Origin of the sequence: Chryseobacterium oranimense (assembly GCF_900129755.1) — a bacterium.
GTDB classification, from domain to species: domain Bacteria; phylum Bacteroidota; class Bacteroidia; order Flavobacteriales; family Weeksellaceae; genus Chryseobacterium; species Chryseobacterium oranimense.
The window spans coordinates 865,070-980,412 of the sequence record NZ_FQWT01000001.1; the positions used below are offsets into that span (position 1 = coordinate 865,070).

Annotated in this window: 105 protein-coding genes (2 of these 105 running past the window's edge); 51 read left to right on the forward strand and 54 right to left on the reverse strand. The window is 36.3% G+C overall.

Going from position 1 to position 115,343, the window contains the following annotated elements; translation table 11 throughout:
• The 3 genes from BUB03_RS03940 to BUB03_RS21775 all read right to left on the reverse strand — a co-directional run.
• Window positions 1-94: the start of a DUF3408 domain-containing protein gene (locus tag BUB03_RS03940; RefSeq protein WP_048506321.1), read on the reverse strand. 305 nt of this gene lie to the left of the window's left edge; 94 of the gene's 399 nt are visible here — the first part of the coding sequence; it begins with the start codon at window positions 92-94; its stop codon lies beyond the left edge, outside the window.
• The gene (locus tag BUB03_RS03945) at window positions 87-866 is read right to left on the reverse strand and encodes a ParA family protein (protein ID WP_048506320.1); all 780 of its coding nucleotides are present in this window, start codon (window positions 864-866) and stop codon (window positions 87-89) included. The genes BUB03_RS03940 and BUB03_RS03945 overlap by 8 nt, the downstream gene beginning before the upstream one ends.
• A 204-nt stretch (window positions 867-1,070) precedes the next feature.
• Window positions 1,071-1,235, reverse strand: coding sequence for a hypothetical protein (locus tag BUB03_RS21775; RefSeq protein WP_157859436.1), 165 nt, complete (start codon window positions 1,233-1,235; stop codon window positions 1,071-1,073).
• A gap of 408 nt (window positions 1,236-1,643) precedes the next feature.
• Here BUB03_RS21775 and mobA point away from each other — a divergent pair, with 408 nt between their 5' ends.
• The gene (mobA, locus tag BUB03_RS03950) at window positions 1,644-2,075 is read left to right on the forward strand and encodes a conjugal transfer protein MobA (RefSeq protein ID WP_073060400.1); all 432 of its coding nucleotides are present in this window, start codon (window positions 1,644-1,646) and stop codon (window positions 2,073-2,075) included.
• Window positions 2,072-3,334, forward strand: a complete 1,263-nt coding sequence (gene mobB / locus BUB03_RS03955; protein WP_048506318.1) for a conjugal transfer protein MobB — start codon at window positions 2,072-2,074, stop codon at window positions 3,332-3,334. The genes mobA and mobB overlap by 4 nt, the downstream gene beginning before the upstream one ends.
• A 103-nt stretch (window positions 3,335-3,437) precedes the next feature.
• Here the strand turns inward: mobB and BUB03_RS03960 are convergent, their stop codons facing one another.
• From BUB03_RS03960 to BUB03_RS03995, 8 genes are all read right to left on the reverse strand, one after another.
• Window positions 3,438-4,463, reverse strand: coding sequence for a hypothetical protein (locus tag BUB03_RS03960; RefSeq protein ID WP_073061301.1), 1,026 nt, complete (start codon window positions 4,461-4,463; stop codon window positions 3,438-3,440).
• Window positions 4,464-4,490: 27 nt separating this feature from the next.
• Window positions 4,491-4,811: a hypothetical protein gene (locus BUB03_RS03965; protein ID WP_123868160.1), complete on the reverse strand. Its 321-nt coding sequence runs from the start codon at window positions 4,809-4,811 to the stop codon at window positions 4,491-4,493.
• Between the two features lie 20 nt (window positions 4,812-4,831).
• Window positions 4,832-5,599: a DUF2314 domain-containing protein gene (locus BUB03_RS03970; RefSeq protein WP_073060403.1), complete on the reverse strand. Its 768-nt coding sequence runs from the start codon at window positions 5,597-5,599 to the stop codon at window positions 4,832-4,834.
• 125 nt (window positions 5,600-5,724) lie between these two features.
• A complete protein-coding gene (locus BUB03_RS03975; RefSeq protein WP_048506314.1) occupies window positions 5,725-6,234 on the reverse strand; it encodes a hypothetical protein in 510 nt (169 codons plus the stop codon).
• Window positions 6,235-6,297: 63 nt separating this feature from the next.
• Window positions 6,298-7,278, reverse strand: coding sequence for a hypothetical protein (locus BUB03_RS03980; protein ID WP_048506313.1), 981 nt, complete (start codon window positions 7,276-7,278; stop codon window positions 6,298-6,300).
• Between the two features lie 10 nt (window positions 7,279-7,288).
• A complete protein-coding gene (locus tag BUB03_RS03985) occupies window positions 7,289-7,645 on the reverse strand; it encodes a hypothetical protein (protein WP_048506312.1) in 357 nt (118 codons plus the stop codon).
• Between the two features lie 23 nt (window positions 7,646-7,668).
• On the reverse strand, window positions 7,669-8,760 hold the full coding sequence (locus BUB03_RS21645; RefSeq protein WP_073060406.1) for a putative toxin: 1,092 nt from the start codon (window positions 8,758-8,760) through the stop codon (window positions 7,669-7,671).
• A gap of 25 nt (window positions 8,761-8,785) precedes the next feature.
• The gene (locus BUB03_RS03995; protein ID WP_074941790.1) at window positions 8,786-10,099 is read right to left on the reverse strand and encodes a transglutaminase family protein; all 1,314 of its coding nucleotides are present in this window, start codon (window positions 10,097-10,099) and stop codon (window positions 8,786-8,788) included.
• 685 nt (window positions 10,100-10,784) lie between these two features.
• On the opposite strand from BUB03_RS03995, the gene BUB03_RS04000 reads away from it, so the two are divergent.
• The 6 genes from BUB03_RS04000 to BUB03_RS04025 all read left to right on the forward strand — a co-directional run bounded on the left by BUB03_RS04000 (window position 10,785) and on the right by BUB03_RS04025 (window position 20,687).
• Window positions 10,785-11,960 (forward strand): IS4 family transposase, encoded by a 1,176-nt coding sequence (locus BUB03_RS04000; RefSeq protein ID WP_073060409.1) that lies wholly within the window; start codon window positions 10,785-10,787, stop codon window positions 11,958-11,960.
• A gap of 156 nt (window positions 11,961-12,116) precedes the next feature.
• Window positions 12,117-12,641, forward strand: a complete 525-nt coding sequence (locus tag BUB03_RS04005; protein WP_048506309.1) for an RNA polymerase sigma factor — start codon at window positions 12,117-12,119, stop codon at window positions 12,639-12,641.
• An 87-nt stretch (window positions 12,642-12,728) separates the two neighbouring features.
• The gene (locus tag BUB03_RS04010) at window positions 12,729-13,535 is read left to right on the forward strand and encodes a FecR family protein (RefSeq protein WP_048506308.1); all 807 of its coding nucleotides are present in this window, start codon (window positions 12,729-12,731) and stop codon (window positions 13,533-13,535) included.
• Window positions 13,536-13,694: 159 nt separating this feature from the next.
• The gene (locus BUB03_RS04015; RefSeq protein ID WP_048506307.1) at window positions 13,695-16,790 is read left to right on the forward strand and encodes a SusC/RagA family TonB-linked outer membrane protein; all 3,096 of its coding nucleotides are present in this window, start codon (window positions 13,695-13,697) and stop codon (window positions 16,788-16,790) included.
• 11 nt (window positions 16,791-16,801) lie between these two features.
• Entirely contained in the window at window positions 16,802-18,172 is a 1,371-nt protein-coding gene (locus BUB03_RS04020) for a RagB/SusD family nutrient uptake outer membrane protein (protein ID WP_048506306.1), read from the forward strand.
• Window positions 18,162-20,687, forward strand: a complete 2,526-nt coding sequence (locus BUB03_RS04025; RefSeq protein ID WP_048506305.1) for an alpha/beta hydrolase family protein — start codon at window positions 18,162-18,164, stop codon at window positions 20,685-20,687. Before BUB03_RS04020 ends, BUB03_RS04025 begins: the two co-directional genes overlap by 11 nt.
• A 17-nt stretch (window positions 20,688-20,704) precedes the next feature.
• Here BUB03_RS04025 and BUB03_RS04030 read toward each other — a convergent pair whose 3' ends face one another.
• The 6 genes from BUB03_RS04030 to BUB03_RS04055 form a co-directional block, all read right to left on the reverse strand.
• The gene (locus tag BUB03_RS04030) at window positions 20,705-20,965 is read right to left on the reverse strand and encodes a DUF6520 family protein (RefSeq protein WP_048506304.1); all 261 of its coding nucleotides are present in this window, start codon (window positions 20,963-20,965) and stop codon (window positions 20,705-20,707) included.
• Between the two features lies 1 nt (window position 20,966).
• Window positions 20,967-22,559 (reverse strand): DoxX family protein, encoded by a 1,593-nt coding sequence (locus BUB03_RS04035; protein ID WP_048506303.1) that lies wholly within the window; start codon window positions 22,557-22,559, stop codon window positions 20,967-20,969.
• A gap of 140 nt (window positions 22,560-22,699) precedes the next feature.
• Window positions 22,700-23,482, reverse strand: a complete 783-nt coding sequence (locus BUB03_RS04040) for a hypothetical protein (protein WP_048506302.1) — start codon at window positions 23,480-23,482, stop codon at window positions 22,700-22,702.
• A 131-nt stretch (window positions 23,483-23,613) separates the two neighbouring features.
• A complete protein-coding gene (gene mobC, locus BUB03_RS04045; protein WP_073060412.1) occupies window positions 23,614-25,614 on the reverse strand; it encodes a conjugal transfer protein MobC in 2,001 nt (666 codons plus the stop codon).
• 206 nt (window positions 25,615-25,820) lie between these two features.
• Window positions 25,821-26,258, reverse strand: a complete 438-nt coding sequence (locus BUB03_RS04050) for a DUF1896 family protein (protein ID WP_048506300.1) — start codon at window positions 26,256-26,258, stop codon at window positions 25,821-25,823.
• 202 nt (window positions 26,259-26,460) lie between these two features.
• Window positions 26,461-26,718, reverse strand: a complete 258-nt coding sequence (locus tag BUB03_RS04055) for a hypothetical protein (protein ID WP_103290200.1) — start codon at window positions 26,716-26,718, stop codon at window positions 26,461-26,463.
• Window positions 26,719-26,972: 254 nt separating this feature from the next.
• Between BUB03_RS04055 and BUB03_RS04060 the strand changes: the two genes are divergently transcribed.
• The 6 genes from BUB03_RS04060 (at window position 26,973) to BUB03_RS04085 (ending at window position 37,234) form a co-directional block, all read left to right on the forward strand.
• Window positions 26,973-28,718 carry a helix-turn-helix domain-containing protein gene (locus BUB03_RS04060; protein ID WP_048506298.1) on the forward strand — a complete coding sequence of 582 codons (1,746 nt, stop codon included), beginning with the start codon at window positions 26,973-26,975 and terminating at the stop codon, window positions 28,716-28,718.
• A gap of 106 nt (window positions 28,719-28,824) precedes the next feature.
• Window positions 28,825-29,409: an RNA polymerase sigma factor gene (locus BUB03_RS04065; RefSeq protein WP_048506297.1), complete on the forward strand. Its 585-nt coding sequence runs from the start codon at window positions 28,825-28,827 to the stop codon at window positions 29,407-29,409.
• 64 nt (window positions 29,410-29,473) lie between these two features.
• Window positions 29,474-30,619 (forward strand): FecR family protein, encoded by a 1,146-nt coding sequence (locus BUB03_RS04070; RefSeq protein ID WP_048506296.1) that lies wholly within the window; start codon window positions 29,474-29,476, stop codon window positions 30,617-30,619.
• 122 nt (window positions 30,620-30,741) lie between these two features.
• Entirely contained in the window at window positions 30,742-34,341 is a 3,600-nt protein-coding gene (locus BUB03_RS04075) for a SusC/RagA family TonB-linked outer membrane protein (protein WP_053082687.1), read from the forward strand.
• Window positions 34,342-34,349: 8 nt separating this feature from the next.
• Entirely contained in the window at window positions 34,350-35,732 is a 1,383-nt protein-coding gene (locus BUB03_RS04080; RefSeq protein WP_048506295.1) for a RagB/SusD family nutrient uptake outer membrane protein, read from the forward strand.
• On the forward strand, window positions 35,732-37,234 hold the full coding sequence (locus tag BUB03_RS04085) for a TlpA family protein disulfide reductase (protein ID WP_048506294.1): 1,503 nt from the start codon (window positions 35,732-35,734) through the stop codon (window positions 37,232-37,234). The genes BUB03_RS04080 and BUB03_RS04085 overlap by 1 nt, the downstream gene beginning before the upstream one ends.
• Before the next feature lie 59 nt (window positions 37,235-37,293).
• On the opposite strand, the gene BUB03_RS04090 is transcribed toward BUB03_RS04085, so the two are convergent.
• The 15 genes from BUB03_RS04090 to BUB03_RS04160 form a co-directional block, all read right to left on the reverse strand.
• Entirely contained in the window at window positions 37,294-37,551 is a 258-nt protein-coding gene (locus tag BUB03_RS04090) for a DUF6520 family protein (protein ID WP_048506293.1), read from the reverse strand.
• A gap of 406 nt (window positions 37,552-37,957) precedes the next feature.
• Window positions 37,958-38,227, reverse strand: a complete 270-nt coding sequence (locus tag BUB03_RS04095) for a DUF6520 family protein (protein WP_048506292.1) — start codon at window positions 38,225-38,227, stop codon at window positions 37,958-37,960.
• A 98-nt stretch (window positions 38,228-38,325) separates the two neighbouring features.
• Window positions 38,326-38,772, reverse strand: coding sequence for a MauE/DoxX family redox-associated membrane protein (locus BUB03_RS22250; RefSeq protein WP_048506291.1), 447 nt, complete (start codon window positions 38,770-38,772; stop codon window positions 38,326-38,328).
• A gap of 260 nt (window positions 38,773-39,032) precedes the next feature.
• Entirely contained in the window at window positions 39,033-41,120 is a 2,088-nt protein-coding gene (locus BUB03_RS04105) for a type IA DNA topoisomerase (RefSeq protein WP_073060415.1), read from the reverse strand.
• A gap of 11 nt (window positions 41,121-41,131) precedes the next feature.
• Window positions 41,132-42,601 (reverse strand): DUF3945 domain-containing protein, encoded by a 1,470-nt coding sequence (locus BUB03_RS04110; protein WP_048506289.1) that lies wholly within the window; start codon window positions 42,599-42,601, stop codon window positions 41,132-41,134.
• A gap of 77 nt (window positions 42,602-42,678) precedes the next feature.
• Window positions 42,679-42,993, reverse strand: coding sequence for a helix-turn-helix domain-containing protein (locus BUB03_RS04115; RefSeq protein WP_048506288.1), 315 nt, complete (start codon window positions 42,991-42,993; stop codon window positions 42,679-42,681).
• A gap of 239 nt (window positions 42,994-43,232) precedes the next feature.
• A complete protein-coding gene (locus BUB03_RS04120; protein WP_048506287.1) occupies window positions 43,233-44,081 on the reverse strand; it encodes an RteC domain-containing protein in 849 nt (282 codons plus the stop codon).
• Between the two features lie 414 nt (window positions 44,082-44,495).
• Window positions 44,496-44,837, reverse strand: a complete 342-nt coding sequence (locus BUB03_RS04125; RefSeq protein WP_048506286.1) for a helix-turn-helix domain-containing protein — start codon at window positions 44,835-44,837, stop codon at window positions 44,496-44,498.
• A gap of 120 nt (window positions 44,838-44,957) precedes the next feature.
• Window positions 44,958-46,127: a site-specific integrase gene (locus BUB03_RS04130; protein ID WP_073060417.1), complete on the reverse strand. Its 1,170-nt coding sequence runs from the start codon at window positions 46,125-46,127 to the stop codon at window positions 44,958-44,960.
• Between the two features lie 100 nt (window positions 46,128-46,227).
• Complete coding sequence (locus tag BUB03_RS04135) at window positions 46,228-46,833, reverse strand: helix-turn-helix domain-containing protein (protein WP_048506285.1); 606 nt, start codon at window positions 46,831-46,833, stop codon at window positions 46,228-46,230.
• Between the two features lie 261 nt (window positions 46,834-47,094).
• On the reverse strand, window positions 47,095-48,480 hold the full coding sequence (mnmE, locus tag BUB03_RS04140) for a tRNA uridine-5-carboxymethylaminomethyl(34) synthesis GTPase MnmE (protein WP_073060420.1): 1,386 nt from the start codon (window positions 48,478-48,480) through the stop codon (window positions 47,095-47,097).
• 267 nt (window positions 48,481-48,747) lie between these two features.
• Window positions 48,748-49,326: an NAD(P)H-dependent oxidoreductase gene (locus tag BUB03_RS04145; protein WP_073060423.1), complete on the reverse strand. Its 579-nt coding sequence runs from the start codon at window positions 49,324-49,326 to the stop codon at window positions 48,748-48,750.
• Complete coding sequence (locus BUB03_RS04150; RefSeq protein WP_073060425.1) at window positions 49,323-50,345, reverse strand: saccharopine dehydrogenase family protein; 1,023 nt, start codon at window positions 50,343-50,345, stop codon at window positions 49,323-49,325. Before BUB03_RS04150 ends, BUB03_RS04145 begins: the two co-directional genes overlap by 4 nt.
• Window positions 50,346-50,456: 111 nt before the next feature.
• A complete protein-coding gene (locus BUB03_RS04155) occupies window positions 50,457-51,023 on the reverse strand; it encodes a Crp/Fnr family transcriptional regulator (protein WP_040998868.1) in 567 nt (188 codons plus the stop codon).
• 424 nt (window positions 51,024-51,447) lie between these two features.
• Window positions 51,448-53,217: an aminopeptidase P family protein gene (locus tag BUB03_RS04160; RefSeq protein WP_073060428.1), complete on the reverse strand. Its 1,770-nt coding sequence runs from the start codon at window positions 53,215-53,217 to the stop codon at window positions 51,448-51,450.
• 282 nt (window positions 53,218-53,499) lie between these two features.
• Between BUB03_RS04160 and BUB03_RS04165 the strand changes: the two genes are divergently transcribed.
• From BUB03_RS04165 to BUB03_RS04190, 5 genes are all read left to right on the forward strand, one after another.
• On the forward strand, window positions 53,500-53,937 hold the full coding sequence (locus BUB03_RS04165; RefSeq protein ID WP_073060431.1) for a DUF6526 family protein: 438 nt from the start codon (window positions 53,500-53,502) through the stop codon (window positions 53,935-53,937).
• Between the two features lie 201 nt (window positions 53,938-54,138).
• On the forward strand, window positions 54,139-55,245 hold the full coding sequence (locus BUB03_RS04175) for a DNA topoisomerase IB (RefSeq protein ID WP_040998862.1): 1,107 nt from the start codon (window positions 54,139-54,141) through the stop codon (window positions 55,243-55,245).
• A 394-nt stretch (window positions 55,246-55,639) separates the two neighbouring features.
• Entirely contained in the window at window positions 55,640-57,265 is a 1,626-nt protein-coding gene (gene pruA / locus BUB03_RS04180; RefSeq protein ID WP_073060437.1) for an L-glutamate gamma-semialdehyde dehydrogenase, read from the forward strand.
• Window positions 57,266-57,561: 296 nt separating this feature from the next.
• Complete coding sequence (locus tag BUB03_RS04185; RefSeq protein WP_040998858.1) at window positions 57,562-57,795, forward strand: hypothetical protein; 234 nt, start codon at window positions 57,562-57,564, stop codon at window positions 57,793-57,795.
• A 192-nt stretch (window positions 57,796-57,987) separates the two neighbouring features.
• A complete protein-coding gene (locus BUB03_RS04190) occupies window positions 57,988-58,197 on the forward strand; it encodes a hypothetical protein (RefSeq protein WP_040998856.1) in 210 nt (69 codons plus the stop codon).
• Between the two features lie 489 nt (window positions 58,198-58,686).
• Here BUB03_RS04190 and BUB03_RS04195 read toward each other — a convergent pair whose 3' ends face one another.
• Window positions 58,687-60,312: a helix-turn-helix domain-containing protein gene (locus BUB03_RS04195; RefSeq protein ID WP_175547479.1), complete on the reverse strand. Its 1,626-nt coding sequence runs from the start codon at window positions 60,310-60,312 to the stop codon at window positions 58,687-58,689.
• Window positions 60,313-60,599: 287 nt separating this feature from the next.
• Between BUB03_RS04195 and BUB03_RS04200 the strand changes: the two genes are divergently transcribed.
• Complete coding sequence (locus tag BUB03_RS04200; protein ID WP_073060442.1) at window positions 60,600-61,760, forward strand: thioredoxin family protein; 1,161 nt, start codon at window positions 60,600-60,602, stop codon at window positions 61,758-61,760.
• A gap of 160 nt (window positions 61,761-61,920) precedes the next feature.
• On the opposite strand, the gene BUB03_RS04205 is transcribed toward BUB03_RS04200, so the two are convergent.
• The gene (locus BUB03_RS04205; protein ID WP_040998852.1) at window positions 61,921-62,943 is read right to left on the reverse strand and encodes a 3-oxoacyl-ACP synthase III family protein; all 1,023 of its coding nucleotides are present in this window, start codon (window positions 62,941-62,943) and stop codon (window positions 61,921-61,923) included.
• A 73-nt stretch (window positions 62,944-63,016) separates the two neighbouring features.
• Between BUB03_RS04205 and BUB03_RS04210 the strand changes: the two genes are divergently transcribed.
• From BUB03_RS04210 to BUB03_RS04225, 4 genes are all read left to right on the forward strand, one after another.
• Window positions 63,017-63,916 carry a magnesium transporter CorA family protein gene (locus BUB03_RS04210; protein ID WP_040998850.1) on the forward strand — a complete coding sequence of 300 codons (900 nt, stop codon included), beginning with the start codon at window positions 63,017-63,019 and terminating at the stop codon, window positions 63,914-63,916.
• 136 nt (window positions 63,917-64,052) lie between these two features.
• A complete protein-coding gene (locus BUB03_RS04215) occupies window positions 64,053-65,639 on the forward strand; it encodes a patatin-like phospholipase family protein (protein WP_073060444.1) in 1,587 nt (528 codons plus the stop codon).
• Between the two features lie 266 nt (window positions 65,640-65,905).
• Entirely contained in the window at window positions 65,906-66,142 is a 237-nt protein-coding gene (locus tag BUB03_RS04220; protein ID WP_139258755.1) for a hypothetical protein, read from the forward strand.
• Window positions 66,143-66,152: 10 nt separating this feature from the next.
• On the forward strand, window positions 66,153-66,920 hold the full coding sequence (locus BUB03_RS04225; protein WP_073060449.1) for a hypothetical protein: 768 nt from the start codon (window positions 66,153-66,155) through the stop codon (window positions 66,918-66,920).
• Between the two features lies 1 nt (window position 66,921).
• Here BUB03_RS04225 and BUB03_RS04230 read toward each other — a convergent pair whose 3' ends face one another.
• Window positions 66,922-67,452: an NAD(P)H-dependent oxidoreductase gene (locus tag BUB03_RS04230; protein ID WP_073060452.1), complete on the reverse strand. Its 531-nt coding sequence runs from the start codon at window positions 67,450-67,452 to the stop codon at window positions 66,922-66,924.
• A 90-nt stretch (window positions 67,453-67,542) separates the two neighbouring features.
• On the opposite strand from BUB03_RS04230, the gene BUB03_RS04235 reads away from it, so the two are divergent.
• On the forward strand, window positions 67,543-67,926 hold the full coding sequence (locus tag BUB03_RS04235; RefSeq protein ID WP_073060455.1) for a winged helix-turn-helix transcriptional regulator: 384 nt from the start codon (window positions 67,543-67,545) through the stop codon (window positions 67,924-67,926).
• A gap of 145 nt (window positions 67,927-68,071) precedes the next feature.
• Complete coding sequence (locus tag BUB03_RS04240; protein ID WP_073060457.1) at window positions 68,072-68,518, forward strand: hypothetical protein; 447 nt, start codon at window positions 68,072-68,074, stop codon at window positions 68,516-68,518.
• A 9-nt stretch (window positions 68,519-68,527) separates the two neighbouring features.
• Here the strand turns inward: BUB03_RS04240 and BUB03_RS04245 are convergent, their stop codons facing one another.
• Both BUB03_RS04245 and BUB03_RS04250 read right to left on the reverse strand, forming a co-directional pair.
• A complete protein-coding gene (locus BUB03_RS04245) occupies window positions 68,528-69,076 on the reverse strand; it encodes a DNA-3-methyladenine glycosylase I (RefSeq protein ID WP_073060460.1) in 549 nt (182 codons plus the stop codon).
• Complete coding sequence (locus BUB03_RS04250) at window positions 69,073-69,393, reverse strand: MazG-like protein (protein WP_073060463.1); 321 nt, start codon at window positions 69,391-69,393, stop codon at window positions 69,073-69,075. Before BUB03_RS04250 ends, BUB03_RS04245 begins: the two co-directional genes overlap by 4 nt.
• 134 nt (window positions 69,394-69,527) lie before the next feature.
• On the opposite strand from BUB03_RS04250, the gene BUB03_RS04255 reads away from it, so the two are divergent.
• Genes BUB03_RS04255 through BUB03_RS04265 form a run of 3 tightly spaced genes read left to right on the forward strand, consistent with a single transcriptional unit; the run spans window position 69,528 to window position 71,908 of the window.
• Entirely contained in the window at window positions 69,528-70,445 is a 918-nt protein-coding gene (locus BUB03_RS04255; RefSeq protein WP_073060466.1) for an alpha/beta fold hydrolase, read from the forward strand.
• 10 nt (window positions 70,446-70,455) lie between these two features.
• Complete coding sequence (locus BUB03_RS04260) at window positions 70,456-70,833, forward strand: hypothetical protein (RefSeq protein ID WP_073060469.1); 378 nt, start codon at window positions 70,456-70,458, stop codon at window positions 70,831-70,833.
• Between the two features lie 55 nt (window positions 70,834-70,888).
• Complete coding sequence (locus BUB03_RS04265) at window positions 70,889-71,908, forward strand: TQO small subunit DoxD (RefSeq protein ID WP_073060472.1); 1,020 nt, start codon at window positions 70,889-70,891, stop codon at window positions 71,906-71,908.
• 213 nt (window positions 71,909-72,121) lie between these two features.
• On the opposite strand, the gene BUB03_RS04270 is transcribed toward BUB03_RS04265, so the two are convergent.
• The 5 genes from BUB03_RS04270 to BUB03_RS04290 form a co-directional block, all read right to left on the reverse strand.
• Window positions 72,122-73,696 carry a DHA2 family efflux MFS transporter permease subunit gene (locus BUB03_RS04270; protein ID WP_040998829.1) on the reverse strand — a complete coding sequence of 525 codons (1,575 nt, stop codon included), beginning with the start codon at window positions 73,694-73,696 and terminating at the stop codon, window positions 72,122-72,124.
• 191 nt (window positions 73,697-73,887) lie between these two features.
• On the reverse strand, window positions 73,888-74,988 hold the full coding sequence (locus BUB03_RS04275; protein ID WP_040998827.1) for an HlyD family secretion protein: 1,101 nt from the start codon (window positions 74,986-74,988) through the stop codon (window positions 73,888-73,890).
• A 16-nt stretch (window positions 74,989-75,004) separates the two neighbouring features.
• Window positions 75,005-76,318, reverse strand: coding sequence for a TolC family protein (locus BUB03_RS04280; protein WP_040998826.1), 1,314 nt, complete (start codon window positions 76,316-76,318; stop codon window positions 75,005-75,007).
• Window positions 76,302-76,928, reverse strand: coding sequence for a TetR/AcrR family transcriptional regulator (locus tag BUB03_RS04285; RefSeq protein ID WP_040998824.1), 627 nt, complete (start codon window positions 76,926-76,928; stop codon window positions 76,302-76,304). Before BUB03_RS04285 ends, BUB03_RS04280 begins: the two co-directional genes overlap by 17 nt.
• 251 nt (window positions 76,929-77,179) lie before the next feature.
• Window positions 77,180-78,298 (reverse strand): DNA polymerase III subunit, encoded by a 1,119-nt coding sequence (locus BUB03_RS04290; RefSeq protein ID WP_073060475.1) that lies wholly within the window; start codon window positions 78,296-78,298, stop codon window positions 77,180-77,182.
• Between the two features lie 242 nt (window positions 78,299-78,540).
• Between BUB03_RS04290 and BUB03_RS04295 the strand changes: the two genes are divergently transcribed.
• The 3 genes from BUB03_RS04295 to BUB03_RS04305 are packed head-to-tail and all read left to right on the forward strand — an operon-like array spanning window position 78,541 to window position 81,512.
• A complete protein-coding gene (locus tag BUB03_RS04295; RefSeq protein WP_073060478.1) occupies window positions 78,541-79,869 on the forward strand; it encodes a hypothetical protein in 1,329 nt (442 codons plus the stop codon).
• Between the two features lies 1 nt (window position 79,870).
• Window positions 79,871-80,467, forward strand: coding sequence for an LPS export ABC transporter periplasmic protein LptC (lptC, locus tag BUB03_RS04300; RefSeq protein WP_073060480.1), 597 nt, complete (start codon window positions 79,871-79,873; stop codon window positions 80,465-80,467).
• Window position 80,468: 1 nt separating this feature from the next.
• A complete protein-coding gene (locus BUB03_RS04305) occupies window positions 80,469-81,512 on the forward strand; it encodes an anhydro-N-acetylmuramic acid kinase (RefSeq protein WP_073060482.1) in 1,044 nt (347 codons plus the stop codon).
• A 29-nt stretch (window positions 81,513-81,541) separates the two neighbouring features.
• Here BUB03_RS04305 and BUB03_RS04310 read toward each other — a convergent pair whose 3' ends face one another.
• Complete coding sequence (locus BUB03_RS04310; protein ID WP_040998816.1) at window positions 81,542-81,931, reverse strand: hypothetical protein; 390 nt, start codon at window positions 81,929-81,931, stop codon at window positions 81,542-81,544.
• A 40-nt stretch (window positions 81,932-81,971) separates the two neighbouring features.
• Between BUB03_RS04310 and BUB03_RS04315 the strand changes: the two genes are divergently transcribed.
• Window positions 81,972-82,577 carry an NUDIX hydrolase gene (locus BUB03_RS04315; RefSeq protein ID WP_040998813.1) on the forward strand — a complete coding sequence of 202 codons (606 nt, stop codon included), beginning with the start codon at window positions 81,972-81,974 and terminating at the stop codon, window positions 82,575-82,577.
• 5 nt (window positions 82,578-82,582) lie between these two features.
• On the opposite strand, the gene BUB03_RS04320 is transcribed toward BUB03_RS04315, so the two are convergent.
• Together BUB03_RS04320 and gldJ are read right to left on the reverse strand one after the other, a co-directional pair.
• Complete coding sequence (locus BUB03_RS04320) at window positions 82,583-83,854, reverse strand: UDP-N-acetylmuramoyl-tripeptide--D-alanyl-D-alanine ligase (protein ID WP_073060485.1); 1,272 nt, start codon at window positions 83,852-83,854, stop codon at window positions 82,583-82,585.
• A gap of 64 nt (window positions 83,855-83,918) precedes the next feature.
• Window positions 83,919-85,520 carry a gliding motility lipoprotein GldJ gene (gldJ, locus tag BUB03_RS04325; RefSeq protein ID WP_040998809.1) on the reverse strand — a complete coding sequence of 534 codons (1,602 nt, stop codon included), beginning with the start codon at window positions 85,518-85,520 and terminating at the stop codon, window positions 83,919-83,921.
• Between the two features lie 164 nt (window positions 85,521-85,684).
• On the opposite strand from gldJ, the gene porU reads away from it, so the two are divergent.
• The 3 genes from porU (at window position 85,685) to BUB03_RS04340 (ending at window position 93,290) form a co-directional block, all read left to right on the forward strand.
• The gene (gene porU / locus BUB03_RS04330) at window positions 85,685-89,584 is read left to right on the forward strand and encodes a type IX secretion system sortase PorU (protein ID WP_073060488.1); all 3,900 of its coding nucleotides are present in this window, start codon (window positions 85,685-85,687) and stop codon (window positions 89,582-89,584) included.
• Window positions 89,585-89,644: 60 nt separating this feature from the next.
• Complete coding sequence (gene porV / locus BUB03_RS04335) at window positions 89,645-90,808, forward strand: type IX secretion system outer membrane channel protein PorV (protein ID WP_040998806.1); 1,164 nt, start codon at window positions 89,645-89,647, stop codon at window positions 90,806-90,808.
• A gap of 217 nt (window positions 90,809-91,025) precedes the next feature.
• Window positions 91,026-93,290, forward strand: a complete 2,265-nt coding sequence (locus tag BUB03_RS04340) for an FUSC family protein (RefSeq protein WP_073060489.1) — start codon at window positions 91,026-91,028, stop codon at window positions 93,288-93,290.
• Here the strand turns inward: BUB03_RS04340 and BUB03_RS04345 are convergent.
• Window positions 93,271-93,885, reverse strand: coding sequence for a 4'-phosphopantetheinyl transferase family protein (locus tag BUB03_RS04345; protein ID WP_073060492.1), 615 nt, complete (start codon window positions 93,883-93,885; stop codon window positions 93,271-93,273). The two genes, BUB03_RS04340 and BUB03_RS04345, sit on opposite strands and share 20 nt — an antisense overlap.
• 165 nt (window positions 93,886-94,050) lie before the next feature.
• Window positions 94,051-94,581 (reverse strand): HugZ family pyridoxamine 5'-phosphate oxidase, encoded by a 531-nt coding sequence (locus BUB03_RS04350; RefSeq protein ID WP_073060494.1) that lies wholly within the window; start codon window positions 94,579-94,581, stop codon window positions 94,051-94,053.
• 168 nt (window positions 94,582-94,749) lie between these two features.
• Here BUB03_RS04350 and ahcY point away from each other — a divergent pair, with 168 nt between their 5' ends.
• On the forward strand, window positions 94,750-96,063 hold the full coding sequence (gene ahcY, locus BUB03_RS04355) for an adenosylhomocysteinase (protein WP_040998801.1): 1,314 nt from the start codon (window positions 94,750-94,752) through the stop codon (window positions 96,061-96,063).
• A gap of 290 nt (window positions 96,064-96,353) precedes the next feature.
• The gene (yiaA, locus tag BUB03_RS04360; protein ID WP_073060497.1) at window positions 96,354-96,746 is read left to right on the forward strand and encodes an inner membrane protein YiaA; all 393 of its coding nucleotides are present in this window, start codon (window positions 96,354-96,356) and stop codon (window positions 96,744-96,746) included.
• A gap of 122 nt (window positions 96,747-96,868) precedes the next feature.
• Here yiaA and purE read toward each other — a convergent pair whose 3' ends face one another.
• Complete coding sequence (gene purE, locus BUB03_RS04365; RefSeq protein ID WP_073060499.1) at window positions 96,869-97,372, reverse strand: 5-(carboxyamino)imidazole ribonucleotide mutase; 504 nt, start codon at window positions 97,370-97,372, stop codon at window positions 96,869-96,871.
• Between the two features lie 200 nt (window positions 97,373-97,572).
• Here purE and BUB03_RS21780 point away from each other — a divergent pair, with 200 nt between their 5' ends.
• The 5 genes from BUB03_RS21780 to BUB03_RS21650 all read left to right on the forward strand — a co-directional run bounded on the left by BUB03_RS21780 (window position 97,573) and on the right by BUB03_RS21650 (window position 102,322).
• Window positions 97,573-97,713, forward strand: a complete 141-nt coding sequence (locus tag BUB03_RS21780; protein ID WP_155859177.1) for a bacteriocin-like protein — start codon at window positions 97,573-97,575, stop codon at window positions 97,711-97,713.
• A gap of 142 nt (window positions 97,714-97,855) precedes the next feature.
• Window positions 97,856-98,761: a DMT family transporter gene (locus BUB03_RS04370; RefSeq protein WP_073060501.1), complete on the forward strand. Its 906-nt coding sequence runs from the start codon at window positions 97,856-97,858 to the stop codon at window positions 98,759-98,761.
• Window positions 98,762-98,965: 204 nt separating this feature from the next.
• A complete protein-coding gene (locus BUB03_RS04375; RefSeq protein WP_073060503.1) occupies window positions 98,966-99,532 on the forward strand; it encodes a hypothetical protein in 567 nt (188 codons plus the stop codon).
• 9 nt (window positions 99,533-99,541) lie between these two features.
• A complete protein-coding gene (locus BUB03_RS04380; RefSeq protein WP_073060504.1) occupies window positions 99,542-101,665 on the forward strand; it encodes a cation:proton antiporter in 2,124 nt (707 codons plus the stop codon).
• 120 nt (window positions 101,666-101,785) lie between these two features.
• Window positions 101,786-102,322 carry a hypothetical protein gene (locus tag BUB03_RS21650; protein WP_139258757.1) on the forward strand — a complete coding sequence of 179 codons (537 nt, stop codon included), beginning with the start codon at window positions 101,786-101,788 and terminating at the stop codon, window positions 102,320-102,322.
• A gap of 156 nt (window positions 102,323-102,478) precedes the next feature.
• On the opposite strand, the gene BUB03_RS04390 is transcribed toward BUB03_RS21650, so the two are convergent.
• Complete coding sequence (locus BUB03_RS04390) at window positions 102,479-103,591, reverse strand: 5-(carboxyamino)imidazole ribonucleotide synthase (RefSeq protein WP_073060509.1); 1,113 nt, start codon at window positions 103,589-103,591, stop codon at window positions 102,479-102,481.
• A gap of 41 nt (window positions 103,592-103,632) precedes the next feature.
• Window positions 103,633-104,184, reverse strand: coding sequence for a DUF1543 domain-containing protein (locus tag BUB03_RS04395; RefSeq protein ID WP_040998899.1), 552 nt, complete (start codon window positions 104,182-104,184; stop codon window positions 103,633-103,635).
• 85 nt (window positions 104,185-104,269) lie between these two features.
• Between BUB03_RS04395 and BUB03_RS04400 the strand changes: the two genes are divergently transcribed.
• The gene (locus BUB03_RS04400) at window positions 104,270-105,100 is read left to right on the forward strand and encodes a sulfite exporter TauE/SafE family protein (RefSeq protein WP_040998788.1); all 831 of its coding nucleotides are present in this window, start codon (window positions 104,270-104,272) and stop codon (window positions 105,098-105,100) included.
• The gene (locus BUB03_RS04405) at window positions 105,100-105,483 is read left to right on the forward strand and encodes a DUF1634 domain-containing protein (RefSeq protein ID WP_040998787.1); all 384 of its coding nucleotides are present in this window, start codon (window positions 105,100-105,102) and stop codon (window positions 105,481-105,483) included. Before BUB03_RS04400 ends, BUB03_RS04405 begins: the two co-directional genes overlap by 1 nt.
• Before the next feature lie 3 nt (window positions 105,484-105,486).
• Here BUB03_RS04405 and gloA2 read toward each other — a convergent pair whose 3' ends face one another.
• Window positions 105,487-105,864, reverse strand: a complete 378-nt coding sequence (gloA2, locus tag BUB03_RS04410; RefSeq protein WP_073060511.1) for an SMU1112c/YaeR family gloxylase I-like metalloprotein — start codon at window positions 105,862-105,864, stop codon at window positions 105,487-105,489.
• 51 nt (window positions 105,865-105,915) lie between these two features.
• Window positions 105,916-106,356, reverse strand: a complete 441-nt coding sequence (locus tag BUB03_RS04415; RefSeq protein WP_073061306.1) for a nuclear transport factor 2 family protein — start codon at window positions 106,354-106,356, stop codon at window positions 105,916-105,918.
• 131 nt (window positions 106,357-106,487) lie between these two features.
• Between BUB03_RS04415 and BUB03_RS04420 the strand changes: the two genes are divergently transcribed.
• Entirely contained in the window at window positions 106,488-107,570 is a 1,083-nt protein-coding gene (locus tag BUB03_RS04420) for an endonuclease/exonuclease/phosphatase family protein (RefSeq protein WP_073060512.1), read from the forward strand.
• Between the two features lie 112 nt (window positions 107,571-107,682).
• On the opposite strand, the gene BUB03_RS04425 is transcribed toward BUB03_RS04420, so the two are convergent.
• Window positions 107,683-108,969 (reverse strand): adenylosuccinate synthase, encoded by a 1,287-nt coding sequence (locus BUB03_RS04425; RefSeq protein ID WP_040998778.1) that lies wholly within the window; start codon window positions 108,967-108,969, stop codon window positions 107,683-107,685.
• A 249-nt stretch (window positions 108,970-109,218) separates the two neighbouring features.
• On the opposite strand from BUB03_RS04425, the gene BUB03_RS04430 reads away from it, so the two are divergent.
• A complete protein-coding gene (locus BUB03_RS04430) occupies window positions 109,219-110,148 on the forward strand; it encodes an alpha/beta fold hydrolase (RefSeq protein ID WP_073060514.1) in 930 nt (309 codons plus the stop codon).
• Between the two features lie 124 nt (window positions 110,149-110,272).
• Here the strand turns inward: BUB03_RS04430 and BUB03_RS04435 are convergent, their stop codons facing one another.
• A complete protein-coding gene (locus BUB03_RS04435) occupies window positions 110,273-111,859 on the reverse strand; it encodes an ABC-F family ATP-binding cassette domain-containing protein (protein ID WP_073060517.1) in 1,587 nt (528 codons plus the stop codon).
• A 407-nt stretch (window positions 111,860-112,266) separates the two neighbouring features.
• Here BUB03_RS04435 and BUB03_RS04440 point away from each other — a divergent pair, with 407 nt between their 5' ends.
• The 4 genes from BUB03_RS04440 to BUB03_RS04455 form a co-directional block, all read left to right on the forward strand.
• Window positions 112,267-112,821: a phosphoribosyltransferase gene (locus BUB03_RS04440; protein ID WP_040998776.1), complete on the forward strand. Its 555-nt coding sequence runs from the start codon at window positions 112,267-112,269 to the stop codon at window positions 112,819-112,821.
• A gap of 127 nt (window positions 112,822-112,948) precedes the next feature.
• Window positions 112,949-113,527 (forward strand): adenylate kinase, encoded by a 579-nt coding sequence (locus BUB03_RS04445; RefSeq protein WP_040998774.1) that lies wholly within the window; start codon window positions 112,949-112,951, stop codon window positions 113,525-113,527.
• A gap of 52 nt (window positions 113,528-113,579) precedes the next feature.
• Window positions 113,580-114,563, forward strand: a complete 984-nt coding sequence (gene obgE, locus BUB03_RS04450) for a GTPase ObgE (RefSeq protein WP_073060520.1) — start codon at window positions 113,580-113,582, stop codon at window positions 114,561-114,563.
• A gap of 1 nt (window position 114,564) precedes the next feature.
• Window positions 114,565-115,343, forward strand: partial view of a hypothetical protein gene (locus BUB03_RS04455; RefSeq protein WP_139258759.1) — the 5' portion only. The gene runs 13 nt beyond the window's last position; the window shows 779 of its 792 coding nt (coding positions 1-779); its start codon is at window positions 114,565-114,567; its stop codon lies beyond the right edge, outside the window.

A 115,343-nucleotide genomic window follows, 5' to 3' on the forward strand; every position in this document is an offset into this window, starting at 1 on the left:
GCAGATTTGGATCCCGTGTACCCTCAGCCATAACTTGCATAAGATATTCTTCATCAACTTTTGGGAGGTTCGCTTTTTTCTCATTTTTATCCATTATCCTTCAGTTTTATTGTTTTCAGAAATTCCTCAATGAACATATCCATTTTACAGGACCTTACAAGTCTTCTATCCGGTGGGAGCAGAGTTGACCTAAAAACCGTTTTCGCTTCTGATTCACTTTCTTTTCTGAATCGTTTGCTGTCAGTAACTCTAGTTTCCATCAATGTCAATCCCAGTTCATGAATTATTTTATCATAATGGTTATATAGAACAGACCTTTCCCTGCCGTCTACCTGATTCCAGAAGAGTCTAATTGTTTCAATCGAGGTCTCTCCATTTTTGATCAAAACGTTGGTCATGACATCGGTAAAAGAAAGTGTACTTTCAAGCACAACGCGATCCGCAGTTATCGGAGAAAAAATGTGGTTCATTCCCGCAAGAGTGCTTAGAAGGCCGGGAGTGTTAACTGTTCCAGGTAGATCAAAAAATATGATGTCAACAGGAATGGGCGACAATTTTAAAAATTGCTCTGCTTCTTTTAAGGCAAGTTCAGGCTTACATTGAAATATGGGATAAGCTTTCTTATTTATTGTCTTAAATTGTTGGAAAGCCAATTTTTTAAAGGTCTCATTTTTCATAATTGCGGATTGGTCTCTCTGTCTCATCTGGGCAAGACTGTGTTGGGGATAGTCGCAGTCAAAAACAGCTACATTAAGTCCTCGACTATAATGTAATGTACTCGCTAAAATCGCGGTGAAAGTACTTTTACCGACACCTCCCTTTTGGCTGGAGAATGCCACAAATAATGTTTTTTTCTTTTTTTCCATTTTTTTAAGATTTTTAAAAATTATTATAAAATAGTATTTGGTCTATCCTGCAAACCGGATCTCCTGCGTGATGGCTTGCCATATTTATTGTTCTCTTTCCAGATAGAATGACTGACTGATTTTCCAAAAGGAATCCGTCAAGCCTGCATTCTTGCCGATTTTCATCCTATCCTTCAGACTTTCTATCCATCCTGCCGATCTTATTTATTTCCGGAAAGCAATCTGTCCATCAATTCTTCCTTCATCCCTGAATCCCGGATATTTTTCAGGCGGGACAGGATCATAACTCGACTGTCGTCCTGAAATCATGTTTTCTGGCAGGCTTGAAAACAAGTTCGCTGTATAACTGGCCTGATGATTTGCCCCCATGACTTTTTGCCTGCCTGATATCCGGAAAACTATCAGCTTATCTTGCTTGATAGCACAAAGAAGAAGTATTTTTTAATGCACTATAATTACCTGGAATTGATTGACCAGAAGCGGCGGTTTTTGGCTCTTGTTGATATGGTGAGCCTTTGAAAAACTAGCCTTTACTTTGTATAGGATTCGTGGAAGACATAAAAGAAGCTCATATACTGTTGATGGATTTAAAAAATAAAATCCTTTAATCGTTGTTACTCAATCCGCCATCGCTGGCGGAATCCTTTCATCGGAAAGGAGCAAGTTATCTTTTGAGCAGCTCGAAATAAATTCCGCCGCTCAAAACAACTTGCCCTAGCGGGGCTTTAAAAACACTCTCCGAAGTCGAGGTTTTCATTAAAACATTAATTTTTGACAATGGACAATCAAAAAAAAGAGCAAATCAAAAAGTCTGGGCGCAAGCCCAAGGTTGATCCGGCAAGACACCGGTATTCCATAAGTTTGAACGATAAGGAGAATGATCGTTTCTTATCGCTATTTGAGAAGTCAGGTATGAAAGTAATGGCCCATTTTATCACAGCTTGCATGTTTGATAGAACCATAAAGACAGTAAAAATTGATATGAATGCAGTGGATTATCATACCAGGTTAACCAATTTATATAGCCAATTCCGATCAATAGGCGTAAATTATAACCAGATAGTAAAGATTTTATACCGAAATTTTTCAGAGAAAAAGGCCGCGGCATATCTTTTCAAAATAGAAAATCAGACTGCTGAACTTGCAGAACTTTGTCGGAAAATCATTGACTTAACACGCGAATTTGAAAAAAAACACCTTGAAAAATGATCGCTAAAATTGGGAAAGGAGCAAACCTTTACGGAGTAATTACCTACAATTTTCAAAAAGTAGCAAGTGAAAATGGGGAGATTCTTGGTCTTAATAATATGCCGGAAAGTTTCGATGGAACTTATTCGGTCAGTTATCTAATGAAATGTTTTGATCCATATCTTACAGCTAACAATAAAACAGAGAAACCAATCCGTCATATTTCTTTAAATCCTGATCCGAATGATAAAGTAGTGGACGATGATCTTATTAATATTGCCAATGAATATATGAAAAAAATGGGATTTGGAAATCAGCCTTACATTATATTTAAACATACAGATATTGAAAGAACCCATATGCACATAGTTACCACATGTGTAAAATCTGACGGAAAGAAAATTCCCGATTATAATGATCACGGCAAATCGATGACTATCTGCAGGAATATTGAAAAGGAATATGGGTTATTGCCCGCAACGGAAAAATTAACTAAAGATGAGCTTAATTTTAGACCTGTTAACCATAAAAAAGGAAATATCAAGAGCCAGATTTCAGCGGTGGTCCGATATATACCCCAACACTACCAATTTCAGACTCTTGGGGGGTATAACGCGCTTTTATCATTATTTAATATCACCGCCGAAGAGGTTAAAGGAGAAATTCAGGGACAGCCTAAAAGTGGTCTTGTTTATTTTGCGTTGGATGAAAAAGGTAATAAAGCGAGCAATCCTTTTAAAGCTTCATTATTCGGAAAAAAGGCTGGAATGGAATTTCTACTCAGTCATTTTGAAGAAAGCAAAATCGCTATGAAATCCAGCCCAGCAAAATCAATTTTAAAGAATACCTGTGAATCTGTTCTAGCAATTACCAATAGTGAGATAGAATTTAAAAAACAGTTGGCAAAACAGGGAATCAATATTGTAGTACGCAGAAATGATGAAGGTAGAATTTATGGTGTAACTTTTATCGACCATGAAAGTCATTCTGTCTGGAACGGCTCACAGTTAGGGAAGAACCTTTCTGCAAATTTCTTTAACGAGTATTGGTCGATAGGGGCAAGGCCACTCAGCGATGATTATGGTACTGGTCAAAAAAATGACCTGCCGATCCATAAATTATTTGATTTCATAGATGAAGGAATTTTAACCAATCTGACCGATAATTTTATTGAGGGAACGGGCTCAATGATACCAGGATCACAGGGAGAAGATTTTGAGGAAATTGATTTTGAAAACCGGATGAAAAGAAAGAGTAAACGTAAACGTAGAAAACTGTGATCTATTTATCTTTTTTTTAGGCAATATTTGAAAAAGTGGCAGTAAACAAATTACAATTAGAAGTCGAACTTTTAATTTCAAGAACTAACAGTTATTGATTTATTCAAAGTACTACTCTTTGATCACTATATTTTTTTCTTTCGATTTTTAATGATGTTAACCACTCTAAATACATTCCTTCCGGCATATTTCTGTATCCGATCTTATGTATGTAACTATATTCAGCATTGATTTTTGAAAGCAGCCTGACAGCACTTGAAGAATTTTTTTCAAGTTTTAAATATTGGTTTTTATGCGTTTCCGTTTTTAGAATTAAGGCCGTTATCAGATTCGGAAATATTTGTATCGCACGATCAGCACATTTTAAAGCGAAGCTGCCATCATTATCCGGAAAAGACCTATTAAATGCATTTGCCAGATCTACCAAGCACAACGCTAAGCTTTCTTTATCATCAAGCGCTTTCATATATACACCATTTTCAATCGCATCCAAATGGATAAACCCCGATGCCATTAGCCAGGAATCCTGTGGGAATATACCACTGGTAAGTTCGGTATTATACCAACCTATTGACTTAATGTTATGCTTTATATAAATATGATTGGGAGCAAGGGCCAAATTAGCATTTACACCAATTTCCTCGGCGAGGATCTTATATAGGTAGGGCAACGAGTTACAGTTGCCTTTCTGTGTATTTATCAGTTTGGAAACAAACAGATTCGCCAGCTCTCTGTGTCCAAACACGTCCTCAAAATCATAAGAAAATGGTTTGTAGCGAATCGTATCCTGGTTTATTAAAATTGGCGTTTCCTCACAGATCACCGAGAAAATTGCAGCATATTTGCTAACCGTCTCCTTATCTTTTTCATTGTAAGTAAGATCCCGGTTCTTAATAATTGTTTTGCAAAAGTTGGCCATAAATCGGATTTTCCTGTCAAGCTCAACTGTGTCTAGTTTGCCCTGATAATATGCATTTTCCACACTCAGAACAGCAGTTTTAAAACTGTATTTCTGCTTATCGTCCAGCATATTATCAATAGTCTGGTAGGCATCGGTATAAAACTGGTTCACCTGGGCTTTGATTACCCCTGCAAAAAAGATAAATAAAGAGAGATAGAAGTATTTCATAATTTTGGTTCCCAACATGGGATATATTTAAAAATCTGGATTTTGAATATGGTCTATAATGTCAATTGCAAGTACGTCATCTGTCTTTCGATCATACTTAGAAAGATAATAATCTATTAATAAACCAAGTTCTTTTAGTGAACAAAGCCGTTCATATGTAATCCCATTATCATTGAGTAATTCCTTCATTGCCCTTTTTAATTTAAAGAATCTATAATTTGTATCAGTTCCTATAGAGTACTCTCCATACAGAATGATTTTCTCATAGTCCATATCACTCACTTCTTCGGTGAGGAAATCATTAATCGTATTTCTTCTGATTGCTTTTATAATTTCATCTAATTTCATGGCTACCTGCATTAATTTTTTTATTCAACAAGATTCAACACTTTCCAACCGTTATCCTTTGTTAGACCAACCCAAAATTTATTGACCGTTATAAATCCGTCCGGATAGTAAAGCGTTTCTTCAATTAGCTCCTGATCTTTTCTTCTCTCTATAAGGTTGAACATGCGCTCAATGGTCTCAAAATTTGGAAAACCTTTATTCTCTAAATCCTCTAATAGAGAAACCCTCAGCACGCTTACTACTTTAGAATGGATTTCTGAATCCCAATCCATATTGTGTTCTTGCATCACATTTTCCGCTTCCAGATAAAAATCTTTACAGGATAAAATACCTTCCATATTATTTTCATTGTAAAAATTTTCCAAAGTGATTATTGCACCTTCAGGAGTTGAACGGTCTGGTCTGAAAAAATCATTCCCATGATCAATACGATATCCACAATATATTTCAAAATTTACTCTTTCATCCTCTGATAGCATATTGTAATAATGACGTATGGTGTAGCCACCTATCAGTCGTTGGTTATCTATTAACAGCCAGTCAACAGATTCTTTTCGGAGAACGATTTCCGGCTGACCTGTTTCAGCGAGAACTCCTTTGTAATATTTTCCTTCAATTTCAATATTTTCCAACCAAACGAAAACATCATTTTTGTCTTTGAACTTTATAGAATTATATCCTGTAAATCCACCTGCGATCAACTGATCGAAGTACCATAGCGTGCTGCTGGCCTTATATAAATTATATATAAATTTATCATCGACCTCAATTGTTATATGATTGTCCATTATTCTCTTAATACTTTGGGGGAAATTGGTGGCTTCTTTTTAAATAGGTAATATTGGGTATTTTATTATGGTTAAAATTAGCATCCAAAAAACTTAATTGTAAGGCTATTCATATTGCCATCTATTTAGTCAAAATCTGGATAGACGAAATTGTATTTTCCTGTCCTAATTCGTTCCGCTATTGCAAAAGGCGGTATTACAATTCCAATTTCCGCGATTCGGTTTTCTCCTTCCAGTTTACCAACTTTTCTGAAACCTTCATCATTAATTTTCCATACAAACCACCTTTCAGAAACTTTTATCGGTTCATCCCCAACTTTATTACCATAATCATTTGTATCCCGAAATAAGACTTCCTCTAAAGTTGGATAAACAATACTTTTACCTTCCTGCATATATAAGCCCTGTTTTACTCCAATATTGATCACGGTATGTGCATGAAATTCAATATCGCCCTTCAACAGTTCCGAATAATCAGGAATTACACGGGCTGGATATTCTCTTTTAAATGATCTAATAACATCGCTGTTCAATTGGGTTCGGTCATTAGCGATGTATTGGAAATATTTTTTATTCCCATTTTCTAATTCCACCGAGAATATGTCCCCGATTTCTGTTTTTACTCTTTTACCCATTTTATTTGACGAGGAATTTTATAATTTTTCTCAATTTAGGCAAATAGCGAATTTTAATTTTTTTTACCGACAAATGTCCTTAATCCATTGCGCCGATTTCAAAAATCGTTTTGCCGTATCATCGCTCCATTGGACCCCATAATCTATTTTATGATCCGTACAATTATTATTATCCAAAACTGTATTTGCTGTTTGTAAAAGTTTAGAACTGCCTACTCTTACGGTCAGTTCATCTAACTTTTTTAACCAACTCGAACTGGGATTTGCGCCTCTCGCTGTGTCAAAGAAATGAATCAGCTGAACTTTAATCTCAAAGTCATCCCAACTGTTTTCAACTATTTCCAAATTCATAATTCGGTTAATAATTCTGTAGCAGCACTGATTATTGGCAACTTTAAATTTTTTCAGATAATCAATCAATAAAATGTCTTTGGGAGACACTAATTTTAAAATCTTTTTAAAACAGATTACGTCATGGTGGAAGCTGATCTGATTTATAATTTCCAGTATATTTTTCAAAGTTGATAGTTTAACTTCCACAGTAGCTTTTTTGAAAATACTTCTGGACTGTTCAATTTTTATAATACCTTCCAAAAAGTTGCTGTTCGGCGAAACAAAATAGTTATGCTTAAGATAAACCGTAATATGAAAATAATCTTCCGGTGAATACGTAATCATCTTGTCATTCACAAAATTTGGGATAAGATTATTTCCGAGCAAAGCTCCCAATCTGGCGACGTATAACGACCTTAAAAATGCGCCATTAAATTCATTGTTATAATGCAACAATTTTGGCAGGATGTACTTATAGCTGTTCTTTTCAATTTCTGATGAGATCAGTTCATGGAAACTATTCTCCAAGTTCTTTTCCGCATTGAATTGTTCTTCCTTATCACTTGTTAATTCTTGATGATATAGAAGTAACTGGTCAAACCAATCCTGAATTTTTAAAAAATCACTTTCAGAAATATTTAATGCTTCGGCTAAAACTTTAGATTCCTTTAGGTCATCATCTTTAAATTTTAAATATGGATTATCCGTCATAAATCTGAATTTAGATCATTTCCCCAAATTTTACATTTTCACCATCTTTAGTATAGGGATAGATTTGCTGAAATCTGCTTTCAGGTGAAAGAATTAAATCCACAACCAATACATCCTTACCCTGATATCTTCCGTCCTGAGCAATAGCATAAACCCGAATATCCTCATCTTTTAAATCATCATATGCGCCAGCCAGCAAAATATCATACATTTCTTTTGAATTTGTTGATTCTGAATAAGCAGAGATATTAGTAAGGTTACCATTTGCTCTTACATAGGTAGCATAGGGTGCGAATTCACCACTTTCAATTAAATACTTTGTTGCTTGCTCTTTTATGGCATTGAGCAATTTCTCAATATTATTCATAAATAAATATAATACTTTTTAAACTATGTGCACCCAGGAACACCACCACAGGGATCTTTAGGTTTTGGTACAGGAATAAGCTTAGGAGCAGGAGCAGGTGTAACTCTAAGATTATCAATTTTGGGTTTTGCAGGAGGCGTATAGCGTTGAATATTAATACCGGAATTTTTAAGCGGTTCGCTTAGTTTTGCAGATTCATTAATTTTCAAAATAGCTTCCTGTCCACTTGCTTTTGAAATTTCCTGCTGGCCCCTAAGCTGTTTTGTAAACGATTGTTTGGCAACATGCTTTATTTCCACAGTTCCCCCTTCATCTGTCATTGCGTCGGGTATAGTTTTTCCGGTCTTTCCAGTCTTAGGATCGGTGTATTCATAGGTTTTGGTATTTTTCTCCTTTCCCATTTCCGCAAGCTGTTTTTCTTCAACATATCTACCAAAATTGAAATGTTCCTGCTGAGCTTTTGTTACGGCTTCACTTTGCTTTGTTCCTACTTCACCAGTCTTGGTAACTGTTTCAATTATGTTCGGTTTAATTGACGATTCTTCAAATAACGGCATTAAACGTAGCCACCAACAACACTCAGTAGCATCTTCCGGCGCTAAACCTGTGGGATCTTTAAATCTTACAGGGTTATTGAAGGACATACTGTAAGGGCTCCAACTTGGGAACTCTTCACTCAGGGGGTCAGGACTCATCCAGCGTCCATGTGTATCACCGATCGGTTGTGCGTCCGGATCTTCAAGATCTACTTCAATGAAATCAACAACCTCACCTTTTTTGACGTTGAATTTTACTGATCCTATCGTAACAATACTGTCCTGATCATGAAATTCAAGGTATTTTCCCTTACTTAATGTAGCTACCTTGGGGTAGTAACCATATTTTTTAAATGGGTTTCCTGCTTCTATATTTTTTCTTCTTCTTTCGGCTTCGGCAGGACTTAAGCTATCTCTTGTCTTAAGCACTTCCGACATATAGGGGCGGGATCGCTCTTCTTTTGTCAATTTAACGGGGTTTACCCATTCTTTTTCTTTTGTGTGTTTTTTCTTTTGTTTTTCCTGCGCTTGCGAAAAGCACATAAGAAACAGGAAAACACAAAATAAAATCTTTCTCATAATTTATTTGTTTCTTGATTATCAGTTATAAAAATTCCTTTGGAATTTTGTAAATCTTTGGGGATTCTTTTTTAGGTAAGATAGGTTTTGGTTTATTTTGAGCTTCTCTCTGCTTTTGCGCGTTTAAAATTTTGATCCTTTCCGCAATTTCATCACTTTTTTGTTTGTTCTCAGTACTTCTTAATGAGCTGAGCCATTTTTCATATTGATCCAGTGGCATCTGGGAAAACCCCGATTGATCAATATAGTCAAAGCTCAAATTTATTTGACGAAATTGGTCTTCCAATGGTGGGTAATTACGGATATTTTGCAGCTGCTCCTTAATCTGAGGGTCAATTCCAAATCTCGCGCAAGACTGCATAAAACGAACTTGATCCGTATTGCTTTTCCATAAAGTCGCATTGATATTCTGTGGATTTAAAAGCAAAGCCTTATCAAGAACCTTAGAAACGAATTCATCATAACCAAATTTATGTATATAACCACTTGCTAAATCCACATATGTCTGCGATAAAACTTCCCGTTTATTTAAGTTTTGCATGTATAGCTTATTCTTTAATGCCTCTGCTTTAATATATCCTGAATTGAGTACAAAGGAATTGGCAGAAAACATTCCATTGGTCAATTCAATACTTAGTATTTCTCCATCATCATTTTTAAATCTGATATAGGAGTGATTCGGAGACATTACCAAATATGCATCCGCTCCAATTTGTTCTGCTAATATTAGATATAGTAATGGCATTGAATGACACTGACCAGAATTGGTTTTCATCAGTTTAGACACAAACATTTTTGAATAATCTTTGGCGCCCATATAATCGTCAAAATCGTATTTCATAGCCTTATGAACTACTTTCCCATTCTGTTTACTGTCCTCCGCGAAATACCTAAAAATTGATAGATTCTTGGAAACGTTGTCAGAATCTTCCACTCCGTTTTTCTTTAAATCATTTCTTATAATATTAGTTGCTTTTTGGATTTGATTTTGGTAAGATTCATGGAAGTTTTTATTGTTATCGTAATAAGCATTTTCAACTATAAAAACAGCATCTGCTATGGAATAGCTTTCGGGATCAAGTTGTGACAGATTTTCATAAGCCGCATAATATGAAGAGGTACCTTTTTGATCTGCTAATGAAGCAAGCCTAAAGTTCTTAGCGAAGGATTCGGCCCTTATCTCTGCAATCTGACGTTCAACCTCCTTATTAATATGTTCTTGATCTGCTTGTTGATTTATACGTTGATCGGCATGGGAATTAATGCGAGAATGATTATAACGACCAGGAGTGATCGTCTGTGTTTCCTGTACCCTAAATAGATTATTCTTTTGGGGCATTTCAGGAAACTTGGGTATTTGTCCGAGACAAATAGAACTGACATTAAAAAATAGTATAATAATATATCTCATCGGTATAACTGTGCTTTTTTCGGAGGGATTTGCAATTTAATTCTATTTATGTTTTTCGGCTCTAGGTATTTTCACGGAATTTTTACTTTTAAATTCTCATTCAAAAAATATATGGAGCGAAATTATAACTGGAAAACGTCAGAACCTGTCGCATTTTAAACTTTGGGAAGTTTAATTATCTTTCTTACCTATTTATTGGGGATAAACAAAGAAAGGCATGGTACTGAAGCCAATCGTCTAAAGAGGTACCGCTAAGAACCCAGATGCCGAAAAGACTTAGCCCATGCCAATAGTAGGCACAGGCGTAAGTCTATCGAATTGCATCTGTTTTTGAAAATTAGCGGTTTTCTTTAGATTAAATTTTCGATAGCTTACGCTCGTTTATATCTTAATATTCTATTAAATATTCCGACTGCTAATATATTAATTTTTTAGAAATAAATATTCCAAATGATAATAGTGTTTTATTGTTGAGAATGTAATTATGAAAAATGCTGATGTTGTGGTATATTTTTCCAGTATAATTCACTTGCGTCCTAAACGTTTAAAAAGTGGCGGTGTTTGGATATAGCAAAGTTGCTATATTTAAATTGCAAAATTATAACACACCGCCATGATAAATTTAAATGTTTTTAGTCAGATTTTATCTCTTATCGACCGCGAATTATTCAAAGATTTGGTTTCAAAGCACAAAAGTGACAAACATCAGAAAGGGATCAACAGCTGGACGCATCTAGTCAGTATGCTTTTCTGTCATTTTTCCTCGGCAGATTCGGTTCGTGATATTAGTAACGGCCTACGCAGTACCACTGGTAATCTGAACCACTTAGGTGTAGTAAGAGCTCCAAGTAAGTCTAATATATCCTATATCAACACACACCGTACCCATGAACTTTTCAAAGATCTTTACTATTCTGTTTTGGATAGGCTTTGGCAAAAGGACACCCATTTTCGCAAAGATCTTGGTCAGCTAAAGCGTAAAGTATATCTGATGGATGCAAGCATCATCCCCTTATGTCTATCTGTATTTGACTGGGCAAAGTTTCGCAGCACCAAAGGTGCCGTAAAGCTGCACACTGTCTTGGATTATGATGGCTGCCTACCTGTTTTTATGCAGATTACCGATGGAAAAGTACATGAGAGCCAGCGAGCCGGTAGTTACAGTTTTTCCAAGGGAAGCGTGGTGGTAGTGGACCGTGGCTACGTGGATTACAGCTGGCTTGGGGATTTGGACAGCAGGGGGTGTTACTTCGTTACCAGGAGTAAAGTTAATATGAAGTACAAGGTTATCAAGTCCTATCAGAGTGAAGCACTCATCGAAAAGGGGATCCTTAAGGATGAGCTCATTGAGCTATCCGGTGCTGCCTGCAATAAATACAACGGCAAGCCGCTACGCCTAGTCCACTTTTGGGACAGCACCACTGGCAATGAGTACCACTTTTTGACCAATAATACGAAGTGGAAGGCTTCTTTGGTGGCAAACATCTATAAACAACGCTGGCATATCGAAGTCTTCTTCAAGCATCTAAAGCAGCGCTTAAAAGTATCGACATTCATAGGGACTTCTGAAAATGCAGTGATGATCCAGATCTGGACTTCACTCATTGGCATATTACTGTTAAAATACTTACAAAAAAAGGCCAAATATGACTGGAACCTGTCCAATCTGGTCGCATTCATCAGAATGAATATCTTCGTGAAAATAAACATCTGGCAATGGATAGATGATCCCTTTCTCAGGCCGCCTATAAAAGGAAAAAAGGGACAGCTAAAGATCTTCGCAGATTGAAAAATAGGGGTCAATATCGAAATGATGAAAAAAGCTATGCTTGTACCACAGAAATCCAATCCTAAAATTTATTTAGGACACATATGAGTATAATTAAAAATTATTTCGATAAATTTAATTATATATTAAAAAATTACTAATTTTGCTATTAACACAATGTGGTCTCTTAACCGACATATCAGAATTGAAGAACAACAATATCATAAGCTTCTTCATAAATTTAATCCACTAATATTTTCTCTCATTTATAAAAAGATCAATAATAGGGACGATGTTTTGGATGTCTTTCAGAATGTCATTATTCATATATGGGAATATCGGTCTAAACTGGATGCTGGCAATATTGAAAGCATAGTTGTAAAAACCTGCCAACAGGAAATAGCACATTTTTATAGGAACGCAAAAATCGATAAAACTAGCGATCTACCCTTACATTTTTCCGATACTTCGCATGAAGATTTAATCATTGCAGAAAATAAGGAGCGAAATCTCTCAGAAATAGAAACAGCAATTGAAGAGTTATTTCCTCCGCTTCGTAGAAAAATTTTCAAAATGAATAAAATAGAGGGTGTCACGCAAGAGAAAATTGCCGCTAATTTCAATATCTCCAAAAGAACGGTTGAAAAGCATATACATCAATCTATGATCTACCTGAGAGACAAAGTGAAAATTACTAAATGATGTTAAAGTATCATAAAATAAGTTAATTTTTCATAAAAACCGTGTGGTTTTTTCCTCCGTTCTCCTATACATAATAAAGGCTCTTTTATGAAAGACAATTTTCCCTATCTCACAGAGGAAGAAGAGAATAAAGTATGGACAAATGCTTTAATCGCTATTCGTCGTAAAGAAAAGCAAAAAAGAAATCGTAAAAATATAATGTACGGCGGCATTGCTGCAGTCGTGATTTTAAGTGGTAGCGTTTTAGGCTATAATTTTTTGATTAAGCCAGATGTCTATATGGCCGTTTCTGATCCTCGTAAGGTCTTACTGCCTGACAAATCAGAAGTAATTTTACAAAAAGGAGCGAAGCTGACTGTTGAAAAGTCATTTCCTTCAGATACACGTGAAGTTACACTTGATGGAGACGCAATCTTTAAAATTTCTAAATCAAAAGAACATCCATTTATTGTTCATGGTAGAAATTATGAGACTAAAGTATTGGGAACCGTTTTTAAGATTTATCAAAATGAAAAATCTTTCAGTGTTGACCTGTATGAAGGTAAGGTGTTGGTCTATAGATCTGAAAAACCTAACGAATCATTTGAACTAAAACCAAAAGAAACGTTTTCAAATTTGGGAACTGTACAAGTTGCAAGAATATCTGCCACATCACGGTCAACAGAATCTCAACTTAAATCAAGTTTATCCTTCAACGATTGCTCACTAAGTAAAGTAGCCCAAATCATAGAAGAAACCTATAACGTAAAAATGATAATCCCTGATAAAGATAAGGTGGTTAAGATTACGATTTCATCTACTAATTCTACCGCTAAATCCCTTATTGAAATCATTGCTTTCCAGCTGGATTTCAAAATAAAACAAATCAATGATAAAACATTTCAATTGGAGTGAAAAACTATGGGCTTTAATTATGCCCTCGCTCATTGACGACACGTGAAGCCGAAAATTTAAATGTTGAATAAGAAAATGACCGACGGGTGCGACCGTCGGCCAATGTATTCAACCAATAACTGTTCGATGAATTATTAATTATAAATACGTTACAAAAATATGAAAATTTTGTACAAAGCCGCCGTGTTCTTTTTGATCGGATGGCAGGGTCTTAATGCCCAAGAGAATCTCTCTACCATGAGAGTAAATTATGATTCGGAAGCATTACCCGCAGTTGATGCAATTGAACTCTTTTTGAAGGAAAATAAAATACGTCGTTTTTCTTATAAAAAGAAGTCATTTATAAACTACAAAGTGCCAAGCACAAAATGCAATAACGAATTATTAATGGATTGCCTTGCGAAGTTATTCAAGGAATTACCCTTTGAAACAACCATTTTTAATAATACGGTTGTCATTCGCGAAAAGAAAATTAAAGCAATTAGCCAAATAACTCCACAAGATCAAAGTTTACCTGTTGACACATTAAAATCCGAGTCTTTTGCGGGTAAAGAAACAAAAATTGAAGAAATCACTTTAAATGCCGGATACTATAAAGTCACCGAAAGGAACAGCACTGGAAGTATTTCAAAGGTTAAGGCAAAAGATATCGAAAACCAGCCTGTAACGAATGTATTATCCTCTTTGCAGGGCCGAATGTCAGGAGTTAATATCACGCAAAATTCCGGTATTCCCGGTGGAGGGTTTACAATACAGATCAGGGGACAGAATAGTTTAAGAACAAGTATGAATTCCTCGATTGACGGTAATCTTCCACTCTATGTGGTTGATGGTGTACCTTTAAGTGAAATAACAGCTGAAAACACGCAAATCGGCGCTACAGTGATGCCTTCTGGTAAGATTAATCCATTAAATAGCATAAATCCGGGTGATATCGAGAGCATTGAGGTACTAAAAGATGCTGATGCGACTGCTATCTATGGTTCCAGAGGAGCAAACGGAGTTATATTAATAACCACTAAAAAAGGTAAATCAGGTAGACTGAGTGTACGACTTACAACCAATTACGGTATAAGTGAGGCTATTTCCAACCTCAAATTATTAAACAAGGACCAATACCTTAACATGCGCCGTACAGCTTACCTGAATGACGGAGTTGTAAACTATCCGGCAACAGCCTATGATCTTAATGGCGCTTGGGGAAACAATGAAATAGATTGGGAAAAAACATTGATCGGAAACAAAGCAACCTATAGTAACACCCAACTTTCATTGAGCGGTGGTAGTGAAACAACCAGTTTTTTAGTCAGCCTCGGACACAATGAGCAGACAACTCCTTTTGGACAAGGTTATAAATATCTCAGCAATACTTTTAATTCTAATCTGTCACATCGTTCAAAGGATAACCGCTTTCAGCTCAGTTTATCTAATATGTTTACCAATCAGAAAAACAATGTTGTTAGAACTGATATTACTGGCAGTAGTTATACGCTACCACCTGTATCACCTCTGCTCTATAATGAAGATGGAAGTTTAAATTGGGCCGGAAATACTTTTAACAATCCTTTAGCGGCCTTTAATGCCACTTATAGTAACGATACCAAGCTCTTTCAAACTAATATAAACGCTGATTACAAGCTTTACTCGGATATGAAATTTAAGATTAATGCAGGATTAAATTACACGGCAATAAATGAATTATCTCTACTTCCCAATACAGTCAATAATCCATCCCTTGCAAGCGGTGCTTCCAGTGCAACTTCACAATCAAGAAAAAAAGATCAGGATATATTTTCTTTCATTATTGAACCTCAATTAAACTGGTCAAAAAATTGGGGAAACCATAAAATTGATTTTTTGATAGGGGGAAGTTTTCAGAGAAATGTTAGGAATACTGATGAAATTACAGGAATAGGATTTGAAAGCAATCAGTTTATTACAAATGTTTCCGCTGCAAAAACGATAAGAATGGGCGACCAATCATCTATTGAATATAGATATGCCGCATTATTTGGTAGGTTAAATTATCAGTATAAAAATCGTTATATCCTGAATGTTACTGGTAGACGTGATGGGAGCAGTCGTTTTGGACCTAATAACAGATTTGCAAATTTTGGAGCGTTGGGAGCCGCATGGATCTTTACAAAGGAAAATTTTCTAAAGGATTCTAAATGGTTATCTTTTGGTAAGATTCGCGGTAGCTATGGTTCGACAGGAAGTGATAATATCGGGGATTTTCAATTTTTGGATAATTATAATGTTTCCTCAACATTAATATACAATGGAATTACCGGACTGTTACCTGCCAGACTATTTAATCCCAATTACAGTTGGGAAAAAACAAGAAAGTTTGAAACTGCAATTGAACTAGGTTTTTTGGACAACCGTATTACTACTAATTTAGCATATTATCGTAATAGATCTTCAAATCAATTGGTTGGCTACCAACTATCTGCCGTAACTGGATTTCCAAGTGTGACAGCAAATCTGGACGCTACAGTGCAGAATACCGGACTGGAATTTGAAATAAATGCAAGACCAGTTTCAACTAAGAACTTTAATTGGGAAACTAATCTTAATATAACATTCCCTAAAAATAAACTGTTATCATTTCCAGGTCTAGCCGGTTCACCTTATGCAAGTCAATATTCCATTGGCTCTTCAACGCAGATTGTTAAGCTATATCAATTGGAAGGTATTAATCCGCAGACAGGACTTTATCAGTTCACTGATTTTAATGGAGACGGCAAAATATCTTCTCCAGATGACCGTCAGGTTATTGAAGATCTTCAAATTAAATTTTTTGGTGGCATAAATAACAGTATTCGATATAAAAATTGGGATTTATATTTTTTATTTCAATTCGTCAAAAAGAAAAACTATAACCAAAATTCAATTATGCCTCTTCCGGGTACAATGGTTAACCAACCTGTGGAAGTACTGGATGTTTGGTCTGCCGAAAATCCTAACGGAACATATATGCCTTATAGTGCATCAAAAAATTTGCTCAATCATAATTTATTTAAAGGAAGTACTGCTGCTGTTTCAGATGCATCCTTTGTAAGATTAAAAAACCTAGAATTTGGTTATAATATACCGATGTCGTCAAGTCCTTTTAAAAGTGCTAAAATTTACTTTCAGGGCCAGAATTTAATAACATGGACTAAATTCTTTGGTGTTGATCCAGAGGCAATAATCTCAGGTTTTCTTCCTCCCTTAAGAACATACTCTTTCGGACTACAGTTAAATTTTTAATTTCTAATCTCATGAAAAATTTTAAATATTTATACACATGCATTCTCGCATCTTTCTCATTGTATTTTTCGATTTCGTGCGAAAAATTGATTGACGTTGATCTACCGAATAATCAGATTGCCAGCAACGAAGTATTTCAGGATCTTCAAACAGCTAACGCTGCATTATCGGCTTTATATGCCGATGTAATGTCAAATTCCCCGATTTCAGGAGTGAATCTTGATGCCGCCCTAGGCGTTTATACGGATGAACTGGATGAATTCAGTACAACGATTACTCCAACTAGGGAACTTTATCTAAACCAACAAACTGACACGAATCAAACCGTATACAATATCTGGGTTTCATCTTTTAAACATATTTATACAGCTAATGCTATTATTGAAGGTGTTGATAAATCTAACGGGATTTCAATGTCCGACAAAAAGTATTTGAAGGGAGAAGCTTTATTTATTAGAACGTTAATGTTTTTTTATTTGAACCAACTTTGGGGGGATATTCCATATCCTGAAACAACGGATTACACAATAAATCAGATTTTAAATAAAACACCTTCAAATGATGCATTGAAAAAAATGGTAGAAGATCTTCAACAGGTCCTGACACTATTGCAGGATGACTATCGAAATGCTGAACGGATATATGCCAATAAAATGACAGCAAGGCTTCTACTGGCAAAGATCTATATGGCACAGAAAAATTGGAATCAGGCAGAACAATTGTTAAAAGAAATTACCCAATCTTCGCTTTATCAAATAGAAACCGATATAACAAAAGTATTTCAAAAGTCAGGTAAACACATTCTTTGGCAATTAAAACCTATTAATAATGCTTCTCTGAAACAGGCTACCTTATACTATTTCTCAAATGCAAAGCCTAGTTCTTATGCGTTGAATATGAATCTCGTAAACTCCTTCAACTCTAATGACCTAAGAAAACAGCACTGGATGGCGTCAGTATCCTATAATGGATCAATATGGTATAGAGCTGAAAAATACAAAAATCGCGATAATACAAATGCTAATGAGTATTCTATCATATTCAGGGTGGAAGAAGCTTATCTTTTATTGTCAGAATCTTTGGCTCAGCAGAGTAAACTCACCGAAGGGCTTATTTATTTAAATTCGATAAGACAAAGGGCAGGTTTAGCGGCATTAACCAACTTAAGCCAAGCTGATCTCCTTAATGAAATCCTTTTGGAAGATAGACGTGAATTCTTTACTGAAACAGGACATAGGTTTCTTGATCTGAAGAGAATGGATAAACTCAATTTATTGTCAACTGCAAAGCCTAACTGGAAGGATTTTCATAAACTTTGGCCGATCCCCCAAAATGAAATTCTCCTCAATCTAAATCTCAAACCTCAGAATAATGGCTATTAAGATCAAATATTTACTGGTTTCCATAATTCTTAACGGCTTCATATTTATACCTGCTCAACAGCAGGGGGATACCTTAACCCAATGGAAGGCAAAATTTGCAACATTGGGCGGGGTTCCCAAGATTTCATCTGAAGGAACATGGATAGGAATCAATAAGCAGTATAAACTTGGTGGTGATTCGGCTTATGTTGTTAGCACAAAGGACAAGACAATACATAAAATTGTATCGACGGGAGTTTTGGACTTTCTTAATGAAGAAGGGGTTTTTGGGAGAAAAGCCGATCAATTACAGTTTCTGAACCTTAAGACTGGTAAAATATACCAATATAATAATGCCAGCAATTATTATCGGCTGGATAATTTAAATAGATATGCCATTTACTCCAGAGATAAGCACCTTATTTTTTATGATCTGACGGGCAATCAGCTACAGGAAATGGCAGACATTGATGGTCTTATGGCAACAGACTCAAAAAGTAAGCTATATGTTGTAAGGCAGAGTGAAGGAAAAGCCAAGATCCTTGAAACAACGGGTAAAAGACAAGAAATTGTATATTCAACAGAAAATCGAATATCAAAGATCGAACTTACGCCATCAGGCAAACAGCTACTCATTACAGAAGTTCAGATTCAGAAAGGACATAATCAATTGACTATACTCGATTCAGAACATGACTATAAAAAGGTAATTCAATTAAACGTTCCAAGCAAATCAGAATTAAGTTTGACGGAAATTCAAAATGGAAAGTACTTTCTCATCAATTCAAGGGTAAGATTCTCCGAAGAGCAGTCTTCCTTGGTTGACATATGGTATGGCAATGATCCATTTGTCAACCTACATAAAAGAATGTACGTAAATAACGAATACTGGTTATGGGATACGATAGCGAATAAACTGCAGTCATTAAAAATTCAGGAGAACCATGTACTTGAATCTTTAAATAATGCTCGATATTTTCTGACCTATCTACCTAGAAAAGATTACAATTTTAATACGTTTACGCCAGATATCAATGATGCCTATATATTTGATATATCAACAGAAAGTTTAACAGCAATCGGCAGCTTAAAACAAATACCTACTTTAACAAAAGGTTGGAGACCCGACTTTGTGGGAAATAGGTTTTTTTGTTCCAAGAATGGCAGGTTGTTCCTAGCGAGCAATGATGGTAAAAATTGGTCCTTGTTCAGTACTTCGGGCAAGAGAGAAGCCTTAATAGAAAAATTTGGTCTTGAAAAACCTGTTTTTACGGCAAACAGCAATCAAATTTATTTTGAAAGCAGTGACGACCTCTGGAAATATGACATCAATAGAAAGAAGTTGACCGCTTTGGGCATTGCAAAAGGAAAAAAAGTTGAAATTAAAAATCAAACTAACGAATTTGGTGAAAGTACATTAAATTCATTTTTACCGGAAGATTCCATATTGCTGGAAGTATATGATAATTATTCAAATAAAACTTTTTACAATATGTACCGCAAGGGAAAATGGAAAGAGGTTGTACCGGAAACAGAAAACAGGATTGACTCTGATCATCTACTTTTCAACAGAAATATGACATCCTTTTATACGTTGGAAAGAAATTTCAACCAGCCTCCTACATTGTATTCCTATGTCAATGGACATAAAAATAAATTGTTCAATGCCGGAATTAAGGATGTTGAAGCACAAAAGATCAAACAGAAAATTTATAATTTCAAAGCTGTTGGAAAAAATCTAAGGGGTATTTTATACTATCCAATAGACTATGATCCAAAGGGAAAATATCCAATGGTAGTCCATATCTATCAGGTACAACGGACTTTAAGCAATGATTATCTTTCTCCAAATAATGTATCACCTGTAGGATTCCAGATCAGGACTTTATTGGAACGAGGGTATTTTGTATATCTCCCCGATATAGAACAAGGCAAGGATGGCCCCGGCATGTCAGCTTTAGAATGCGTAAATAGCGCGCTGGATGCTTTATTGAAAAACCCTCTAATTGATCAGGATAGAATCGCGCTTTTAGGACATTCGTATGGTGGTTATGAAACCAATTTCATCGCCACACAATCGCAGCGCTTTAAGACATATGTATCAGGAGCAGGTTTCAGTGATCTGATCAGCAGTTACCATTCTTATAGTTATCAGTATGTTAAACCGTTTTATTTCTTTTATGAAACTGGGCAGTTCAAGATGGGAGACTCAGTGGCTGAAGATAAAGAAAAATATTTACTGAATAGTCCTATTTTAAATGTTGAAAATGTCAAATCACCAATTTTATTATGGGGAGGAAAGAAGGATGAAAACGTGCCATTGGACCAGGTTATGGAATTTTATATTGGTCTTAGACGTTATCAAAAACAGGTGATAGCCCTTTTATATAAAAATGGTAATCACGATTTTCTCCATCATCCTCTCGAGGAGAAAGACAGGGACGAAAAGATCTTAGAATGGTTCGATTATTTTCTGAAAGATATAAAAGATGTTCCATGGATCAATAAGCAAATAAAAAAGAAGGCGCCTTTTTAAGCGCCTTCTCTTCGAACTTATGGAGTAGTTCTGAATAGTTCTTGTGAACATTGTGTTTCACTATCCATAAACTCATGTAAACGCGAAGTACCGTCTCCATCCCAAGTACAAACAAATCCGCTTGTGGCATTACAATCTTGTTGTACCTGAACACATTTGTTATTCTCATCAATACGATAAGTCGGAATTACTTTAGAGGCTTTACTTGCCAAATTGGTAGCGAAAGCTGCGCCTGCACCCATTGCTACAATAAGTGCTGGCAATAATATTTTTTTCATATTAAGTGTTTATTGGTTTATGCCTAATCTTTTCAAGGTTTTCGGCAATCCCTTTTTTGGGTTCCTTATCAACAGGCTGCTCCCTGAGCGGCCTGTTTCGTTTTGAATTCACGTCAAAAGCACCATCCCGGATTTTATAACGAACAAGTTCATTTCCAATAAGGACGAAAAGGTTGTTGTCCTGAACGATCATTGCAGACATTGGTATATTATTTTTATGTCGAATGTAAAAACTACCAATATATTGCTGTTGATCAGTGCTGTATACATCAATTATGGAAGATGTTTTCCAGGATTTTGAGGGCTCATGTTTGCCTTTCAGGTTGGATTGATTAAATAATAAATTACCCGAAACCAGTGAACCTTTATTTACGCTAAAAGGCGGAGCACTCATTTTATTATTGCCATTGGATAAACGTACTACAGAAATTTTTGCACGGCTTGTTGTATCAATGGTATTTAGACGATTCAATATCTTGAAATTGTTATCCATCACAATGTACTGGTTGCGATAGACATAGGTGTAGACCAGTTTTCCGCTCTGACTATCAGAACTCAAAATTCCATCCACATCAAAAATTCCGTCAATCTGTTTTTCTAAAATATCCGGTTGCAATTCCAGTTTTTTATTTTTATCTAAATCCAGTGAGGCTAGAATATACCGTTTATCAGACCTCCGCTGAGTTCTAATGGCAAATCGCATTGAATCAAGTATGGCAAGCTGATTAAAATATGCATCACCAAAGCTTATTGTTTTTGCTAATGAGTCCTCCAACTTCCCTTGATAAATTACTGGTACAGAACCATCGTACATATAATAATATGGTTTACGGATTGTTAACTTTAAGTTTCGGAATACATGATTTTTATTGTCCAATTTTACCTTTATATCTGACATCCCTCTTAGTGCGGTGTCAATTTTTGTTATGAAAAGCGGTGCAGTTGTATTTCCCAAATAGATATTTCCATCCTCCAACCCAGCAAAGTAGTAAGAATTTACTCCCAGGTCATAAATCTGTTCTTTAACAAGTGGATGCGGTACAAATCGCCTTGTAAAATTATTCTCCTGCTTAATAATGTGTTCGGAACTTAAAAATAAGCATACAACAATTCCACAACTGACAATACTTATGGCAATAGATTTGGATATGGGTAAGATCAGTCGATTTTGTGGATTCTGTTTTCTTTCCCTGTAAAGAATTGCTGTAAAAATTAGTATCACGACCACGATATTAAAAATCAGGTGTTCAGTCCACCCTAATTTTTCTAATATTCCGCCGCATGAACACGGAACAAAATCACTATAATTTATTATCAGATAAATATAGATAGTAAAAGCTGTCATTAAACCCAAAGAGCCATATAACGCAAATAATTGATAATCTGGAACACAGACATAAACTGCCAACGCAAATTCAACTATAATTACGGCATAGGAAATAAATCCGGCATAGGCACTCAACAGTGGGGATTGCGCGAGTTGAACCTGGAAATTTTCAAAATCCAAAAGTTTACTCATAGCTGCATATACAAAAAGCAGCGCTATGAAATAAGCTACAATACTTGCATAGTCTTTTGCAAAATATTTTTTCATCACAATCGGTTTAATGATTATCTATAACCAAATTTCAAAAACCTTTCTTGAAAAAAAATATCTTGAATGAGCTAATGTATTTCAAATAAATGCTTTTTTATTATAAAAAATTCCTACTAATAGGAATTTAATTATCGATACTATAATATTTGTTTGAATCTGGGTAAGTCATCCAGCACGATTTTATAATGTTGATTATATATTCTGTAGAGGTTTAAATAATCTCCAAATTGATTATTATAAGCAATTTCCTTTTTGTTCATATCCGAAAAAAGAATATCACGGTTTGCCCCGATCATCTTTAGTTTGATATAAAATTGATAAAAAGTATCCTCTAGATAAATCTTACAGTCTTTCTGGAACTTCTTATAATTACGATTAAATGATGTTACAAAGTCTTTTAACGAACTTCTTACCTTTGCATCATACAGATCAAGAAGCCTTCCAATATAATCAAGATCCTGCGCAATTATATCAATTAAAATTCTCGGTATTTCAAATTCATGAAGCAGAAATCTAATCGTTTTTCCATAGGAGTCAGTCGCTGCAATTCCTGTCAATAGGGCTAAATTATGGGTTTTAGGATATTGGGTGTGAATGGGAATAATGCGGTTTTTGACATCATCTTCGATTTCTTCAATAACAAAGGATAAACCAGATAAAATTTCATCTTCTTGTGCTTTATCGAAATCCTTTATTCTTCGTTCAATAAGGCAAGATTTTTTTACTAAATCCAAATCTTTGGGCAGAAATCCGGTTTTTTGAAAAAATTCAATGTAGTAATCCATGAGTTTATTCAACTGCAGTTGAATCACATCAATTTTGTTAGCGTGAAATGCAGGAGAGACCCAATGAAGTTTTGAAAACTCTTCAATCGCGTCCTTTAACGTACTTTCTACCAATGCTAATAAATAAGTGTTCATAATTATTGGCCAGTTAGTATAACAAATTTCTTATAGAAAAGAAAATCCAATATTTTACTAAGTAATGAAATAATTTTGATTTTCTAAGAAAAAAATAAAATTAATCTTTGTTATATTAACCCTTCAATATCCTAAGATTCCTTTTTTATCAAATGAGATAAAGATGGATCATTACTTATACGATCTAATTCCCGTTCAATAATTCCGTTAATGTCGGCTTTGATCTGTTTGTAATTCCCATCAATTACTTCTTGCATATTGTCATTACCATTTTCATCAATAAACTTGGTGATTTCGGGTATTTTTTGATATGATTTTGTCTCTGCTGCAACCTTTTTATTGTCCACGACAATCTGGGCATGAAATATTTTCTGATCAATGCGTTCATCGAAGTTGTCTGCAACTGATCCCACGAACATTCCTTGGGTTAAGGTGCTGATCTTCGACGCAGGAATTAAACTGTCAAGTTGTGTGGAAATGGATGTCGATTTGTCATTACGGTTTATTGTCATGCTTTGCCTTTTCTGCAAGACCTTTCCAAAACGATCAGAAAGAGTCTTTGCAGTCTCTCCAACAACCAGACCACTTACTATATTACCTACCAAGTTTTGTATCACTTTACTTTCTTTATCACCATAATCTCTGGTTAGCTGCGAGAAGTCCTGAATACCAAAGAGAGACGAAATTTTTAGGGATCTGGCGTAGGAAATGTAATCCAGTCCACGTATATATATTGTAGGTAACTCATCAATGATAATGGAACATTTAAGTTGATCCTTTTTAGAAATTAGTTTAATAATACGAGAATTATACAATCCTAAAGCAGCCGAATAAATATTTTGACGATCCGGGTTGTTGCCAACACATAGTATTTTTGGTTCCTTTGGATTATTGAGATCTAGAGTGAAGTCGTCGCCTGACATAACCCAGTATAATTGCGGGCTGATCATTCTTGATAAAGGAATTTTTGCGGAAGCAATTTGTCCCTGCAATTGGTCCTGGGCGCCGCCCTCCCAAGCATCCATAAAGGGAGAGATATAGTTTTCCAGTTCTGGATATGAAGTCAATATGGTAAATATATCCTCATACTTTTTGTTTAAAAGCTCTATAGCATGTGGGAAAGTACAATATCTGCCATTATCATAAATTTTCAGATACCAAATAATTGCAGCTAATAATATTATTGGTGAATCGACAAAAAATTCGCCCTGCTTAGTTATCCAGGACCTATTGAGGTTCAGCATAATTGTGTACGCAGACTCATATGCATCAGAGATGTCCGTCATAAATTTGGGATTGATTGGGTTACTTCTGTGACTTTCGCGGGGATTATCAAAATTGATTACATAGAACTTTGGTTTTACCTTGTAGCAGTGAGTATTCCTTAACAGGTGATTATATGCTATAGTTGAGAGATCTGGGAATTTAAAGTCATAGATATACATCGCAAAACCCTTCTCAATATGCTGTTTGATAAAATTATTGACGACGGCATATGATTTTCCCGATCCGGGGGTTCCCAGTACGATTGTCGCACGAAAAGGGTTAACAATGTTGATCCATCCATCATTCCATTTTCCTTTATAATAGAATTTAGTTGGTAAGTTTACCGAATATTCGTTCTCCATCAATTTGGTTTCCTGCATGAAGCTTTCATTTTCGCTATTAAAGACATCATCCATCAGATTGTTCTTTAAAAGCCGGCTTAGCCAAATACCACCTACCATCAATGAAATATATCCAATACTTGTCGTAAGAATGTATAAAAAGAAGCCTATGTCGGGAGAAAGTAATAGTAATGATGTGTTTAGAAAATAAAATACAAATCCTACTAATAAAATGGTATTAATTTTTGTCCAGGTAATTTTTTCATTTTTCACTCCTTTCGTTCCCAAGCAGCTTAATGCAAGAAGCAGGAATGCAAAAGCCTTCGTATAAAGAGTATGTGAAAATAAACCTGCCGTCCTTTGGAAGTTGCTTAAAATTCGGTTGACCACCTCTATGTTCCAGCCCTTGTCTGCAAATGCACTATAACAAAACCAATAAAAATGCATAAGTATCAGAACGATACTTACGGCCCTCATAAAAGCAATAATTTTTGCTAATCCTCTTAAATCATCATCTCCTTGCATATCTGAAAAATTAAATTTGCAAGTGAAATTATTGGGAATCTGTATCCGTTGATTAAATTGGCTTTTCAGGGAATTTTAAGGATTAATTTGGCATTATTAGTTATGTTTTTGACCGAAAACATATAATAAAAAAACTGCTATCAAACAGGTCTGTAGCAATTCTTTGGATTTTCAATAAGGTGATGTAGGATGCTTTTTATTAGAGATTATAAATTCAAGTTCTTTTTAATCCATTCACTAATAATAGCTTTGATATCGTTATAAAGATAATCATAGTCAGTACTATACGCAAAGTCATCCGTTAGATCATATTTTTTAAATATATCATCGCAGACATTCAGCATTTTTAGAGAAAATGGTCTTATCTCTTCATCAACAAAAAAGGTGTCGAATTCGTAGGTGACAACTTGAAAAATTGTATTGAACTTGGAAAAATATAGAGCTTCAAAAAGAATAGAATTTGCGATTCTCTCAGCTTCTTCTTCAGTATTTTTACCTTGAATAGCACCTTCATAAGCTTTAAAAGCCCAATTTGAACGTTGAGAAATAAATTTAGAATCGTAAGCCTTTTCAGGATAATTGGTGTATAGTAATTCTTGAAGGTTTGATCTAAAATACGAGAGGTTTTTAAGTAAAATATCCATATAATATAATTTTTAATGGATAAACTTAAAGAAGTAATATGATACCCTTCAAAATGTGGCAGTGATTGGTATTTTAAGGATAAATTTGTCTCAAAGGAAGCAATTTTTAATTTCTATTACCATTGGAAAAGATGCCTCTGACTTACCTCATGATCTGTTCGTTATATATGCATTGCGCACTGCATATATACAAACAGTTTGATTAGTTTTTGATTTTCCACTGTCCACCATTTTTAGGAGGTGGATCTTTATAGTCAATTTCTGCCGCATCAAATTCACCTGAATTCGATACTTGATTTAGACTATCCGCATTTCTGTTGGATAGTTTACTTATTGATTTTTCAAACTTAAAGTCCTGCTCTAAAGCCTGATCATCGTCCTGCTGTCTACAGGAGTGCATAAAAACAATTCCCGCTAAAATTGTAATTATTGATGAAATAATTGAGATAATCTTTTTCATAGTCATAATATTTAGAAGATTTATCCCCGGGGTTTTAATAGAATTCTGACTTCGAAATTATTGGACTTTTCTCGCTCTGAAAACCTTTGTATGGTGCGCTTCTAAAATAATTATGTTGTATTTCTAGAAAAATAACATTCGTAATTATTTATGTTTCTGGATGTTGACCTAGATATTGCTTCCATTTAATGTTTATTCAATAAAAGGTCATATTTGGGTGATTTTTTTTAATTTTATATGAAAGTCACCTAACCATGAAAGCCTTCCTTAAACTTTATATAATATGTTTTTCGTTTTTTTTCACGATGTCTTTGAAAGGACAGAATGATGAAGAGTTTAGTGAATACTATCTTCTGCGAAAAAATTATGAGGGACTTTCAGAAAATGATGAACATGCGCTTCAGTTTATAAAGCAGTATATAGCCAAAGCGAAAAGAGAAAAGAATTACGAACAATTAATTCAGGGGTATTTGGATGGTATTTTGTACTCATCACACCCAGAACAGAAATTAAAATTTGCGGATAGTACAATTTATGCCTCAAAACTCACTAAAAATAATGAAAAAATAAGCGCTGCATATTTGGAAAAGGGAGTTGTGTATTATTTCCAGTATAAGAAGTATAATCTCGCATTAGATGAATACATAAAGGCATATCAATACGCCAAAAATAGTACAGATTATTTTTATAACAATAGGCTAATCTATCTTATGGGTGTTGTCAACAGTTATATGGGAAATTATAATGAATCCCTGGAACAGTTTAGAACCACGAGTGAATTTTTTAAAAGTGAATCTAAAAAACCTCAACATCCAAACCTCATTTACAACAATTTAAGAGGTTATTTTAATTCTATCCATCAAATGGCAGTATGTTATAGAAATCTTGGACAGTTTAAGCGTTCGGATTCATTAATTGCTGTTGGTCTATTGCAGACATCAACGAGCAAAGAATATATGCAGGAATACAGTTATTTTTTGAAAGAAAAAGGAATTCAGCAATTCAGGAATAGAAAATATGAACAGGCAATCTCATCCCTAAATTCCTGCATGAAATCCATTTCAGCTGTCAATGATTTTGCTTGGTTAACGGTTTGTTATTCTTACATTGGTAAATCATATCTTGCCCTTGGAAAAGAAGATCAAGCTGCAACATATTTTAAGATGGTGGATTCCGTATTTCAAAGACATAACTTCATTTTACCAGAAGTAAGAAATAACTACGAATCTTTGATAAATTACTATAAGACCAAAAAAGATCTTCATAAAGAATATTTTTATACAAAGCAATTATTAAAAGCAGATATAGTCCTTAATAGGGATTTCAGATATCTTTCTTCTAAAATTCATAAAGAATATGATACCCCGTTATTGCGGGAAACAAAGCTTAGTTTAGAAAAGGAGATTTCCAAAAGTAAGTGGACAACTTTAATAATTATAATTTTGAGCTCTTCCGTGATATTGTTCATGATAATATGGCATCAATCTCAAAAGGATAAACTACTTAAAGCCTATTATCTTCTAGAACAGAAAATTTTAAATAAAGTTGAGGAACCAAAGCCTGAAGATTCTTCTCCCATAAATAATTCGGTTGACCCTTATATTCCCCAACAAATAATAAATGAGATATTAAAAAAACTGAAAAAATTTGAACAGAACAATGGTTTTATAGAAAAGGGCTTAACATCTAAAGACCTTGCAAAAAAGTTTGATACAAATTACAAATATCTCACAAGTATTATCAGAGAATCTAGGGGAATGAATTTCACCGATTACTTGGCTCACCTAAGAATAAATTATATTACAAACAAACTATATAATGATAGGAAATATCTGTCATATACCATTATAACTTTAGCCGAGGAATGTGGTATAGGGTCGCGTCAGAATTTTAATGAAAAGTTTCTAAAAATTAATGGTATTAAAGCCACAACCTTTATAAAAAAAAGACGGAAAGACTTAAATTTCGATGATGATCCAATAGTAGAAATTCCCCTATGATGCTTTTTAAAAGTATATTTTCAAAACGCTTTCAGTCCTTTATAAAAATTATGATTTTTAAAATTTAGAAATAATAGCTAATTTTATAAATTATAGCCACCTAAAGATGAAGAATGTTGAAAATATGGCCTATGAAATATTACTGCAGGGACTGCGGAATGGAGATCAATATGCCTTTCACCAAATCTTCCAAACATTTCACAAAGCAATAGTTTATTTTGCTTCTAAGCTTTTACCTGAATACAATTATTCTGAAGCTGAGGAAATTGTACAAGATGTTTTTGTCAAGCTTTATGAAAAGAGATCAACTTTTAATTCTTTTGAAAATATTAAAGCATTTCTATACATAGTAACAAAAAATGCGTGTCTGGACAAGATTGCTAAAGAAAAAGTTAGATCTAATCGCTTTGGTAGATACATTCAGGATTTTGAAGAATCAGAAGAAAGTATTCTTCAAAATATTATTGATGCTGAACTTATTAGCCAATTGGGAGCTGAAATTGATGCACTTCCTGAAAAGTGCAGGATTATAATGAGGCAGTTTTTAGATGAAGATAAAAATGCAAAGGAAATCGCAGATGATCTCGGCATAAGCGTAAGTACTGTCAATAATCAAAAATCCAGAGCCGTCTCTATCATAAAAAAACGGCTTGGAAATGCCGGAATCGCCCTTTTATTATTTTATTTATAAATTTTTCAATTTTCTTTAGAGAAACCTATACTATTTCCCGTTTCTATATTATAAACGCGGAATCATGGAAAGGAAAGATGTTTACATCAGTTTTGAAATAAGCAATATATTAAAAAAAATCGTTCAGGAAGAACCTTTGACTTTTAGTGATCATTCAACTTTAGAAACTTGGTTATTAAAGGATGAAGGGAATAAAATATATTTCAATAATTTAAAAAATGAAAATCTTGTCGCTGATTCCATAAAGAAACTTTATAATACTGATTCAAATGTTCAATTCAAACTGATTGAACAAAAAATCAGAAAGAAAAGAAAATTAATGCTGTTCCGAAAAATGAGCATTGCTGCTGGATTCATAGTCGTTTTCGGAACGTCAATTTGGTATTTAAACTATAAGTCGGGTACGCAAGAACCAACATTTAAAACCATAGAAAACGACATCTTACCGGGCTCAAATAAAGCTACTATAACTTTTGGGAATGGTAAAGCTATTAATCTGAAAGAAACGGAAGGCATTTTGGTAACTCCCAGCGGCCTAACCTATAGTGATGGGAGTTCTATAAATGATTCAGAATTCATCGGATCAGCAATACTGAAAACCCCGAGAGGTGGCCAATATAAAATTACCCTTGCAGATGGTTCTAAAGTTTGGCTAAACTCCAATTCGTCTTTAGAATATCCAGTAAAATTTTCAAACAATAATAGAGAAGTCCGATTAAATGGTGAAGCTTATTTTGAAGTTCATCATGACCCAAAACATCCATTTCTCGTCAACACAACTCTCCAAGAAGTTAAAGTTCTTGGAACAACCTTTAATATTCGTGCCTATGAGGACAAACAGTATACGACTCTCGTTCAGGGAAGCGTAGAAATTAAATCTAATGGCTCTACATTTACCAGAAAATTGAAGCCCAATGAACAGGCTATAATTGATCATTATAGCCTTTCCATTAAAAATGTCGATGCTCTTGATTTTATCGGCTGGAAGGAAGGGTTGATAAATTCGGGAAATATTTCTCTCGTGGAACTTTCAAAGGAAGTTGAACGTTGGTATGATGTAGACTTCAAATTTCCCCAAAATTTCAAAAATTCAGAGAGTGCAGATTTAAGCATTAACAAAAATGAAAATCTTTCCACTGTTCTAAAAGTAATAGATAAAACATACGGTGTAAAAACTGAGATTCACGGAAAGGAGGTGATCATCAGATAAGAACGTTTCATATGTGTTTATGCCCGTAGTTCGTAAGAATATACCGTCCCGAGGTCCAGTCGGGACGGCTGCGGGTTTTTAAAAGTTAAATAAAGCAAATTACTAACCCTAACTCAAATGTAATGAATAATACCATTATCGACAATGGTAAACCGATTTCTATTCCCCTATGGAAACGGAAAACCAATGAAAAACAATTAGAAAAAAGACAAGTCATGAAAAACCTAATATTTTTTATATTGATTATTTTTCTCGCTTGCACAAAACTTACTGCACAAAAAATAACATTGATCCAAAAAGATGCACCTTTCAGGACTGTTATTCGCCAGATTAACCAGCAATCGGGCTATTCTTTTTCAATAAATAGCAGGCATATGAAGATTGCTAAGGCTGTCACTATATCTGCAAAGGAAAAAGATCTAAAAGCGGTTCTAGATGAAATCTTCAATGACCAACCGTTCGATTATTCTATTGAAGGAAAAATTATAGTTTCTGTCGATAGGGGGAAGGAAACAGGTTCTAAAAACCCAATAGATAAAGATCAGACTCCCATAAGAGGAAAGGTTTCTAATGAACGGGGTGAACCGTTGTCCGGAGCTTCTCTTCGAGTAAAAGGAAGCAATGTAAACTTTATGACAGATGCAAATGGAATTGTTATGATCCCTGGTTCATTAAAGGACGAGGTACTTCAAGTTTCATTTATCGGTTATACACCAGTAGAAGTTCCTGTAATAAATTCAGGTAATATTATTATGCATCAAAACGATAATATTATTGGAATAGTAGATGTTGTTTCGACCGGATATCAAAACATACCTAAAGAACGAGCAACGGGCTCATTTGTCCAAATAGATAACCAATTATTAAACAGACGTGTTAGCACGAATATTTTAGACAGACTGGACGGTGTTACAAGTGGATTGATTTTTAATAAAATTTCAGGTCCAATAGGGTTAAATCCTCCGAATGAAAAATTAGGAATAAGCATAAGAGGAAGAGTTACAATTGATGATAAAGTTAGCGCTGATCCTCTGGTTGTACTTGACAATTTTCCCTATGAAGGAGATATTAATAATATAAATCCAAATGATATTGAAAGTATCACAGTACTTAAAGATGCTGCTGCAGCTTCGATCTGGGGTTCGAGATCTGGGAATGGTGTCATTGTAATCACTACCAAAAAAGGAAAATTTAATCAACCCTTAAAGATTGATTTTAATTCAAATTTAACCGTAGGGGCAAGGCCAAATTTAAAATATTCAAGAAATTTTCTTAAATCCTCTGAATTTATAGATGTCGAAACGTTTCTTTTTAATAAGGGGTATTATGATCCCAATTTAAACGACAACAATTACTATCCTGTAATATCACCAGTAGTTGAGCTTTTATCGAAACAAAGAAATGATCCTTCAAATGAGAATATTACTGACCAAATAAATAGATTGAGAAATGTGGATGTTCGCGACCAAACATCCGAATATTTTTATCGTCCCAGTATGAATCAACAATATTCATTGGGTTTTAGAGGAGGTTCGGAAAAATCTATTTATTCACTTTCTATAGGATATGACAAAAACCGTAATACCTTGTTTGGTTCTGGAAACAATAGGTTTACTATTAATTCAACAAATACATATCATCCCATTAAAAATTTGGAAATTACAGGTTCTGTATTATATACAAAGAGTGAGAATAAATTTGGATATCAATACACTTCTCCGTATCCATATATAAGTTTTGTTGATGATAATAAAAATCCGCTTGCGGTACCATATGGAAAAAGAGACAGTTATCTTGAAAATAGCCAAAGTTTAGGCTTTTTAGATTGGAAATATAGACCCATTCAAGAAAGAGACCTTTATGATACCAGTACTAAAACTGATAACATCCTTATAAGAGGCATTGTCCGGTATAATTTCACTGATTTCTTAAATGCTGAAATTCAATATCAGCATGAAAATGAATTCGGAAATAATCGTGGTTACAGAAGTCCCGAAAGTTATGAAGCGAGAAATTTCGTTAATATGTACAGCCAGCGATCTAGTGAGGGCTCATTTACATACCCCTTTCCAAAAGGAGGAATTCTCTATTTAACAGACAGAAAATTGTATTCCAATAACTTCAGAACACAGTTGAATTTCAATAAAGAATTTTCACAAAAACATTTAGTATCTGCAATTGCGGGAGCTGAGATAAGAGAAATAGTAAGTGAGAGTACTGATAAAGCGTTGTATGGCTACAATGATGAGTTTGGAACTTCTGTGACTAATTTAAATTATAATATTCCTTATCCAATGAACCCATCGGCACTTGGATCAACGGTTCTTCCGTCTCCTCTTGGGAAAATTATAGGTAATACAAATAGATATATATCTTATTATGCAAACGGCGCTTACACGTATTTAGGTAAATATACTTTTTCACTGAGTGGAAGAAAAGATGGTGCAAACATTTTTGGAGTGAAAACAAATGATAAAATGACACCACTTTGGTCAACTGGTGTTGCTTATGATATCAGCAAAGAATCGTTCTATAAATTTTCGTTAATACCTTATTTAAAACTAAGGGCATCATTTGGATATAATGGAAATGTATATAATGCCTCATCCTATTTGACGGCAACCTATGATGTCAGCCCAATTACTGGACTACCAATTGCCTACATCACGAGTGCCCCAAACGCAGAATTAAGATGGGAGAAAATTAGAAACAAAAATCTAGCTTTAGATTTTTCATCTAAAGGTAATCGCTTGAATGGTTCATTTGAAATTTATGAGAAGTTGGGTACTGATCTTATCGAGGATGCTTTGTTAGCACATTCAACCGGGTTTTCTTCTTACAAAGGAAATGCCGCAACTGTTAAGACAAAAGGTTTTGATATTAATTTAAACTCAGTAAATCTTAATGGTAATTTTAAATGGAATACGACTATACTATTAAGTTATAATAAAGATAAAGTAATATCTTATGACACAAAATATACTTCGCAATATCTAACAAGTTCAGGGCTTAATATTGATGGTCCTGGAAGATATGGTTTATATATCAAGGAAGGAAATAGTCTTTTCGGAGTATATAGTTTTAAAACAGCGGGACTTGATCCAACAAATGGAGATCCTCAGGGATATTTAAATGGTGTTATAAGTAAAGACTACCTCAATATAATTACAAGTTCGAATAATGAAGATATTGTATATCATGGTTCGTCAAGACCAAGAAATTTTGGGGCATTACGTAACACTTTCTCTTTTAAAGGAATCTCTTTATCCGCTAACGTTACATATAAATTTGGATATTACTTTCGCCGAAGGTCAACCTCATTAAACCTGTCAGACGTTGTAAATAGCGGATATGCCAATCAAGAATTTCAAGACCGATGGCAAAACCCAGGAGATGAAACGCGAACTACAGTTCCCTCAGTCTTATACGAATTCAACTATAATCGCAATATTTTTTATCAAAGCTCTGAATCTCTTGTTGAGAAAGGAGACCATATAAGATTACAGGATATTAGCCTTAGTTATGATTTTAATAAGGAATTACTTAGAAATCTTCCAATTTCCTCATTACAAATTTATAGTTATATAAATAATATTGGTATAGTGTGGCGAGCAAATAAGAAAGGAATTGATCCGGATGTTAGTGAATATAACCTTTCCGGTTATAATTCCTACCCAAATCCGACAACAGTATCATTTGGTATTAGGACAACATTAAAATAAATGCAGTTATGAAAAATATTATAATCTATGCAATATGTACATTTATCCTTGTTGGTTGTAAAAAGCAAGATGAATGGTTAGAGAAAAAATCAAATAAATCAGATATTATCCCATCTACCGTTGAAGATTTTCAGGCTTTACTAGATAATACTGATGTGATGAATACCAAATACCCTGCAATTGGATTAATTGGTGCTGACAATTCCTATATTTTAGATCAAACTGCCATCTCTGGTGGTACATTACAAGAAAGAAATGCATATAAGTGGTCAAGCGACATTTATGAGGGAGAGTTATTTGCTCCAGACTGGACTTATCCTTACCAAGTTATCGAATATTCTAATGTAGTACTTGATGGCATTGAAAAAATTAAAAATATTAATGATACTCGAATACCAGAAGTAAAAGGAACAGCATTATTTTTTAGAGCTTTTGCATATTATCAGTTAGCACAATTATATGCGAAACAATACAATGAAAGTACCGCAGATTCAGATCTAGGGCTTCCCCTTAAATTAAATTCCGATGTAAATGATTTGCCAAACCGTTCCACATTAAAAGAAACTTATGATAGAATTATTAATGATCTTATTGAAGCCGAATCTTTACTCCCTCTGCAAGTCAGTTACAAAACTCGGCCTACAAAATTAGCGGCAGAAAGCATGCTTTCAAAAGTATATTTTAATATGCAAAATTATACTAAGGCTAAAGAATTTGCAGATATTGTCCTTTCTAAAAATTCAGAACTTATTGATTTCAATACCTTAAGTACAACTGTGAATTTTCCATTTCCTACTGTTCGAGGTAATAATACTGAAATTATATTTTATGCACAAACTATTTCATATACTTTTAACAGTAGACAGGAATTATGTGTAATGAAAGATTTATTTGATACATATGAAAATGAAGATCTTCGTAAGGCAATTTTTTTCAAAAAAAATACCAATGGCGCAATTAACTTCGGTGGTAGATATACAGGAGCAGGCGCACTATTTTGTGGAATAGCTACAAACGAGATATTTTTGATTAGATCAGAATCATTGGCTAGATCGGGGAATTTTGTTGAAGCAATGAACGACTTAAACAAGCTTTTAAAAGAGAGGTGGAAAAAAGAAAATGGACGAAGTACATATTCAAATAAAACAGCTTCAAATCCTACTGAAGCTTTGTTATTAATAATTAATGAGCGCAGAAAAGAACTACCCTTTACTGCCAATTTAAGATGGGAAGATTTACGCCGTTTAAATATGGATGATAAATTTGCAAAAAAACTAACACGTAATATAGGCGTAAATATCTACACTCTAGAAGCCAATAGTCCAAGGTATGTATTCCCAATCCCTCCTGTAGAAATCAATTTTCATCCATTAACTCAAAATATTCGATAATGAAAATGATAGTCAAATTTATAATATTAGGCATTCTTTTGGTAAATTATGCTAATGCTCGAACTATTCAAACAAATTCGAAAGGCGGCAATAAAGTGGCATATTTAAGAATTATCATAAATGACTTAACTAAAAAAAATAATATCAAATTAGCTTATTGGGATAACGGATGGGGTGCTAATTCAGGTGTTAATAATAAAAATTTAACTTCCAACTCTGGAGAAAGAATAAAAATTGAATTTAAGAACAATGAATCATTTTTGTATGCTGATTTATCTGTAGAAAATGGGCAGACAATATTTAATAATTATATAATTGAACCTGGTGATGATTTAACTTTTAATATTGAAAGGAACATTATTACTGTTACCGGAAAGGGTAAAGAGAAATATGAACTCTTTTTTGATATCCAAAAAGATTTAAAAAAATTGTCCGTTCAAACTTTAGATTCGGTTCGAAAGTTAGAGAAAATATATGGTTATGAATACTTTGCTTTAAGAAAAACTGATATTACAAGCTATGAAAGAAGGTTTGATAATGCTTTTGTCTCATTAGAAAATTCTAAGTTGACGGCTTTAGGTGCATTGGAAAAATACCGAGATAAATTATCTAAATCAATTTATTCATTACTAAAGGCTAATATAACGTTCAAGTATAAAAATGACTACCAACAAGCTTATATCTTTTATACTTCCGAAGCTAATGCTCAAAATAAAGAATTTGCTGATTCTTGTATAAATAAACTAAAGAAGATTTACTCTGAAAATTTATTAAAATTCGACCAAAAATTTGACAGAGATATTCTTCTGTATTCCGACTATTACTACGATTTTATATTAACTGGTTTACGGAAAAAAGACTTCCCTCCACCTCAGGCAGTTGCATTTCTTAGAAAGGATTTTAGCGGACTATTTCAGGATAGGTTGTTAACCTCATATTTACTTGTTAAAAAATTACAATCTGACAAATATTCTGATATTATTATTGAAGTTACAAATTCAGTTAAAACACCTTACTGTATTGACTTATTAACAAAATATCGCGATAGTTCTTTGGCAGGAAGCTTAGCATATAATTTTTCTTTGCAGGATACTCTAGGAAACGTCGTAAAACAAAGTGATTTTTTAGGAAAAGTTTTGTTGATAGATTTTTATTTTACAGGCTGCACAAATTGCCGTATTCTTAACGATCAAATGACTGAAATATATAATATCTATAAAGATAATCCTAAAATAAAATTTATTAATATTAGTATCGACAAGAGTAAATATGAGTGGATTAAATCTGTGCGAAGTTTAGAATATTCGCATCGAGGAAGTTTAAACTTATATACTAACGGAAATGGTTCAGAAGAAAAACTTATTAGTCATTATAATATACGTGGATATCCAACAGTATTAATTATAGATAAGTTGGGAAAGATTGCAAGTTTAAATCCGCCTAGACCATATGATGAAAAAAATAGGATGAATTTAATTCAATTAATAAACTCACTTCTTTAAAATTTTAAGCCTAAGGTTTTACCAATAGATATCATCTTAGGCTTAAACTGTTCTTATTCCTATTCTTCAACCCATCTAGCATTTGTGTGATAAGGTTGGAAATTATTAGGATCGGTATTACTACCGGACGGATTGATTTTAGTGTAATCACAGGTTTGACTAGACTGAGTTACACAATCCCCCGAAGGTCTACTTGATTTTAATTGGTAAGTAGAACCAATTAGCACATATTCTCCAGCAGCTTTATTACTTGCAGTAAATGCGCTTCCAACGGCAAATACTACTGCCGCACCTAATAATAATTTAAAATTTTTCATAATAAAAAGTTTTTGATTTGTTGCTTACTCTGGTTGAAGGTTTTCAGCTTCCCCTTATTTTGGACCCAATAATTTTAATTCACTTATACTGATCTAAATTATTCTAGCGGGTTATAAAGTAAATGATTGGACGAATTTATCTTGTTTGCTGGATGGTAATTAACATAATCATAAAATATCAAAATAGCTCTTTAGTTGGAGTATGACTTTTAATTTTCCACTTCAAGATATAATGGAGATTATAGTGAAATAAATCGATTAATACGTAAATTTACAATCTGTTAGAAGTTTAAAATATCTTTATAATGGGAGTCAAAATCTAAGAACTCTAATAAAGAAAGAGATTAAATTAATAAATTCACTACAAAATTTAAGGTGCCATTAATGATAGCACCTTAAATATTCTTTAGTCCTCACCTTCAACCCATTGGGCATTTCTCGTATTAGGGGTGAAGTTATTTGGATCTGTATTACTGCCAGATGGATTAATTTTGGTATAATCACAAATTTGACTTGGCATTTCTCGGCATTCTCCGGCAGGTCGATTTGTTTTAAGCTCATAAGTATTAGGAGCGATTAAAACATATTCTCCTGCATAAGCTTTGTTGCTAGCAGTAAAAGCGCTTCCAACGGCAAATACTACTGCCGCACCTAATAATAATTTAAAATTTTTCATAATAAAAAGTTTTTGATTTGTTGCTTACTCTAGTTGAAGGTTTTCAGCTTCCCCTTATTTTGGACCCAATAATTTTAATTCATTTATACTGATCTAAATTATTGTAACTGGTTATAAAGTAAATGATCTGACAAGTTTTTCTTGTTTACTCGAATAGCGAGTGAAGTGATCACAACGAAAAAAAGGTTAAAAATTAAATGTTGTGGCCATGTTAGATTTTTTATGACGCCTCCACATGAACACGGCACATACTCAAAAACATGAAATAGAACTAGCGCTGTATAAATTGTAAATAAGCTCATCAAAAACAATGATGCATATAAACCTATCAATCTGGCTTTTTCAAATAATAGAGCAATTACAATTGAAATTTCAGTTATTGGTATTAACCACCTTAACAATGGTGTTAAGCTATTCGGAAAGGGCTGATTATTTAAATCATAAGTAAACCCCTTAAAATCAACAAATTTGCTTACACCAGTATAGAGGAACAAAATGACCAATAATACAACTACTATCTCCGTAAAAATTCTCTTTTTTTGCATGACAATGGTTTTTTAGCTTTTTCATTTCTCACAGTTGAAATTTAAAGGCTATTACCATTTTTTTTTCGATATAAATTTCAAACTGTCGTGAGAAATAATTCAAACAAATGTAGAGGGAGAAAACAACATGATGCAACATAATGATGTTACGATTCTAGAAAAACACCATAACTTTCCTTTATTCAAAGCAAAAATTCATATTGTAATAATTCTAGAATAATAACAAAAATGACGGTCTTTGGAAGCGCCATTCTTATAAATCACTTATTTTTTTTCTTTTTTTTATCAAATTCAAATGAAGTTTTACCATTTTCGTCAAGTATAATGTATGCATCAAACTTATTTCCTGATCTACTTTTCATGCCTTTCAAAAGTGATGTCCTTTTTTTGGTAATTAAGTTTTCCATTTCCTTATCACTTAGGGCAACCTCACAGACCTTCTTAAACTGAATCCATTCACAGTTCTTATCTGGACATTTTACTACATGTTCATTAAAGATTAAATTATGAGTTTTGCATTTTGGACATTTTAATTGCAATGTATTTGGTACAAACTCAGTAGATAGAAGTTCTGTGGTAATTTCTTTAGCATAGGCTTCCATTTCATTTTGAAATAGATTAGCATTTAACTCATTATTTTCTATCTTCTGAAGAGCAAGCTCCCATTGCGCAGTCATAGCGACATCGGCTATTTTCTTTTCTTTTACGAGTTCATAAACCTGAATTCCCTTTTTGGTTGGAACTAGATTTTTTTTCTCCCGGACAATATAATTTCGATCAAACAAAACTTCAATGATAGCTGCGCGAGTGGCTGGCGTTCCAATCCCAATATTATTAAGTGATTTACGCTCTTCTTCATTTTCAATTTGCTTCCCTGCATTTTCCATTGCCGATAGGAGACCTGCCTCAGTGTAAAGAACTGGCGGACGGGTCTTTTTTTCTAATATATTTGCCTCATTAACGCTGAGTGAATCACCCTCTTTTAATGTTGGTATATCCAATAATACCTCTTCATCATTGTCCTCATTTTTAAAGAGGTTTTGTATAGATCTCCATCCCGGATCAATCACACGGGCTCCTTTCAGAATAAATTCAAAGTGCAGTGATTCCAGCTTAACTTCAGTAATTTCTTTTGTACATTGGTAGCATATTGATTCAAGAAGCCTAATAGCAATCATATCATAGATAGCATTTTCCTTACTCGATAGGGCTGAAGGAATTTTATCTGTTATCAATAATGCATGATGATCTGTAACTTTAAGGTCATTCACAATTCTTTTATTGAATCGGCCCCATTTTACATTGTTTATCCGCTCTTTATAACCAACGCGATTCTCCAAAGCTCTGACTAGATCAGGGATCTCCGGCCAAATGTCATTAGATATATATTTACTGCCTGTTCGGGGATATGTAATGAATTTCTGCTCATATAAGCTTTGTGCAATTGATAAAGTCTCTTCGGCAGTAAGATCTAATTTCCTATTAGCTTCTTTTTGTAAAGAAGTTAAATCGAATAGTAGAGGTGGCTGTTCGTTTGAATTACGTTTATCGACTGAATTAACAATAGAACTTCCTAAACGCTCAATCGATTTTAATACTTCGGTAGCTTTTTCTTTATCATCCCATTTTTCCTTCGATATACTGGAGAAATAGAGTCCATCTTTTAAATATTTGAGTTCCAATTGCCAATAGGTTTCAATTTTAAAATTTTTATTGTCAATGTACCTCTTACAAATTAAGCTCAGAGTTGGTGTTTGCACTCTTCCTAGAGAATAAATTCCATTTCCAGCTTGTAAAGATAATGCCTGAGTTGAATTTATTCCCACAAGCCAATCCGCACGGCTTCTGGCTTGGGCAGCAAAAAATAATCCATCGAAATCGGTTCCTGGCTTTAGATTGGCAAAACCTTGGTCAATAGCTTTTTCTGTTAATGAGCTAATCCATAGTCGCTCAAAAGGTTTTTTACAATTCAAATAATTATAGATATATCTAAATATTAGTTCACCTTCTCTACCAGCGTCAGTTGCAACAATTATGCTGTCACATTGTTCAAAAATAGTTTCTATTATTTTTAATTGCCTAACTGCACTGGGATCGTCAAGATAACCTTTTTCTTTTTTGACTTTTCTTACTGTAAGTAAGAATGGATCTGGCAATATTGGTAAGTTGTCTTTTTGAAATCCGGTAATACCATATTCCGAAGGCATTCCCAAAGAAATTAAATGACCTATTGCCCAGGTAACGATATAGCCATTACCTTTTAAAAAACCTTCATTTTTTTCTGTTGCTCCCAAAAGTGCTGCAATTTCTCGCGCAACGCTTGGTTTTTCAGCTATTACTGCTTTCATATTAATTTATTTTAGGATACTCTTCGACCTCTTTTTTTAGGCGCATTGTTGGTTTCTTTTTGCGTGTTCTGCTGCCTTTTATTAGCAGGCGTACTTTGACCTGATTTTAATGGCTCCTTGATATTTTTAGTAGCTTCATTTGTTTTTCCATCGGAATTAACAGCGACCTGGGTTTTATGAGTTTCAGCTGTGGTTGCATTTTGTTTAAGTTTATTGGGGTTTTTAAAATTAAAATCCAATTCTCCTTTTTCTTTATTTAGCCATACATATCCCGGATATTCCTTCCCAGCACCATCCTTAAAATCGGTAATATATACTGTTTCACCCTTGCTAAGTTTATTATACTGGTCGAATGTAAATTCTTTCCTTCTAAAAGTTTTTGGTATTTCTGCAGATTGGTTTTGAGAGTTATCCTGTTTTTGAATTTTGGAATTTCCTTTATCAAATTGAAATTCAATATGACCTTTGAAAGCATTAAATTGGATTTCACCATTAAATAAAGTATCTCTTTTAGAAAGCATCCCTTCAAGATATACAGGCTTACCTTCCAATAAAAGATTTTTTTGATCGGGAGTAAGGGTCACTCCTTTGATAATATCATCAATACGCATCTTTTCAACCGGAAAAGAAACTAATTGATTTGTATCCTTATCTAGCGTTATCACATGGAAAGCCTTCGTATTATTATCTGTAATTAGTTCTACAGCTCTTCCCATATTTCCTCTTTCTAATAGGTTGGTTTTATCCTCTTCGGTAAATTCATGTCCTTGAAATTTTTTATCTAATTCAATTTCATTTTTTTTGGGAAGCATGTTAAATACCGCTAGACCATCCTTTCCCTGTTCAAGCCATAACTTAGCTTGGGTTTCAATTTCTTGATTTCCAACTTTTAACGATACTGTAAGCATGTCATTTGTTTTATAACCTTTTAAAAGAGAGTCCAAAAGATTGAATTTCTCAAATTCCTCGCGGCTGTATCCAAGATTTTCAAGGCTTTTCCAGTCGATTTTTTCAATGGAATAGTGATTACCATTACTATTTTCCGTTTTGTTTTGTTGTTTCGCCATAGTATTTTTATTATTGTTTTTACTCAAAATATCTTTTAGTCCTTCCAGAAGCTCTTTACCTTCAAGTTTTGCTGTATCAATAAATTGCTGCATTTTTTTCGCTATCATGACAGCAGTTTCAATAGGAACTTTAAAAAAATTGAAGCGTGTGGGATTGCCGATCTGACTAAAAAAATTCTTTAAAAAATTGGAAAGCATATCTTCATTTTTGTTGAGTTTCAAAAAAGAATTTTCTTTTCTTTTAGTTGGATCAACCGTTTCAAGCTCATCTTTTTCACCAGGTTTTTTGCCGGATTTTTTCTTTATTCCTTTAACCGCGAGAATTTTATTGGTTTCTGTATCATGGACAAGCAATGTATCTGTTAGATCATTTGCTTGATCAGATTTCTGATTTTTGGATTGATTAGTACTCATAACTCTAAATTTTTGTAAATCTCAGATCAAGGTATTTTATAAATCAATAGCAATAACTAAGTTGGAATTTTATGGTATTATTCGGCTTTCAATTTCCTCTTACGCTTAGTGGGAGTGTTAAAACTATCACGAATAAATTGGTGGACATCTGATAATTTGTAATAAAGCTTACCACTAATAGTGTAATAGAGTAATTTACCATCAGACCTGTATCTCTGTAATGAACGATTACTAATTTTTAGCATTTGAAGCAAATCCTGATTGTCTAGCAATTCTTCTCCATCAATTGCATTGTTAGTTTTCTTCATTTCTCTTACGCTCTCGGAAATCAAATCGAATCGATCCATGATTCTTTCCATCCAAGCAATAAATTCTAATCTGTCAATATTCATCTGTTTAAAATTTTTGTTCACAGACAAATTTCTTAGAGTAAAATAGCTCAGTAACCCAAGTTTAATCAAGAGCTGCCAAGAGAAATTGAAAATTTTTTTTTGTAATTTTTATTCTTCAGATGCTCCAATTCTCACGAATGAAAGGTTTCTATTTTGTTGGTTTATTAGGTCAACTTGGCATATCTTGGCATAACTTGGTAAAAAAAAGACAACCTATTGGCTGTCTTAATCAAATAATGTTATAGGTTCCTGCTCATGTATTCTTCTAAACTTACTTTAAGATGGTCAAGAAAAGCTGTTTTACTTCCGGACCTGACTTTCATTCGGTGGAAAGCATGGTGGAAATCGCCTAGTTCTATCTGGAAAAGTGTTTCAATTATGGTACTGATTTTTGATATTGCCAATCGACCATTGGATAAAGACCTGGCAGCATATAATGCATATATTAACTCTATTAGAGCGTTCTTAGAATCGGTCCAGAACATATCATCGTAATTGGTATATGTTAGCGATGGTGAATCATATTCATTGTCAGGGCTCAACCTATTTCTTATATAAGTATATAATAGTTCATCTGCAATGATATGAGCGACTTTATAGTCATAATATGTTGAAAAATTTGGATCGATTTCAAAGACAAAACTATTTAGTCCTTCTATTATATCAATATTTCCTAAAGCAAAATATTTCTTATCCAGATCTTTACGATCTGATTTTATATATCGATAAAAATCTGAATCTACAAAATGCTCCTGAAATTCTTTGTTTAATTTTTCAAGTTCATTTTCGAAATATATCTTATAAAGTTCACCAGCTTTTGTTGGACAAGATGTTTCAATTCTATATACCTTATTATAATAAATAAGCTTTCCTAGAAGTTGTGGTTTTACGTATTTAAAAAAATTGATCTCCTGATCTTTATCAATGAAACCTTTGTCTGATACAAGCTTTTTTGTTTCATTCAATAATTCTCGGAGAGAGGTCGCCATTTGATAGGCTTCTTTTATAACCTTTTCTTTAGTTAGCGTAATTTTGCATTCTTGAATTTCAATACGTTTTACTATTGTATCATAAATTGATTTTGTCATGGTAAAAATATATTTGAAAGGTTCTCATTATCAGGTCCAGTGATCAGCAGTCCTAAAAATATAATATTTTTCCCTTTGTGGCGATTTATTTAATTTATCAATTAATTATATATTATTTTGCTAATAACCTTTATTACATTTTTAAATTTTTATTGAAATATTTTATTCGTTCATAATTTGATTCATAAGCAATTTAAATTAATGTAAGGTGAAATTATTTGCTGTTTAATATTTGAGTGTGATTAGCAAATATTCGTTGTGTGATGTTTGATATAACAGGAACTAATTGACAAAATTTGTTCTAATAGGCGACTTACGTGCTAAGAGATAGATCTCCTTTATATATGGTCTAAACTATTGTAAATAAAAACCTTCCAAAATAAAGTTGGAAGGTTTAAAATGCTTGTATGATTTCTAATGCCATCTTTTTTTTGTTATTCTTTTTAAGATAGCATTACCATCACTACTTAATTCATTTAAGGATTTTTCTTTACCCTCTTGAATCCATTCTAATAGTTCCATTTTAGAAAAATGCAATCTATTTCCCTTTTTATAAAACGGTATTTCGCGTAGACAAACTTTAGAATATAATGTTGGTAATGATAATTTTAAAATTTTGCAAGCCTCTTTCGCATCAATAAATTCAAGTTCTGGCATTTCATTTTGGATACGATCCAATAAAATTTCTTCTAAACTTTCCAATCTTTCTTCAATTCTTCTAAGAATATTTGGTATTTGATCAAATGTATATTCCATTTTTTTTTTTTCAAGTTAATAAGACCTTGAAAAACGTTCTTGATAATGACTTGATCTGTCGTAATTTGTCTTTTGAAGGTATTTATAGCTTACTAACTATTTCATAAAATCTCAAAATTACTAGATATTTAAATTATCTGTTGGAGGATCAATCTGGTCGATATTTACGATGTTCTTACCTATATCAAATAAATTAATTTTAATTTTTTCAGAGGCTTCTTTTTTTAAACTGTCAACTATTTTCGCATATATCTCTGTTGTTTTGATATCTTTATGTCCCAATAGTTTTGAAACTGTATATATAGATGTTCCAGCAGCTATTTGTAAGGTCGCAAAGGTATGTCTGAAACCGTGGAAGGTGAAATGTTTTTCTATACCAGCATTTGCCAACCACTTTTTCAACTCTGCTACTGTGTTATGATAATTTAATCCTTCAAATACTCTTGAATCAGAATTTCCTCTTGGACCTAACAATTTTATAGTTTGATCAGATACTGGATGATATTCTGCATTCTCTGTTTTTTCCTGATTATATACTATATAATAATTGCCTTCGGTTCCATGAATTTCACTCCATAATAGCTTTTCAACATCTGAATATCTGAAACCGGTCATAGCAGAGAAAAGTCCTGCCTTTTTTACTATTGGATTTCGACACTCAGAATTTGCCATTCTTTCTAATTCCTCCATGAATAAAAATGGACGATGAGTTTCCTGCGGTGCAATACTGTCAATTATTGAACCTAGGTCTGTGGGTAAAAAGCGCTTTTTAAAAGCCTCCTTTAATGTCAGCTTAAATCTTCCAAAATAAGCTACGGCAGTATTCTTTTTTATGGTTTTTCTGCGTCCCAATGCGGGGCATGTTAACAAATAATCTGCATATTCCTCACATAGCGTTTCATTCAATTCATTAAATGGAATTTCGGGCCCAACAAAAGTCTTAAAATATCTAACAGACATTACCCAGTTATAACAGTTGTTTCTTTTTTTAGCTTCAGCTTCAAAGAATTCAATAAAGTTTGATTTCATCTTTTCTTCAGAAATAAAATCAAACCTCTTGCTTTGTAATTCTATATGCCTTTGAGCTCTTACATATTCTCCTAAAGCTAAAGTTTCTTTATTGAACTTCCTTTCAGTTTCGTTTTTGGGACGATTATAGATATATAATTTTAGATAGTGTTTTCGTTCCATTTTTCCTGTTTCTGGATTATAAATGGGAGGCCATATGTCCAGAAATAAAGATTGTCTGCCTTTTGATATAGGTTTTTTCCTTAATGTTACTTTTGACATAATTTTGGATTTTTGAGTAATATTAAAAATTGATAGTGTAAGCCAGATTTTATGGCTCTCTTAGGGGAAATTTGGCGTCAGAATGCCAAATAAATTGGTGTTATCCTGAATAAATACCCAACTCAATCCTCTTTAAAATATGCTCAATTTTAACTCTTGGTACATATACAAATTTGCCCTTCTGAAATTTTGGGATATTATGTCTTTCTATAAGATTTTTTAAGGAAGTCGGAGAGATATTATACTCTTTTTGAATTTGACCCATTGTGAAGCAATCCTTTAAAGGTGTCCATTCAATCTTTTCCAAATCTTCTGTTGGATTTTGGATTACTTTTGGCTTGACTTCAAATAATGCATCAATATCTTTCTTTAATAGACGAATCTTTCTGATGGATAAATTAGCTGCAGGAATACTGCCATTTTTAACCATTCGATAGACTGTTCTCTTATCACATTTCAATAAAATAGAAGCTTCCTTGACTGTTAAGTAATCAAGGGTTTTGAGGGCAAAATAAGAGTTAGGATCTTCTTTAGGTTTTGATTGAGGTTTGGAAACTTCCTGAGTTGCTTCAGTCAATTTTTCTCTAAGTTCCCTAACATTAATCTTGTAAGCTCTGGAATTACAGGTTTTGCAACAGTATCTGGTTACTGTTGTTTGGGCAATAAATTCAAGTCCACAATGTTCGCAAATCTTCTTGATTTTCATAATATTTTATTTGTGGAAGAGATAATTTGGCTTAAGGTACATTATGGTACATTTAAGTACAATTAGGTACAATAAATTACCTTAAGTGACACTAACTCTCCCGAGTTAAAAAAAATAAAATATTATTGGTTTGAGGGACAACTGGGGGACAAAACTGAACAAAACTAACCAAACTTTGAAAAACTCATACAAAATCAATATTTTTGCAAATAGCTAATAATCAATCGTTTGGTTTGTTTTAGTTTGTTTTATTTGTCGTACTTATTTGCCGATACAAAACTTAGAAAAAATATTCCCCAGCACCTCATCATTCGTCACTTCGCCTGAAATTTCACCAAGATGTTCCAGGGCATTTCTTAGTTCATAAGCAAGCAGTTCTGTAGAAATCTGGAAAGAAATGGCTTCTTTCACTTTATGAGTTGCCTCTAAAGATTTACGAAGAGCTTCAAAATGCCTCTGATTGGTAATAACCACATTATTTTCCTGGGATTTTAGCTGCTCAACGTAGGAAGAGAGTTCGTTTTTAAGGTCCTGGATATTTTGGTTTTCCACTGCAGATATCCTGATAAAATCAAAATCCTGATCAATTTCTTTTCTGAAAATATCTTCTACAGCTTCATATTTTGGAGGAAGCACCTCATCTATTTTTGTAGCACAGATAATCAGCTTCAGATCGTCTCTCTGCAAAGATTTTATCATTTCAATATCCTCAGAATAATCTTCTGTAGCGGCATCTGCAAGGTAAACCAGGATATTGGCGTTATCTACTTTTTCCTTGGCTTTTTTCACTCCGATAGCTTCAATTTCATCCTGGGTTTCACGAAGTCCGGCCGTATCAATCAGACGGAATGCATGACCTTTGATATGCAGCACCTCTTCAATGGTATCTCTTGTTGTTCCTGCAATATTGCTGACAATCGCTCTTTCCTCCTTCAATAAAGCATTTAACAGGGTAGATTTTCCGGCATTGGGTTTCCCGATGATGGCAACCGCAGTTCCGTTTTTGATGGCATTTCCATATTGGAAACTTTCAATAAGAGAATCTAATTTCAATTCGATTTTATCCAGCAATCCGTTCAGGGCTGTTCTGTCTGCGAATTCCACATCTTCCTCAGCAAAATCCAGCTCGAGTTCGATCAGGGAAACGAAATTCAGAAGATCTGTTCTTAAAATTGATATTTCATTGGTAATTCCACCTTTCAGCTGATTGATCGCTACTTTTCTTGAAGCTTCGTTTTCAGAAGCAATGACGTCTGCAATGGCTTCTGCCTGCGAAAGGTCTATTCTTCCGTTGATAAAGGCACGAAGGGTAAATTCTCCCGCTTTTGCCATTCTCGCCCCGTTTTTGATCAGCGTTTCCAGAATACGTTTTCCGATATGCGGTGAACCGTGAAAAGCTATTTCCACAGAATTTTCCGTCGTAAAGCTTTTAGGAGCCAGAAAAATAGAAAGCATCACTTCATCAATAGCTTCTTCGCCATCCATAAAATAACCGTAGTGGATGGTATGAGACTTTTGCTTTTCCAGTTTTTTGGAAGGAAAACTTTTCTGAACAACCGGTAAAGCATCATTCCCTGAAACTCTGATAATCCCTAAAGCTCCTACTCCATTGGCCGTGGCCAGTGCACAAATCGTATCGTTATTCATAGTGCAAATTTACGTTTTTTCAGACTAATTTCTGAAGGAGTATTCTATACAGATTGTCTATGCTTCTGATTGAAGGTTTTCGATGTACAAAAATTTTAAGCTTATAAAGGACAAACAATGAAGCAATCTCAAGGAGTGATTATTTATATTAAAATATTTTTCTCTTAAAAAACAATCTGAGTCATTCATGAAATCTGTGAGATTTTAAATGATTATTTTTTAATAACTATAAAATTGCTTCATCATTTTATTCCCCTCAACAGCAGTTTATTTTTGCTTTCTTCCCAATTCTTCTGCTTTCTGAAGCCATTTTGAGCGCTGAATGTCTGTGGAATTTCTTATAATACCCAAGTAAGTAACCTTAACAGGTTTTACCCCACAGAATTCCAGAGTTGATTTTTTCAGCTGATTAATACTTGGCCTTCCGTAAAAAAGCCTGTAATACCATCCAGGCTGATCAAGGGTTGTGATGATATGGCCTGTTTTACCTTTCAGCAGCTTATCCCACCAAACGGAGTTTTCCCTGTAACGATATGCAAATCCCGGAAGAAAAAGCCTGTCTATAAAGCCTTTCATCAGTGCAGGCATACCTCCCCACCACACCGGATGAATCCAGACCAGATGATCCGCCCATTGTATCGTTTCCCATGCATTCAGCAGGTCGGGTTCCAGCTCCATTCTCTGCTGGTAACCGAAGTGAAGAACAGGATCAAAATTCAGTTCAGCTATTATAATTTCTCTTACTTCCGATCCTGATTTTTCAGCTCTTATTCTGTAGGCTTCCGCAATTCCGAAGTTGAAGGAATTTTTATTGGGATGCCCGTTGATAATGGCTATTTTTTTCATCGCGAGGATTTTATATTAATAGTTTCATAAGCTTTGAGTTTTTCCAGAAGAGAAGAAGGCTGATGCAGCTGATGACTGAAGTATACCTTATTTTCATGGGTCTTTTTCAAGAGTTCTTCCGTATGAAGTACCGCAGAAAGCGCCGTCAGTTCTGCCTGACCTTTTGTACTCTGAAGGCTAAGCTTTTCATTGCCGTTTTTAGTTTTAATCACAATTTCAAATACGCTTTGGTCACCGTTTCCACTTGATCCGAAAATCATTTTCCGCTCTTTTAGTGATAAGATATTAAAAAGCCTGATTTTTTGAAATGCCCCCAAAAGCCAGGTTATAAATTTTGAATTATACGTCATCTTAACGCTTACATTGGGTATTTTTTCAATCTGATTGAGAATATATAAATCCGGTACATCAAAATTATAAGCTTCCCTTTTCCCAATTCCGAAAGAAAAATCAAAATCTTCTGAATCTAAAAAATGCTTTACAGGGACTGACCTGTTATTTTCATATCTGATAAAAGGCTTTGCCACATTTTCAGCCATAAAGTGAGCCGAACTCTCTCCTGCAAGGTCTTTTACGGAATAGTACACGAAAAGTTTCACTTCCTGAATATCCTGCATATTGCCAGCCAGCGTTTTTACCAGACCATTGACGATACCTCCCATCCATCCGGAACTGAATACGATTCTGCTCTGTATTGCTTTATTTTTTGCAATGGCATAGGCTTTTACAAGATCGGGAGTAGGCTTAGTGATGTCCAGATAATCTATTTTATTTTCTATAACGAAACGAAGAATATGGTCTTCCTTATCGTTTACGGAAAGAATAACCAGATCAATTTCCTTTTCCTTGATCATTCGAAAAGTGCGAGGGTCCGTCACATCAATTTTAAGATGATTCCCTGTCCCTCCTTTTCTGCCACCAATAAAAATATTGACATCCGGATTTCTCGATTTCAGAATGCGGATAATTGTTTTACCTACAAGGCCATTCCCTCCAACGACCAGAATATTGTGCTCCATATATTTTTTTTACAAAATTATAGAGCCCTATCACGGTAGTATAGGACAAATGTCTAAAACGGAAATCTCAGGTCTATTTTTTACCTCTCAATGAGCCCGCCTGTTGTTTATTTATACGGTAACTTCTTTCCTGATTCTGCTCAGGTGCCTTTGAGTAATTCCTAAATAGGAGGCTAAGTATTGCAGCGGAATTTTCTGAACATAATCAGGCTGATGGCCAATCAAAGCCTCATACCTTTGTGCTGCGCTATCTCTCTGGAGCTGAAAAAATCTTTTTTCAAGTTCCAGATATTCCTGTTCTGCAATTATTTTTAAAAATTTGGTCCAGTTCAGATCATCTTTTACCAGACTATCCACAACATCTTTTTTTAAAACCATCAGATCGGCATCGGTTATGGCCTGCATATTTTCCCTGCTGGGACAATCTGAAATGAAGGAAGAATAACCCGCCATAAGCTGATCGGGAAACCGGAAACAATAGGTCATATCCTTTCCCGTATCTGAAATATAGTAGGAACGAAAAATCCCGGATACAATAAATGCTATTTCACGGCATTTGTCGCCTTCCTGTACAAAAAAATCATTTTTATATACTTTTCTGGCTTCAAAAAGCTGTAAGAAATCCCGGATCTCATTTTCTGAGAATATATTAAAGCTTCGGAAATAGTTTTCTATCATATTTCAAGTTATACTGGAATTCTGAATATTTCAGCGAAATTAAACAAATACAAACTTCATTGCAAACATTGGGAATCTGTATTTAAGTAAAACTAAGATATGCTCAGGTTATTTGAATGGGTATCGTTGAAAAAATAAAACCACTTCAGAACGAAATGGTTTTACCTGCTTTGAATTTACTAAGTATATGAAGATATGAATGATGTTTTGTTGATACAAAGATAGATGGTCCCGCACAATCTTCTGTCAGGGGAATCCCTACAATTATTACCGTAAAAATACGGTTGTATTTATAAAAAAAGCCCTGCAGATCTCTCTACAGGGCTTCAGGGATTTATCTAACAATTATAATGTTCATATTTTAAGTTTAAGTCTCAATGTTTATGGCCAGGCAGTTATATTCCTATTTGCCATTCCATCATCTTTAAAGCGGGCTTACCAGTTCAAGGAACCAGGCTTTAACATCTCCTTCAAGGTGTGGTCCTATCTTTTCCTCACAGGTTTTGTGGTAATCATTCAGCCATGCAATTTCTTTTTCAGAAAGGATTTCTGTCACAATGGTATCTTTAAAGAACGGGCAGAAAGTAAGGGTTTCAAATTCGTAGAAGGTTCCGTGAATTGTTTTTTCCGCTTCTTTTACAGCGATCAGGTTTTCATGACGGATTCCGTATTCCCCTTCCAGGTAGTATCCCGGTTCATTGGAACATACCATTCCAGGAAGAAGATCCTGCGGGTTCATATCTTTTCTGATGTTCTGAGGACCTTCGTGAACATTCATAAAGCTTCCCACTCCATGACCTGTTCCGTGATTGAAGTCTTTCCCTTCCATCCATAAAGGAAGCCTTGCAATAGCATCAAGGTGAACACCTTTTGTTCCTTTCGGGAATTTCACCATGGATAAACGGATCAGACCCTGAAGCACCAATGTTGAATTCCTTTTGAAATCCTCAGAAGCTGCTCCCAGAGCAAAAGTTCTTGTAATATCGGTAGTTCCTTCAAGATATTGTCCTCCTGAATCCACCAGAATGGTTGCCTCATTGGTCACCTCTTTGCTTCCCTCACTTTTGGCGGAATAATGCATAATAGCACCGTTATCTTTATATCCTACAATGCTTCCGAAGCTTTCTCCCACGAAGTTTTCTCCTTCTGCACGGAAACCTCTCAGCTTCTCCCCGATAGAGTATTCGTTCATGCTTTCTTTCCCTGCATTGTGAGTCAGCCAGTAAAGGAATTTTACCATAGCAACACCGTCTCTTACCATTACGGTTCTGAAGCCCTCCAGCTCAGTTTCATTTTTTTGAGCTTTCATCAGGTTGCCGGGAACCGGAGCTTTTGTAAACTGGTTGTTTTCTTTAAGAGTTTCAAAAATCATCTGGTTGCTGTTGGGAGAAACCAATACGTTTTCATTTTTGAATGCTTTCAGATAATTGTAAAACTCTTCGTAAGGCATCATCTTCACAAAGGAATCATCCATCTGTTTCCTTGCTTCCACTTCCAGTTTTTCAAGGTCTGTGAAAAGCACTGCATCATTTTTGGTAATGACTACATAGCCTAAAAATACAGGGTTACTTTGTACATCGCTTCCTCTTAGGTTCAGGGTCCAGGCTACATCATCAAGGCTTGACACAATATGAACGGTAGTTCCCAGCTCTTCCATTTTCTGACGGATTGCTCCCAACTTATCGGTAACAGATTTTCCGGCTCTTTCTACCGGATGTACAAAAATTGGATTTTTCGAAGGCGTTCCCCGCTCTTTCCAGATCTCTTTTAAGAGCGGAAGATCAACCAAGGTTATGTTTTTTGACTGTAATTTCTGTGAAAGCAGTTCCCAATTGGCATTTGAAGTGGCAACAGCATTGACGGCTACTTTACCGCCCGCAGGAATTTCGGAAATAATCCAGTCTATATAATTGGGAGTCTCTTCCATACCGTCTTTGAAAAGATCGATTCCTGAACCTTCCAGCTCAAGGGCTGCCTGGGTAAAATACCTTCCATCTGTCCAGAGGCCTGCTTTGTCCTTTGTTATTACCACAAAACCTGCAGAACCTAAAAATCCTGACAGCCAGGCTCTTTCCTGCCATTCTTCAGGCAAATATTCGCTCATATGCGGATCTGCAGAATATACTATAAATGCATCAACATTATTTTTCTGCATTTCTTCACGAAGCGCAGCCACTTTTTCCTTTGAAGTCATTCTTTTCTTTTTTTAAACACCGAAAGTTACGAAAAAATGAGGTTCAGAAGTGAAATCAGGAGCGTATTTTCGTTAATGATTTGTTATTTTTTTCTTTACAAACCATCCGGGCAAATGTAAACTTCCAATTGTTGTGAAATTGTGTGGAATAAGTTCTTTGATCTTTACGATTTAATTAAAATAATATACAATATCAATTTCAATAATGATTTAGATACCACAAAAACAATATTATCATTAAACATATAAAGTTTTGGAAAGATTATTGCTACTATTCACCGTATGAGAGAGCAGAATTACAAAAACCACAGAAAGTTTTATCCGCCGCATCATTTCATATATCTTCCGCTACTCATCGTGCTGGAAATTTATGGAATTTATAAGATCTGGAATGATATGGAAAACCAGCTGATCTGGATATTATTTTCTATTGTCATATTTCTGCTTTTCTATCTGGCTTTTATGACGAGGCAGCATTATGCGCTTGGGCTTCAAAACCGTATGGTAATGCTTGAATTTAAACAGCGGTATTTTGAGATTTTCGGGCAAAGATCTGATGAAGTTGCCGACAAGCTGAAATTTGACCAGATCGCAGCATTGAGGTTTGCCTATGATGATGAATTCAAAGAGCTATTGTACAAAGCACTTCACGAAAACATCTCCGGCGATGAGATAAAGCGCTCCATCAAAAACTGGAGAGCCGACCACCAAAGAATCTAATTATAACACCAAAATATTTATATCATGAAAAAGTTGACTTTATACAGTATGACCCTATTCACGTTGTTAACATTAACAAGCTGTGAAGCAATAGAAACCATTTTCAAGGCTGGAATGTGGTGGGGAATTATCCTAGTCGTTGCAGTTGTAGTAATCCTTTTTCTGATCTTTTCGAGGGGTAAGAACTCTTAACCATTTTTTATGGAGAAGAATACTGACCTGGAAATTATTTCCCACTTAAAGCCTTCAAAAATTGTAAAGATCATGAAGGATCCCGAAGCCTCCGCAAAGGCGGTACACCTTATCTATACTACCGATGCGGAAACTGCCGGGATTACCCGCAAGAAAACCGGAAAGAAGTATTCTTATTATAAGGACGGCGAGAAAATTAAGGATAAGGATGAAATCAGCCGGATTAATAAGCTGGTTATTCCGCCTGCATGGGAAAATGTATGGATCTGCGCCCTGGAAAACGGCCATCTTCAGGCCACAGGGTTTGATGCAAAACGACGGAAACAATACCGATATCATCCTTTGTGGAGCGCTTTAAGAAACCACACCAAGTTTTACAGAATGCTTCAGTTCGGGTATGCTTTGCCAGATATACGGCTTCAGGTAGAACAGGATCTGGCTCTGAGGAATTTCGAAAAAAGAAAAATACTGGCGTTAATCGTGAGTTTAATGCAGCATACCAACATCCGTATTGGCAACAATGCGTATGAAAAGCTGTATGGTTCTTTCGGACTGACTACTTTGAAAGATAAACATGTAAAAATTAAAGGCCAGAAGATTACGTTTTCTTTTAAAGGGAAAAAAGGGATCATGCATAGCATTGACCTGAGAAGCAGAAGGCTTTCAAGGCTTGTGCAGAAGTGCAAGGATATTCCCGGAAAAGAACTTTTCCAGTATTTTGATGATGAAGGAAACCGTCATTCCGTAGATTCCGGGATGGTGAACGAGTATATTAAGGAAATAAGCGGTGAAGATTTTACGGCCAAAGATTTCAGAACCTGGTCCGGAACTGTAAGTGCTCTGATCGCTTTTAAAGAAATCGGTTACGCTGAAAATAACAGCCAGTATAAAAAGAAAGTAAAAGAAGCCCTGGAAATCGTTGCCCAACATCTTGGAAACACCAGTACAGTATGCAGGAAATATTATGTACATCCGCTGGTCATTAATCTGTACGAAAACAATACAATCAAAAAATATCTTGATGAACTGGAACAGATCGAGGAAAATGACGGGAAAGCAGGCCTTACCCATGAAGAAAAGCTGGTACTGAAAATCCTTGAAAACGAAAAGATGTAGTGACGAATGGAAGATTAATGCCTGAAGATAAAGTTGTTGAAGCAAAATGTTCAAAATCGAGACACGTATAATCCCTATCCGATAACAGCATACCAGTAAATACCTAATAAACAGACACTTAATAAATTACTCTTAAAGCCATCTAACGCAACAATTATTTCAATGTTTTGATTTATACAATTACTATAAAACGGAATATCGTTACATTCAATTAAAAAAATAAATCCAGAAGCATCAAAACAATCTATTATGTATCATCAAAATGATATTTTTTTGAATATAAAACAGTAATCGGCTTCCTTTTATAAAGATGAGGACTTTTTTTTCTTTGCGTTAATTATTGTAAATTTGTATACCAACATATTGATTAATTTTTAAAATAATACAACATAATATGTCAAAAGCAATTTCGCAAGTACCATTTGCAGTAAACGAGCCGGTAAATTCTTATGTACCGGGGTCTCCAGAAGTTAAAAGCCTTATCGCCACTTACAAAAAGATGTGGGCTGAGAAGACAGAAATTCCAATGATCATCAATGGAAAGGAAGTGAAAACTGCTGAAAAAGTTCAGCTTCAGTCTCCTCAGGATCATGCTCATGATTTCGGATTTTACTATAAAGGTACCATGCAGCATGTAGATGACGCTATCAATGCGGCACTGGCAGCTAAAAAAGAATGGAACGAACTGGGCTGGGAACAGCGTGCGGCGATTTTCTTAAAGGCAGCTGATCTTTTGGCAGGACCTTACAGAGATGTGATCAATGCAGCAACCATGATTGGCCAGTCTAAGAACGTGCACCAGGCTGAAATAGATTCTGCATGTGAATTTATCGATTTCTTAAGATTCAACGTAGAATTCATGACTGAAATGTATTCTGAGCAGCCGGTTTCTGACGCTGGAATCTGGAACCGTGTAGAGTACAGACCATTGGAAGGATTCTGTTTTGCAGTAACTCCATTCAACTTTACAGCGATTTCCGGAAACCTGCCTACTTGTATGGCTATGCTTGGGAACGTTGTGGTTTGGAAACCTTCCGACAAGCAGGTTTATTCTGCAAAAGTAATCATGGATGTATTAACTGAAGCGGGTCTTCCTGCCGGTGTAATCAACATGATCTTTACAGACGGAAAAGAAACTGCTGAGAAAGTTTTGGCTCATCCTGATTTTGCAGGTCTTCACTTCACAGGGTCTACGAAAGTATTCCAGGGAATGTGGAAAATGATCGGTGATAATATCCATAACTACAGAACATATCCAAGAATTGTTGGGGAAACAGGTGGGAAAGACTTTGTCATTGCTCACCCTTCTTCTAATGTAGAGGCTGTAGCGACTGCTTTGGTAAGAGGTGCTTTCGAATACCAGGGACAGAAATGTTCTGCAGCTTCAAGAGCCTATGTACCAAAATCGCTTTGGGCTGACGTGAAAAAAGTAATGGAAACCCAGATGAATTCTATTAAAATAGGTTCTCCTGAAGATCCGTCTAACTTTGTGAATGCAGTAATCGATAAGAACTCTTTTGAAAAATGCAAAGGATATATCGAAAGAGCTAAAGCATCCGGTGAAGCTGAAGTAGCAATCGGTGGGAAATATGATGATTCTAAAGGATGGTTTGTACACCCAACTGTAATTGAAACTACTAATCCTCATTATGAAAGTATGGTTGAAGAGATTTTCGGCCCTATCTTATCCGTTTATGTATATGAAGATCAGGATTGGAAAGAGACTTTAAAATTAGTAGATTCCACTTCTCCTTATTCATTAACAGGTTCTGTTTTTGCACAAGACCGTTATGCAATCAATGAGGCTTTCAAAGCTTTAGAAAATGCTTCGGGTAACTTCTATATCAATGACAAACCAACAGGTGCGGTAGTAGGCCAGCAGCCTTTCGGAGGAGGAAGAGCTTCAGGTACAAATGATAAGGCAGGTTCTAAAATGAACTTATTAAGATGGACCTCTGTAAGAAGTATTAAAGAAACTTTCGTTTCTCCAAAAGATTACAAGTATCCGTATCTAGGTTAATTACAATAAAACCCTGTTCATGATGAGTAATCGGTAATGAGCAATAAGTAATTATAAAAAATCCCTCGGAAATATCATTTTCGGGGATTTTTTATGAATGGTATTAGAAAGATAATAATTGATTCCAGCGAAAACTCGAAACTCAAAACCCGAAACTCAGAACTCGAAACCCTAAACTTGTCACCTGATTTCCATTCCCTAACACCTTTTAACAAACTTTATCTATGTTTTAATACTTTTAAATATTACTTAGGAATAATTATTGAACTTTACTAAATACACCAAAATAAAGTATTATGAAAAAGTTTTTGATAGCAGCCATAGGTTTAGGGATAATAGTTGTGAGCTGCGGAACCAAAGAATCTTCCATGTCATCCGGTACTACCGATTCAACGGCAGTAGATACTACCAGAACCGCGACACCGAACAGAACCGTAACTCCGAGTACGACAGATTCTGCAAAGGTGACTAATCCTGATACAATCAAGATGAAAGTAGATTCAATGGCAACCACACCTCCGGCAAAATAGATACAAATAAGTTTAATCTAAAAATGGAAAATCCACAGATGAAAGCTCTGTGGATTTTTTTGTTGGAATTCAACGATTCAATTTAAATACTGTATAAAAACATAATTTTATCAGAATATATAACATGCAACTATAAAAAGAGCTTAATATTTTTTTATATTTGATTGTATTTAAACATCAAAATTAATTATTATGAAAAAATTATGGATAGGAGCTGTTCTGGGAGTTTTGTTTTTAGGAAGCTGTGCTCAGAATAAAGAAAAAAGAGAAGAGTTTAAAGATGAGCACAACAAGGATTCACTAAGGAATACAATGGGAGATTCAGCAGTTGCTAATTCTGAGCCGGCTGCTACCGTTCAGGATTCTTCTAAAATAAAAACCGACACTCTGAAGACAAAATAAAAAGTAAATCCGCAGCAAAACTGCGGATTTACACTTAAAAAAACTTGACTGAAAAAAACCGGGCAATCAACCCCGATTGTATTATAATATTGTATCAGGTTTAAATATTGATTCCTGATCTAAAAATTCTTCACGGTTAGTCCATCAGATAAAGTCGCAATCGGCACCGCTGCATGATCATTATCTTTCCAAAAGGCAGTATTGGAAAATACATCTGCCGATACGACCCCTTCATCTCATTAACTAAATTAAAATTTTCATGGTTTGCATAAAATAACTGCAGGTATTTTATACTGTTAGTGTTTTTTTGCATTTAAATTTGAACGCTGTTCTGCTTTACAGAAATCAAAGATTAAATAGAGTGACACATGCAGTATGCCTGTTACAGTAAAGCTGCCGCAAAGATATAGATGTGAAGGCCTTAGGTAAAACAATAGGTTACCCATTTTCGTGAAAATGAAAAGACTGTATGCAAAAAAAAGGGTGCTTTTAATTGTTTTCGTGAAAATGAGTATTTTTATCTGGTTGGTTTCCAGAGTCCAGATACTTAATATAGGCTGAAGGAGAAAAATCAGTCACCGCCTTAAATACGGAAGCAAATTTGCTGTGCGAAGAAAAACCACATTCATCAGCCAGAATACTTATTTTATACTGTCTGTATTTATCATCATTGATAAGCTTGTCTACAATATAATTAATTCTTAAACGGTTAACATATGTTTTTACATCTGCACTTTTATGCCGGTTGATTACATAAGACAGATATTTTGTATTGGTATTAAGTTCTGCAGCCAGAAATGACAAAGACATGTTCTTATTGTTGTACAGCTCTCCTTTTTCAAACTCTTCGAGAAGTTCCAGAAGCTTTGTTTCCGTCTCGGAAGTCATCATGAGGGATTCGTTCTTTCTTTTATCGTCCTCTCCTGCCCTGTCATCCACTTCTTCAACAGAGATATTTGAGAAATCAGAAATTTCTGTCTTTAAAGGAGATGTCTGGCTGCGGGAACCGATCATCTGTAGCTGTGTTCTTATAATATTTCTGAATTTTGCACGCTGTTTCTTCTGCTTTTTTCTAAAGAATACCAGAATAGCAACCAAGGCAGCAAGCAGTACAACAATTGCCGTATTTTTAACAATACTGATCTGAGCGTTTTTTTTACTTGGCTTTACTGGTGCTTCAGGACTTTTAAAAATAAGCTCGCGGTTTGTTGCTGTAAGATCGTCATAGGCTCTTACATATTTTAAAGCATACAGAGAAGCTTTAAAGCTATCCCCCGTTCCTTCATAAAAATCATTGATATTGGAATATACAGCTTTTTTCAGTTTGAGACTTTTTGAGCTGTCTGCTATATTTTCAGCTTTTTTAAGGTAGAATTCTGCATCTTTCCAGTTTTTCTGTTTCAGACGGATCCCGCCCAGTCCGTTATAAACCAGACCCAGAACACAGCATTTAGTTTTAAGCAAGGATTCTGCTTTCCTGTAATGATTTTCAGAAGCTGTGTAATCTTTAAGCTTAAGATATATGTCTCCAAGAATCTGATAAGAAGCGGCTACTGCCCATTTATTATCCTGATCATCTTTCCCAAAGAAATTTAATGATTGTTCAATATATTTCACCGCTTCAGGGTAGCTGCTTTGCTCAATTTCATAATAGGCCATTTCCTGACTCAGCAATCCCAGTATTTCTCCTTTTTCCTGAACATCAGTGATCCGTTTTGCGGCTACCATACCTTGCCGCGTATATTTTTTTGATCTTTCAAAAAGTCCTACCAGCCGGTATTCTTTAGCTAAAAACCTATTGACACGGGATTGCCATTCTGCATCATCAATCTGGTTGAGCAGGGAATGGGCGTTTTCACCATAACATAGAGATTTTTTGAATTCTCCTGACGAATGATACAGCTCTGCTGAAAGTAAAAGACTCTTCACTTTGTCCAGAGGTTTTTGCGCCTTCATATATAATGAATCTGCTGTTTTCAGGGCCTTAGGAATCTCTTTTGGATCTACCTGAACAGATGTTCTTTCACAGACCTGGTCAAAATTATATTTTTTCTGGGCAAGAAGAGGCACAGCAGTAATGAACAAAAACAAAAGTTTCAGCAGACTTCTAGACATAAAAAGGCAAATTATTATTTTGATTTTATAATAATTCATCATTCTCATGGGGTGTCTTTTTGTTTTTACAAAGCTACTAATATTTTATATTTTATTAAAACATTCTTTAATTATTTAATTTTTTTAACTAAAAAATCAAATTTCATTTATTTTAATAACATATCCGTAAAGGTTTTTACCTTAAATAGATTTATAACATTTAGAAATAAAATATCCGTAACTATTTTCTTTCCATGCCGACATATTGTTAACATAATTATTACATTTGTAATCAATAAAAAGTTTTTATGAAAAAATTAGCAATATTTTCTTCTTTATTTATAGGAGCTCTGGCATTGGCACAGGGAATTAAATTTGAAGACAGTAATTTCTCAGCTATACTGGCAAAAGCCAAAAAGGAGAATAAACTGGTATTTGTAGATGCCTATGCATCATGGTGCGGTCCTTGTAAACTGATGGTGAAAAATATTTTCCCGCTTCAGACTGTTGGCGATTTTTACAATTCCCATTTCATCAATGCTAAAATAGATATGGAAAAAGGAGAAGGGATAGGCCTTGCCAAGAAATATAATGTAAAAGCATTTCCAACCTATCTTTTCATTAATGGAGACGGAGAAGAAGTACACAGAACATTAGGATACGTAGAGGAAAAGGATTTTATCCAGTTTGCCAAAGATGCTGAAGATCCTAGTAAAAGACTTACCGCCTTAAAACAAAAGTTTGAAAACGGAGAAAAGGATCCTGAGTTTTTAAAGAATCTTGCAGGCCTTACCATTTACAACGATTCCGAATTTGCCGGAAAAGTACTGGACCGATATTTCCAGCAAAAGACCGTGCTTGACCAGGAAGATATACAAATGCTGCTTTCTGGAATACAAAGTACGGAAAGCCCGTTATACAAGACTTTCCAGTCAAGAAAATCCGACATTACCAAAATCCTGCCGGAAGACCGATATGCAAAAGTAGACAAGAGCATACAACTCAATACTGTTCTTAAAAAGTCTTACAATGCAGATACAAAATCGTGGAACGACAGCTATTTCCTTGCGGAATCACAAAAATTCATGCCTAAGGACGAAGCTGAAAAAACCCTGAAAAGAGCAAAAGCCAACAGGGCTTTAAAGAATAAAGATATCCCGACCTATGAGAAACTGACACTGGAACTGTATAAAGATTATTCTGCAGCAAGTTCAGAAGAGCTAAATTCCCTGGCGTGGAACTTTTTTGAAAACGTAAGCAATAAGGCCTCCCTGGAAAAAGCAGTAAGCTGGGCCCAGGAATCTGTAAAGAAAGATGAAAACTATGCAAATACAGATACACTGGCTAATCTTTACAACAAAATAGGAGATAAAAAGAACGCTAAAATCTGGGCTGAAAAATCTGTTCAGCTGGCTAAAAGTACAGGCCAGGATTCTACAGATACAGAGAAATTATTGAAAAGTCTTTAATTGATAGTTATTATATAAAAAAGCATCGGCCGGGCTTTGCCCGGCCGATGCTTTTATTTTTACCACCCGTCAGATCTTTGATCTGCTACCCCTCCGGAGGAGGGGAATTATCTTCTGGCATTTGGCTATTTTGCAGTTTTGCTATTTTGCCTGTTTTCAATTAATATTCAAACAGTACGCTTCCCCAGGTAAATCCACTTCCGAAAGCCGAAAGAAGCACAAGATCTCCTCTTTTGATTTTTCCTTCCTCAATAGCTTCACTTAATGCAATAGGAATCGAAGCTGCCGTTGTATTTCCGTATTTCTGGATATTGTTATGGATCTTTTCATCCGGAAGTCCGAATTTCTGCTGTACAAACTGGGCAATCCTCAGATTGGCCTGGTGAGGAATGAACATATCAAGATCTTCTACTGTTTTTCCTGCTTTATTCAAAGCTTCCATCATTGTTTCAGGGAATCTTGTCACCGCATGCTTGAAAACGAAATTACCGTTCATGATAGGATAAACTTCTTTATTCGTTACATTTTCAGGTTCTTTTCTCATCCTGTCGCTCCACCCGAATTTAGATCCGGGAAACTGAGTACACAGTTCATCTGCATATTTCCCCTCCGAATGCATGTTGACGGCTAAAATATCTCCTGCATTTTCATCTTCAGTGGCAGATAATATGATAGCTCCTGCCCCATCTCCAAAAATCACGGAAACCCCTCTTCCTTCATCGGAAAAATCCAGTCCGAAAGAATGGATTTCTGCTCCTACCACAAGGATATTTTTATAAGTTCCTGATTTGATAAAAGCATTGGCAACACTCATAGCATACACAAATCCTGAACATTGGTTTCTTACATCCAGAGCACCGATGGTATCACATCCCAGCATATCCTGTAGCAATACCCCGCAACCCGGGAAATAATAATCCGGAGAAAGTGTCGCAAAAACAATATAATCTATATCCTGAGCGGTAAGACCCGCTTTTTCAAGAGCTTTTTCAGAAGCTTTAAATGCTAAATAAGCTGTGGTTTCCTGAGAATCATTTCTGTTTTTTCTGTGTCTTCTTTCTTTGATGCCCGTTCTTTCCGTAATCCATTCGTCATTGGTGGTCATCAACTTTGCTAAATCATCATTCGTAACAACATTATCTGGAACATAAAATCCGATCCCTTTTATTGTACTTTTAATCATATAGTTTTTTTAATTTTGGCAAAGATAAAATTATTTAACACATAGTTTTTCAAAATATTAGTATTTTTATTGTATGCCAATCGACACGATATACAGAGACTCCCAATGTGAATGGGTAGATGTAGAGGCTCCCACAGCGGAAGACCTGAAATTTCTTCACGAAAGATATGAAATCAATAATCTTCTTCTGGAAGATACGATGGATCCCAACCACCTTCCCAAGTATGAAGAGGATGGCAACATTAAATTTTATCTCCTCCGAGAAAGCACAGAACTGGAGCGGAAAAACCTCAATACAATAAGCGACATCAGCACAAAAATCGGGATTTTCCTGGTGGATAATACAATTATCACCATCCACAGGATGAAGACCAGAAGCATTACAGAGACGAAGAAACAGGTCTCTTCGATGCAGGCAGATATTCCGCCTTCAAAAATAGCTTTGGCAATTGCCCTTCTGATTATGAAAAGCTTTGATGATGAATCAATCAGCCTTATGGAAACTATGGACAATATTGAAAATGAGATCTTTCTTAAAAATACCAACCATACCAACCAAATCAGAAGACTGTATAAGCTGAAAAGAAAATCCGGGCTGAATTCAAGAGTGCTGACCATTTCCACGGATGCGGTAGATAAATTTAAATTATTAAATCTGCAAGACTCCGAAATCGTTGATTTAAAAGATAAACATAAGGACGTTGTAGCGGATTTTGACCACCTGAACATCCAGATCACCAACCTTATTTCGATGTTCCTGGCACTTTCGGATCAAAAGGCCAACCAGGTAATGAAAGTGCTTGCTATTTATTCAGTTTATTTCTTACCAATTACCTTCATTGCCGGTGTTTACGGAATGAATTTCGATAATATGCCGGAGCTTCATCATAAATACGGCTATTTTATAACCTTGGGCATTATGGCTTTGGTGGTGATCTGCACATTTATTTATGCAAGGCGTAAGCAATGGTAATTCCTGGAAGGTATTAAGCGGAGAAGGTGGTAATGTTGCTGATAACAAAGCTTTTGAATATTTTATACGGATATAACAATAAAAGTAATCTTTGAATCCTGGCATTTAAGCCCAAACAGCTAAACACCCAACCACCATGAAAACTGAAAATTTAGATAAAATCCTTAAGGAAAATGTACTTTCCGGAGCATCTAAAGAAAAACTGTCTGCATTGCATGAAAATATTTCTTCCAAAGAATTTTCCGACCTGCTGGATGCCCGGGGAAACCAATATGTGGAGTTTGTTCAGGAAGGAGGCGGTGTCTGGGGAAGTGCACTGGTAGGTTATCTTTATGGGCTGGAAATATTCGGAATCCGTTTCCTGAAAGTAGCAGGAACCAGTGCAGGAGCCATCAATACAATGCTTATTGCAGCCTGTAAAACCAAGGAGGAAGCTAAGAGTGAAATCATCAAAGATATTCTCTTCAGCTGGAATTTCGCCGATTTCATGGATGGAAAAGAATATGTGAAAACCACTATTCATGCGATTCTTAACAATAAGAATTTCTTTAAGATCAATGCTATCATTCTTGCTGTTGTCATGATCATCCTGGTGATTATTCCTTTTGCTGCCCGGCCGGAAACGACCCTCAATGCCAAGCTGCTTTTCCTGATTCCTTTAATTCCTGTAATCATTTCCTTTTTCTGCATCAAAAAGTTTTATAATGATTTCAGAAAGCAGAACAGCGGGTTCAATCCCGGAAATACGTTTCTCCAAACAATGGAAAATGTCCTGGATAGTTTCGGAATCAAAACAGTAGCTAATCTTAATGAAAAATTTATCCAGAAAGAATATGACCTGAAACTGAATTACCGCTACGGAAACAATCAGGAGTATTATACGATTGCCCTGAAAAGCATAGAAGCGATCAAGGGTAAAAATATTGAACATATTGATCAGACAAGCTACAGAATATTCTATGAAAGTGCCGTGGGTAACGATTATTACAAGAACAATCCTTTTTACCAACTCCGTTCGGAATATGTTGTGATTACTACCGATATTAATGCCAAGATCAAGGTTGAGCTTCCTACCATGGCCAATTTATACTGGTCGGAAGAGGAACTGAAGCACATCAGTCCCGCTGAATTTGTAAGGGCATCCATGTCTGTTCCGTTCTTTTTTGAGCCATTCCAGAAGAGAATTAATAAGGATGATGATTCTGTGAAATATGCCTGGAAATTCTGGATGAATACGAAACCGGAAGGCATCTACCCTGCCGGACTTTTTATTGATGGCGGAAGTATTTCCAATTTTCCGATCGATATCTTTCACGCAAGCGATGTATTTTATCCAAGGATGCCACTTTTCGGGGTACAGCTAACGAGTGATTCGGATCTTCTTTCAGAAAAGGGAAAAACCAGTGAGGAAATTCTCAAAACTCCTTTTTCTTATGCCGGAAACATCATCAGTACTTTAAAAGGTTTTAATGACAAAACATTCTTAACCAAGCATAGTTTCTATCGTCTTTACAGTATCCAAAGCGTAAACTGCGGAACAAGCAGCTGGCTGAATTTCTTCATGAAAAGACAAGAAAAAGAAGATCTGTTCAACAGAGGCTTTCAGGCTGCCCTTGACTTCCTGAATCAGTTTGACTGGGAAAAATATAAGTATGAAAGAATGATGCTTTCGATGAAGGAGAAAAAGATTCTGAAAGAGGAGGATACGAAAACGGTGGGGTAAGGAATTTTGGATATGTCAGAACTTTCAATAAAAGAATAATCATTTAATAGTAACCTACAATTTGCCCTTTCTAATAATTTTTACAAAAACTTGAAATATTATCCAAAAACTAAAATCAATATGTCCTTTTGGAAATACCTGTTATTTGCCAATATTTGCTTTTTTTCCTCATAAGCTGTAATTCCGAGCAATTTGACAAAGAGAAATGGCTTTCAGGAGATTCAGCATTATACAGCGGACATCGCAAGAAAATGCTAAATCACCTGATGAAAAATATTCTCAGCTTTGAACATGGAAATAAAAAAGGGACCAGCAAAAAAGAGGTAATCAAACTCATCGGAAAACCAGATCAAATTAATAAAGAAACCGGAGCTGAAATTTATTTTATTGAAGAAAAAACAGGCTTGATTGATCCAAACGGCTATATTAACCTGCATTTGATTTATAAAAGTGATTCAAAATTAATCAGTTGGAGGATTGAAAATGTAGATTATAAAAAATAAAAAAATTAATATGGGCGGATTCATAGAACTTTACAAAATTGATAAAACCAAAATCAAAGAAAGACTGTATCCCAAACTTTCTGATACAGCCCTTCCTGAAATATACAACAGCAATCTAAATACAAGTTTCGGAACCTTTCAAAATTATCTGATTAACAACAAAAATAGCCTCGATTACCTCAATACTTCCTATGAAACGATTCTCAAAAAGCTTCAGACAGAGAAATTCACTTTGGAACATAATGAGTTTTCTGCCATTTTTGATTGGTTTACCTGGTATTATCAGGATAAACATCAGGGTGATGAAATTATTTTTGCAGAATATGGTCTGATTGCAATCGGAAACCTCAATGTACGATATGAAGTTCCTGTATTTTTTGCACTTACTGATGACGGAATCAGAGATTTTTATTTGCCGCTTCTAAATCCCACAGATTTCGAATGGTATAATGATTCATCCTATCTGAATACCCAGAAAATACGGCTGATGATTGATTACCTTGTTGTATTATGCTTTAATATTGCCGGATACAAAAAAGATCCATGCCAACAGGATATCAAAGAAAACTTTATAATTTCTGATAGTAGAAATGATCCGAATATGCAGATAAGTACATGGAAACATCTGGAATCTTACCTTAACGGCAATAAAAATAACCGCAGCACAATGGAATATCTTTTTGAAGACGGCTACACCTATATTCCGGGAATAGTATTAGATATTAAAAGAAATCTTGGAAGTTATCAGGGCCTAATTTATAAAGATAACTCCTATTAACTTATAATGCCTCCAAAAACTCCAGATATATCGGCACACTCCTTTCCACCCATTCTTCTGAAGGATCATTTTCGATTCCGTAATACACAAAAGGTTCCTTATACTCTGCCCTGATATAATCGAAAGTCAGCTCGTAAGGCCGGAAAAGCTCATTCATGGTATATTTATATTTTCCGGAAGCGCTGTACCCTTCTTCATCAATTCCTGCTGTAACGGCTAATGTTATTTTCTTTCCTCCTGCTTTGAAGCCGCTTTTACTTCCGTAAGCCCAGCCGTAAAGAAGCACTTCATCAAACCATTTTTTCAGAAGTGGCGGACTGCTGAACCAGTAAAACGGAAACTGGAAAACAATTTTGTCATAAGATTCTATCAGCTGCTGTTCTTTTGCCACATCGATTTTTTCGTCCGGATAAGCATCGTATAATGAATGAACGGTATATTTTTCAGGATACTTTTTCAGTTCTTCCATCCATCTTTTATTGATCACCGATTTTCCCATTTCCGGGTGAATAATGATAATTAATGTTTTCATTTGTTTAAATTTCTTCAGCAAAAATAATATACGTAACTTACATTTCTATCATTAGTGTCCAATTGTATGGTACTATAAAAAATGTAAGTAATGACTAAAATAAAGGAAACATCAACCAATTTTGCCAATAAAAAAGCCCTGGCCGACGAGTGTCCGGAGATCTACGCTTCCAATACGATTGGCGGACAGTGGGCCCTTGCGATCTGCTGTTATCTGATCAACGGAAAATTAAGATTTGGAGAACTTAGAAAAAAATTAAACAATATCACGGAACGGATGCTGACACTCCAGCTCCGCAGACTGGAGGAAGACAGGATCATTACCAGAACTGTTTACGCAGAAGTTCCTCCGCGTGTGGAATATGAACTTACTGAAATCGGGTATAAGTTAAAACCCATTATCCTGGAATTTGAAAAATGGGGCAAAGAACATAAGGAAATCATGAAAAATGCAGATTCTGTTTCAAAGCTATAGAAACTGTAGATCCGGGTTTAGGCTAAAGCCGGATTGCATATGTTTATTATTGAACGGACTAAAGTCCGTTGCTATTGATGTAGATGCATACCCATTGATTCAATAGAAATTAATTTCATTATAAAACAGATTTTACAACAACTTTATGACTGCATTAGACTCTTTAAGAGAAACTTTATCTTTCCAGGCATCCAGAAATAATCCCGGGGCCAATTATTACTATGAATTTGAGATTGTTCCGTTTGATCAATCTATCCATGCGACGGATTTTATGAGAACCCATTTTCATTTAAAATACAACGATACATTGACTGTACATGAAATAAGCGAATCTGAATTCAAAAAAGCCATATATCATTGGTTCTTTGAATGTGAAGGTTCAAAAAATGCCAATACAAACCCTTCAGAAAATACGGAATATGTAGAAAGCTTTTATCAGTCTTTAGCATCTGAGACCAAAAGAAAAAGGATTTATCACTTTCAGAATGTGAATGAAGGGCATTATGAATATCAGCTGGGTATCTATTTTGACTATTTTTATATTGAAGGGGAGGAAAATAATTTTCTGGTTTATTTTAATATGCAGGATTAATCTGTAACTCTACTTCATCCAAAGCGGTTCCTGCTTCATAACATCCTTATAAACAGGACAATGTTCTGCATGCGCCCCTTTCAGATATCCTGTACTCATTAAAAATTCATTCACGATCTCCCCGCCGGTAAATTTGAATGTTTTTTTAAAGAGTTTCATCCATTCAGGAAGGGTTTTAGGATGATGATGCTCCAGCCATTTTTCAAATGAGCCGAATTCCTCCTGTAAGTTTAGAATGGTTTTAGCGTTTTCAATAGCAGCATTAACTTTCAGGCGGTTGCGGATAATTCCGGGATCATTCAGCAGTCTTTCCCGGTCTGCTTCCGTATAAGCAGCAATAGCCCGGATATCAAAATTGCTGTATGCCTTCCTGAAGCTTTCCTCTTTCTTGAGTACTGTTTCCCAGCTCAGCCCTGCCTGGTTGATCTCCAGGATCAGTCTTCCGAAAAGCTCATTGTCATCGTGGATCGGAAATCCGTAATGGTTGTCGTGGTAATTTTTATGAAGTTCCTTCCTGCTTTCAGGCTTCATTCCTTCTATTGCTGAACAATAACTCATTTAAATAAATTTTCTGTTTTGGTTAAAAATTTTTCCAAAGCTTCTTTAATATCTATCCCAGTACGATCTGCTAAAACAATAATCCACCAGATATTTTCACCCAATTTATGTTCTAGCTCTGCAGCAGAATCTTTTTTCAGCCATCTTTTCTGATGCGACATGATATTTCTTCCCACAAGTCCGGCATCCGTAAGATAGGCCAGAGCATCTTCTTCCAAGGTCCATTCTGTGCCGTGATGCTGTTTTTCCAGCTGATGGTACTGTTCTCTGATCTTTAAAGAACGATTTATGATTTCGTCAAAATTATTTTGATCCATTCTTTTTATAATTAATTCAGAAGGTAAAGATAAATCAAGATTGTGACAACTGTTTGTCAGTAGTCTTTTTAATTTAAATTTTTTATCCTGAGAGTTTTTATAAAATCATAAATTAGAGCTTTAAAAAATATGACATGAAATTTTTTTCTTTTCTTTTAGCTCTGATTTTTGTCTCCTTTAATGCGCAGACAATATATTCCAAGGCTTACGGTAATCCAAAAGATATCCCCATCATTTTTATTCATGGCGGACCGAGCGGAAATGCCACTCTATTTGAAGGAACCACAGCCCGGAAGCTAGCAGATAAAGGATTTTATGTGATTGTATACGACAGACGCGGAGAAGGCAGATCCAAGGATAAAAATGCTTCCATGACTTTTACAGAAAGCTTTGAAGACCTCAACGGAATTTATAAAATGTATGGGATTGACAAAGCAAACATTGTTGCCCACAGCTTTGGAGGAATTATAGGAACATTATTTACAAAAAAATTTCCTGATAAAGTAAGCTCATTAACTCTGGTGGGAGCTTTATTTTCCCAGCAGGAAACCTACGATCATATTTTAAAACAAGCCAAAGAAAAGTTTAAAAATGATTCTTCGAAAATGGCTGAAATTTCTGAGATTGAACATTTAAGTAAAAACTCAGCAGATTACAGGAAAAGATGCTACAATTTAGCAAGCGATATGAAATTATTCAGCATGCCTTCACCAACCCCGGAAAGCCAGAAATTAAGAACTGAATATGAGTCCGGTGAGTTTTACGCTGCTAATTTCAGAAATCCGGAATCCCCTCTGAAATTCTATAAAAATGAAAGTCAGAATAATCTTGACAATACTGCCGTTTTGAAAGAAATCAAAAAAACAGGCATCCCGATTTTTGCGGTCTACGGAAAAAATGATGGAATATTTTCTGAGAAACAACTCAATGATATAAAAAATATAGCCGGAAAAGATCATTTTAAGCTGATAGACAATTGTTCACATTATTTATTCGTAGATCAACAGGAAGAATTTCTGCAATTCATAAGTTTACTATCAAATAAAGTGTAGTTTTGTAAAAATGACCATATCAGGAACTCATATAAAAAACTACAAAGCACTTATCCTGGTGTTTGTATTGGTATTTTCATTATCTCCGTGTTCCTTAAAAAGAGATTTTCTCAGTATTTTTGATATCCAGCACATCAGTGGCTTAAATAAAGTTAAAATCACCGGCAGTGCTGCATCCTGTGTTTTCTCCGGTGAAACCTCATCTTCGAGGATAATTCTTTCAAAAGCTGATGTAAAGCTTAAAAACAGTGGTTTTATTTTCTATTCAGATACAGAACTCAGCTTCAGAGAAGAAAAAATTACATTTCCAAAATATTCCGGGCATACTTCCGGAAACAGCCCTCCAAAGTATATTTTATTTAAAAGACTGAAATTGAATCCGGCTTAAAGTTTTTAACCGGAACCATTTTTAAAACAAAGTCTTTTAATACAATATAATTTCAATGAAACATATATCAGACAGCCCGTCTTCTCATCTGGCGGGGCTCTATCTATTGCCTTTCCGGCTTGTGATCGGATGGACCTATTTTTCAGCTTTCTGGCGAAGGCTCATTCTCGAAAACAAACTTATTCCTGAAGAAGCAGGATATATCGGGGAAAAGTTCAATCATTTCCTGCCCAATGCTTTAGGCATAAAACCTCTTATAGAATACCTGGTCACGCATCCGGATACCCTTCAAACTTCAATGATGGTTTTTACAATCCTGGAAGCTGTTGTAGGATTATTCATCATTTTAGGGTTATTGACAAGGCTAATGAGTATAGGAATTTTTGGTCTTGCCCTGGGAATTCTCCTGGGCTCAGGCTGGATCGGCACGACCTGCTTGGATGAATGGCAGATAGGCGTTTTGGGAATCGCGGGAGGATTTGTTTTATTCCTTACCGGAAGCGGTCCTTTTTCTTTAGATTATTATTTCATTAAGAATCATAAAAATTTCATCCACAAAAAGTGGTTTCCATGGTTAGCATCGGGTATTCTTCCTTTATCAAAGCCTAAAACCCTTGTCTTCGTAGGCTCAGTGTTCGTTTTCGGACTTACGCTGTATACCAATCAATATTTTCATGGTGGAATCTGGGGAAAACTGCACAATAAATCCGTAAAACCCAAAATTGAAATTTCCAATATTTCTCTCATGAACTCGGATTTAAAATTTGAGGTGTACAGAACTGAAGGTGCAGATGTATACGGTTCTTTTCTGATTGGCATCCATATTCTGGATCAGAACGGAAACATTTTAAAAGAGCTTAACCACAAAGAACTTTCGGAGTTTCCGAAAGAAAATATCAGTAATCATTATGTAGCGAAAGTGAAGCCGGGAAAACACAGTCTGGTAATTCCACTCGGCTCAAAGGCTAATCTTACGGTGAGTCTTAATGATATTTTAACGGAAAAAGAAAAAATCCATTCCGTAAAGCTGATTGATATCAGCGGGGTTGAATGGACTGTAGCATTAAATCAGTAAGTGTTTTTAAGATTATTAAGTTGAGATGCTTCGACTCCGCTCAGCATGATAGCACGAAAAAAGCGCCGGTAAAAAACAGTCAGTATTAGAAATGTCATGCTGAGCGGAGTCGAAGCATCTTCATATAAACTAATGATTGGTATAATTTCATAATCATTTTCCACAAAAAAAGCCTCCGGACATTCCGGAGGCTTTGTATTTATTCAGATCAATTTAGTGTACACCACTCAAATCTATTTTTTCTTTGCTTTTTCTTTCCTTAATGAAAAGAATGAACGGGATACACACAAGGAAAATAACCCCTAAATAAAGGAAGACATCCATGTATGAAAGTACCGTAGCCTGTTTGGTTACCGACATATCCAGCATTTTATACGCTGCATTCATTGCTGCATCGGGAGTCATTCCTTTTGCGATAAAGCTGGCTTTTAATCCGTTCAGACGCTGCTGAACATCAAAACTGTTTTCATCGAGGTGCGAAATCAGGTTGAGTCTGTATTTCTGGCCTGCGTTGGCAATAAATGTAGTAATTGCTGCAATCCCGAATGAACCCCCAAGCTGTCTCATCATTCCGGTGAATGCAGCCCCCTGGCCGATTTCCTGTCCTTTCAGCGTACTTAATGACAGTGAAGTGATCGGGATAAACAGAAGTCCTAAACCGGCTCCTCTTACGATCAGCATCCAGAAAAAGGCATCTTTACTGGTATCCGGGGTGAGGATTTTATACCCCCAGAAGCTATAGATAAAGAAAATGAACAGTCCCAGAGACACCAGAATCTGCTGTTTTGCTCCTTTCGAAAGCAGTCTTCCGATTATAGGCATCATAAAGGCTGTCGTCAGTGCCGCAGGAATCATCAAAGCTCCCGATTGCAAAGCCGTCCATCCTAAAATACTTTGGGTATACAGCGGTACGATAAATGTAGAACCGTATAACCCAAACCCTAAAACGAACGACATGACGGTTCCGATTCTTAAGTTTCCGTTTTTCAGTACCCTGAGCTCCACGATGGGATATTTGAAGGTAAGCTCTCTCCAAAGGAATAATATAAACCCTAAAATAGCCGATACGGTAAATGTTACGATCATTCCGCTCTCGAACCAGTCTTCCTCATGACCTCTTTCCAGGATAAACTGTAAAGATCCTACAGTAACTGCGAGTAAAGCAATTCCTATCCAGTCTACATCCGAAACCTTTCGTTTTTCCGCATATTTAGGACTTTTCACAAACTGTAAAGTCATCAGCGTTGCTGCTATACCAATTGGAATATTGATATAGAAAATATACGGCCAGCTGAAATTATCTACAATATATCCTCCCAATGGCGGGCCTAAGGTTGGGCCGATAATTACCCCCAAACCGTAGATGGCCTGCGCCATACTTCTTTTCTCAATAGGATACGATTCTGTAATGATCGTTTGCGAGGTCACCAGAAGCGCTCCCCCACCTATTCCCTGCATCAGCCTGAAAAATACGAGCTCCCAGATATTGGTGGCATTTCCGCATAGAAAGGAAAAAACAGTAAATATGATGATGGAAGCAGCAAAATAATTCCTACGTCCGAACTGCTGTGACAGCCAGCTCGTCATCGGCACGATAATAACGTTACCGATTGCATAAGCTGTGATCACCCAGCCTACTTCAGAAAGTGTGGCTCCAAGGTTCCCCTTCATCTCATTAAGGGCAACGTTCACAATCGTGGAGTCCACAATTTCAAGCAGAGCACAAAGGATTGCCGTGATCGTAATGATCACTCTCCGGGCTCCATATTCTACTAATGAATCTTGCATAATATTTTGTACAAATGTTTGTATTAATGTAAATGTAGAATGTATTAATGATGTAAAATTTGGCTAAAACCAATGTGTAATTGTTTTATGCAAGCGGGCTAAAGCCCGCTCCTATTGAAGATTTAAATTTTTAAATTCTCCGATTTTTCAATCAGCCATTCATCAATACATTGTACGTGAATACATTCATACTATTTCAATGCTACCTCTGCTTTCACGTTCATTCCTGTTCTCAGTCTTTTTGCAATGTTCTTGTCAAGATTTACAAAATCGATCTTTACAGGAAGTCTCTGAACCACTTTTACGAAGTTACCGCTGGCATTATCCGGAGGCAATATGGAAAAAGTAGCTCCTGTTGCAGGTGAGAATGAGCTTACTACCCCATCAAATTCCTGATCAGGGAAAGCATCGATCTCAATTTTCACTTTCTGCCCTTCCACCATTTTATCTACCTGTGTTTCTTTGAAGTTGGCCACCACCCATTTCTGATCGTTTTTAACCAAAGCAAAAAGTTGTGATCCGGCCTGAAGATATTGTCCCGGCTGAGTGGAAACTTTTCCTACATATCCGTCTTCCGGAGCAAGAATTACGGTGTATGATAGATTTAATTTAGCATTTTCCACATCTACTTCTCTCTGTTTTGCCACTGAACCGGCAACGCTGATCTGCTGAGAGCTGGCTGCAGTCTGGGAAGATGCAATGGTAGTCTGCTGAGCGATTTGGTTTCTCTGGTCTACTAAAACCTGAAGCTGTCTGTCTGCAGACTGTTTAGCGGCCAAAGCCTGCTCATATTGTTGTTCCGTAATAGAATGATCTTTTACAAGATTAGCATATCTCTTCAGATCCTGAGAAGTTTTCCATACGTTTACTTTAGCTGCTTCTATCTGTGCATTGGCTGTTGTTACTGCTGCCTGGGAAGAGCTGATATTCTTTGAAGTTGCGGTTGTAGTTGCTTCTGCATTTGAGATATTGCTTTTAGCTGTTGATAAAGCAGCCTGCGCCTGTTCAAGAGCCATTTTCTGATCTCTGTTATCCAGGATCACTAAAGTATCTCCTTTTTTTACGAACTGGTTATCCTTTACTTTTACCTCTGCTACATATCCTGAAATTTTGGAAATTACCGGTGCCATGTTGGAAGTAATCTGTGCATCATCAGTTTCTTCATGGTACTGTCCGTAAGTAAAAGCTCTGTATCCGTAGATCCCTCCGCCAATTACTACAGCGGCTAAGATGATAGGGAAAACTAAACTTTTTTTCTTTTTAGGTTCTGTTTGGGTATTATTATTTTCCATTTTGGTTTGAGTCTGATTATTTAATTGTTAAAGTTCCTGTTGTCTGTAATAGTTTTCTGTAGGCTAAAGCTGCATCTGCCTTTGCATTGATCACTCCTACGTTAGCTGCTATCTGGGCAGCATCTGCATCCAGAAGTTCTGTCATGGTTGCAAGTCCGTTGTCGTATTTATTTTTGGTAATTCTGTAATTTTCATTAGCCTGTTCAGCTGCTTTTTCATACACAGCGATTCTCTTTTTAGAGTAATCTGTATTCTGGTATTCTCTGTTCACATCAAGCTTAATGTTGTCATTCAGCAATTCATCATTGGCAGCCAGCTGTTTTTCTCTTGCCTGGGATTGTTTCAATGAAGAGTTTTCTTTCCAGATATTGGATAAGTTATAAGAAATTCCAACTCCTACATTGACGGCATTGTATATGGTAAGAAATTTTGGAATATCTGCCGCTACATATCCTCCTGTAAATGCAATTGAAGGAAGGTTTTCAGCCTTTGCCGATTTGGTACCCAATTCTGCAGCTTTTCTCTGCTGGGCAAGGGCCTGCAAGTCCTTACGGTTTTCTTTAGCTTCATTTACATAGTAATCCACCGTTCTTACATCGGATCCTTCATCAATATAATTCTGGTCAACTTCAATTTCTGTAGTTTCAGGCAGTCCCAGTAACAGGTCCATATTGATGTTGGCGATATTGTAGTTGTTTTTAGCTTCCAATAATTGCAGTTCTATATTTGAAGTCTGAAGATTCGCTTTTAAACGGTCGTTTCTTGCGATAACCCCATTGTTTTCAAGCTTAAGAAAAGTTTCGTCCCTCTTTTGCGAAGCGGTAAGGTTTTCTTCTAAAACTTTGATGGACTGGTTGGCTTTAAACAGGTTATTATAAGCCTGAGCCACATTATAAGCAATCGCTATTTTATCATTTTCAGTGCTCAGCTTTGATGCTTCCACCAGATATTTTGCAGACTGGATCCCGTATTTGATTCTTCCACCACTGTAGATAGGAACACTAAGATTAGCTGATCCATAGGCAACCTGATGTACTTCCGGCCCTCCTGCGGCTGAGACACCCGGAAGTTTCAGATCCACATTGGGTTTAAGAGGAAGGTACATATAACTTCCCGAAACTTTCAGCTCCGGAAGCTGTCTGTTTTTGGCTTCCAAAAGATCTGCCGTTGCTTCTTCAATTTTAGCGGCATCTATCTTAAGGCTTTTACTGTTCTGGATTCCCAGCTGCACGGCTTCATCGAGGGTGAGCTGTTTTTTCTCCTGAGCATTTATGGCTGCAATTCCCATAAAAAGGGATAATGCCAACACCGAATTATTTATTCTCTTCATAACCTAAAAGGTCTTTTAGTAAATATTTTATATGTTTATTAAGTTCTGTGTAGTATTTTTCATCAAAAACTTCATCATCCGTAGTATCGTTAAGGAATTCTTTATACATTTCTTTGGCGTTGGATGCATAAAATAAGGTCCCGCTTATAGTGGCATGAAGTAGATAGATAGGAGGTTTTTTGGTGAAAATCCCTTTTTTCAATCCGCTTTCAAGCACCTGCGAATACATGGAGATAAAGCCCATTTTAGTCTGCTTCAGAAATTCCACGATCTGAGGATTTTCCGTATGAAGCTGCTCACGCTGCATGATCCTGTAGAAACATTTGTGATGTCTTACTCTTCCGGAAAACTGGTCTACGATCTTTTCTATCTTCTGCCATTCGTCGATATCCGTTCTTTCCAGAATGTCTTTTGAAAAGAACTGTCCTTCATTCATTCTGTATTCCACCAACTTCTCATACAGCTTTTCCTTTGAACCGAAATAGTAAGAAATCATAGAGATATTTACATTTGCCGCCTTGGAGATCTCCCTGGTGGAAGTTCCGTCGAAACCTTTTTCAGCAAAAAGTTTTTCTGCAGCAAATAATATATTTTCTTCTTTTGAAACCATAGTTCTTCTATTTTTCAGGGCGCAAATTTACACAAGATTTTCAACAAATCAAACGATTGATTGATTTTTTAATCTTCTTTTAATATTTATTAATATAAATCACTGATTATTAATAATATTAGAATTTAAAAATTTAATGAAAAATTAATAAATAAGAACCTATTCTTAATGTAGAACTTTACATAAAATAAAATCCGGAACATGTCCGGACTAAAAGTATTATTACGATTCACCAGCGAAATGCTGCCGAATTATGAATTTTTATGAATGTAACGTGATAGCTTGATACCCAGATCTGTCCAGACAATTTTGGGGTTCCCGTTCCTCGTCAGGTGAAGATCTGCCATATTGATTTCTTCCAGGATACTTTCTATATTGGCTCCGCTTATGAATTTAGAAAATCCATCCCAGTTGAAACCTTCTGCGTTGATCTTTTTATAGACCAGATTTTCGGATTGGTAGTTCTGTAGCAGTGCCAGCCTGAAAATCTCTGAGCAATAATTAAGGAAATTCTTCTGCTTTTCTCTGTTCCAGCCGGCAATTTCTCTGGCCCAGAAGATGATGCTTTTTAAAAACTGTGGCTTCTTTTTCACCATGAATGCATCTCTTACCCATTGGATAAAAAGTTTTTCAAATTCGTCGCTTTTATGTCCGGAATTTAAAATTTTAAGGGCTTCATTGAGGTCTCCCTGCGCTTCATGAACAATTTCTCTTATTTTTCCCTCAGAAATCTGAAAGTTCTTTTTAAAATAGTTTTCCAGATCTTCATCACTGATTCTCGGGACTTCTACGATCTGCGTTCTGGAAAGAATGGTAGGAAGAATGTCGTTTGCCGTTTCGGCTGTAAGAAGGATGAGGGTTTTTGCCGGTGGTTCTTCCAGAAATTTCAGAAATTTATTGGCTGCCGCAATATTCATTTTGTCTGCTCTCCAAACGATCAGGATTTTGGTTCCGCCTTCAAAACTTTTCAGGGCAAATTTTTGGTTCTGATCATCAATTTCATCTGCAGAAATGAATAACTGTTTATTTTCAGATTCAAGAAAAGCAGTCCAGTCGTCATAACTAGCATAGGGAGAATCCAAGATCATTTCCCTGAAATCTTCAAATTTATTCTTGCTTAAAGAATTCTTATTATCAGTAAAAACAGGGAAACTGAAGTGCAGATCCAGGTGATTCAAATGTTCCACTTTGGAAGCGGCATGTTCATTTTCACGGCTGAAGATCTCTTTGGCATAAGCCAATACCAAAGGAAGTGTTCCATAGCCTTCTTTTCCTAAAAAAAGCTGGGCGTGGCTTACTCTGTTTTCAGCAATGCTTTCACGAAGAAGTTTTTTCAGATTTTCCTGTCCGGCGATGTTCTCCCAATTCATGCTCCAAAGATAAAGAATTTTTAGAACGGATGATTTCTGAAATGTGAATTTTGCTCCGCAAGTAAAGAGTGAATTTTAGTAATATAATTTATATAGGTCATAAAAATGTGGGCAAATCATATTCACAATTGCCAATTCATCATAATTATGGCTATTCATCCCCCTTAACAAACTTTAACCACATATAATTTTTACAATTCATTAATATTTAAGATATTTGCGCATTGTTTTAAAAATAAAGAATGAAAAAAATCTTTGCGGTATCATTCATATCAGTTGGATACTTCCTAAATGCACAGAGTATAAGTAACTCTCCGTATGCAACCTATGGAATTGGAGATGTAAAATATGATAATACGATTGAAACTGCCTCTATGGGTGGTATATCTACTGCTTATATCAGTGATTTCACAAGCAGCTTCAATTTCGCAAACCCTGCGAATAACTCTAATTTCGAGCTTACAAGCATTAAGCTGGAAGCTACCAACGAAAACAATTACTTCAAAACAGATTACAACAATACGAAGTCTACCAAGCATTCTACGTATCTATCTAATATATCATTAGCTTTTCCTTTGTCTCCAAAGGTAAAGATGGGTCTTTCCTATCAGCCTTACAGCTCCAAGAGCTATGACATTGAAAATAAAAGCCCCAGATACACCACCGTATATGATAACGTTGTTACAGAAGACGGATATTATACGAACCGTTTTAAAGGAAGCGGAACTCTTAATACTGCACAGGCAGCCATTTCTTATAAAATAGATCAGAATTTTGCAGTAGGTTTAAGAGCTAACCTTTATTTCGGTAATCTTTACGATCTGAACGAGCTTAAATCTTTCGATAAAGACGGTGTAGCCAATGCTGAATATATCAACGGTTATGAAACCAAAAACAGCATTAAAAACTTTAATTTCACACTTGGGGGTAGCTACCAGAGCCTGAATACCCGTACAGACAGAAAACTGACTATTGGTGCTACGGCTACATTTGGGAATACAAGCAACATGACTACAGATTACGTCAACAGTACTTATGTATATTCTGATGTTGCACAGACAGTTAAAGCTCTGGAAACCATTATAGAACAAAAAAGCACAAGCTCTAAAAACCTTCTTCCGTTACAGGCATCATTTGGAGTTGGGTACGGAAGCGAGAACCACTGGTTCTTTTCAGGACAGCTTGATTATAAAAAAGGAGAAGATATTTCTTATTTCGGGAAAACATTTGACTTCCAGGATACGTACAGAATTTCTGCCGGAGGATGGTATCTGCCGAATTACAATAACTTCAGAAGTTATTTCTCAAGGGTAATTTACAGATATGGGGCTTTCTACGAAAGAGGAAGTCTTAAAATAAACGGAACCAGCATTAATAAATTCGGGATTTCCGGAGGAGTATTGCTTCCGTTTAAAACAAGCAGCATTACAAGGATGAGCGGTCTGGAATTAGGCATTGAAGTCGGAAAGAGAGGTACGCTTAAAAACAACCTGATCAATCAGAATTACATCAATCTGAAAGTAGGATTCAATTTTGCTGACAGATGGTTCAGAAAGACCCTGTACAACTAAAATGAATTTTTTAAATAAAATATCATATAAAAATATAGCATGCCTTTTTAGTTGTGCTATATTTTTTATATTGACATCCTGTGAAGAGGATCTTACCAAAGCCAATGGCAACAAAAGCAAGAACTTCCCATCACAGATCATCAACAATGCCAATATTATACAGCGGGATTCCGGTTTTATATCATTAAAGGCCAAAGCTAAGATCATTGAAAAATATGAGCTGATAGACAGCCCTTATATCGTAGCCCGAAAAGGTATCATGATTGAATTTTACGATAAAAAGAAGCCAAAGGTACCCGGGAAAATCACCGCTAAATATGCCCGCATTTTTGAATATAAAAAATTCTACGAGGCCAAAGGTGATGTAAGAATTACCACCAATGAAGGCCAGCGATTCGCAATGCAGAGTATTTACTGGGATCAGAAAAAGAACAGGATTTTTACCAAAGATACGGTATACGTTACTATGGAAGATGGTTCTACCCTGGTTGGCGCCAATGGTATGACGGCAAAGGATGATTTCTCAGAATATACTTTCTTTAATAACTCAGGAGATTTCAGTACAAAAAGACTCGAAGAAAAAAAAACACCGCAGTAATATGAGAGTTCAGGCTATCGGACTCATGTCCGGAACCAGTCTGGACGGTCTGGATATATGTTTTGCCGCTTTCGAAAAAAATAACGGCTGGGATTTTCAGATCTTGCATGCTGAAACCATTTCCTATCCCGAAGAATGGGAAAAAAAGCTCAGAAATTCCATTCATTTATCCTCAGAAGAATTACTGGAGCTTCATTCGGAGTATGGTTTTTATCTTGGACGTAAGGTCAGGGAATTTATCGAACGGAATCATCTTCAGAATATTGACCTCATTGCCTCTCATGGCCATACTGTTTTTCATCAGCCAAAAAAGAAATTCACACTACAGATCGGTGATGGCAGAGCCATAAAAATAGAAACCGGACTTCCTGTTGTCTACGATTTCAGAAGCCAGGATGTGCTGATGGGTGGAAACGGAGCTCCTTTGGTTCCTATCGGGGACGAACTGCTTTTCTCAGAATATGATGCATGTCTGAATCTGGGTGGGTTTTCCAATATCTCTTTAAAACAAAATAACAGAAGAATAGCTTTTGACATTGCACCTGTGAACATTGTCTTAAATAAGCTTGCCCGGAAATTCAATAAAAATTTCGACGAAAACGGTGATCTCGCAAGGAAAGGTACACTAGACGAGATACTTTTAGAAAAGCTGAACACCCTGGATTTTTACAGCCTGCCTCATCCTAAATCTTTAGGTATTGAATGGTGCAATGAGTTTATTTTTCCCCTTTTGGAAAATATTCAGGCTGAGGCTGCGCTTACTACTTTTACGGAACATGTGGCGCAACAGATTTCAAATATTATTAATCAAAACAGTTTAAAGAATGTTCTCTGCACTGGCGGAGGAAGCTACAATACCTGTCTTATTGAAAAGATCAGAGAAAAAACGGAGTCCAGGATTATCATACCGGAAAAGCAGATCGTTGATCATAAAGAAGCGCTGATCTTTGCTTTTATGGGAGTTTTAAGGATGAATAACGAGATCAATGTCCTTTCTTCTGCAACAGGCAGTAATGAAGATCATTGTTCAGGAGTATTGGCATAAAAAAACCTTCATTTCTGAAGGTTTTTGATTTATTTGTAGGCTTCGATCTTGTCTGTTAATGTATTGATGAAGTTCTGAAGCGGTTTTTCTACCATCATTTTGATAAAAGGATTAAATTTTCCCTCAAAAAGCATCTGAACCTCAGTTTGATTTTCGCTGACCGGGTTTAAAGTAGCGGTTAATGAAAAATCAAGGCTTGAACTTGCTGACTTCAAAACAGCTTTCTGCTCATCTACTTCATCTATTTTCAAAGCTATTTCCGGCATTCCCTGAAGTCCGAATTTAAAACCGTTATCTCTTGTTTCAAATTTCTGAAGACCGTCCGGCATAAAATCTTTGTAGTTTTCAGGATATTTCAATATTTCAGCCAGCTCTTTAGATGATTTATTGACAATAATTTTTCGTCCTTCTAAATTCATTTTTTATTTTTGTATTTAAATTCTTAATTCTTACAAATATATGTATAAAGTTTTTGTGAACGAAAAAAAATTATTGCTGTCTAAGCATCCTGGGAATCTTGAGAAAGAGCTTAGGTACGAAAGTTTCACAACTTTAGAGATTGCATTGGATCTTTTGGAAAACACCTCGGTAAAAGAGCTGAATGTTTTCGGTGAGAATATTGAAGAAATCTGGGACGAGTTCCAAAAGCTTTTCAGGATCATAGAAGCCGCCGGAGGACTTGTCAATAATCCCGAAGGAGATTTGCTTTTCATTAAACGGTTAGGCAAATGGGATCTTCCCAAAGGTAAAATGGAAAAGGGCGAATCCCGTGAAGAATCGGCAGTGAGGGAGATTGAGGAAGAAACCGGATTAAAAGATGTGGAGCTGGTGAAATTCATCAATACCACCTATCATATTTATATTGAAAGAAACGGTGAAAAAATTCTTAAATGCACCCATTGGTTCGAGATGAACTTTAATGGTGAAGACACTTCAAAACCACAGATAGAAGAAGGAATTACTGAGGTAGCCTGGAAAAACACCACACAAATTGAAAATGAAGTTTTCCCAAGCACTTTCCAGAATATTAAACTGATTGTAAAAGAATTCTGGAGTTCTAAATAAGGATATTAAATAAATTCGATTGACTTTTCAAGCGCAATTCCGCGTGAGCCTTTTAGAAGGATATTTTCAGAGTCAATTTTATTTTCCTGAAGGTAGGCTATTAATTCTGCAGTATTTTCAAAAGACAGTGATGAAGAATTAACAGCTTTAAAATGCTTACCCACCGTAATGATCTGGTCAAATGCCAGCTCATGGGCAAGATTCAGGATATTCTGGTGTTCTTTTCCACTCTCTTCTCCCAATTCAAGCATATCGCCGATGATGACAGTTTTACGCCCCTCAAAAGTGGCAAAATTATGCAGCGAGGCATTCATAGAGCTTGGATTGGCATTGTAGGTATCTAAAACCAGTGTGGTACCTTCTTTTTTTACAACCTGCGAACGCATATTGGTCGGCGTATAGTTTTCTACAGCATGCTTTATTTTATCAAAGCTGATTCCGAAATATAAACCAAGGCTGGCTGCTGCACATAAATTGGTAAAGTTATATTCTCCTGTCAGTTTTGAAACTGCATGTATCCCCTGATACTCCAGTCCTACAAAGTGTTCTTCTGAAAGAAGCCCGAAACGATAATCCGAATGCTCCTTTCCAAAGGTAATTTTAGGGCTATAGTTTTCGGTTTTTTCTGCCTGTATAGGATCATTCTCATTGACAACAATGGTTTTACCATGGCTTTTCAGATAATCATAGAGTTCGGATTTCCCTTTGATAACCCCTTCAAAACCGCCAAAGCCTTCCAGGTGAGCTTTTCCAAAGTTGGTAATATATCCGAAATCCGGCTGAGAAATGGTACATAGCAATTCAATTTCCTTCTGATGATTGGCTCCCATTTCTACTACTGCCATTTCATGCTCCGGTTTTACGGAAAGAATAGTTAGTGGAACACCAATATGGTTATTTAAGTTGCCTGAAGTATACTGCACATTGAATTTCTCGGAAAGAACCGCATGTATAATTTCCTTGGTGGTGGTCTTCCCGTTACTTCCCGTAAGGCCTATAACAGGAATCTTAAGCTGGTTCCTGTGATGAATGGCCAGCTGCTGAAGAAATTCCAGCGTGGAAGAAACATAGAAAATATTTCTACCTTTATTTTCGAACTCTGGTTTTTCTACGATCACGGCAAGAGCGCCATCGTCTGCAGCCTTTTCTGCTAAGGTAGCAGCATTGAAGTTTTCGCCGGAGAAGGCAAAGAAAATGTCATTCTTACCAACTTTTCTGCTGTCGATAGTCACTTTATCTGACTGTAAAAATAAAGGATAAAACTGTTCTATATTCATACTCCAAAAATAAAAAAACCTTCCGGAAATCCGGAAGGTTTTTTTTAAGTATTTTTTGATAATATTATCTTCTAGTTCTGCCCTTATCGCTAGCTCTAGCATCCTGTGCAACACGGAAGCCAATCCATCCGTAAGCTCTGTCCTGGTTTTTGTATCTTCTTTGTCCCGGATCCAACCAATACGCTGTATCCTGCCAAGAACCACCTTTTACAACTCTTACATCATTAGATACTGCAGATGTTCTGTCTCTTGTATCTTTCTGAAGTTTTACTCTTCCACTTGCATCTACAACAAATCTTCTCTTAGGAGCATTGTACATATCAAATGAAGAAGCTGAGTCTGAAGCTCTGTAATATTCTAAAGAAGACTGTCTGTCACCATCTCTGTAGTTTCTAAGATCCGCAACAGTTTCTCTTTCAAATTGTCCAGGTAAACCTTTGTATACTAATCTTCCGTCTGCTAAAGTATCATACTTGATCGAACCTTCATCGATCATTTTGTAAGTTCCGTCACCGTTTCTTACAATAGCCTGAGGCATGTTTCCTCTATAGTAGTTGAAGTCATTAAAATCTTCATCAATGATAGGTCTGTATACGTCAGCAGTCCATTCAGACACGTTTCCGTACATACCGTAGATTCCAAGATCGTTAGATGGATATTGTCTTACGTCTGCTGTTTGTGCAGCTCCGTCATTTTTCCATCCTGCAATACCTGAATAGTCACCTCTTCCCATTTTGAAGTTCTCAAGGAACATTCCTTTATCTCTTCCTTTGGTACCTCTTAATCTTTCGATTTCAGGTTTTTTACCTAAGTATTGGTTGTATTCTCTGTTTTTAGCCATCCCAAGAGCTGCATATTCCCATTCAACTTCGGTAGGAAGTCTGAATTTCTGAACCATTGAAGCATTTGGAGCTCTGTTTGCGGCAAGAAGTCTCTGGTTGGTTGTTTTCATACCAGATTTCTGCTGCATTCTTTTTTCGTTGATATATCCCTGCATTTCCGGATCGTTCGCTTTGAATTTATCCATGTTGAAAGCAGTTCCTCCCTGGTTATTGGATTCGTTGATATACAAATCTTTGGCAATAACCCCGGCTTGCATTAAAGCTTTTTCATTCGCTCTGTCTGTAAGCCACTCACAATATCTGTTCGCCTGAGTCCAGGAAACGCCTACTACCGGGTAGTAATCGAATTCCGGAGAACGAAGATAAGTTTCATTATAATCGTTTCGAGCTAATTTGTTGTCCCATAAAAGAGTATCTGGCAAAGCGCCGTTGTAGATCTCCTTGAAGCTAGGGTCACTTGGTGGAAATACATACTTCAACCATGTCAGGTATTCGCGGTATTCGTAGTTAGTAATTTCTGTTTCTCCGATGAAGAATGAACTTACCTGCATTCTGCGCGGTGTGTTATTCCAATCATGCATAACATCATCTTTCACTAATCCCATTGTAAAAGTTCCACCTTCTACATATACCATTCCTGGCCACCCCTTCTGTTTTTGTTGCTTTCCTGCAAAAAACCAACCTTGTTTTTCGTTTGGTTTCCAACCTGTCTTGCTGACAAATTTTTTAGTACCGCCTCCTTTGCTGGTCCCGGATCCGCCACAGCTGGTTAATGCAAGTGTAGAACTTAATGCTATTAATGAAAACAACTTTAGTTTTTTCATAGTCGATATAAATATTTTCAAAGTACAAAGAAAAAATAAATTATTCAATAAATCAAGTAAACATTTGATTTTTTTGAAAAACGTTAACAAATTAATTTTATTGTATCACAATTTAATTCTAAAATTTTCATTTTATTTGTAATTCAGAAATTTCAATAATAAACATGAAACAAAAAATCACCTTTTTATTACTAATCTCTTTTGTATCAACACTTTGGGCTCAGAGAAAAGCCATAGAATGGGAAGGCTCTAAAATCCAAGATTTTGGTGACACAAAATTAAATCTTCCAAATTTCAAAAATGAAGGTTTTTCGTTCAGCCAAAATAATGTTTTTATCATAACTAAACAAAAAATCGGAGAAAAGCAGCTAAAAGTTTCAGATCTGGCCTGGGAAAGCGTTTCCGGCAAGGAATTGTATGATCTGGACAAGGGCAGACTGCCGGATTATGAAATTGCAGATATTGCTTATTATACATTGGAAGGAGAAAGATATGCCAGCATCAGCGTTGCTTTATTTAAGAATGTAAAAGGGCGTGTTCAAAGACTTTCTTCATTTAATATTTCTGAAACATCAGCTCCCAACAACTTCAGATCGGGAAATGCCAACAAGGTGGGAACTACTGCCAATCCTCTTTCGAGCGGTAACTTTTATAAGATTAAAGTAGACAGATCTGGGATATTCAAAATCACCACCCAGTTTTTAAAAGATAACGGTATTAATCCGGCTTCTGTAAATCCGAAAAACTTCAGGATTTATGGAAATGGTGGTATCATGCTTCCGGAATACAATCAGGATACAAAATACAGCGCCCTTCAGGAAAACGCCATCCAGGTGGTAGGTGAAGAAGACGGCGTATGGAATGACGGCGACTACGCCTTGTTTTACGCTCAGGGACCGAATGGATACAATCTTTATGATACGTCCAACGGAAACGGGTTTAAAAGAATAGACACAAGAACAGACAGAAGCAATAATCTTAAAAATATATATGATGATTTCTCTTACTACTTCATCAATTTTGACAAAGGTGCAGGTAAAAGAGTACAGCCGGTTGATGTCAATCTGCCTGCCGGCAACCTGATCACAAGGTTTGATAATTATCAGGTGATCAACAACGACCAGAAGAATCTTTTAAAAGTAGGAAGAATCTGGGTGGAAGAGGCGCCTTTTACAACAGATAAGGCAGTGACCTTCACTACCGCTTCACCAATACAGGGTGGAGATGTCATCAAATACAGAACACAGGTAGTAGGTTACCGGGCACAGCAGAATACGGTTGAATTTAAGATCAACAACCAAAATCCGATCACGCAGACGGTTCCGGCCAACACTCCCACATACGGGTTTGATTTTTATCAGCTAAAGTATGACGGAACAATATCCAACCTGAGCGGAAATCAGATTACCATTAATTATGCACCGAATATTTCTGTAAATCCGAACGGAGTTTTCCATTTTGATTATGCAGAAGTACAATATAAGGAAAACCTGACATTTAATGGGTCACAGCTAAGTTTCAGAGACTTTTCACTTACCAGCGGGACCAATACCACTTACGGCTTCAGCATTTCCAATGCTGCGAACCTTGAACAGGTATGGGATGTAACAGACATCACCAATGCCAACAGAAGAGTAAACAAAGCAGGCTCAGGCAGCTTCAATTTCGGTTATATTACTTCTGATCCGAATTTCAACAATGAATTTGTAGCATTCCGTGCTGATGGGGCTTATAATCCGCAGTTTGTAGAAAGAGTGGCCAACCAGAACCTTTCCGGACTTCAGAATGTAGATTACCTGATTATTACGGTTCCTGAAATGATGGGACAGGCACAGAGACTGGCCAGCTACCATCAGACGAAAAACAATTATACGGTAGAAATCGTAGACGCAGCTAAAATTTATAATGAATTCGGAAGCGGAAGCAGGGACCTTACGGCAATAAGAGATTTTGTCACTAAACTTAACAACAGTGGAAGACTTAAATATGTATTCATTTTAGGAGATGCTTCTTATGACTACAAAAACAGAATATCCGGCAATTCCAATATCGTGTCCAGTTACCAGGGTGAGAACTCGGCAGATTTCGTCGGATCTTTTGTAACGGACGACTATATTGTAATGACTCAGCCACAGACGGCCTCTACCATTGAAAACAATTTGCCTGACCTTCCTGTAGGCAGAATTCCTGCAGCCAATGTAACGGAGGCAGGAAATATGATCAGCAAAACGCTGGCCTACTACAATGCGCTTCCTGGACAGTCCTCCCCTTTCGGAGAATGGAGGATGAAGCTTGACTTTGTCGTAGATGATGATAAAGACGGAGGAAGCCCTTTCCATGAAGTTACCAATAATACATTGGTGAGTATCTTCGAGGCTCCGGGACAGCAGGATCTGAAAGAATATAATGTTAGAAAATTATACATGGATGCCTTCCCTGCCCAAAGTACCGCTGCAGGACAAAGATTCCCTCAGGTAACCCAGGCTATCTCCAATGATATAGGCAACAGCCTTTATCTGTTCTATTTCGGACATGGAGGTATTAACGGATGGGCGCAGGAAAGGGTATTAACGAGCACTGAGATTCAGAATTCCAATAACTTCTCTAATGTATACAGCAGATTCCCGTTTGTATCTACCATTACCTGTGAATTCACATTATGGGATGAGCCGAACACTTCTTCTGCAGGAGAACAGTTCATTAAGCTTAAACAGGGAGGAGCTGCCGCTATGATCACATCCAGCCGTGCCATCGGGGTAGATTACGGACGTAACTTTACGGATCTTTATACCAAGAACATTTTCAAACTGACTGCTGATGATTTTGAAACTTTAGGCTATGCCCATTTAAATGCCAAAAAGCAAAAAGGAGCTACCATTGACCACCTGAAAGTAAACTTCCTTGGTGATCCTGCTATGAAACTGAGCAGACCTCAGAGACAGCTTGTGATAGACAATATTGAATCTCCGGTTCCCGGATTGATCAGAGGCCTGGATTTTATTAAAGTAAAAGGACATATCAATAATCCGAACGGAACGGTGAACACCACTTTCAACGGAAGAGTTTCCATCAATATTTTTGATAAGAGATTAAATAAAAAAACATTGAATAATGACGGGGTATTGGCTCCTGTTATGGATTACACCGAAGAAGGAAGTGCTATTGTTAAGGCTTCCGGAATGGCGGTAAACGGAGTATTCACGGTTGAATTTTATGTGCCTAAAGATATCAATTATGCAGTGGGACAAGGAAGAATACTGGGATATGCAGACAACAGAGTAATAGATGTATTCAATAACCAGGCAGTACAGGTGGGTGATATCAATCCGAACGGAATTAACGATAATGAACCTCCTAAAGTAAAGCTGTATATGAATAACACCAACTTTGCTGATGGCGGAATTACCAACCAGAATCCGATGCTCTTAGCCTGCGTTACTGATGATACGGGAATTAACTCAACCGGATCCGGTGTAGGACACGATATTACGGTTTATCTTGACGGCCAGATTATCAACACGGTTGTTTTGAATGATTTCTTTGCTTCAGGTGAAGGAAACGGATGTCTGAACCCAGGCCTTGCAGACTATCAGAAAGGAAATGTAACCTACCCTTTCAGAAACCTTGCGATAGGTCAGCATCAATTAACATTTAAAGTTTGGGATATAAACAATAATTCTACAACTGCTACGTTAAACTTTGAAGTTAAGGATGAGACCGACCAGCATCTTGTTATCAACAGACCGCTGAACTGGCCGAATCCGTTTACCAATAAAACATACATCCAGTTTGAGCACAACTGCGATGATATTCTGGATGTAAATGTTCAGATTTATACAATTACAGGAAAATTGGTAAGAACATTATCTCAGCCGGTAGTTGCAGAACCCTTCCTACAGGGCTTTAGAACGCCGCGTCAGGCAATAGAATGGGACGGAAGAGATGATTTTGGGTCAACTGTTGCAAAAGGTACGTATATTTTTAAGATATTTGCAAAAAGTCAAAATCAAGAAAAATGCAAAGGAAGTGCTACAGCTGTAGAAAAAATGGTACTTTTGAAATAAATTAAATAATACATAGACAATAATTGTTATAAAAAACTGATAATATATAAAAGACAACATATGAATTTAACTACTAAACTGCTTTTGGGATTTGGTTTAAGTGCTGGTTTTTTAGGCTATTCGCAAGATTTAAGTAAAATAAATCCAGTATTAACCGGGGCTCCTTTTCTGAGAATTGCACCAGATGCAAGATCTGGAGGTATGGGAGACCAAGGGGTGGTAACTTCACCGGATGCATTTTCACAATTCTGGAATGCGGCAAAATATCCTTTTAGCAGAACAAGTTCTTCCATTGGTCTTAACTACACGCCTTATATGGGGAAACTTACCAATGATGTATTTTTACTGTATGGTGCATTCCATAAATTTTTAGGACAGGAAGAAAGATCCACTATTTCTGCAAGTATCTATTATTTCAATATGGGGGAAGTAGACTTAACCCAATTGGTAGGTTCAGAAGTAACTTCTATGGGTACTTCAAAACCTAATGAATTTTCCATCGACGTTGCTTATGGTCTGAAACTTTCCGATTCGTACTCCATGGCCGTTACCGGTAGATTCATCCGTTCAGATTTAGCCGGAGGCTTCAATACGGATACTACCCTTAAAGCTGCCAACAGTTTTGCAGTAGACGTTTCAGGATACTATACCTCTCCAAAATTCTCAAGTTTCGGAGGATATGACGGTAAAGTAAATGCTGGTTTTGCTGTTCAGAACTTAGGTCCTAAACTAGACTATACCGGAAATGAAGAATCAAGATCTTATCTTCCTACAATGGCAAGATTAGGTATTGGATACGATATGTATCTGGATGATATGAACAAGATCGGTCTTAGTGTAGAAGGTTCAAAAATCCTCGTTCCGGGATCCGAATACGTAGGAATTGACCCTAACACAAGACAGCCGAGATATGAAGTTCCTAACGTAGGTGTAATGGCAGGAATCGGAAAATCTTTCAAAAACAAGAACAGTATCATGTACAGCGGTGCTTTGGAATATTCTTATGATAATGCATTTTCAGTAAGAACAGGTTACTTCCACGAAAGCGAAGAGCAGGGAGCAAGACAGTTCGCTACAGCAGGTATCGGATTGAAGTACCGTTCTTTCGGACTTGATATTTCTTATCTGATCAATATGTCAAAAATCAATACGGCTTTAGATAACACCCTTCGTTTCGGTCTTACCTGGAACATTGGTGATGAAACATCTAACGTAGATTATTAAGAACATTATACAATATAAAAAAGCCTCATTGTCATGAGGCTTTTTTTATGTCAATTATGAAGATCAATGGTCAATAGTCCAATTCCAGCATTAAATTTGTATTACCCCATTCGTTTCAATTACCCGTTAACAATTTATTACAGAAATATAATATATAAGTTTGCAAAAGTCCTATTTTTATAAGGCTTTTCTTATTTTCAATAATTAATTTTGTAGGATGAACTATTCAGCAGAACTCAAAAAATTCGTTACCAGCCAATATGTATATTCTGCGATCAGAATTACGCTGGCAACCGTTCTGCCATGTTTAGTCCTTGCCCATTTCGGAATCCTTAAAGAATATTTTCTTTTTCCTCTGGGAACCAGCTTTGTGGCACTTTGTGACCAGCCCGGCCCTTTTATCAGAAGAAGAAATGCACTTACATTTGCTATTTTCTGCTTTGTTTTTGTGGCACTCATTGCCAGTCTCGTCATGAATTTTAAGGTGCTCGTCATTCTGGAAATCATCATCTTCGGAATGTTTTTCTCCTTAATTGGTGTTTACGGGCAGAGGCTTGCTGCAGTGGGATCATTATCTCTTGTTGTACTGGCCATTTTTATCGACGGGCATCTTACCGGCAGTAATATTTTTAAGAGCCTGCTTATATTTGCATCCGGATGTACCTGGTTCCTGCTGATTTTCCTTGTGGTTACTACCATTCAGCCATATAAACTGGCCAGCCAGATGATTGGTGAAAACTACCTTCAGCTTGCTGAATTTTTAAAAATAAAGGCCAATTATTATCAGAAAAATCCGGATTTCGACAGACTGACTACCCAGGTTATTGCCAAACAGGTAGGAATTAAAAACCTTCAGGAAGAAACCAGGGAAACTGTTTTCAAGACCAGAACCATCGTTAACGAATCTACGACAACCAGTCGTCTTTTAATGCTGATGTTCCTGAATTCCATGGACCTTCATGAAAAGCTGATGACCTCGGAAAGTGATTATCAGAAGCTGCAGCAGAGTTTTGAAGACAGTATGATCCTTGTCAATATCCATGATTACCTCAACCTGCTTGCCGATGAAATTACCAATATCGGGATTTCACTTCAGATAGGAACGAGAGCCAAACCTATGGCCGATCTGGAGCTTGAACTGAAAAACCTCAACTATCATTATTTCGAACTCCGCAATAAACAGCTTACTCCTGATAATCTGGAAAACTTCATGATCCTTCGCCAGATCCTGATGCGCATTAATGAAATCACCAAGGAGATCAACGAGATTTATAAAGTATTTTCCCAGAATATAAAGCTGGCAAAAAGTCTTTCCACAGGGCTGGATCTGAAAAAGTTCATGCCTAATGAAGAGAAACTCAATTTTAAGGTTTTAAGGAATAACATTTCGCTTTCCTCGTCTCATTTCCGGCACGCGATAAGAATCACTACGGCCCTGCTGGTAGGATATCTTTTCTCGATGTTCGATTTCCTGGGACTTGGCCATACGTACTGGATACTTATTACCATCACCGCTATATTGAAGCCCGCCTACTCTATTACCAAAAAGCGGAACCTTCTCAGGCTTTACGGAACCATTGCAGGCGCCGTAATAGCCTACGCTATTTTACATTTTATCGATATCAAGGGGCTATTATTTTCTATTTTGCTTTTGAGCATGATTATGTGTTTCAGTTTTCTGAAAGGCCGTTACTTTTGGGCAGTCCTGTTCATGACGATTTATGTATTCCTGAGTTTTAATTTTTTAAATCCCGGAAATGTAAATGTGATCTTTAAAGACAGAATTCTTGATACCTTCATTGCAGGAGTAATTGCTTTTGCCGTGTCTTATATTGTTCTTCCGGTCTGGGAGCATACCCAGAATCTGGATCTGATGAAGAAATCTGCAGCGGATAACCTGATCTATTTTGAAAGTGTGATCTCCAAATTCTTAGATGGAAATTTTGATATTGAAGATTATAAAGTAAAACGGAAAAATGCCATCATTTCCCTGGCCAACCTTTCCGACAATTTTCAGAGAATGATCTCTGAGCCGAAAAACCAGCAGAAAAAACTGGAAGTCGTACACCAGTTTGTTGCCACCTCACACCTGATTACAGCCTACACCGCATCTTTGTCCCAGTATTCCAAAAACAATGAAAAATATCCCGAGATAGATGCTGAAAGCTGGAGCAGAAAGATAGAAGCAGAAATGCAGCAGACTTCTGTTCTGCTGAACGGAAATGAGATCAATGAAGCTCTAAAAATGGAAAGCCGGTTAGAACCAGAAGATTCTTCCATTGAGGACATGCTTTCGAAAAGAAAAACAGAAATAGAGGAAAACGATGTTATTGACCGCAGAGATCCTGATAAAATTTCACATTTAACGGAGCTTAAAAATATCCATGATATATTGGAACTGATTTATGATGTGGCTAAAGAACAGAGAAAAGTCATCGAAAAATACAAAAACGAAGCAGACCCTATTCCTCCACAATCGTGAAACAGTAATCATCAAAGAATTCCACTCTTGCCTTGAACTCATCTGAAAACTGCTCATCATAAACCCGGCAGCTTATTTTATGAAGATGTTTAAGCTCAAACGGCTTTACTTCATAGTTTTTTTTCAGAGACCAGTATTTCGAGTGGTGAATCTTATACATACTTTCCTTTACACTCCAGATAATGGTATAAAACGTCACGGAATTATTTTCAGGAATGAACCCTCTTTCATTTTCGTAGGTGAACTTATCGATAACCCTTAAGATCTTCGGGTTGAATTTTTCAATATCAATGCCTATTTTATTCTTGGAAATGGCAATAGCAGCAAAAGGAAATGAATGGGTAATGGAAATTTCAGCATCTTGAGGAGACAGAAACGGTTCCCTCTCTTTGTATAAAATTTTGGAATGAGGCTTTAAACCTTTTAAAAGTTTACGCACCATCAATACTTCCAGAAGTTTTTTAGGATGGTAATCCTTTACCTTATCAGCATTTTCAGGTTCCAGAAGCTCGTGGATATCAAGTTCTTCACTGTCATCATATTTCCATACAAGGATCGTGGCATTGTCATCTGAAAAATCTCGGTAAAGGGGCATTGTTTTTTTATTCGATAAAAGTAGTAAAAAGATGTGGAAGTTGAAAGGGATGAGAAACGGATACGGGAAGATGGAAGTTCCCTACAGTCTGCAAAATAACCTTAGGCATTAATTAATATATAGATTTTCCATCTTCCCGCATCCGTCTCCCTTCTTCCCTTCTTTTTATTTCGACTGATGATTCACATCATTTCTATGTTCAAGAATCTCAAGATGTTCATCTACAAAATAAGCACTTCCGAACCCATTTACGTAAGAACCTTTTACCGGCTGCAAAGCAATCAGAATAAAATCCCCCATTTCAGCAATAACGTCAACGACTTTTCCGTGAGTTTTCTTTAGTTTGTCAACAACTGTATTCCAGGTTTCCGAATCTCTTTCTATTTGTGAAGGTATTGCTTCAAGAGTTAATCTTTCACGGGCATAAATCTGTTTGGTAGCCGATTCATCCTCAATGAACATCACTGAAACTTTTCTTCCGTCAGCAAGGTTTTTAGTGTGTTTTGCCATAAAAGAAACAAGGATATAAAGTGTATTTTCTATCTGTGTAAAAGGAGCATAGCTGGAATTAGGAGTTCCCTCTGCATCTACAGTAGCCAAAATCACACTTCTGGTACGTTCTATTAATTCTTTCACTTTTGGAGCTACCGGCTTTGCTTTTCTGTGAGCCTCTTCCTGAGTAGGGTTATGATTCATAGTATAAAATTTTATCTGTAACAAACATAGTTATTTAAATTAAGACTAAATAACATTAACAACTGTTTAATCTCATCATTTGAACTCGATCTGCCGTTTTTTTATCTTAATTATTAATTGTAATTTTGCATTTCGTTATCAACTGAATTTAAATTTTATTCATTACATATGAGTACTACAACACAATACGTTCCTTACAAAGTGAAGGACATATCCCTAGCAGAATGGGGAAGAAAAGAAATTACCCTTGCCGAAGCAGAAATGCCAGGTTTGATGTCCATCCGTGAAGAATACGGACCATCTCAACCTTTGAAAGGAGCAAGAATCGCAGGATGTCTTCACATGACGATCCAAACTGCTGTGCTTATCGAGACATTGGTGGCTTTAGGAGCTGAAGTTACCTGGTCTTCTTGTAATATTTTCTCTACTCAGGATCATGCTGCTGCTGCTATTGCTGCTGCCGGAATCCCTGTTTATGCCTGGAAAGGTCTGAACGAAGAAGAGTTTGACTGGTGTATTGAGCAGACTTTATTCTTCGGTGAAGACAGAAAACCATTAAACATGATTTTGGATGACGGTGGAGATTTAACAAACATGGTGTTTGATAAATATCCTGAACTGACAAAAGACATCAAAGGACTTTCTGAAGAAACCACTACAGGAGTACACAGACTGTACGAAAGAATGAAGAACGGAACTTTGGTAATGCCTGCCATCAACGTAAATGACTCAGTTACCAAGTCTAAATTCGACAACAAATACGGATGTAAAGAATCTGCAGTAGATGCTGTAAGAAGAGCTACAGACGTTATGCTTGCCGGAAAAAGAGTGGTAGTTTGCGGATACGGAGACGTTGGTAAAGGTACTGCTGCTTCTTTCAGAGGAGCAGGTTCTATTGTTACTGTTACTGAAATCGATCCGATCTGTGCGCTTCAGGCTGCAATGGACGGTTACGAAGTGAAGAGACTGGATACCGTTGTAGACAACGCTGATATTATCATCACTACTACAGGAAACTTCAACATTGTAAGAGGAGAGCATTTCCTTAAAATGAAAGATAAAGCAATCGTTTGTAACATCGGTCACTTCGATAATGAAATCGATATGGCATGGTTGAACAAAAACTACGGTTCTACAAAATCTGAAGTGAAGCCTCAGGTGGATATCTATACGATCGAAGGTAAAGAAGTAATCATTCTTGCAGAAGGTAGACTTGTTAACTTAGGATGTGCAACAGGACACCCGAGCTTTGTAATGTCGAACTCTTTCTCTAACCAGACTTTGGCTCAGATCGAACTTTGGAACAACTCTGCTGCTTACAAAAACGAAGTATATACACTTCCTAAACATTTAGATGAGAAAGTAGCTGCTTTACACCTTAAAAAATTAAGCGTTGAGCTGGAAACTCTTTCTCCGGAGCAGGCTGAATATATCGGTGTAGATGTAAAAGGGCCATTCAAGCCTGAGTACTACAGATACTAATATTTTTAATCTTATATAATAAAAGACTTTTCAGGTTTCTGGAAAGTCTTTTATTTTTTCTGCTGTTTTTATTAATAAATTCTTTTTCAGGGAGCTATTTCCCGCTATCCGCTCATACTCCTCGCGTCCAACCTCAGCCCTTCTGCTGCGGGGTAACCACTGCTATCGGGGCTATGACAGTAGTCACACAGCGGCAGTTCTCCGTATTTTACCCATATTTTTTGCTGTATTGCGGCTAATTATTTAAAAAATGAATATATTTAGCCCCTTAAACAAAAACATCATAATCAATGAAAAAACAAAAAGTCTCGAATGCATTCGTAGCCGCGTCCTGGATAGCATTAGGAGCAGGAATGATAGGTTTTATCGTAGGTCTTGCAAGGGCAGAAATGCAATTGAATGAAAAAGGATATTATTTTACCATCCTGTTGTATGGCCTGTTTGCCGTAGTTTCTTTGCAGAAAGCAGTTCGTGACCGGTTAGAAAACATTCCGGTAACAGATATTTATTACGGAATATGCTGGTTTGCTACCTTGTCTTCCATTGTTCTGCTGGCTGTAGGGCTTTGGAATGCGACTATCCTTCCGAGTGAAAAAGGATTTTATGCATTTGCATTCCTTCTCGCTCTTTTCGGTGCTATATCCGTTCAGAAAAATACCAGAGACAATATGCTCCAGGAATAATATAAAACGCTCCAAATCTGGAGCGTTTTTGTTGTTTATTTTTTTTACCAATCATAACAATTCACTTGACTTTTATAAATAAGAAATTCAGCAAATTCACAATTGACTATTCACAATTAATTCTACTTATCATACTGGTTAGGATGCTTTGCTTTAATATCATCCACCGTACCCAATACTTTATCTTTTAAAGAATCCTGGTATTTCTGAAGATTTTCAGCAATTGCTTCATCTGCACTTCCTAAGATTTTCACGGCTAATATTCCCGCATTCAAAGCCCCGTTTAAAGCTACCGTGGCTACAGGTATTCCCCCCGGCATCTGAAGGATAGACAATACGGAATCCCAGCCGTCAATAGAATTGCTCGACAGAATCGGAACCCCGATCACGGGTAAAGTTGTGCAGCTGGCGACCATTCCCGGAAGGTGTGCAGCACCGCCTGCTCCCGCGATAATTACTTTCAGGCCTCTTTCCCTTGCCGTTTTTGCATAATCAAACATTCTTTCAGGAGTTCTGTGCGCTGAAACTACCGTCAGTTCGTATGGAATATCAAGGCTTTTCAGAAAATTCGCAGCCTGTTCCATGATTGGCAGATCGCTTTGGCTGCCCATAATAATTCCTACCATCTTCAATTTTTATTAGATGGTCAAAGATAAAAAAATATAACCTTTTTTAACATACATTTCTTTCTGCCCTTTCAGACAAGAATGATGAAAAATATTTCACTTTATAGAATCGCATAAAGAAGTTAAACTGTGTTAATTTTGACTTACCGTTATCATTTTTTTCCAATATTTGTTTTACCAACAACATAAAATTACTTGTAATGAAAAATTTAAAAAAGCTTAAAAAAGAAGAATTAAAAAAGGTTTTAGGAGGTATGGAGCCCTGTAAATTCCAGCTTTGTTTTAGAAACGGCAAGTGGACATGTGTTCCTTTTGATACATGCGGAGGATTCGAACCTTAAAAAACAAAGAGAGTACATTTTGAATGTACTCTTTTTTATTATATACTTCATCAGTTCTTCTGTACCTCCAAAAAATACAACAACTGTACCCATTCGCTTTATTCCATAACAGGTATATTTGTTCGTTATACCTGATTTCACATTGAAAGATTATAAACTTATTTTTGCCGTTCTCACGGTCGCTCTTGTTTGGGGAACTACATTTCTGGCGATCCGTGTTGCCGTGGAAACTATTCCCGCATGGTTCGTGGCCGGGATACGTCAGTTTCTGGCAGCCATGATTATGCTTACCATCCTTCTTTCAAAAAAAGAATTTAAATGGATAGGCTGGAAAGCCTTTGGTTATCAGGTTATTTTTGCGTCCCTTATGCTCGTAGTGGCCAATGGAATGACAACCGTAGCGGAAGAAACCGTATCCAGCAGTGTTGCTTCACTGATCAGTGCGTGCTCTCCTATTCTTGTATTCCTGGGAAGTGTGGCTGTTGGTCTTCAGAAATTCAGTTTCCGGGCTCTTGCAGGTGTCCTTTTATGTTTCAGCGGAATTCTGTTTATCTTCTGGGACGGAATACAGGACCTGGCGAATCCACAATACAGAACTGGAATGATCTTCCTTTTCTGCGCGATTGCCGGTTGGGCCTCAGGAACTATTTTTACCAAAAAGCTCAATATCCAGAGTGGCAATATTACCCTGAACCTGTTTTATCAGTTCCTGTTTGCAGGAATAGTACAGATTATGTTTGCCTTCTTTTTTTCAGAGAACTATAATTTCGGAAACTGGAGCTTTAAAAGTATTTCAGCATTGCTTTACCTGGCCGTATTTGGTTCTGTTGCTGCTTTTTTCGCCTTCCATTATGCATTAACCAAAATTTCCCCGGTGCAGGTGTCCATACTCGCTTATGTGAATACTATCATTGCTATATTTCTGGGGTGGCTCATTATGGATGAAAAAATTTCCCTTAAATTTATTCTTGCAGCAGTAATGATTATATGCGGTGTCTTCATTATCAATTACAAGCCGGAAATGTTTAGAAAGCAGAAAATTACATGAGAAGATAAAAGCAAAAACACGAAGCCTAAAAGCGATGGTTCCCACTTCCAAATTCCCCTATTGATCAAAAGTTTTCCGAATTTTTAACGGGTTGATTTACAACACAAGTCGGTCAATAAAAATTTCCCCATTTACTCATACCACACAGGTAAATTTCATATTTTCCTTATTTTTTCCTATATTGTTTACACCAACATTGACAATATGCTTAAAAACACATTTTTTATACTTTTTGCTGGTTCTTTCCTATTAATTAGCTGTGATTATAAAGAAAAAGAAAAAAATCTCACAGAAAGAGAAAAGCAATTACTGGAAAAAGAAAAACTATTTGCAAAAAAAGAATCCGAATATCAGTCTCTTTTAAAAATGAGAGACAGCATTTTTTCCAAAAAAGATTCTGTCAAGATAGTCCTGTGGCCGGAAGAAATCTCCGGTCCATGGACAGGAAAAGTGATCTGTACAGAATCCAACTGCAGTGATTATGCAGTGGGTGATCAGCGTACGGATATCTGGGAATTCGACAGTGATTCTATTCACCTTTCAACAAAAATCATTAATAACAATAATCTGGTGAGGGTTTATTCCGGTAAATTTGAAAATAATGAAATCAAACTTAATTTCAAAACAGATTCCACTTCCCAGAAAAAAGTAGAAATGAATGTTCTGCTGAATGATATTTCCGACACCAAATTGAAAGGAACAAGAACCATAACCACCGACAATGGCTGTACCGCCAAGTTTTCCGTCGAATTAGTACGTTCCACAAAATAAAAAACACCTATGATTTTACTGAGTATACACAATCTGAATTTTCCTATAGAAGATCCGGTTTTAAAATTCCTGTTGGTATTGGTCATCATCCTTGCCGCTCCCCTGCTTTTGAATAAAATTAAAGTTCCGCATCTGCTGGGACTTATCATTGCCGGAGCAGTAATCGGGCCTAACGGGTTCAATGTGCTGGCAAGAGACAGCAGTATTGTGGTAACAGGAACTACCGGCCTTCTTTACATCATGTTTCTTGCAGGGCTAGAAATTGATATGGGCGATTTTAAGAAGAACAAATGGAAAAGTCTCACCTTCGGAATTTATACTTTTGCCGTACCTTTTGTGCTAGGCTATCTGGGTGGTTATTATCTCCTGGGATTCTCAATGCTTACTTTCATCCTTTTTGCCAGTCTTTTTTCATCGCATACCCTTATTGCCTATCCGCTGGTCAGCAAGTTGGGAATCGCCAAGAACAAAGCAGTCAATATCACCGTGGGCGGAACGATGATTACGGATATCATGGCCCTTTTGGTACTTGCCGTAATCGTTGGAATGTCGCAGGGTGATGTAGGCACAGGTTTTTGGGTTAAACTTTCTGTTTCCTTCATTGTTTTCGCTTTAATTGTTCTGATTGTATTCCCGATTATAGGACGTTGGTTCTTCAAAAAGGTGGATGATAAGATTTCACAATATATTTTTGTACTTGTTATGATCTATCTGGCCGCGCTGTTGGCTGAGTTGGCGGGTGTGGAAGCTATTATCGGGGCATTCTTTGCCGGGTTAGCATTAAACAGGCTTATTCCTCACACCTCATCACTTATGAACAGGGTAGAATTTGTAGGAAATGCCATATTTATCCCTTTTTTCCTGATCAGTGTGGGAATGCTTATTGACTTTAAAGTTTTCTTTAGAAGCTGGGAAACCCTTGAAGTTGCCGGGATTATGCTTGTTGCCTCCATCGGAGGGAAATATATTTCAGCAGTGATGACGCAAAAGACTTTCAGGCTATCCAAAGAGGAAGGAAAACTTATTTTTGGACTGAGTTCCGCATCTGCAGCAGCCACATTAGCCTCAGTAATGGTTGGATATAATATTATTCTTTCAGAAACTGAGACCGGTGAACCGGTAAGACTATTGAATGAACATGTACTGAATGGAAGTATCCTTCTGATTCTTATTTCCTGTACGATTTCTTCTTTTGTTTCAATGGCCAGCGCCCAAAAGATTGCAGAAAGTGATAATGAAGATACGGTTTCCGGGAATAGTCATGAAGAGGAAAATATTCTTCTGGCGATCAATCATGAGGAAACTGTTGAAAGAATGGTGAATCTTGGCATACTGATTAAAGCTCATGAAAATACAGAAAACCTCTTTGCCTTAAATGTCATTAATGAAGATAAAAATGAATCTTCTGTAAAAAATGCCGAAAAACTGCTTCATCAGGCAACAGATGCCGCCGCAGCGGCTGATGTCAAAATGCAGGCTCTTAAAAGATATGATAATGACGTGATCAATGGAGTGAAAAATGTGATCAAAGAACAGAATATTACCGATCTTATCATCGGTCTGGAAGATGAAAAAGGCTTCTCTCCTTCTTTTGTTTACAACCTTTACAATGGATATCTCCAAAATGATGATGTGAATGTATTGGTTTACCATGCAGCACAGCCGCTTTCTACCATTAGGAAATATGCTGTAATGATTCCTGAAAATGCCCATAAGGAAGCAGGATTTTTTCACGCCCTGCTAAGAGTGTGGAATATTGCCAGAAATTCCGGCGCCAGTGTGGTTTTTTATGCACCGGAAAACATTCTGGATATCCTTCAGAAGATTGTGAAAAAAGCGAACATAGAAGCAGAGTTTATCATTATGAGTACCTGGCAGGACGGTGAAAAAACTGCTGCAAAACTAAAAGAAGATGAAGCTTTAATTGTCCTGATGGCCAAACGTGGAATGAAATCCTATATTCCGAGAATGAGGCTTATTCCTGAATTACTGAATAAGTATTTAAGTGACAATAATTACCTGTTGATCTTCCCATTTTCAGAATTTAATGAGAACAGTCCGGAAATACGCTCTGTAGGCAATCATGATGATTTTGTTGAAATTGGAAATGTGATTCAGAAGATTTTTAAGTAAAAAAAGAAGAAAGTTTTTGAGAAATAAGGAAGATATTAAATAAATTTAGTCCTGCTCATTATACCACATATCAGTTATCATTTTTATATTTTAGTATCTATAAACTGTGTTTTATTTTTTATGATTGAAAATCTTGAAACTCTCAGCTCTTTTTTAACTTCCTTATTACCATTTTCCTGTGCCATTGCATTGATAGGATTATTCATTGCCATGCTGACACGCCTGTTTAAAAATGTTAGAGTAACAGTAATTGGTATCGTTTTGTTTGCTCAAATTTTTATTCTAGCACTATTATTAATCATAGTGCAAAATATGATGGCAAAAAATATCAGAAATGAAATATTGGGCATCCTTGCTGATCCTAAAACAAAAATAATTGTTAATTATAATGATTTCGGATCGCTGCAACCGGAAGAATTAAAAAAAGAACTTTCCAAACTTAAAGATATTCCTACCAACCATAGTCATCCTACAGAAAAAAAAACAATTCCGGTGATTTCTGCAGCAGGGAATTTTAATCTCCTCATAGCACAAGATTCAAATGATTCAAAAGAATTCTGGATTTTTACAGATAAGTATCAACATAGTGAAGAAACAGAAGTAGGAAAGATTATAACATCAAATATTAAATTGGAAAATGTAAATACATCAGATTAATATTTACACATTAAAAAATAATTAATCTAAGAAAATAGAAAGTCAAATCAACAAAAATAAGAATGAGATTAGCAAATTGACTTGATGAAGTATATGAATAACACATAAAAAAGAGCTGTAAAACAATTACAGCTCTTTCTATATTTTATTCTTAGCTTATTCAGCTATGACTCTCACCATTTCTTTCACTTTGACAAGCTTTTCCATCAACTCTTCTCTGGAATCTGCCAAAACGTTGATATGCCCCATTTTTCTTCCCGGTTTGGTTTCGGTTTTTCCGTAAAGGTGAACGTATGTTTTTGGTAATTTAAGGACCTCATCCATTCCTTCATAGATTACTTTCCCTGCATGTCCTTCCGCCCCTACAAGGTTCAGCATTCCGCTGTATCCCAAAGTGTCAGTATCAGCTAAAGGTAAATTTTTCACTACGCGGTACATCTGCTCAAACTGGGAGTTGGCATTTCCTTCTTGGCTCTGGTGGCCGGAATTATGAAGTCTTGGAGCCGTTTCATTGACCCATACTTTTCCGTTTTTATCAAGGAATAATTCGATGGCAAAAAGCCCCGGAGAATTAATTGCATTTAAAAATTTTTCCGTGATGGAATCAATCTGTTTCTGGATATCTTCGTTTAAAAATACCGGGCAGATATTGAAATCAAGCAAATTCAGCTTTGGATCGGCAACCATTTCCGTTACGGGGAAAGTTTTTGTTTCGCCATTTTCATTTCTTGCCACAATTACAGAAAGTTCTTTGTCGATATCTACCAGTTTTTCAATCACAGAATCCTGTACCCAAAGATTTTTCATATCGTCTGCCGTACGGATTACCTGAACTCCTTTTCCATCGTATCCTCCTGTATTCATTTTCTGTACGAAGGGTAATGGCATTTTAATTTCGTCAGAGCTTCCATCCATCACTTCAAATTCCGGACTTGGAATATCGTGGGCTTCGTAAAACTGTTTCTGAAGAATTTTTTGCTGAATTGTTTTAATAATTTTAGAATTCGGAACCACTTTTATCCCTTGATTTTCAAGTTCGGCCAGAGCATCTGCATTTACATGTTCTATTTCAATGGTTACCACCTCTTTATCTTTCCCAAAATTCAACACCGTTTCATAATCGTTGAAATTTCCCTGTGTGAAATGTGAGATATTATTGCATGGTGCATCAGAAGCCGGGTCCAGTGTATAAAACTGATCGTCATATTTCAGTGCGCTTTGTATCAGCATTCGTCCGAGCTGTCCGCCTCCTAAAATTCCTATTTTCATTCTTACTTTTATTTTTTCTATTAGATTTATTTGCGTGAAGTTTACTGAATTTTATCAATCTTTAAATAGCCAAGCCCCATCAGGTTTTCCTGATTCTCAGCGTCGGATTTCCTCAGGACAATGGAATATTTTTCTTTCATTTTTTCAGGAAGGATATCATTAACGTTGAAAATATCATCAATATCAACACCGTGTTTGTCATCAATATGGCTTACCGCACCTTCAAAACCCATCGTTGCATAAAATTCTGTTGCCTTTGCTCTTTTCACAATTTCTCCCATCGATTTCCCTACCATCAGGTGCTGCTCATGAAACTCTTCAAAAAAGCCTTTCTTGTATCCTCCTAAATTAAGGAAATACAGCTGGTCTTCGGACGGCTGATCTGTTTTCTCAACAATAGTCACTTCATATCCATCTGCAAATTTCACTTCCTGATAACAGTCTATATGGATTTTTCCTTCTGCTTCCTTCCAGAAATCCTTCATATCGGGAACGAGATCTTTAAGATTTTCTGCGATCCCGAAAAAAACGTCATGCTGCTCAATATTCCTGCCCTTGGGCGTTGCACCGAGAATGATATAAAATAATTTCATTTCACTTTTCATATCTGCAAAAATACGTCAAATTTATCTTTTTTAAACGTTTGGCAGACTACCACAATAGTTTTATATTTGTAGCATGTCAGAAATCATCATTCTGTTTCTCGGCGCAGTTTCCGCCGGTCTTTTAGGTTCACTTACGGGTTTGGGAGGAGGAGTTATAATTATTCCTTTATTAACGCTGGGTTTCGGCGTTCCGATGCATTATGCCATTGGTGCTTCTTTAATTTCTGTGATCGGCACTTCTTCCGGCGCCGCAGTAGCTTTTGTGAAAGAAGGTTTCACCAATATGCGTATAGGGATGTTTCTGGAAATCGGAACTACTGCAGGAGCAATCATCGGAGCATTGGTTTCCGGAATGCTTAATCCTAACACGATCGGAATTATTTTCGCCAGCATCCTTTTATTAACAGTTGTTTTAAATCTTAAGGGAAAACCTGACCACCAGGAACCCCTGATTAAAGGAAGCCTTGAAGAAAAACTGAAACTGTACGGAACTTTTCCTGATAAAGGGGTAGTAAAAAGCTATTCTGCAAGAAATACAGTTCCGGGATTTCTTATGATGCTATTTGCCGGGGCTATGTCCGGACTTCTGGGAATAGGTTCCGGGGCTCTTAAAGTTCTGGCAATGGACAATATGATGAAACTGCCGTTTAAGGTTTCTACGACTACCAGTAACTTTATGATTGGAGTAACCGCTGTAGCCAGTGCCTTGATCTACTTCCAGAGAGGCGAGATCATCCCGGTGATCGTAGCTCCGGTACTGATTGGTGTAGTAGTGGGAAGTTTCATCGGTTCAAAAACCCTGATGGTATCCAAAACGAAGAAATTGAAGGTGTTCTTTGCTATTGTGATCACTATTTTAGCAGTATATATGATGTATAACGGTATCAATAAAAGCTTCAGATAATGAGAAAGAATTTTACAGATGTGGATCTGAACCGTTCCGTAGGAAATCTTCTGAGACTGGGGGTAATTTTATCTGTGGCCACATCATTGATTGGTTTTATCAAACTGTTTACAGAAGGCTTTAAAATGCCTAAAAAATATACTTCCCTGGACATGGGCTCTTCTTCCGAAAAGGTATGGGGAATGTTCTGGAATTCTTTATGCAAAGGAGAAGGCATGGCCATTATCCAACTCGGAATCCTGCTGCTGATCTTCACTCCTCTTGTAAGGATTATTTTTGCACTGATCGGGTATTTAAAAGAAAAAGACTACGTTTATGTAGTCATTTCCTCAATTGTTCTGGCCATTATGGCAGTCAGTTTCTTTACGGGTTATGCCCACTAATTTTTACATTTCATAAAATTCCAACGGAAGCTGATCCGGATCCTGGGTAAAGAAAAACTCTTTTCCCGTATATTCATCTATACGGATTTCTTCACAGACCAAGCCTTTTTTTACCAATTCTTCCCTCTTATCCTGTACATTCTCTACGGAAAAAGCCAAATGCCTTAAACCGCATGACTCGGGACGGGATGGCCTTGGCGGAGGATCAGGAAATGAAAACAGCTCAATTACATAATGATCTCCGATAGCAAGATCAAGTTTGTACGACTGTCTTTCTTTACGGTAAACTTCACGGATGATATTTAAACCCAGAATTTCAGTATAAAATTTCTTTGAAACATCATAATCCGAGCATATGATGGCAATGTGGTGAATCTTCATTTTAGAATATATTTTTTTCTTTCGACTGCATGTAAAGATCTATCAGACCTGTTATTTTATTTCTTTACAGTTTTCTTTTCTTCTGGTATCGATAATGTACTGAATTTTCCAGTCATTCTGCTGCTTGACCAATTGAAAACTGTTTGCCCCGCAATGGGAAAATTTACCTTTAAAAAAGAATGAATACGGTGTAAAAACGCTTGCCAGTCCACCATCGGTGTGAACGGCTTCAACAATAATTCTTTCATCCAGATCATCTTTTGAAAATTTGGAAACGGAATCCATAAATTCCTGTACATTTTCATTTTTCACGGTTCCGTCTTTGGTAATGGTCTGAAGAATTGCTCCTTCTGCAAAAGCAGATTTCATCAGCGCGGGATCAGCATTTTTCATCCCCGAAAATAGATTGCGGATAGGTTTTTCTATATCCTGATTCTGCTGTCCGAAGCAGAAAGTACCAAAAGCTAAAGTGAGTGCAACAAGTTTATTCATGTAAGTTGTCATTAATCGGGTACCATAAAAGTAGGAAAAATATTGCGAATGGTTAAAATTAACAAAGTTTAAAAAGTGAATTGTTTTGAATTATTTAAAAATAGATTATTTTTATCCGTTTATTGAATACTATGTGGGGAATCTATTTATTTTTAATTGCGCTGCTGGCGGTGTTTACGATACTGCCCAAAATTCAGAGTTCCCATTGGATATTCAGGGTTCCGGAGTTTGGTAAGATCCAGATCTTTTATATTACCTTTTTTACTTTTATTTTCGGTTTCCTGATTGAGAATCCCTCAAACTTTCTGTATTCGCAAGGTCTTCTGGTCCTGTTATTTGTACATCACGGGGTAACACTTGTAAAATATACTCCTCTCTATCCGGTTAAAAAATACAGACAGCAGCATAAGTCTTCTCAAAAACTGCATTTTATCTCAGCTAATGTCTACCAGTTTAATAAGGAATATGACAGATTTATCAAACTGATCGAAAAATACAGTCCTGAAATGTTTCTGACCATGGAAAGCAATGGTGAATGGGAACAGGCAATGAGGGTTCTTGAAAAAGAATATCCTTTCCAGCATAAGGTAACCCTTGAGAATACCTATGGAATGCATTTCTATTCTAAAATTGAGATTAAAAGCGCAAAGACCCATTATTTTGTAGCAGATGATATCCCGAGCATTGAGGCTCATTTGAAGACTGAAGATGGATTTTCATTTGTATTTTTCGGGGTGCATCCGCCTCCGCCGAGTCCTACTGAAGAAGAAACTTCCAAGGAGAGGGACGGCGATCTTCTAAGTGCGGCAAAAAGGGTTAAAGATATCCATCAGCCCGTTATTGTTGTAGGGGATTTTAATAATGTGGCCTGGTCAAAATCATCTATCCTGTTTAGAAAAACGAGTCATTTGATTGATCCGAGAATCGGGCGTTCTTTTGTGTCTACCTTTCATGCGAAATACCGTCTGCTGAGATTTCCGATTGATCTGATGTTCCACAGTGAAGATATTTTCATCAAAGAACTTAAAACTCTGGAAAATTTCGGATCGGATCATCTTCCGGTTTATTGTGAGTTTTTTATTGATCATCATAATGATGAGCAGGAAGAACAGGTTGAGGGAGCAACGGCAGAGGAAAAAGCAGAGGCAGAGGAAATGATACAGGAAGGAAAGGAAGAGGATGGAGAACGTGATGCGGTAGTAACTGAAGATTAAAAATGTAAAGATTAATCTTCCAGTTTTTTGGATCAGACACATTCTTTCTTGATTAAAATAAAAGAGACCATCCTGCGGATGGTCTCTTTGTATTATTATTGACATTCTACAATTAGAATAATTCTTTTCTGATGATGTTCTGGCTTCTTTCAGGTCCTACAGAAACAAGGTATACGTTGATTCCTAAATATTTCTCAATAAACTCGATGTATTTTTGAGCGGTATCAGGAAGTTCGTCATAGCTTCTTGCTTTTGTAATATCTTCGTTCCAACCTGGTAAATCCTGGTAAATTGGCTCATAGTTATACAATTTCTCAGTTGAAGAAGTGAAATAATCGATGATTTTTCCGTCTTCTGTTTTGTAATGCGTAACTACTTTCAGGTTTTCAATGCCTGTAAGAACGTCTAATTTTGTAATAACCAGGTTATTGATCCCGTTGATCATACAAGCATGCTTTAAAGAAACAAGGTCTAACCAACCTGTTCTTCTTGGTCTTCCTGTAGTCGCTCCGAATTCTCCACCGATCTGTCTGATCTTTTCTCCTAATTCATTATCTAATTCTGAAGGGAAAGGACCGTTTCCAACTCTTGTACAATATGCTTTTGCAACTCCAATCAGGTTTTGAAGTGAAGTTGGAGGAACTCCAGCTCCTGTACAAACACCCCCTGTAGAAGGAGAAGATGAAGTCACGTATGGATATGTTCCGAAGTCGATGTCAAGCATCAAAGCCTGTGCTCCTTCGAATAAAACGTTTTTACCATCTCTGATTGCTTCGTTTAATTCCAGTTCCGTATCAACGATTCTGTCCTGAAGCTGTTTTCCTATTTCTAAATATTCGTTGTAAATTTCTTCAACATCCAACGTCGGTTTTCCGTAATATTTTTCAAAAAGAGAATTCTTGATTTTTAAGTTTTTCTCGATTTTGTCTCTCAGGATTTCAGGATTCAGAAGATCGATCATTCTGATCCCCACTCTTGCAATTTTATCTTCATAGCAAGGTCCGATCCCTTTTTTCGTTGTTCCGATCTGCGTTCCGCCGTGTTCTTCTTCACGGTAAGTGTCCAGAAGAATGTGGTAAGGCATGATGACATGCGCTCTTCTGCTGATGAAAATGTGATCCGTTTTCAAGCCTTTGCTTTCGATCTGATTCACCTCCTTAATGAAAGATTTAGGATTTACCACTACTCCGTTCGCAATGATACACTTCCCTTTGCACTGCAGTACACCGGAAGGAAGAAGGTGCAAAACGAATTTCTCTTCGCCTACATAAACCGTGTGACCTGCGTTGTCCCCTCCCTGGAAACGAACAACATAGTCCGATTTAGCCGATAAAACATCCGTGATTTTCCCTTTACCCTCATCTCCGTACTGAAGACCTACAACTACGTAAGTTGACATATTTTACTTTTATTTTAGATTCATGCAAAATTACTTTTTAAAAATAGGGTGAGCAAATTATGAGGAGATTTTATTTTTGGGATGGGTGGAAATCATGTGGTTGAGGAAATATATTGCATTTCTTTTCCTATGAAAGTTCCATTTATATCTTTCAACTATTACTTTTCAATTTATTTATTATCATTTTAACAGGGTTAATTAATTCCGTATATTTAGGGTTGTCTTCTGAAATCATAAAGACAAAACACCATGACATCACAAAAATCATCATACCTCTCTCCCGGATTCAGTGAAAAAAAACTTTTCCACACCCTGTTCACTCCTGTTGAAATTCCCGTAAAAGCCACTTTACTCATTATCCACGGCATGCAGGAACACAGCGGAAGATATAGTGAAATTGCAGAATATTTTGCAGCCCGGAGACTTGCCGTACTCACCTACGATCACTTAGGACATGGCAAATCCGTAAAAGATAAAAAAGACATCGGATTTTTCCAGCTAGATCAACCCGATGAAAAACTTATTTCGGATGCTGAAGCGATGGGTGAACATCTTCATCAACACTATCCGGATGTACCTCATTTTATTCTTGGACATTCTATGGGGTCGTTTGTTACCCGCTGTCTTCTTCAGAAAGCCAGTGGAAAATTTTCCGGAGCTGTCATTGTTGGAACCGGTGGTCCTCTAGCAGGCATTAGTTTGATAAAAGGCTATCTTTCGTTAGCCAATAAAATAGCCCCTCATCATCCGACTTATCTCAATAAACTTTTTAATATTGTTAATAACAAGCGTTTCAAAAAAGACAAAGATTTTAGTGATACAAGCTGGCTCAGTGTAAATCCGGCAAACAGGAAAGCTTTTACCGAAGATGAACTTTGCGGTGTTCCGTTTACCAATAATGCTTTTTATGCACTGTTCAGCATTTATAAAAAAGCAACGGCAAGAAACTGGGCTGCCTCTATTCCAAAATCTTTCCCTTTCCTTTTCATCAGTGGTCAGAATGATCCTATCGGGGATTTCAGCAAAGGTGTTAAACAAACTGTTAACCTTTTGAAACAGGACGGATTCAAAGATATAAATACCAACATCTATCCCGAAATGCGCCATGAAATTCTCAACGAGGCCATTAGGGAAGAAGTTTTGAATGATATACTCCAATGGATCTCAAAGCATTTATAACATAAACACCTGTAAAAAGATTGCTTCGTCGTTACACTCCTCGCAATACAAAAAAATGGCATACAAACACCTGTGTCATCTGCAAAATATGCGAGAGAAAAAATCATAAAAACATAAAATGCCTTTATAAATCAATCTCCCTTTCCACCCCAATCTCCTCCACAAAGGTTTTATCATGTGAAATCACCAGCAGTGTTCCTTTATACTCTTTAATTGAATTCGTCAGAATCTCCACATTCTGCAGGTCCAAATTATTTGTCGGTTCATCCAGGATAATCATGTCAGGAGCTTTACTGCTGATGGAAAGTCCGCACAGCAAAAGCCTCAGACGTTCTCCTCCGCTCAGTATTCCGCAGTTTTTATCCCAGGTATCCTTGCCGAACAAAAATCTGGACAACAGGGTTTTCACTTCAGATTCCGGCATTGCACCGTCATTAAACTGCTGGGCAAAATCATAAACCTTGATTTCCCGGCCAATCAGGGAATATTCCTGATCAATATAAATACTGTTGAATTCTGCTCTGTTTATTTTCCCTTCCGAAGGCACTATGTTTCCCAGCAGCAGTCTTATAAGTGTAGTTTTTCCGGAACCATTGGAGCCTTTGACACAAATGCGCTCTCCGCTCCTGATTTCAATACTTATATTCTCACTCCAAAGATTTTCATCTCTATATTTAAAATTAATATTTTCCGCATTGATCAGGATTTTCCCATAATGTAAATTGGAATCATTAAAACGGACTTTCATCTGATCAACATTTTTTAACGAAGAACGTAGTTCCCGCAAATCTCCTGAAATATCGCTTATTTTTTCAGCATGAATACCTTTCAACCGGGAGGTATTTTTCTCGGCATTATTCTTTAGCGTATTCATCATAATCCTAGCTACTCCGGATTTTTCCTGCTTCTGCTTTCCCCTTGCATCCAGCTTTTGCTTTCGCTCTATCGTTTCCCTTTCTTTTTCTTTTGCTTTTTTCAGGGCTCTTTCCTTTGCATGAATATCATTGTACAATGCTTCCTGCTCTACTTCTTTCTGTTCAGCATAAAAATCATAATTCCCGCCATAGGCAGAGATTCCCTGATTGCTTAATTCAAATAGAGTGTCAACAAGATTCAGTAAACTTCTGTCGTGGCTCACCATGACAACTGTTGAATTTGTTTTCTCAATAAAATCATACAGCAGCTTCCTGCCTTCCAGATCAAGATGATTCGTAGGCTCGTCCAGTATGATTATATCCGGCTGGTTGATCTGAATACCTGCCAGAAAAACTTTCGTTTTTTGCCCTCCACTTAGGTTTTCCAGCTTCTGATCCAGTTCCAGATCTTCAAGCTTCCAGTCATTCAGTGCATGCCGGCAGCGTTCCTCTATGTCCCAGTCATCATTTAAAATATCAAAATACGCTTCATTCACTTCGCCGCTTGTGATTTTTTGGAGGGCATGAAGCTTTTTGTCGATGGCAAGGCATTCTGCTACGGTATAATCGTTAAAGTTCCCGAACATCTGCGGAACAAAGTAAAGATCACCTTTAACGGTGACCGTTCCTTCTGAAGGCTGAATTTCCTGAGCTATGATCTTCAGGAGTGTAGATTTACCAATGCCGTTGCTTCCAACTAATGCGGATTTTGTATGTGATGGTATAGTTAAATTGACGGAATGAAAAAGGAGATTTCCTCCCGGAAACCCAAAGGATATATTTTGCAGTAAAATCATTATTTCTTTCTTATGTAATGGTGAAACATCAGTAACACACCGGTTACTGTTTGATAAAATCGGAAAGAAACTGAATCCTACATGCTCGTATTATGGGTTTTGGAAATACAAAGATAGCAAATTATTAATTATTCATTTTTTTCAAATAAAAAAAATAAAATCTTCATATAAAAAATAAAAGGAAATGCCGGAAAAACTGATATTTTTATAACAATAAAAATTCCCGGAATCAGTATTTTCTGTTCTCAAACTACCTGCAGGATTAAGTTTTCCCGGAATTACTTATCAGAAGCACTGTGAATTATCTCAGGATGTATTTTTTAAACCATATATTTATTAAATCCGGAATAAAAGTAGAAAAGATTTTAATCAAAAATCCGTAACTTTGTCGACTACTAAAATTTTTTATGGAAAGTATTAAAGTTCACGACAAAACTTTCGTTCCTTATCTGAAGGACGCCGAAATTCAGGAAATTGTAAAAGAAACAGCTTTAAGAATTTATGAAGATTACAAGGATGAAGTTCCTGTTTTCATAGGTGTTCTGAACGGAGTAATCATGTTCTTCTCAGACCTTCTGAAATATTATCCGGGCGAATGCGAGATTGCTTTCATCCAAATGAGCTCCTATGTAGGAACAGAATCTACAGGGATTGTTTACCAGAAAATGGAACTGACTAAAGACGTGAAAGATCGTCACATCATTCTTGTGGAAGATATTGTAGATACAGGGAACACGGTGGAAAGCCTGTTCAAATATTTCACGGAAACACAGCGTCCGAAATCTGTAAAACTGGCTTCATTCCTATTAAAGCCTGACGTTTACAAAAAAGACTTCAAGCTGGATTATATCGGAAAAGAAATTCCGAACAAATTTGTTCTTGGGTACGGTCTTGATTATGATGAATTGGGAAGAAATCTTTCAAACCTGTATCAACTGGAAGAAGGACAGATCAACCATTAATTACTGCTATTAGCTTTTGGCTACTAGCCATTAGCTTTAAAAATTAAAATCGAAATAAAGTAAATATTAACTAAAAAAGCTAAAGGCTGAAAGCTTTATTGCTAAAGGCTGAAAGCGAATCAACATTATGATAAACATTGTTCTGTTCGGCCCTCCAGGAAGTGGAAAAGGAACACAAGCTCAAAACCTGATCGAAAAATTCAATTTAAAACAGATTTCAACAGGTGATCTTTTCAGATACAACATGAAAAATGATACGGAGCTTGGAAAACTGGCTAAGTCTTACATCGATAAGGGAGAACTGGTTCCTGATCAGGTAACAACGGATATGCTGATCGATGAGCTCAGAAAACCAACGGATACCAACGGATTTATCTTTGACGGCTACCCAAGAACAACTGCACAGACGCAGGCACTGGAAAAAATTGTTAAAGAAGAACTGAATGACAAAATCGATATCTGCCTTTCATTAGTGGTAGAAGACAAGATTTTAGTGGAAAGACTTCTGAAAAGAGGGGAAACCAGCGGAAGATCCGATGACAGCAATGTAGAAATCATTGAAAACAGAATTAAAGAATATTATACGAAAACAGCAGAAGTAGCGGAACTTTACAAGCAACAGGGAAAATATGTTGAAGTAAACGGCGTAGGAGAAATTGATGAAATTTCCCAAAAACTTTTTGCTGAAGTAGAAAAAATAAAATAATCGAGATACGGGATGCCAGTTTTTTGGACCCGCAGCTCGCAACACAAACTATATGTCTAACTTTGTAGATTACGTAAAGATCCATTGTAAAAGCGGACACGGAGGTGCCGGATCTGCCCACCTTCGCCGTGAAAAATATATTCCTAAAGGAGGTCCTGACGGTGGTGACGGCGGTCGTGGCGGACACGTCATCATGAGAGGAAACGCTCAGGAATGGACTTTACTTCCACTCCGATACACCCGCCACATCAAAGCGGAACGTGGTGAAAACGGAGCTAAAAACCAGCTGACCGGTGCCGACGGTTCTGATATTTATATCGATGTTCCAATCGGGACCATTGCTAAAAATGAAGATGGAGAAATTATTGGTGAAATCCTTGAAGACAAGCAGGAGATCATCTTAATGCAGGGAGGAAAAGGAGGAAAAGGGAACGAGCATTTCAAATCATCTACCAATCAGACTCCAAGATACGCACAACCGGGAATGGATGGCGAGGAAGGCTACGTTGTGTTCGAGCTTAAAATTTTAGCCGATGTAGGATTGGTTGGCTTTCCAAATGCCGGTAAATCTACTCTTCTTGCCTCAGTTTCTGCTGCAAAGCCTAAGATTGCCAATTATGCATTTACCACTCTGACTCCCAATCTTGGGATTGTGGATTACAGAAATTACAAATCATTTGTAATGGCTGATATTCCGGGAATCATTGAAGGGGCAGCTGAAGGAAAAGGTTTAGGACACAGGTTCTTAAGACATATTGAAAGAAATTCCATCTTATTATTCTTAATTCCGGCTGATTCTGAAAGCCACTTCCAGGAATTTAAAATTCTGGAAAATGAATTGAAAGAATACAATCCTGAACTTTTGGATAAAGATTTTATTGTTTCCATTTCAAAATCCGACCTCCTGGACGAAGAGCTGAAAAAAGAAATTGCCAAAGAGTTTCCGGAAAACAGACAGCCGCTGTTCTTCTCCGGCGTCACCGGAGAAGGCCTTGTAGAACTGAAAGATGCAATCTGGAAAAAACTTCACGGATAAGATGATACACTCATTAAAAAAAATAACAGCACCCGCTGTTATTTTTGTTTCATTTCTTCTGCCTGCCCTGGCGTATGCCCAGGACAGCGATTCATCTTTGGAGCTATCCAGAACAAATGAACCGGCACCTTTAAATGACAAGGCGTTTTTTAAATATGAATTTAATAAAAGGGTAAAATACAAATTTACTTACGATAAAGTTACAGATCAGGGCACAACTCATGAAGTAAGCGAAGACATCCAGTATTTCATAAGTGATTACGATCTATCTGTTCTGTATTTTAACAACAGCAGAAATGGTATCATTTACAATTTAAACAAGGATACCAACCCGGTTCTCCCTGTTTTGATCAAAGATGAGAAAAAAGATACCAAGCCGGGAAATTTTGATTATTTCAAAGGTGATATTCCTCTCGAATCTGAAATTGCCGATATCAGAAAAAGAAAAAAACCCAAAACAGACCAGATTCTGGAATTGGTTGAAAAGAAAGCAGACAATGATCTGGTTCATTATACCTACCATCTTATCCGTAATAATAAAGGAAGGACGAATTTAGGAATCATTGAGTTGGACATTACCAACAGTGATCAAGGTTTCAACAACAATATCCTGTATGATATGGAACCGTTGTTCTTCAAAAACAAAATAGCCTTTGACAAAGGGGAAATAAAAAGCTATTCCTATTACAATGCAGACAGAAAAAGAACAAAGTATTATGAGTCATTAGCTACCGACTCTGTTCTTTTAAGATTATCATTCACCAAAGGCTGCTGTGTTTC

What these genes read in the sequence shown, in the direction of transcription:
- BUB03_RS04380 (WP_073060504.1), top strand. Translation starts at nt 99,542, where the DNA reads ATGATTTTACTGAGTATACACAATCTGAATTTTCCTATAGAAGATCCG.
- BUB03_RS04315 (WP_040998813.1), top strand. Translation starts at nt 81,972, where the DNA reads ATGTATAAAGTTTTTGTGAACGAAAAAAAATTATTGCTGTCTAAGCAT.
- BUB03_RS04030 (WP_048506304.1), bottom strand. Translation starts at nt 20,965, where the DNA reads ATGAAAAAAATATTATTGCCAGCACTTATTGTAGCAATGGGTGCAGGC.
- BUB03_RS04195 (WP_175547479.1), bottom strand. Translation starts at nt 60,312, where the DNA reads ATGTCTAGAAGTCTGCTGAAACTTTTGTTTTTGTTCATTACTGCTGTG.
- BUB03_RS03995 (WP_074941790.1), bottom strand. Translation starts at nt 10,099, where the DNA reads ATGCCCCAAAAGAATAATCTATTTAGGGTACAGGAAACACAGACGATC.
- yiaA (WP_073060497.1), top strand. Translation starts at nt 96,354, where the DNA reads ATGAAAAAACAAAAAGTCTCGAATGCATTCGTAGCCGCGTCCTGGATA.
- BUB03_RS04130 (WP_073060417.1), bottom strand. Translation starts at nt 46,127, where the DNA reads ATGTCAAAAGTAACATTAAGGAAAAAACCTATATCAAAAGGCAGACAA.
- purE (WP_073060499.1), bottom strand. Translation starts at nt 97,372, where the DNA reads ATGGTAGGAATTATTATGGGCAGCCAAAGCGATCTGCCAATCATGGAA.
- BUB03_RS04390 (WP_073060509.1), bottom strand. Translation starts at nt 103,591, where the DNA reads ATGAAAATAGGAATTTTAGGAGGCGGACAGCTCGGACGAATGCTGATA.
- BUB03_RS04305 (WP_073060482.1), top strand. Translation starts at nt 80,469, where the DNA reads ATGAGAGTTCAGGCTATCGGACTCATGTCCGGAACCAGTCTGGACGGT.
- BUB03_RS04260 (WP_073060469.1), top strand. Translation starts at nt 70,456, where the DNA reads ATGACCATATCAGGAACTCATATAAAAAACTACAAAGCACTTATCCTG.
- BUB03_RS04415 (WP_073061306.1), bottom strand. Translation starts at nt 106,356, where the DNA reads ATGAATAAACTTGTTGCACTCACTTTAGCTTTTGGTACTTTCTGCTTC.
- BUB03_RS04425 (WP_040998778.1), bottom strand. Translation starts at nt 108,969, where the DNA reads ATGTCAACTTACGTAGTTGTAGGTCTTCAGTACGGAGATGAGGGTAAA.
- BUB03_RS04225 (WP_073060449.1), top strand. Translation starts at nt 66,153, where the DNA reads ATGGGCGGATTCATAGAACTTTACAAAATTGATAAAACCAAAATCAAA.
- BUB03_RS04280 (WP_040998826.1), bottom strand. Translation starts at nt 76,318, where the DNA reads ATGAAGAGAATAAATAATTCGGTGTTGGCATTATCCCTTTTTATGGGA.
- BUB03_RS04035 (WP_048506303.1), bottom strand. Translation starts at nt 22,559, where the DNA reads ATGAAAAAATATTTTGCAAAAGACTATGCAAGTATTGTAGCTTATTTC.
- BUB03_RS04210 (WP_040998850.1), top strand. Translation starts at nt 63,017, where the DNA reads ATGCCAATCGACACGATATACAGAGACTCCCAATGTGAATGGGTAGAT.
- BUB03_RS04265 (WP_073060472.1), top strand. Translation starts at nt 70,889, where the DNA reads ATGAAACATATATCAGACAGCCCGTCTTCTCATCTGGCGGGGCTCTAT.
- BUB03_RS04110 (WP_048506289.1), bottom strand. Translation starts at nt 42,601, where the DNA reads ATGAGTACTAATCAATCCAAAAATCAGAAATCTGATCAAGCAAATGAT.
- BUB03_RS04010 (WP_048506308.1), top strand. Translation starts at nt 12,729, where the DNA reads ATGAAAGACAATTTTCCCTATCTCACAGAGGAAGAAGAGAATAAAGTA.
- BUB03_RS04420 (WP_073060512.1), top strand. Translation starts at nt 106,488, where the DNA reads ATGTGGGGAATCTATTTATTTTTAATTGCGCTGCTGGCGGTGTTTACG.
- BUB03_RS03970 (WP_073060403.1), bottom strand. Translation starts at nt 5,599, where the DNA reads ATGGACAATCATATAACAATTGAGGTCGATGATAAATTTATATATAAT.
- mnmE (WP_073060420.1), bottom strand. Translation starts at nt 48,480, where the DNA reads ATGAATAACGATACGATTTGTGCACTGGCCACGGCCAATGGAGTAGGA.
- BUB03_RS04405 (WP_040998787.1), top strand. Translation starts at nt 105,100, where the DNA reads ATGAGAAAGAATTTTACAGATGTGGATCTGAACCGTTCCGTAGGAAAT.
- BUB03_RS04090 (WP_048506293.1), bottom strand. Translation starts at nt 37,551, where the DNA reads ATGAAAAATTTTAAATTATTATTAGGTGCGGCAGTAGTATTTGCCGTT.
- BUB03_RS04105 (WP_073060415.1), bottom strand. Translation starts at nt 41,120, where the DNA reads ATGAAAGCAGTAATAGCTGAAAAACCAAGCGTTGCGCGAGAAATTGCA.
- porV (WP_040998806.1), top strand. Translation starts at nt 89,645, where the DNA reads ATGAATTTAACTACTAAACTGCTTTTGGGATTTGGTTTAAGTGCTGGT.
- BUB03_RS21780 (WP_155859177.1), top strand. Translation starts at nt 97,573, where the DNA reads ATGAAAAATTTAAAAAAGCTTAAAAAAGAAGAATTAAAAAAGGTTTTA.
- BUB03_RS21650 (WP_139258757.1), top strand. Translation starts at nt 101,786, where the DNA reads ATGATTGAAAATCTTGAAACTCTCAGCTCTTTTTTAACTTCCTTATTA.
- BUB03_RS04150 (WP_073060425.1), bottom strand. Translation starts at nt 50,345, where the DNA reads ATGGAGCACAATATTCTGGTCGTTGGAGGGAATGGCCTTGTAGGTAAA.
- BUB03_RS04085 (WP_048506294.1), top strand. Translation starts at nt 35,732, where the DNA reads ATGAAAATGATAGTCAAATTTATAATATTAGGCATTCTTTTGGTAAAT.
- BUB03_RS03980 (WP_048506313.1), bottom strand. Translation starts at nt 7,278, where the DNA reads ATGACGGATAATCCATATTTAAAATTTAAAGATGATGACCTAAAGGAA.
- BUB03_RS04445 (WP_040998774.1), top strand. Translation starts at nt 112,949, where the DNA reads ATGATAAACATTGTTCTGTTCGGCCCTCCAGGAAGTGGAAAAGGAACA.
- pruA (WP_073060437.1), top strand. Translation starts at nt 55,640, where the DNA reads ATGTCAAAAGCAATTTCGCAAGTACCATTTGCAGTAAACGAGCCGGTA.
- gldJ (WP_040998809.1), bottom strand. Translation starts at nt 85,520, where the DNA reads ATGAAAAAACTAAAGTTGTTTTCATTAATAGCATTAAGTTCTACACTT.
- BUB03_RS04115 (WP_048506288.1), bottom strand. Translation starts at nt 42,993, where the DNA reads ATGAATATTGACAGATTAGAATTTATTGCTTGGATGGAAAGAATCATG.
- BUB03_RS04320 (WP_073060485.1), bottom strand. Translation starts at nt 83,854, where the DNA reads ATGAATATAGAACAGTTTTATCCTTTATTTTTACAGTCAGATAAAGTG.
- BUB03_RS04060 (WP_048506298.1), top strand. Translation starts at nt 26,973, where the DNA reads ATGAAAGCCTTCCTTAAACTTTATATAATATGTTTTTCGTTTTTTTTC.
- BUB03_RS04215 (WP_073060444.1), top strand. Translation starts at nt 64,053, where the DNA reads ATGAAAACTGAAAATTTAGATAAAATCCTTAAGGAAAATGTACTTTCC.
- BUB03_RS04200 (WP_073060442.1), top strand. Translation starts at nt 60,600, where the DNA reads ATGAAAAAATTAGCAATATTTTCTTCTTTATTTATAGGAGCTCTGGCA.
- BUB03_RS04220 (WP_139258755.1), top strand. Translation starts at nt 65,906, where the DNA reads ATGAAAAATATTCTCAGCTTTGAACATGGAAATAAAAAAGGGACCAGC.
- BUB03_RS03965 (WP_123868160.1), bottom strand. Translation starts at nt 4,811, where the DNA reads ATGAAATTAGATGAAATTATAAAAGCAATCAGAAGAAATACGATTAAT.
- mobC (WP_073060412.1), bottom strand. Translation starts at nt 25,614, where the DNA reads ATGCAAGGAGATGATGATTTAAGAGGATTAGCAAAAATTATTGCTTTT.
- BUB03_RS04255 (WP_073060466.1), top strand. Translation starts at nt 69,528, where the DNA reads ATGAAATTTTTTTCTTTTCTTTTAGCTCTGATTTTTGTCTCCTTTAAT.
- BUB03_RS04440 (WP_040998776.1), top strand. Translation starts at nt 112,267, where the DNA reads ATGGAAAGTATTAAAGTTCACGACAAAACTTTCGTTCCTTATCTGAAG.
- BUB03_RS04375 (WP_073060503.1), top strand. Translation starts at nt 98,966, where the DNA reads ATGCTTAAAAACACATTTTTTATACTTTTTGCTGGTTCTTTCCTATTA.
- porU (WP_073060488.1), top strand. Translation starts at nt 85,685, where the DNA reads ATGAAACAAAAAATCACCTTTTTATTACTAATCTCTTTTGTATCAACA.
- obgE (WP_073060520.1), top strand. Translation starts at nt 113,580, where the DNA reads ATGTCTAACTTTGTAGATTACGTAAAGATCCATTGTAAAAGCGGACAC.
- BUB03_RS04400 (WP_040998788.1), top strand. Translation starts at nt 104,270, where the DNA reads ATGTCAGAAATCATCATTCTGTTTCTCGGCGCAGTTTCCGCCGGTCTT.
- BUB03_RS04125 (WP_048506286.1), bottom strand. Translation starts at nt 44,837, where the DNA reads ATGGAATATACATTTGATCAAATACCAAATATTCTTAGAAGAATTGAA.
- lptC (WP_073060480.1), top strand. Translation starts at nt 79,871, where the DNA reads ATGAATTTTTTAAATAAAATATCATATAAAAATATAGCATGCCTTTTT.
- BUB03_RS04075 (WP_053082687.1), top strand. Translation starts at nt 30,742, where the DNA reads ATGAATAATACCATTATCGACAATGGTAAACCGATTTCTATTCCCCTA.
- BUB03_RS04350 (WP_073060494.1), bottom strand. Translation starts at nt 94,581, where the DNA reads ATGAATCATAACCCTACTCAGGAAGAGGCTCACAGAAAAGCAAAGCCG.
- BUB03_RS04025 (WP_048506305.1), top strand. Translation starts at nt 18,162, where the DNA reads ATGGCTATTAAGATCAAATATTTACTGGTTTCCATAATTCTTAACGGC.
- BUB03_RS04340 (WP_073060489.1), top strand. Translation starts at nt 91,026, where the DNA reads ATGAACTATTCAGCAGAACTCAAAAAATTCGTTACCAGCCAATATGTA.
- BUB03_RS04005 (WP_048506309.1), top strand. Translation starts at nt 12,117, where the DNA reads ATGTGGTCTCTTAACCGACATATCAGAATTGAAGAACAACAATATCAT.
- BUB03_RS04295 (WP_073060478.1), top strand. Translation starts at nt 78,541, where the DNA reads ATGAAAAAAATCTTTGCGGTATCATTCATATCAGTTGGATACTTCCTA.
- BUB03_RS04040 (WP_048506302.1), bottom strand. Translation starts at nt 23,482, where the DNA reads ATGAACACTTATTTATTAGCATTGGTAGAAAGTACGTTAAAGGACGCG.
- BUB03_RS21645 (WP_073060406.1), bottom strand. Translation starts at nt 8,760, where the DNA reads ATGAGAAAGATTTTATTTTGTGTTTTCCTGTTTCTTATGTGCTTTTCG.
- BUB03_RS04430 (WP_073060514.1), top strand. Translation starts at nt 109,219, where the DNA reads ATGACATCACAAAAATCATCATACCTCTCTCCCGGATTCAGTGAAAAA.
- mobB (WP_048506318.1), top strand. Translation starts at nt 2,072, where the DNA reads ATGATCGCTAAAATTGGGAAAGGAGCAAACCTTTACGGAGTAATTACC.
- BUB03_RS03945 (WP_048506320.1), bottom strand. Translation starts at nt 866, where the DNA reads ATGGAAAAAAAGAAAAAAACATTATTTGTGGCATTCTCCAGCCAAAAG.
- BUB03_RS04190 (WP_040998856.1), top strand. Translation starts at nt 57,988, where the DNA reads ATGAAAAAATTATGGATAGGAGCTGTTCTGGGAGTTTTGTTTTTAGGA.
- mobA (WP_073060400.1), top strand. Translation starts at nt 1,644, where the DNA reads ATGGACAATCAAAAAAAAGAGCAAATCAAAAAGTCTGGGCGCAAGCCC.
- BUB03_RS03975 (WP_048506314.1), bottom strand. Translation starts at nt 6,234, where the DNA reads ATGGGTAAAAGAGTAAAAACAGAAATCGGGGACATATTCTCGGTGGAA.
- BUB03_RS04285 (WP_040998824.1), bottom strand. Translation starts at nt 76,928, where the DNA reads ATGGTTTCAAAAGAAGAAAATATATTATTTGCTGCAGAAAAACTTTTT.
- ahcY (WP_040998801.1), top strand. Translation starts at nt 94,750, where the DNA reads ATGAGTACTACAACACAATACGTTCCTTACAAAGTGAAGGACATATCC.
- BUB03_RS04015 (WP_048506307.1), top strand. Translation starts at nt 13,695, where the DNA reads ATGAAAATTTTGTACAAAGCCGCCGTGTTCTTTTTGATCGGATGGCAG.
- BUB03_RS04020 (WP_048506306.1), top strand. Translation starts at nt 16,802, where the DNA reads ATGAAAAATTTTAAATATTTATACACATGCATTCTCGCATCTTTCTCA.
- BUB03_RS04160 (WP_073060428.1), bottom strand. Translation starts at nt 53,217, where the DNA reads ATGACTTCAAAGGAAAAAGTGGCTGCGCTTCGTGAAGAAATGCAGAAA.
- BUB03_RS04250 (WP_073060463.1), bottom strand. Translation starts at nt 69,393, where the DNA reads ATGGATCAAAATAATTTTGACGAAATCATAAATCGTTCTTTAAAGATC.
- BUB03_RS04175 (WP_040998862.1), top strand. Translation starts at nt 54,139, where the DNA reads ATGGAGAAGAATACTGACCTGGAAATTATTTCCCACTTAAAGCCTTCA.
- BUB03_RS04310 (WP_040998816.1), bottom strand. Translation starts at nt 81,931, where the DNA reads ATGAATTTAGAAGGACGAAAAATTATTGTCAATAAATCATCTAAAGAG.
- BUB03_RS04290 (WP_073060475.1), bottom strand. Translation starts at nt 78,298, where the DNA reads ATGAATTGGGAGAACATCGCCGGACAGGAAAATCTGAAAAAACTTCTT.
- BUB03_RS04185 (WP_040998858.1), top strand. Translation starts at nt 57,562, where the DNA reads ATGAAAAAGTTTTTGATAGCAGCCATAGGTTTAGGGATAATAGTTGTG.
- BUB03_RS04155 (WP_040998868.1), bottom strand. Translation starts at nt 51,023, where the DNA reads ATGATAGAAAACTATTTCCGAAGCTTTAATATATTCTCAGAAAATGAG.
- BUB03_RS04235 (WP_073060455.1), top strand. Translation starts at nt 67,543, where the DNA reads ATGACTAAAATAAAGGAAACATCAACCAATTTTGCCAATAAAAAAGCC.
- BUB03_RS04230 (WP_073060452.1), bottom strand. Translation starts at nt 67,452, where the DNA reads ATGAAAACATTAATTATCATTATTCACCCGGAAATGGGAAAATCGGTG.
- BUB03_RS04435 (WP_073060517.1), bottom strand. Translation starts at nt 111,859, where the DNA reads ATGATTTTACTGCAAAATATATCCTTTGGGTTTCCGGGAGGAAATCTC.
- BUB03_RS04000 (WP_073060409.1), top strand. Translation starts at nt 10,785, where the DNA reads ATGATAAATTTAAATGTTTTTAGTCAGATTTTATCTCTTATCGACCGC.
- BUB03_RS04165 (WP_073060431.1), top strand. Translation starts at nt 53,500, where the DNA reads ATGAGAGAGCAGAATTACAAAAACCACAGAAAGTTTTATCCGCCGCAT.
- BUB03_RS04050 (WP_048506300.1), bottom strand. Translation starts at nt 26,258, where the DNA reads ATGGATATTTTACTTAAAAACCTCTCGTATTTTAGATCAAACCTTCAA.
- BUB03_RS04245 (WP_073060460.1), bottom strand. Translation starts at nt 69,076, where the DNA reads ATGAGTTATTGTTCAGCAATAGAAGGAATGAAGCCTGAAAGCAGGAAG.
- BUB03_RS04080 (WP_048506295.1), top strand. Translation starts at nt 34,350, where the DNA reads ATGAAAAATATTATAATCTATGCAATATGTACATTTATCCTTGTTGGT.
- BUB03_RS04055 (WP_103290200.1), bottom strand. Translation starts at nt 26,718, where the DNA reads ATGAAAAAGATTATCTCAATTATTTCATCAATAATTACAATTTTAGCG.
- BUB03_RS04095 (WP_048506292.1), bottom strand. Translation starts at nt 38,227, where the DNA reads ATGAAAAATTTTAAATTATTATTAGGTGCGGCAGTAGTATTTGCCGTT.
- BUB03_RS22250 (WP_048506291.1), bottom strand. Translation starts at nt 38,772, where the DNA reads ATGCAAAAAAAGAGAATTTTTACGGAGATAGTAGTTGTATTATTGGTC.
- BUB03_RS04070 (WP_048506296.1), top strand. Translation starts at nt 29,474, where the DNA reads ATGGAAAGGAAAGATGTTTACATCAGTTTTGAAATAAGCAATATATTA.
- BUB03_RS04240 (WP_073060457.1), top strand. Translation starts at nt 68,072, where the DNA reads ATGACTGCATTAGACTCTTTAAGAGAAACTTTATCTTTCCAGGCATCC.
- BUB03_RS03985 (WP_048506312.1), bottom strand. Translation starts at nt 7,645, where the DNA reads ATGAATAATATTGAGAAATTGCTCAATGCCATAAAAGAGCAAGCAACA.
- BUB03_RS04395 (WP_040998899.1), bottom strand. Translation starts at nt 104,184, where the DNA reads ATGAAATTATTTTATATCATTCTCGGTGCAACGCCCAAGGGCAGGAAT.
- BUB03_RS04065 (WP_048506297.1), top strand. Translation starts at nt 28,825, where the DNA reads ATGAAGAATGTTGAAAATATGGCCTATGAAATATTACTGCAGGGACTG.
- BUB03_RS04275 (WP_040998827.1), bottom strand. Translation starts at nt 74,988, where the DNA reads ATGGAAAATAATAATACCCAAACAGAACCTAAAAAGAAAAAAAGTTTA.
- BUB03_RS04135 (WP_048506285.1), bottom strand. Translation starts at nt 46,833, where the DNA reads ATGAAAATCAAGAAGATTTGCGAACATTGTGGACTTGAATTTATTGCC.
- BUB03_RS03960 (WP_073061301.1), bottom strand. Translation starts at nt 4,463, where the DNA reads ATGAAATACTTCTATCTCTCTTTATTTATCTTTTTTGCAGGGGTAATC.
- gloA2 (WP_073060511.1), bottom strand. Translation starts at nt 105,864, where the DNA reads ATGAAGATTCACCACATTGCCATCATATGCTCGGATTATGATGTTTCA.
- BUB03_RS04145 (WP_073060423.1), bottom strand. Translation starts at nt 49,326, where the DNA reads ATGAAAAAAATAGCCATTATCAACGGGCATCCCAATAAAAATTCCTTC.
- BUB03_RS04270 (WP_040998829.1), bottom strand. Translation starts at nt 73,696, where the DNA reads ATGCAAGATTCATTAGTAGAATATGGAGCCCGGAGAGTGATCATTACG.
- BUB03_RS04120 (WP_048506287.1), bottom strand. Translation starts at nt 44,081, where the DNA reads ATGACAAAATCAATTTATGATACAATAGTAAAACGTATTGAAATTCAA.
- BUB03_RS04205 (WP_040998852.1), bottom strand. Translation starts at nt 62,943, where the DNA reads ATGATTAAAAGTACAATAAAAGGGATCGGATTTTATGTTCCAGATAAT.
- BUB03_RS04345 (WP_073060492.1), bottom strand. Translation starts at nt 93,885, where the DNA reads ATGCCCCTTTACCGAGATTTTTCAGATGACAATGCCACGATCCTTGTA.
- BUB03_RS21775 (WP_157859436.1), bottom strand. Translation starts at nt 1,235, where the DNA reads ATGGGGGCAAATCATCAGGCCAGTTATACAGCGAACTTGTTTTCAAGC.